The 114,503-nt window shown below is 70.5% G+C and carries 100 protein-coding genes, 2 tRNA genes and 1 pseudogene (2 of these 103 only partly in view); 61 read left to right on the top strand and 42 right to left on the bottom strand.

From position 1 onward, the window contains the following. On the top strand, window positions 1-959 hold the 3' portion of the coding sequence (locus QWI33_RS03815; protein ID WP_289955037.1) for a S1C family serine protease. It extends 514 nt beyond the left edge of the window; 959 of the gene's 1,473 nt are visible here — the last part of the coding sequence; its start codon lies off the left edge, out of view; the stop codon is at window positions 957-959. 186 nt (window positions 960-1,145) lie between these two features. Here the strand turns inward: QWI33_RS03815 and QWI33_RS03810 are convergent, their stop codons facing one another. Further along, window positions 1,146-1,694 carry a restriction endonuclease gene (locus QWI33_RS03810; protein ID WP_289955035.1) on the bottom strand — a complete coding sequence of 183 codons (549 nt, stop codon included), beginning with the start codon at window positions 1,692-1,694 and terminating at the stop codon, window positions 1,146-1,148. Window positions 1,695-2,065: 371 nt separating this feature from the next. Here QWI33_RS03810 and rsmI point away from each other — a divergent pair, with 371 nt between their 5' ends. Next, window positions 2,066-2,917: a 16S rRNA (cytidine(1402)-2'-O)-methyltransferase gene (gene rsmI, locus QWI33_RS03805; protein WP_289955033.1), complete on the top strand. Its 852-nt coding sequence runs from the start codon at window positions 2,066-2,068 to the stop codon at window positions 2,915-2,917. Between the two features lie 129 nt (window positions 2,918-3,046). Here the strand turns inward: rsmI and QWI33_RS03800 are convergent, their stop codons facing one another. After that, a complete protein-coding gene (locus QWI33_RS03800; protein WP_289955031.1) occupies window positions 3,047-4,150 on the bottom strand; it encodes an ABC transporter permease in 1,104 nt (367 codons plus the stop codon). Continuing rightward, window positions 4,147-5,064, bottom strand: coding sequence for an ABC transporter ATP-binding protein (locus tag QWI33_RS03795; RefSeq protein ID WP_289955030.1), 918 nt, complete (start codon window positions 5,062-5,064; stop codon window positions 4,147-4,149). Before QWI33_RS03795 ends, QWI33_RS03800 begins: the two co-directional genes overlap by 4 nt. A 192-nt stretch (window positions 5,065-5,256) precedes the next feature. On the opposite strand from QWI33_RS03795, the gene QWI33_RS03790 reads away from it, so the two are divergent. The 3 genes from QWI33_RS03790 to QWI33_RS03780 all read left to right on the top strand — a co-directional run bounded on the left by QWI33_RS03790 (window position 5,257) and on the right by QWI33_RS03780 (window position 10,153). Continuing rightward, entirely contained in the window at window positions 5,257-6,663 is a 1,407-nt protein-coding gene (locus QWI33_RS03790; RefSeq protein WP_289955029.1) for an MFS transporter, read from the top strand. Window positions 6,664-6,799: 136 nt separating this feature from the next. Further along, entirely contained in the window at window positions 6,800-8,848 is a 2,049-nt protein-coding gene (locus QWI33_RS03785; RefSeq protein WP_289955028.1) for a molybdopterin oxidoreductase family protein, read from the top strand. A 162-nt stretch (window positions 8,849-9,010) separates the two neighbouring features. Continuing rightward, a complete protein-coding gene (locus QWI33_RS03780; protein ID WP_289955026.1) occupies window positions 9,011-10,153 on the top strand; it encodes an alpha/beta hydrolase family protein in 1,143 nt (380 codons plus the stop codon). Between the two features lie 139 nt (window positions 10,154-10,292). On the opposite strand, the gene QWI33_RS03775 is transcribed toward QWI33_RS03780, so the two are convergent. The 5 genes from QWI33_RS03775 to QWI33_RS03755 all read right to left on the bottom strand — a co-directional run bounded on the left by QWI33_RS03775 (window position 10,293) and on the right by QWI33_RS03755 (window position 15,889). Then, window positions 10,293-10,904 (bottom strand): DUF1349 domain-containing protein, encoded by a 612-nt coding sequence (locus QWI33_RS03775; protein ID WP_289955025.1) that lies wholly within the window; start codon window positions 10,902-10,904, stop codon window positions 10,293-10,295. Window positions 10,905-11,183: 279 nt separating this feature from the next. Next, window positions 11,184-12,152, bottom strand: a complete 969-nt coding sequence (ispH, locus tag QWI33_RS03770; protein ID WP_289955024.1) for a 4-hydroxy-3-methylbut-2-enyl diphosphate reductase — start codon at window positions 12,150-12,152, stop codon at window positions 11,184-11,186. 160 nt (window positions 12,153-12,312) lie between these two features. Continuing rightward, on the bottom strand, window positions 12,313-13,329 hold the full coding sequence (locus QWI33_RS03765) for a polyprenyl synthetase family protein (protein ID WP_289955022.1): 1,017 nt from the start codon (window positions 13,327-13,329) through the stop codon (window positions 12,313-12,315). Between the two features lie 259 nt (window positions 13,330-13,588). After that, window positions 13,589-15,013, bottom strand: coding sequence for a family 2B encapsulin nanocompartment shell protein (locus QWI33_RS03760; protein ID WP_289955019.1), 1,425 nt, complete (start codon window positions 15,011-15,013; stop codon window positions 13,589-13,591). Window positions 15,014-15,106: 93 nt separating this feature from the next. Then, window positions 15,107-15,889 (bottom strand): bestrophin-like domain, encoded by a 783-nt coding sequence (locus tag QWI33_RS03755; RefSeq protein WP_289955016.1) that lies wholly within the window; start codon window positions 15,887-15,889, stop codon window positions 15,107-15,109. A gap of 77 nt (window positions 15,890-15,966) precedes the next feature. Here QWI33_RS03755 and QWI33_RS03750 point away from each other — a divergent pair, with 77 nt between their 5' ends. Continuing rightward, window positions 15,967-16,611: a hypothetical protein gene (locus QWI33_RS03750; protein ID WP_289955014.1), complete on the top strand. Its 645-nt coding sequence runs from the start codon at window positions 15,967-15,969 to the stop codon at window positions 16,609-16,611. Here QWI33_RS03750 and QWI33_RS03745 read toward each other — a convergent pair. Beyond that, a complete protein-coding gene (locus tag QWI33_RS03745) occupies window positions 16,527-18,866 on the bottom strand; it encodes a terpene synthase family protein (protein ID WP_289955012.1) in 2,340 nt (779 codons plus the stop codon). The two genes, QWI33_RS03750 and QWI33_RS03745, sit on opposite strands and share 85 nt — an antisense overlap. A gap of 311 nt (window positions 18,867-19,177) precedes the next feature. On the opposite strand from QWI33_RS03745, the gene QWI33_RS03740 reads away from it, so the two are divergent. The 5 genes from QWI33_RS03740 to QWI33_RS03720 all read left to right on the top strand — a co-directional run bounded on the left by QWI33_RS03740 (window position 19,178) and on the right by QWI33_RS03720 (window position 25,462). Further along, on the top strand, window positions 19,178-20,599 hold the full coding sequence (locus QWI33_RS03740; protein ID WP_289955011.1) for an FAD-dependent oxidoreductase: 1,422 nt from the start codon (window positions 19,178-19,180) through the stop codon (window positions 20,597-20,599). Continuing rightward, window positions 20,596-23,073 (top strand): nitrite reductase large subunit NirB, encoded by a 2,478-nt coding sequence (gene nirB, locus QWI33_RS03735; RefSeq protein ID WP_289955009.1) that lies wholly within the window; start codon window positions 20,596-20,598, stop codon window positions 23,071-23,073. Before QWI33_RS03740 ends, nirB begins: the two co-directional genes overlap by 4 nt. Window positions 23,074-23,078: 5 nt before the next feature. Next, window positions 23,079-23,420, top strand: coding sequence for a nitrite reductase small subunit NirD (gene nirD, locus QWI33_RS03730; RefSeq protein ID WP_289955006.1), 342 nt, complete (start codon window positions 23,079-23,081; stop codon window positions 23,418-23,420). Next, window positions 23,420-24,571, top strand: coding sequence for a uroporphyrinogen-III synthase (locus QWI33_RS03725; RefSeq protein WP_289955004.1), 1,152 nt, complete (start codon window positions 23,420-23,422; stop codon window positions 24,569-24,571). The genes nirD and QWI33_RS03725 overlap by 1 nt, the downstream gene beginning before the upstream one ends. Window positions 24,572-24,730: 159 nt before the next feature. Further along, window positions 24,731-25,462, top strand: a complete 732-nt coding sequence (locus tag QWI33_RS03720) for a hypothetical protein (RefSeq protein ID WP_289955002.1) — start codon at window positions 24,731-24,733, stop codon at window positions 25,460-25,462. Window positions 25,463-25,510: 48 nt separating this feature from the next. Here QWI33_RS03720 and QWI33_RS03715 read toward each other — a convergent pair whose 3' ends face one another. Then, window positions 25,511-26,590 carry an NAD-dependent epimerase/dehydratase family protein gene (locus QWI33_RS03715; RefSeq protein WP_289955001.1) on the bottom strand — a complete coding sequence of 360 codons (1,080 nt, stop codon included), beginning with the start codon at window positions 26,588-26,590 and terminating at the stop codon, window positions 25,511-25,513. Between the two features lie 141 nt (window positions 26,591-26,731). Here QWI33_RS03715 and QWI33_RS03710 point away from each other — a divergent pair, with 141 nt between their 5' ends. From QWI33_RS03710 to QWI33_RS03700, 3 genes are all read left to right on the top strand, one after another. After that, complete coding sequence (locus QWI33_RS03710) at window positions 26,732-27,070, top strand: hypothetical protein (protein ID WP_289955000.1); 339 nt, start codon at window positions 26,732-26,734, stop codon at window positions 27,068-27,070. A gap of 53 nt (window positions 27,071-27,123) precedes the next feature. After that, window positions 27,124-27,810, top strand: a complete 687-nt coding sequence (locus QWI33_RS03705; protein WP_289954998.1) for an endonuclease V — start codon at window positions 27,124-27,126, stop codon at window positions 27,808-27,810. 83 nt (window positions 27,811-27,893) lie between these two features. Beyond that, window positions 27,894-28,343 carry a hypothetical protein gene (locus QWI33_RS03700; protein WP_289954996.1) on the top strand — a complete coding sequence of 150 codons (450 nt, stop codon included), beginning with the start codon at window positions 27,894-27,896 and terminating at the stop codon, window positions 28,341-28,343. Between the two features lie 66 nt (window positions 28,344-28,409). On the opposite strand, the gene QWI33_RS03695 is transcribed toward QWI33_RS03700, so the two are convergent. Then, window positions 28,410-29,051, bottom strand: coding sequence for an MOSC domain-containing protein (locus tag QWI33_RS03695; RefSeq protein ID WP_353895348.1), 642 nt, complete (start codon window positions 29,049-29,051; stop codon window positions 28,410-28,412). A gap of 76 nt (window positions 29,052-29,127) precedes the next feature. Between QWI33_RS03695 and recO the strand changes: the two genes are divergently transcribed. Continuing rightward, the gene (gene recO, locus QWI33_RS03690; RefSeq protein WP_289954993.1) at window positions 29,128-29,880 is read left to right on the top strand and encodes a DNA repair protein RecO; all 753 of its coding nucleotides are present in this window, start codon (window positions 29,128-29,130) and stop codon (window positions 29,878-29,880) included. Between the two features lie 9 nt (window positions 29,881-29,889). Here recO and QWI33_RS03685 read toward each other — a convergent pair whose 3' ends face one another. Then, entirely contained in the window at window positions 29,890-30,645 is a 756-nt protein-coding gene (locus tag QWI33_RS03685; protein WP_289954991.1) for an alpha/beta hydrolase family protein, read from the bottom strand. Window positions 30,646-30,833: 188 nt separating this feature from the next. Here QWI33_RS03685 and QWI33_RS03680 point away from each other — a divergent pair, with 188 nt between their 5' ends. Continuing rightward, window positions 30,834-31,619, top strand: coding sequence for an isoprenyl transferase (locus QWI33_RS03680; RefSeq protein WP_289954989.1), 786 nt, complete (start codon window positions 30,834-30,836; stop codon window positions 31,617-31,619). 212 nt (window positions 31,620-31,831) lie between these two features. Here QWI33_RS03680 and QWI33_RS03675 read toward each other — a convergent pair whose 3' ends face one another. Next, on the bottom strand, window positions 31,832-32,683 hold the full coding sequence (locus QWI33_RS03675; RefSeq protein ID WP_289954986.1) for an ion transporter: 852 nt from the start codon (window positions 32,681-32,683) through the stop codon (window positions 31,832-31,834). A gap of 73 nt (window positions 32,684-32,756) precedes the next feature. On the opposite strand from QWI33_RS03675, the gene QWI33_RS03670 reads away from it, so the two are divergent. From QWI33_RS03670 to QWI33_RS03630, 9 genes are all read left to right on the top strand, one after another. Beyond that, the gene (locus QWI33_RS03670) at window positions 32,757-33,797 is read left to right on the top strand and encodes a permease (protein WP_435367546.1); all 1,041 of its coding nucleotides are present in this window, start codon (window positions 32,757-32,759) and stop codon (window positions 33,795-33,797) included. Continuing rightward, complete coding sequence (locus QWI33_RS03665; RefSeq protein WP_289954983.1) at window positions 33,794-34,501, top strand: TIGR03943 family putative permease subunit; 708 nt, start codon at window positions 33,794-33,796, stop codon at window positions 34,499-34,501. Before QWI33_RS03670 ends, QWI33_RS03665 begins: the two co-directional genes overlap by 4 nt. Window positions 34,502-34,632: 131 nt before the next feature. Continuing rightward, complete coding sequence (locus tag QWI33_RS03660) at window positions 34,633-35,703, top strand: metal ABC transporter solute-binding protein, Zn/Mn family (protein ID WP_289954981.1); 1,071 nt, start codon at window positions 34,633-34,635, stop codon at window positions 35,701-35,703. A gap of 15 nt (window positions 35,704-35,718) precedes the next feature. Next, on the top strand, window positions 35,719-36,483 hold the full coding sequence (locus tag QWI33_RS03655; protein ID WP_289954979.1) for a metal ABC transporter ATP-binding protein: 765 nt from the start codon (window positions 35,719-35,721) through the stop codon (window positions 36,481-36,483). 11 nt (window positions 36,484-36,494) lie between these two features. Beyond that, window positions 36,495-37,376 (top strand): metal ABC transporter permease, encoded by an 882-nt coding sequence (locus QWI33_RS03650; protein ID WP_435367556.1) that lies wholly within the window; start codon window positions 36,495-36,497, stop codon window positions 37,374-37,376. Window positions 37,377-37,438: 62 nt separating this feature from the next. Beyond that, complete coding sequence (locus QWI33_RS03645; RefSeq protein ID WP_289954976.1) at window positions 37,439-37,756, top strand: ArsR/SmtB family transcription factor; 318 nt, start codon at window positions 37,439-37,441, stop codon at window positions 37,754-37,756. A gap of 26 nt (window positions 37,757-37,782) precedes the next feature. Next, the gene (locus QWI33_RS03640) at window positions 37,783-38,166 is read left to right on the top strand and encodes a Fur family transcriptional regulator (RefSeq protein WP_353895388.1); all 384 of its coding nucleotides are present in this window, start codon (window positions 37,783-37,785) and stop codon (window positions 38,164-38,166) included. 10 nt (window positions 38,167-38,176) lie between these two features. Continuing rightward, window positions 38,177-38,551, top strand: a complete 375-nt coding sequence (locus QWI33_RS03635; protein ID WP_289954970.1) for an antibiotic biosynthesis monooxygenase — start codon at window positions 38,177-38,179, stop codon at window positions 38,549-38,551. Next, complete coding sequence (locus tag QWI33_RS03630; RefSeq protein WP_289954968.1) at window positions 38,548-39,504, top strand: hypothetical protein; 957 nt, start codon at window positions 38,548-38,550, stop codon at window positions 39,502-39,504. Before QWI33_RS03635 ends, QWI33_RS03630 begins: the two co-directional genes overlap by 4 nt. On the opposite strand, the gene QWI33_RS03625 is transcribed toward QWI33_RS03630, so the two are convergent. Beyond that, a complete protein-coding gene (locus QWI33_RS03625; RefSeq protein ID WP_289954967.1) occupies window positions 39,501-40,862 on the bottom strand; it encodes a hypothetical protein in 1,362 nt (453 codons plus the stop codon). The two genes, QWI33_RS03630 and QWI33_RS03625, sit on opposite strands and share 4 nt — an antisense overlap. Before the next feature lie 14 nt (window positions 40,863-40,876). Continuing rightward, window positions 40,877-42,130 carry a hypothetical protein gene (locus tag QWI33_RS03620; RefSeq protein WP_289954965.1) on the bottom strand — a complete coding sequence of 418 codons (1,254 nt, stop codon included), beginning with the start codon at window positions 42,128-42,130 and terminating at the stop codon, window positions 40,877-40,879. Window positions 42,131-42,372: 242 nt separating this feature from the next. Here QWI33_RS03620 and QWI33_RS03615 point away from each other — a divergent pair, with 242 nt between their 5' ends. The 3 genes from QWI33_RS03615 to QWI33_RS03605 all read left to right on the top strand — a co-directional run bounded on the left by QWI33_RS03615 (window position 42,373) and on the right by QWI33_RS03605 (window position 48,755). Then, window positions 42,373-44,184 carry an HSP90 family protein gene (locus QWI33_RS03615; protein WP_289954964.1) on the top strand — a complete coding sequence of 604 codons (1,812 nt, stop codon included), beginning with the start codon at window positions 42,373-42,375 and terminating at the stop codon, window positions 44,182-44,184. A 57-nt stretch (window positions 44,185-44,241) separates the two neighbouring features. Further along, complete coding sequence (locus QWI33_RS03610; RefSeq protein WP_289954962.1) at window positions 44,242-47,145, top strand: tetratricopeptide repeat protein; 2,904 nt, start codon at window positions 44,242-44,244, stop codon at window positions 47,143-47,145. Between the two features lie 233 nt (window positions 47,146-47,378). Next, on the top strand, window positions 47,379-48,755 hold the full coding sequence (locus tag QWI33_RS03605; RefSeq protein ID WP_289954960.1) for a glycine--tRNA ligase: 1,377 nt from the start codon (window positions 47,379-47,381) through the stop codon (window positions 48,753-48,755). Window positions 48,756-48,759: 4 nt separating this feature from the next. Here the strand turns inward: QWI33_RS03605 and QWI33_RS03600 are convergent, their stop codons facing one another. Continuing rightward, entirely contained in the window at window positions 48,760-49,638 is an 879-nt protein-coding gene (locus QWI33_RS03600; RefSeq protein WP_289954959.1) for a hypothetical protein, read from the bottom strand. A 108-nt stretch (window positions 49,639-49,746) separates the two neighbouring features. On the opposite strand from QWI33_RS03600, the gene QWI33_RS03595 reads away from it, so the two are divergent. Continuing rightward, on the top strand, window positions 49,747-50,862 hold the full coding sequence (locus QWI33_RS03595; protein WP_289954957.1) for a hypothetical protein: 1,116 nt from the start codon (window positions 49,747-49,749) through the stop codon (window positions 50,860-50,862). 11 nt (window positions 50,863-50,873) lie between these two features. Here QWI33_RS03595 and QWI33_RS03590 read toward each other — a convergent pair whose 3' ends face one another. From QWI33_RS03590 to rpmB, 4 genes are all read right to left on the bottom strand, one after another. Then, on the bottom strand, window positions 50,874-51,080 hold the full coding sequence (locus tag QWI33_RS03590; protein ID WP_289954955.1) for a hypothetical protein: 207 nt from the start codon (window positions 51,078-51,080) through the stop codon (window positions 50,874-50,876). 195 nt (window positions 51,081-51,275) lie between these two features. After that, complete coding sequence (gene rpsN / locus QWI33_RS03585) at window positions 51,276-51,581, bottom strand: 30S ribosomal protein S14 (protein ID WP_289954952.1); 306 nt, start codon at window positions 51,579-51,581, stop codon at window positions 51,276-51,278. 122 nt (window positions 51,582-51,703) lie between these two features. After that, on the bottom strand, window positions 51,704-51,874 hold the full coding sequence (gene rpmG / locus QWI33_RS03580; protein WP_289954950.1) for a 50S ribosomal protein L33: 171 nt from the start codon (window positions 51,872-51,874) through the stop codon (window positions 51,704-51,706). Window position 51,875: 1 nt separating this feature from the next. Next, window positions 51,876-52,112: a 50S ribosomal protein L28 gene (rpmB, locus tag QWI33_RS03575; RefSeq protein WP_289954949.1), complete on the bottom strand. Its 237-nt coding sequence runs from the start codon at window positions 52,110-52,112 to the stop codon at window positions 51,876-51,878. Window positions 52,113-52,175: 63 nt separating this feature from the next. Here rpmB and QWI33_RS03570 point away from each other — a divergent pair, with 63 nt between their 5' ends. After that, the gene (locus QWI33_RS03570; protein WP_289954947.1) at window positions 52,176-53,432 is read left to right on the top strand and encodes a CobW family GTP-binding protein; all 1,257 of its coding nucleotides are present in this window, start codon (window positions 52,176-52,178) and stop codon (window positions 53,430-53,432) included. Beyond that, window positions 53,429-53,683: a type B 50S ribosomal protein L31 gene (locus QWI33_RS03565; RefSeq protein WP_289954946.1), complete on the top strand. Its 255-nt coding sequence runs from the start codon at window positions 53,429-53,431 to the stop codon at window positions 53,681-53,683. The genes QWI33_RS03570 and QWI33_RS03565 overlap by 4 nt, the downstream gene beginning before the upstream one ends. A 108-nt stretch (window positions 53,684-53,791) precedes the next feature. On the opposite strand, the gene dusB is transcribed toward QWI33_RS03565, so the two are convergent. Both dusB and QWI33_RS03555 read right to left on the bottom strand, forming a co-directional pair. Then, entirely contained in the window at window positions 53,792-54,949 is a 1,158-nt protein-coding gene (gene dusB / locus QWI33_RS03560) for a tRNA dihydrouridine synthase DusB (protein ID WP_289954944.1), read from the bottom strand. A gap of 133 nt (window positions 54,950-55,082) precedes the next feature. Next, window positions 55,083-57,992 (bottom strand): hypothetical protein, encoded by a 2,910-nt coding sequence (locus QWI33_RS03555; RefSeq protein WP_289954941.1) that lies wholly within the window; start codon window positions 57,990-57,992, stop codon window positions 55,083-55,085. A 321-nt stretch (window positions 57,993-58,313) separates the two neighbouring features. Between QWI33_RS03555 and dnaG the strand changes: the two genes are divergently transcribed. From dnaG to QWI33_RS03540, 3 genes are all read left to right on the top strand, one after another. Beyond that, entirely contained in the window at window positions 58,314-60,176 is a 1,863-nt protein-coding gene (gene dnaG / locus QWI33_RS03550) for a DNA primase (protein WP_289954940.1), read from the top strand. Window positions 60,177-60,344: 168 nt separating this feature from the next. Then, a complete protein-coding gene (locus QWI33_RS03545) occupies window positions 60,345-61,313 on the top strand; it encodes a hypothetical protein (RefSeq protein WP_289954938.1) in 969 nt (322 codons plus the stop codon). A gap of 139 nt (window positions 61,314-61,452) precedes the next feature. Further along, window positions 61,453-62,346 (top strand): DUF4352 domain-containing protein, encoded by an 894-nt coding sequence (locus QWI33_RS03540; RefSeq protein ID WP_289954936.1) that lies wholly within the window; start codon window positions 61,453-61,455, stop codon window positions 62,344-62,346. Between the two features lie 54 nt (window positions 62,347-62,400). On the opposite strand, the gene QWI33_RS03535 is transcribed toward QWI33_RS03540, so the two are convergent. After that, window positions 62,401-63,459 (bottom strand): fatty acid desaturase family protein, encoded by a 1,059-nt coding sequence (locus QWI33_RS03535; RefSeq protein WP_289954934.1) that lies wholly within the window; start codon window positions 63,457-63,459, stop codon window positions 62,401-62,403. A 182-nt stretch (window positions 63,460-63,641) separates the two neighbouring features. Here QWI33_RS03535 and QWI33_RS03530 point away from each other — a divergent pair, with 182 nt between their 5' ends. The 5 genes from QWI33_RS03530 (at window position 63,642) to QWI33_RS03510 (ending at window position 68,150) form a co-directional block, all read left to right on the top strand. Further along, a complete protein-coding gene (locus QWI33_RS03530) occupies window positions 63,642-64,595 on the top strand; it encodes an ABC transporter ATP-binding protein (RefSeq protein ID WP_289954932.1) in 954 nt (317 codons plus the stop codon). Then, the gene (locus QWI33_RS03525; protein WP_289954930.1) at window positions 64,592-65,398 is read left to right on the top strand and encodes an ABC transporter permease; all 807 of its coding nucleotides are present in this window, start codon (window positions 64,592-64,594) and stop codon (window positions 65,396-65,398) included. The genes QWI33_RS03530 and QWI33_RS03525 overlap by 4 nt, the downstream gene beginning before the upstream one ends. A gap of 11 nt (window positions 65,399-65,409) precedes the next feature. Continuing rightward, the gene (locus QWI33_RS03520; RefSeq protein ID WP_289954928.1) at window positions 65,410-66,207 is read left to right on the top strand and encodes an ABC transporter permease; all 798 of its coding nucleotides are present in this window, start codon (window positions 65,410-65,412) and stop codon (window positions 66,205-66,207) included. Window positions 66,208-66,328: 121 nt separating this feature from the next. Continuing rightward, window positions 66,329-67,234 carry a M23 family metallopeptidase gene (locus QWI33_RS03515; RefSeq protein ID WP_289954927.1) on the top strand — a complete coding sequence of 302 codons (906 nt, stop codon included), beginning with the start codon at window positions 66,329-66,331 and terminating at the stop codon, window positions 67,232-67,234. Window positions 67,235-67,298: 64 nt separating this feature from the next. Beyond that, window positions 67,299-68,150 (top strand): ThuA domain-containing protein, encoded by an 852-nt coding sequence (locus QWI33_RS03510; RefSeq protein ID WP_289954925.1) that lies wholly within the window; start codon window positions 67,299-67,301, stop codon window positions 68,148-68,150. Between the two features lie 210 nt (window positions 68,151-68,360). Here QWI33_RS03510 and QWI33_RS03505 read toward each other — a convergent pair whose 3' ends face one another. Beyond that, on the bottom strand, window positions 68,361-68,978 hold the full coding sequence (locus QWI33_RS03505) for a pyridoxamine 5'-phosphate oxidase family protein (RefSeq protein WP_289954923.1): 618 nt from the start codon (window positions 68,976-68,978) through the stop codon (window positions 68,361-68,363). Between the two features lie 49 nt (window positions 68,979-69,027). Between QWI33_RS03505 and QWI33_RS03495 the strand changes: the two genes are divergently transcribed. After that, on the top strand, window positions 69,028-70,338 hold the full coding sequence (locus QWI33_RS03495; RefSeq protein WP_353895346.1) for an aminotransferase class I/II-fold pyridoxal phosphate-dependent enzyme: 1,311 nt from the start codon (window positions 69,028-69,030) through the stop codon (window positions 70,336-70,338). 77 nt (window positions 70,339-70,415) lie between these two features. Further along, complete coding sequence (locus QWI33_RS03490; protein WP_289954921.1) at window positions 70,416-71,714, top strand: MFS transporter; 1,299 nt, start codon at window positions 70,416-70,418, stop codon at window positions 71,712-71,714. Window positions 71,715-71,716: 2 nt separating this feature from the next. Here QWI33_RS03490 and QWI33_RS03485 read toward each other — a convergent pair whose 3' ends face one another. From QWI33_RS03485 to QWI33_RS03455, 7 genes are all read right to left on the bottom strand, one after another. Next, entirely contained in the window at window positions 71,717-72,493 is a 777-nt protein-coding gene (locus QWI33_RS03485; protein WP_289954919.1) for an SDR family NAD(P)-dependent oxidoreductase, read from the bottom strand. Between the two features lie 46 nt (window positions 72,494-72,539). Continuing rightward, window positions 72,540-73,349: a CE1 family esterase gene (locus QWI33_RS03480; RefSeq protein ID WP_289954918.1), complete on the bottom strand. Its 810-nt coding sequence runs from the start codon at window positions 73,347-73,349 to the stop codon at window positions 72,540-72,542. Window positions 73,350-73,577: 228 nt separating this feature from the next. Further along, window positions 73,578-75,338 (bottom strand): IucA/IucC family protein, encoded by a 1,761-nt coding sequence (locus QWI33_RS03475; protein ID WP_289954916.1) that lies wholly within the window; start codon window positions 75,336-75,338, stop codon window positions 73,578-73,580. Beyond that, entirely contained in the window at window positions 75,335-75,928 is a 594-nt protein-coding gene (locus QWI33_RS03470) for a GNAT family N-acetyltransferase (RefSeq protein ID WP_289954914.1), read from the bottom strand. The genes QWI33_RS03475 and QWI33_RS03470 overlap by 4 nt, the downstream gene beginning before the upstream one ends. After that, window positions 75,925-77,226, bottom strand: a complete 1,302-nt coding sequence (locus QWI33_RS03465) for a lysine N(6)-hydroxylase/L-ornithine N(5)-oxygenase family protein (protein ID WP_289954913.1) — start codon at window positions 77,224-77,226, stop codon at window positions 75,925-75,927. The genes QWI33_RS03470 and QWI33_RS03465 overlap by 4 nt, the downstream gene beginning before the upstream one ends. Next, window positions 77,223-78,626, bottom strand: a complete 1,404-nt coding sequence (locus QWI33_RS03460; RefSeq protein ID WP_353895387.1) for a pyridoxal phosphate-dependent decarboxylase family protein — start codon at window positions 78,624-78,626, stop codon at window positions 77,223-77,225. Before QWI33_RS03460 ends, QWI33_RS03465 begins: the two co-directional genes overlap by 4 nt. Window positions 78,627-79,093: 467 nt before the next feature. Beyond that, a complete protein-coding gene (locus QWI33_RS03455) occupies window positions 79,094-80,764 on the bottom strand; it encodes a DUF885 domain-containing protein (RefSeq protein WP_289954911.1) in 1,671 nt (556 codons plus the stop codon). 33 nt (window positions 80,765-80,797) lie between these two features. On the opposite strand from QWI33_RS03455, the pseudogene QWI33_RS29565 reads away from it, so the two are divergent. The 5 genes and pseudogenes from QWI33_RS29565 to QWI33_RS03435 form a co-directional block, all read left to right on the top strand. Continuing rightward, window positions 80,798-81,397 (top strand): annotated as a pseudogene (locus QWI33_RS29565) (DUF6928 family protein); the annotation flags it as partial. Window positions 81,398-81,470: 73 nt separating this feature from the next. Next, on the top strand, window positions 81,471-82,040 hold the full coding sequence (ybiA, locus tag QWI33_RS03450) for a riboflavin biosynthesis intermediates N-glycosidase (RefSeq protein ID WP_289954910.1): 570 nt from the start codon (window positions 81,471-81,473) through the stop codon (window positions 82,038-82,040). A gap of 23 nt (window positions 82,041-82,063) precedes the next feature. Further along, window positions 82,064-82,525 (top strand): hypothetical protein, encoded by a 462-nt coding sequence (locus QWI33_RS03445; protein WP_289954909.1) that lies wholly within the window; start codon window positions 82,064-82,066, stop codon window positions 82,523-82,525. A 95-nt stretch (window positions 82,526-82,620) separates the two neighbouring features. After that, the gene (locus QWI33_RS03440) at window positions 82,621-84,054 is read left to right on the top strand and encodes a family 43 glycosylhydrolase (protein ID WP_353895345.1); all 1,434 of its coding nucleotides are present in this window, start codon (window positions 82,621-82,623) and stop codon (window positions 84,052-84,054) included. Window positions 84,055-84,268: 214 nt separating this feature from the next. Continuing rightward, window positions 84,269-85,714: an AAA family ATPase gene (locus QWI33_RS03435; RefSeq protein ID WP_289954905.1), complete on the top strand. Its 1,446-nt coding sequence runs from the start codon at window positions 84,269-84,271 to the stop codon at window positions 85,712-85,714. Between the two features lie 66 nt (window positions 85,715-85,780). Here QWI33_RS03435 and QWI33_RS03430 read toward each other — a convergent pair. Then, window positions 85,781-85,856, bottom strand: a tRNA-Asn gene (locus QWI33_RS03430). A gap of 261 nt (window positions 85,857-86,117) precedes the next feature. On the opposite strand from QWI33_RS03430, the gene QWI33_RS03425 reads away from it, so the two are divergent. Next, window positions 86,118-86,450: a YtxH domain-containing protein gene (locus QWI33_RS03425; RefSeq protein WP_289954904.1), complete on the top strand. Its 333-nt coding sequence runs from the start codon at window positions 86,118-86,120 to the stop codon at window positions 86,448-86,450. A gap of 165 nt (window positions 86,451-86,615) precedes the next feature. Here QWI33_RS03425 and QWI33_RS03420 read toward each other — a convergent pair whose 3' ends face one another. Next, window positions 86,616-89,093, bottom strand: coding sequence for a glycoside hydrolase family 3 protein (locus tag QWI33_RS03420; RefSeq protein WP_289954902.1), 2,478 nt, complete (start codon window positions 89,091-89,093; stop codon window positions 86,616-86,618). Window positions 89,094-89,239: 146 nt separating this feature from the next. On the opposite strand from QWI33_RS03420, the gene QWI33_RS03415 reads away from it, so the two are divergent. The 5 genes from QWI33_RS03415 (at window position 89,240) to QWI33_RS03395 (ending at window position 93,450) form a co-directional block, all read left to right on the top strand. After that, on the top strand, window positions 89,240-89,827 hold the full coding sequence (locus QWI33_RS03415) for a TetR/AcrR family transcriptional regulator (protein ID WP_289954900.1): 588 nt from the start codon (window positions 89,240-89,242) through the stop codon (window positions 89,825-89,827). Then, the gene (locus QWI33_RS03410) at window positions 89,824-90,699 is read left to right on the top strand and encodes a putative RNA methyltransferase (RefSeq protein ID WP_289954898.1); all 876 of its coding nucleotides are present in this window, start codon (window positions 89,824-89,826) and stop codon (window positions 90,697-90,699) included. Before QWI33_RS03415 ends, QWI33_RS03410 begins: the two co-directional genes overlap by 4 nt. A gap of 111 nt (window positions 90,700-90,810) precedes the next feature. Then, window positions 90,811-91,650 (top strand): glutaminyl-peptide cyclotransferase, encoded by an 840-nt coding sequence (locus QWI33_RS03405; RefSeq protein ID WP_289954896.1) that lies wholly within the window; start codon window positions 90,811-90,813, stop codon window positions 91,648-91,650. Window positions 91,651-91,690: 40 nt separating this feature from the next. Next, entirely contained in the window at window positions 91,691-92,200 is a 510-nt protein-coding gene (locus QWI33_RS03400) for a GNAT family N-acetyltransferase (protein WP_289954892.1), read from the top strand. Window positions 92,201-92,286: 86 nt separating this feature from the next. Next, a complete protein-coding gene (locus QWI33_RS03395) occupies window positions 92,287-93,450 on the top strand; it encodes a hypothetical protein (RefSeq protein ID WP_289954891.1) in 1,164 nt (387 codons plus the stop codon). Between the two features lie 35 nt (window positions 93,451-93,485). Here QWI33_RS03395 and QWI33_RS03390 read toward each other — a convergent pair whose 3' ends face one another. Both QWI33_RS03390 and QWI33_RS03385 read right to left on the bottom strand, forming a co-directional pair. Beyond that, entirely contained in the window at window positions 93,486-94,418 is a 933-nt protein-coding gene (locus QWI33_RS03390; RefSeq protein WP_289954889.1) for a carbohydrate kinase family protein, read from the bottom strand. A 90-nt stretch (window positions 94,419-94,508) separates the two neighbouring features. Next, window positions 94,509-95,621 carry a hypothetical protein gene (locus tag QWI33_RS03385; protein WP_289954887.1) on the bottom strand — a complete coding sequence of 371 codons (1,113 nt, stop codon included), beginning with the start codon at window positions 95,619-95,621 and terminating at the stop codon, window positions 94,509-94,511. Window positions 95,622-96,057: 436 nt separating this feature from the next. Here QWI33_RS03385 and QWI33_RS03380 point away from each other — a divergent pair, with 436 nt between their 5' ends. Then, a complete protein-coding gene (locus QWI33_RS03380; protein WP_289954886.1) occupies window positions 96,058-97,182 on the top strand; it encodes an ABC transporter substrate-binding protein in 1,125 nt (374 codons plus the stop codon). A gap of 56 nt (window positions 97,183-97,238) precedes the next feature. Here QWI33_RS03380 and QWI33_RS03375 read toward each other — a convergent pair whose 3' ends face one another. Genes QWI33_RS03375 through QWI33_RS03360 form a run of 4 tightly spaced genes read right to left on the bottom strand, consistent with a single transcriptional unit; the run spans window position 97,239 to window position 101,462 of the window. Then, window positions 97,239-98,147, bottom strand: a complete 909-nt coding sequence (locus QWI33_RS03375) for an ABC transporter ATP-binding protein (protein WP_289954883.1) — start codon at window positions 98,145-98,147, stop codon at window positions 97,239-97,241. Between the two features lie 8 nt (window positions 98,148-98,155). Then, the gene (locus QWI33_RS03370; protein WP_289954880.1) at window positions 98,156-99,094 is read right to left on the bottom strand and encodes an ABC transporter ATP-binding protein; all 939 of its coding nucleotides are present in this window, start codon (window positions 99,092-99,094) and stop codon (window positions 98,156-98,158) included. After that, window positions 99,084-100,127, bottom strand: a complete 1,044-nt coding sequence (locus QWI33_RS03365; protein ID WP_289954878.1) for a branched-chain amino acid ABC transporter permease — start codon at window positions 100,125-100,127, stop codon at window positions 99,084-99,086. The genes QWI33_RS03370 and QWI33_RS03365 overlap by 11 nt, the downstream gene beginning before the upstream one ends. Before the next feature lie 9 nt (window positions 100,128-100,136). After that, complete coding sequence (locus QWI33_RS03360) at window positions 100,137-101,462, bottom strand: branched-chain amino acid ABC transporter permease (protein ID WP_289954876.1); 1,326 nt, start codon at window positions 101,460-101,462, stop codon at window positions 100,137-100,139. A gap of 372 nt (window positions 101,463-101,834) precedes the next feature. Here QWI33_RS03360 and QWI33_RS03355 point away from each other — a divergent pair. From QWI33_RS03355 to QWI33_RS03335, 5 genes are all read left to right on the top strand, one after another. After that, window positions 101,835-101,908, top strand: a tRNA-Ile gene (locus QWI33_RS03355). A gap of 704 nt (window positions 101,909-102,612) precedes the next feature. Further along, on the top strand, window positions 102,613-103,356 hold the full coding sequence (locus tag QWI33_RS03350; protein WP_289954874.1) for a hypothetical protein: 744 nt from the start codon (window positions 102,613-102,615) through the stop codon (window positions 103,354-103,356). Then, the gene (locus tag QWI33_RS03345) at window positions 103,353-103,661 is read left to right on the top strand and encodes a hypothetical protein (protein WP_289954872.1); all 309 of its coding nucleotides are present in this window, start codon (window positions 103,353-103,355) and stop codon (window positions 103,659-103,661) included. The genes QWI33_RS03350 and QWI33_RS03345 overlap by 4 nt, the downstream gene beginning before the upstream one ends. An 18-nt stretch (window positions 103,662-103,679) precedes the next feature. After that, window positions 103,680-104,639, top strand: coding sequence for a hypothetical protein (locus tag QWI33_RS03340; RefSeq protein ID WP_289954870.1), 960 nt, complete (start codon window positions 103,680-103,682; stop codon window positions 104,637-104,639). After that, window positions 104,630-106,006: a hypothetical protein gene (locus tag QWI33_RS03335; protein ID WP_289954868.1), complete on the top strand. Its 1,377-nt coding sequence runs from the start codon at window positions 104,630-104,632 to the stop codon at window positions 106,004-106,006. The genes QWI33_RS03340 and QWI33_RS03335 overlap by 10 nt, the downstream gene beginning before the upstream one ends. Before the next feature lie 394 nt (window positions 106,007-106,400). Here QWI33_RS03335 and QWI33_RS03330 read toward each other — a convergent pair whose 3' ends face one another. Next, window positions 106,401-107,174, bottom strand: coding sequence for an SDR family oxidoreductase (locus QWI33_RS03330; protein WP_289954866.1), 774 nt, complete (start codon window positions 107,172-107,174; stop codon window positions 106,401-106,403). A 102-nt stretch (window positions 107,175-107,276) separates the two neighbouring features. Here QWI33_RS03330 and QWI33_RS03325 point away from each other — a divergent pair, with 102 nt between their 5' ends. Continuing rightward, the gene (locus QWI33_RS03325) at window positions 107,277-108,131 is read left to right on the top strand and encodes a helix-turn-helix transcriptional regulator (protein WP_289954865.1); all 855 of its coding nucleotides are present in this window, start codon (window positions 107,277-107,279) and stop codon (window positions 108,129-108,131) included. 186 nt (window positions 108,132-108,317) lie between these two features. After that, window positions 108,318-109,523 (top strand): MFS transporter, encoded by a 1,206-nt coding sequence (locus QWI33_RS03320; RefSeq protein WP_289954862.1) that lies wholly within the window; start codon window positions 108,318-108,320, stop codon window positions 109,521-109,523. 150 nt (window positions 109,524-109,673) lie between these two features. Here QWI33_RS03320 and QWI33_RS03315 read toward each other — a convergent pair whose 3' ends face one another. Beyond that, window positions 109,674-110,654, bottom strand: coding sequence for a zinc-binding dehydrogenase (locus QWI33_RS03315; RefSeq protein WP_289954861.1), 981 nt, complete (start codon window positions 110,652-110,654; stop codon window positions 109,674-109,676). Window positions 110,655-110,789: 135 nt separating this feature from the next. Beyond that, window positions 110,790-113,951: an AfsR/SARP family transcriptional regulator gene (locus QWI33_RS03310; RefSeq protein ID WP_289954859.1), complete on the bottom strand. Its 3,162-nt coding sequence runs from the start codon at window positions 113,949-113,951 to the stop codon at window positions 110,790-110,792. Window positions 113,952-114,154: 203 nt separating this feature from the next. Between QWI33_RS03310 and QWI33_RS03305 the strand changes: the two genes are divergently transcribed. After that, window positions 114,155-114,503 carry the 5' portion of a putative hydro-lyase gene (locus tag QWI33_RS03305; protein WP_289954858.1) on the top strand. The gene runs 467 nt beyond the window's last position, so 349 of the gene's 816 nt are visible here — the first part of the coding sequence; it begins with the start codon at window positions 114,155-114,157; its stop codon lies off the right edge, out of view.

Here is a 114,503-nt window from a genome sequence, read left to right as displayed (position 1 = left end):
TCGCGGGATGGTTCATCGGCAGCGGCGACGGCGCCACCACCACCGTCCAGTCCGTCTCGATGGACGCCGGGCAGGGCATGACCTACACGGAGATCGTGAACAAGGTCAGGCCCTCGGTCGTCACCATCGTCACCGACGCCGCCGAAGGCTCGGGCGTCGTCTACTCCAAGGACGGCTACATCGTCACCAACAACCACGTCGTCGACGGCGCCCAGTCCGTGGAGGTCCGCTTCTCCGACGGCACCACCAGGGAAGCGACCATCGTGGCCACCGACGCCACCCAGGACCTCGCCGTCATCCAAGTGAACGGCGGAGACGACCTGACACCGGTCACCTTCGCCGACTCCAGCGCCGTGCAGGTCGGCGACATCGCCGTCGCGATCGGCTCCCCGCTCGGCCTCGAAGGCACCGTGACCACCGGCATCGTCTCGGCCCTCGACCGGTCCATGACCGTCTCCGGCGAGCAGGGCGGCGGCATGGGCCAGCAGTCCAGCTCGACCCTGAGCGGCCTCATCCAGACCGACGCGGCCATCAACTCCGGCAACTCCGGCGGCGCGCTCGTCAACGGCGACGGCGAGCTCATCGGCATCAACACCGCCATCGCCACCACCGACTCGGGCTCGATCGGCCTCGGCTTCTCGATCCCCTCCAACACCGTGAAGGACACCGTCGAGCAGCTGATCCAGAACGGCTCGGTCGAGCAGGGCTACCTCGGGGTCTCGGTGGCCAACACCGACGGCAACGGGGCCATGGTCCTCAGCGTCGAACCCGACTCCCCGGCCGCGCAGGCCGGGCTCCAGGAGGGCGACGTGATCACCGCGATCGACGGGACCCCCGTCACCACCGCGTCCGAAGTGGTCGCCGCCGTGCAGGGCACCTCCTCGGGCACCGAGGTCGCCATCACCTACGTGCGCGACCAGCAGGAGGCCGAGACCACGGCCACCCTCGACGCCTCCTGACGGATCGAGCTCCTCAAGGCGGACACGAACGCGGCCCCGAGCCAATGGCTCGGGGCCGTGGACGTGCTCAGGGGCCGCTGAGCACGCGTCTGTCTCGCGGCGTCGTGGCGCCGTGTCGCGATCACAGCGCCACGACAATCCTGCGACACCCAGCAGCGCATCGGGGCCGCCTCGCGACCCCCGCGCTCACTGCGCCGCGGTGCTCCCGCTCGACTCGAGCGCGGCGCGGACCGGGCGCAGCTGCGGCGGGGCCTCGCCGGTGTCGATCCACTCCGCGAGCCGGTCGCGGTCCACGATGAGGACGCCCAGCTGCGCGGCGACGGCCTCGTTCCGCGCGGCGTGGTGCATCCAGTGCAGGTTCGCGTTCGTGATGAGGACGCCCGCGTCGCAGTCCCAGCGGGCCTTGATCTCCCCGCCGAGGATCTGGACGTGGCGGTTGCCGTTGCGCCGCCGCATCGTCTTGTCGTCCTTCTTGGCGCGCACGATGATGCGCTGGCCGTTGTTGAAGGTGACGACGAAGTTGCAGCCGAGGTCGTTCTTGCGGTGGCCGAACTTCTTGACCCGCTTGGCGTCCAGGCCGACCAGGAGCTGGCCCGCCATGGCGTCGAAGGCGGGGATGTTCATCTTGTCGACGCTGCGCATGATGGTCTGGCGCTCGGCCGCGACCGCGCGGTCGCGGTGCTCGTGCCCGCGGCTGCGGAACAGGATCCAGCCCGCGAGTGCGGTGCCGCCCAACAGGATCGCTATGGACGCGAACCATGCCCAGTGATCGGCTATGAATCCGAGAACGAAGTATCCGAGGATGAGAACGGCGATTCCCGCTCCGGCTCGAAGGATCACGGACATGGCGGCCTCCACTGGGTTAGAGGGCTCGGCAGATTACGGCTTCCCGGTCGCCGTGGGGCGGCCGGCGATATGTCGCCTGTGATGTCGTAAAGCATGGCTCGCAAGCGTCGCCATGACTTTGAGTATCCGTTACCGTTCGCTCACGCGTAAGGCCAATGTCCGGTACCCGACAGCTTGGCGCGGCATCCTGCATGTGCGGCCCGTCGCCACACGCTCACCGAGCCCGCGCCCCGCCTTCGGCGGTGGGGGATACTGGCCGGATGTCGACATCTTCAACGGGCGTTTTGGTGCTTCTCGGTGCGCCCCTGGGAAATCCAGAGGACGCCTCGTCTCGGCTCCGGACCGAGCTGGCCCGCGCCGACGTCATCGCCGCAGAGGATACCCGGCGGCTTCGGCGGCTCCTCAGTGAACTGGATGTCGTTCCCACTGCCTCGATCACGTCGTATTTCGAGGCGAACGAGGCGGGCCGAACGACGACCCTTATCGAACAATTGTACGACGGAAAGCGGGTCGCCGTCATCACCGACGGCGGCATGCCCTCGGTCTCCGACCCGGGCTTCCGGCTGGTCAAGGCCGCGATCGACGCAGGGATCGCGATCACCTGCGCGCCGGGCGCGAGCGCGGTGACGACTGCGCTGGCGCTCTCGGGGATGCCCTGCGACCGGTTCTGCTTCGAGGGGTTCGCGCCGCGCAAGGACGGCGAGCGCCGGCGGCTGTTCGGCGAACTCGCCGAGGAGAAGCGCACCATGGTCTTCTTCGAGTCGCCGCGGCGCGTCGAGGAGACCCTGCGGGCCATGGCCGCGGCATTCGGCGACGACCGGCCCGCGGCGCTCTGCCGCGAACTCACCAAGACCCACGAGGAGGTCCGCCGCGGCGGCCTCGCCGAACTCGCCGAAGGCGCGCAGGCCGACCCGCCGCGCGGCGAGGTCACCCTGGTGGTCTCGGGCTGGACCGGCCCGGACGCGAGCGAGGCCACCCCGGAGGCGATGGCCGCGGCGGTGGCGGCCCTCGAGGCCGCGGGCACCGACCGCAAACTCGCCATGAAGGAAGTCGCCGTCCGCTACGGCGTCAGCCGGCGCGACGTGTACGCCGCGGTGCTCAAGGCGGACTGAGCGGCATCAAGTGATTGCCGAAGGGGAAAATTTCCGCAAATAAGCGGATATATACCCCCTAAGGGACCCCTGGCGCAAAAGTACTCCTGGGGTCCGACGATCCGGCCTCGAACACGACGTGAGCGAAACTCAGAGTTCGTCGAACTTGAAGGTCTTCCAGGAGAAGAGGGCCACGACGGCCGCGAAGGCGGCCAGGAAGCCGATCTGCGGGAGCACCGCCGTCGGCGGCTCGCCGTAGACCACCACCGACTGCAGGGCCTCGTTCAGGTACCGCATCGGCGAGAGGTACGAGACCGCCTGCACCCACCCCGGCGAGAGCGCCAGCGGGTAGAACGCGCCTGACACGAACGCCATCGGCATCGTCACCAGGTTGCTCAATCCGGCCGCGGCCGGGCTCGTCTGCGCGATCCCGCCGATGACCACGCCGATCGCCAGGAACGCGAGCGTCCCGAGCAGCACCAGCGGCGCGGCGAACCACGTCCACGCCGAGAGCTCGAGCCCGAAGCCCAGCGCCGCCACCGCGAGGAACACCGCGGTCTGGCCGAGCGCGACCACGAGGTTCACCGAGATCTTCGCGCCCAGGAACGTCCGCACCGAAGCGGGCGTCAGCCGCAGGCGCCGCAGCAGCTTGTCGCGCTTCCAGTCCACGATCGTGCCGGCCGCGCCGAACACGCCCGAGATCGCCACGCCCCACGCCAGGATGCCCGGCGCGAGGTACTGGATCGGCTGCAGCGCCCCGCCGTCGGCCTCCTCGACCTCGGTCGCCAGCACCGGCTCGCCCGGAGCCGCCGCCGAGAGGACCTCGACGTTCACATCGTCGACCAGCGCCGAGAGCCGCCCCTGGGCGATCGCCCCCGACGTCGAGTTCGTCGCCGACGGGTAGATCCGCACCGTGGCGCCGTCCTGGACCACCGCGGCGTCCGCGTCGCCCTCGCGCAGCATCGCCAGCGCCGCGTCCAGGTCGGACGCCTCCGTGACGGCGAACTCGTCCGGGTCCGCGCCGTCGAGCACGGCCGCGTCGCCGACCGCGACGATCCGCGACGCCGCGGTCTCGCCGGAGCCGAACACGCTCGCGAGCAGCACCATGAACATCAGCGGCAGGAGGATCGTGAAGAAGATCTGGCTGCGGTCGCGGATCCACCCGCGCCCCAGCGCCTTGAACAGGCTCAGGAACGCCCGGCCGCCCGAACGCTCGGCGCGCTCGGTGCGCACCTCGGCCGTATCGGTGCTCATCCGCGCCACTCCCGTCCGGTCACGTGCAAGAAGACGTCCTCGAGGTTCGCCGTGCGCACCGACAGGCCCTCGAGGGCCCCGTCCGAGGCCAGCGCCGTCAAGAGCTTGCGGGGGTCGCGGGTCTCGAACACCACCGTGCTCTCGCCCGCCGCCACCGCCTCGCCCGCCGCGAGCTCCCGGACGCGTTCGCCGCTGAGCTGCCCGGCCGCGACCGTGACCTTCGTGGGGGCGTCCAGGTCCCGCACGAACCCGGCGGGGGAGTCGATCGCCTTGATCTTCCCCGCGTCCATGATGGCGACCCGGTCGCAGAGCGCCTCGGCCTCCTCCATGTAGTGGGTGGTGAGCACCACGGTGCGGCCTTCGGCGTTGATCGAGCGCATGAGGTCCCACAGGTTGCGCCGCGCCTGCGGGTCGAGCGCGGCGGTCGGCTCGTCGAGGAACACCAGCTCGGGGTCGCCCACGAGCGCGCACGCGATGGACAGGCGCTGCTGCTGGCCGCCGGAGAGCTTCTCGCAGCGCACGTTCGCGTGCTCGGCGAGGCCCACGGTCTCGAGCATCTCGCCCGCGCGGGCCTTCCCGGCCCCGTACAGCTCCGCGAACGTCTCGATCTGCTCGCGCGCGGTCAGGAACTCGAAGAACGCGGACGCCTGGAGCTGCACGCCGAGTCGGCCGGTCAGCTCGGGGGAGTGTGGCCACGGGGAGCGGCCGAGGAGGTGCACCGTCCCGGAGTCGGGCTTGCGCAGGCCCTCGACGATCTCGAGGGTCGTGGTCTTCCCGGCCCCGTTGGGGCCGAGGATGCCGAAGAACTCGCCGCGTTCGACGCGGAAGCTCACGCCGTCGACCGCGCGGACCTCACCGGTCCTGCGGCCGCGGTAGGTCTTGCGGAGGTCGGCGACCTCGATGGCGGCGTCCATAGCCGCTAACGCTATGCCATCGGCCTCTGTGACCGGGTTCTCGCCTTCCGGGTGCAGGCGTCCGGTCCGCGTACGCCCTGGGGCGTAGCCGCGGCCCTTTCACACCCTCCGTAACAAGACCGTGAGCCGAACTTCATCGCCCCGGCACAGGTGCCGCACAACCAGGCAATGCCGCTCGCGGAAGGTAGCGGCATGACAGCGACCTTGACGCAATCCGCACCACCCACCGCCCGCAAGGGCTGGATCACCGACTGGCGCCCGGACGACGAGGCCTTCTGGCAGTCGACCGGCCGCAAGGTCGCCCGGCGCAACCTGGTCTGGTCCGTGCTCGCCGAGCACCTGGGCTTCTCGGTGTGGACGATGTTCAGCATCATCACCCCGTTCCTGGCCGCGGCGGGCTACGACTTCACCACCAGCCAGCTGTTCTGGCTGACCGCGGTGCCCAACCTGGTCGGCGCGTTCCTGCGCATCCCTTACACCGCCGCAGTGGCGCTGTTCGGCGGCCGGAACTGGACCATCATCTCGGCGGCGCTGCTGGTCCTGCCCACCTCGCTCCTGGCGTACTGCGTGATGACGCCGGGCACGCCGTACTGGATGTTCGTCCTCTCGGGCGTCCTCGCCGGGTTCGGCGGCGGCAACTTCGCGTCCTCGATGGCCAACATCTCCTACTTCTACCCGGAGCGCCACCGCGGCGCGGCCCTCGGCATCAACGCCGCCGGCGGCAACATCGGCGTCTCGGCGGTGCAGTTCATCGGCCCGCTCGTGATCGGCCTCGCCATCTTCGGCACCTCGCAGGGGACCTCGCCCGCCGGCAAGGAGTTCTTCCTGCACAACGTGCCGCTGCTGTGGCTCGTGCTCGGCGTGTTCGCCGCGATCATGGCCTGGCGGGCCATGGACAACCTGGCGGTCGCCCGCACCCCGCTGCGTGAGCAGGTCCCGGCGCTGGCCCGCCGCCACACCTGGATCATGAGCGTCCTCTACATCGGCACGTTCGGGTCGTTCATCGGCTACTCCTTCGCGTTCCCCCTGGTCATCAAGATCGAGTTCCCCGAGTTCCAGTCGCTGTGGATCGCCGCGCTCGGACCGCTCGTGGGCTCCCTCGTGCGGCCCATCGGCGGCTGGTTCGCCGACCGGCTCGCCGGGGCGCCGATCACCAGCAGCGCGTTCATCCTCATGGGCGTCGGCGCGATGGGCGCCATCTGGGGCATCAACTCCGGGTCGTTCCCCCTCTTCTTCACCTCGTTCATGCTGCTGTTCGCCATGAGCGGCATCGCGAACGGCTCCACGTACCGCTCGATCCCGGCGATCTTCCAGGCCGAGGCGGCGGCCGCCGCGGGCGGCAAGGCCAGTGAGGCCGAGGTCGTCAAGGCCAAGAAGGTCACGGCCGCCGCGCTCGGCTGGATCTCCGCGATCGGCGCCTTCGGCGGGTTCCTCATCAACCAGGGCTTCCGCATCGCGAACGAGCAGACCGGGTCCGTCGTCCCCGCCATGTGGGCCTTCGTCGCCGCTTACGGCGTCTTCCTGGTGATCAACTGGTGGTGCTACCAGCGCACGGTCCTGGTCGAGAAGGCCCCGAGCCTGGCCTACGCGAAGGTCTGACCGAGACTCCCCCCGCGGCAGCGTCGCCGTCGAGCCCCCGGCCCGCAATCGTCACTCCACGACGATTGCGGGCCACTTAGCATTCCGGAAACATTGCTCACGTGACGCCGAAACGACTCCTGGGCACACTCGCCGCATGACCGTTCGCGCCGCCCTCCCCGTCGTCCGCACCGCCGACACCCATTGCCCGTACTGCGCGCTCCAGTGCGGCATGCGGCTGGAGGAGGACACCGAAGGGAAGGTCACGGCCTCGCCCCGCGGCGGCGGCATGTGCAAGAAGGGCTGGACCTCGCCCGAGCTCCTCGACCACCCCGAGCGGCTCACCACCCCCCTGCTGCGCGGCGAACCCGTCTCCTGGGAGACCGCCCTCGACCACGTCGCCGACCGCATCCGCTCGGTCCAGGCCGAGCACGGGAACGACGCCGTGGGCGTCTTCGGCGGCGGCGGCCTCACCAACGAGAAGGTCTACCAGCTCGGCAAGTGGACACGCCTCGCCTTGGGCAGCAAGCACATCGACTACAACGGCCGGTTCTGCATGTCCTCGGCGGCCGGGGCGCTCAACCGCTCGTTCGGCATCGACCGCGGACTCCCCTTCCCGAAGGAGGACCTGCAGGACGCGGACGTCATCGTCCTCGTCGGCGCCAACCCCGCCGAGACCATGCCGCCGCTCATGCGGTTCCTCACCGGCGCCGAACTCATCGTCATCGACCCCCGCCGCACCGCCACCGCCGAGCAGGCCCAGCTGCACCTCCAGGCCGCCCCCGGCACGGACCTCGCGCTGGCGAACGGGCTGCTGCACATCGCGATCGAGCAGGGCTACCTCGACCACGACTACATCAAGGCCCACACGAACGGCTTCGACGAGGTCCGCCAGACCGTCGCCGGATACTGGCCGGCGTTCGTCGAGCGCATCACCGGGGTCAGCGTCCCGGACCTGTACGCCGCGGCGCGCCTGATGGCGGGCAAGAAGACCGCGATCCTCACCGCGCGCGGCTCGGAGCAGCACGCGAAGGGCGTCGACACCGTCACCGCCTGGATCAACCTCGCCCTCGCCCTCGGCCTGCCCGGCAAGCCGAGCTCCGGGTACGGCTGCATCACCGGCCAGGGCAACGGCCAGGGCGGGCGCGAGCACGGCCAGAAGGCCGACCAGCTCCCCGGCTACCGCATGATCACCGACCCGGCCGCGCGCGAGCACGTCGCCAAGGTCTGGGGCGTCGACCCCGAGACCCTGCCCGGCGCGGGCGTGTCCGCCGTCGAGCTGCTGCGCAAGTGCGGCGACGAGGTGAAGATGCTCTTCGTGCTCGGCTCCAACCCGGTCGTCTCGGCCCCCCGCGCCGCGCGCGTCGCCGACCGCCTGAAGGACCTCGACTGCCTCGTCTCGTTCGACTTCGTCATGTCCGAGACCGCGCGCCTCGCCGAGGTCGTCCTCCCCGTCACCCAATGGGCCGAGGAGGACGGCACCATGACCAACCTCGAAGGGCGCATCATCCGCCGCAAGTCCCTGCGCGGCGCCCCCGACGGCGTCCACTCGGACCTGTGGATCATGAAGGAGCTCGCCGCGCGGCTCGACGCCCCCGGCTCGTATTCGACCGACCCGGAGGCGATCTTCGAGGAGCTCGGCCGCGCCTCGGCCGGCGGCAAGGCCGACTACTCGGGCGTCTCCTATGAGCGCCTTGAAGACCGCACGTTCCAGTGGCCCGTGCCCGGCCCCGACCACGACGGCACCCCGCGCATGTTCGCCGACTTCAAGTTCCCCACCCCGGACGGGCGCGCCAAGTTCATCGCCGTCGACCACCGCCACCCGGCCGAACGCCGCGACCGCTCCTACCCGCTGTACCTCACCACCGGCCGCGTCCTCACCCAGTACCAGTCGGGCGCGCAGACCCGCCTCATCGCCTCCCTCGACGGGCCCGACAGCGAGCAGTTCCTGCAGATCCACCCCGACACCGCTGTGCGCCACGGCATCGGCGAGGGCGACTGGGTCCGCATCACCTCCCGGCGCGGCTCCTACACCGCGCCCGCGCGCCTGACCGCGGACATCAGGCCGGACACCGTCTTCAGCCCGTTCCACTTCCCCGGCGCCGGCAACGCCAACGCCGCAGTGTCTGACGTGCTCGACCCGATCAGCCGCATGCCCGAGTTCAAGGTCTGCGCCGTGAAGATCGCCCCGGCCGCCCGGCCCTGACCGCGGCACCCCTGACTTTCGGCAGGGGCCGAGGCGCCGAATACCGGTCTAAAGACCTAGGTGGTTTTGGTCGAAATACCCAGGGCGGCAGCGATTCCAGACGCCAGAGTTGATGGTGCGGGCCCGAGCGGGCCCGCACCACCGACCGATTGGAACTCGACGTTGCGACGCCAAGCGAAACGCCTCCTCCTCGGTGCCACCGCCCTCGCGGTCACCGCCGGAGCGACCGTGGCCGCCATCTCCACCGCGCAAGCCGAAACCACCGAGCCGACCGCGAACGCCGCACCGGCGCTGGCCATCCCCGAGCCGGGCGGTGCGTTCGACACCGGCACCACGCAACTCCACCTCGTCGACGAGGGCCGGCCCGATGTCTGGGTCCCCGAATCGGACCGGGAGCTCATGGTCACCATGTGGTACCCGACCGCCGAGACCGAAGGCGCGACCGCGCCGTACATGACCGCCGAGGAAGGCGCGCTCTTCGGCGCGCAGCTGCAACTGCCCGGCGAGCTCCTCGCCTCGGTCGAGACGAACTCGGTGGCCGGCGCCGAACCGCTCGCCGACGACGGCTCGCTGCCGCTCGTGGTCCTCTCACCGGGCTTCTCGTTCCCCCGCGCCACCCTCACCGGCATGGCCGAAGAGCTTGCGAGCCAGGGTTACGCGGTGGCCGCGGTCGGCCACACCTACGAAGCGCCGATCTCCTTCCCCGACGGCCGCACGACCGAGTGCCTCACCTGCCGGCACGAGGACCTGGACGACCAGACGCTGGTGCCGAACCGCGCCGAGGACCTCTCCTTCGTCCTGGACGAACTCACCGGCGACGACCCGGCCTGGGAAAACGCCGGCGTCATCGATGCCGAGCGGATCGCCGTGGGCGGCCACTCGATCGGCGGCGCGAGCAGCCACCGCGCGATGCACGCCGACGAGCGCTTCGACGCCGGGTTCAACCTCGACGGCACCTTCTTCGCGCTCGACCCCCACAAGCTCGACCGCCCGTTCATGATGGTCGGCGGCGGGGACGACCACGGCTCGCCCGGCCAGGACAAGACCTGGGACAAGGCCTGGAAGAAGCTCGACGACTGGAAGCGCTGGATCACCGTCTCCGGCACCACCCACAGCTCGATGACGGACTTCGGGCCCCTCGGCGAGCAGGCGGGGATGAACCAGGACGACCTCGACGGCAACCGCAGCAACGAGATCGCCCGCGCCCTCGTCACCGGCTTCGTCGACACCCACCTCCGCGGCGAATCGGCCCCGGTCCTCGACCCGAGCACGGACTGGCCCGAGCTGGTCTTCCACAACCCGTAAACGACAGCAGGAAACCGAAGGCCCGGCCGCGCGTTGCGCGGCCGGGCCCTTCCGAACTGGGACGGCTCTCGAAATGCGTGCAGTGCTTGGGGCGGGCGGACGACATTGAGGTGGCGGAGGTCAACGGTCGCCACCGCGGTCAGGAGCCGTTGCGGAGGTCCGCGAGGGTCTCCTGCTTGAAGGCGATGTCGGTGAACCGGACGTTGCAGCCCTGGCCCTCGGGGGCCTGGACGCCGAAGCCGGCCTTGATCGGGGCGTCGAGGCCGAAACCGAAGCAGCGCACGAACTCCCAGCGCTCGCCGTCGGAGGAGGCGTGGAAGGCGAAGCCCTCGCCGATGCGGCTGACGCGCATCCAGACCGAGTCGCCGTCGACGTTCCAGGCGTTGGCGTCGTCGGAGATGTCGCGGGTGACGACCGAGACGACCATGCCCTGCTCGTCCGGGGAGTACTCGAAGCACAGCTTCGACCAGTGGTGCTCGTCGGCGAGGAGGAAGAGGGTGCCGGCGTCGTACTTGCCGTTGAAGTCCACGGTGATGCGGGCGCTGAACTGCCAGTCGCCCTCGGGCGGCAGGCCGAGGAGGCGGGCGCCGTTGGCGGGGGCGTGTGTTTCGGGGGCGGGGGCGTAGACGTACCAGTCGGTGCCGGCCGCGGCGGTCGCTTCGAGGCCGGCGTCGGTGACCTGCCACTTCGGAGGCTCGACGGCGTCTTCCCAGCCGAGGGGGAAGGGGAGTGCGGGAATGTTGACTGTCATCCCGTCAGCTTAGCGGTGGGCGGAAGACCCGGGGATTCTTTATTCACTGGTTGGAAAAAGGGTGGTGGAGCGGTAAGGAGAGCGCAGCGTCGTTGTGAACCAAAGGGGCGGAGTCGGAGAGCAGCGTCGTTTCGGGCCACGGCGGGGATTGAGCCGAGGGCGGTATGCGGCGGTGGCGAGGGGCGGTGGCGCCGCGGTTCGGAGGGAACGCGGAGTCGATCCGGGCCGGGTGGGCCGAGTCGAGCTCGTCCGCTGGGGCCGGTCCGGTCGGATCGGGTCTCAGCTCTGGCGGTTCTTGGTGGCTGGCCGTAGCCGTTGGGGGAGCAGGAACTCCTGGGTCTCGCGGGTGTGGACCCGTTCGACGACCTCGATCGGACCCAAGGCGGCGAGGGCCTGCACCACTTCGTCGACGAGGCGCGGCGGCGCCGAGGCTCCGGCCGTCACCGCCACGGCCGATGCGCCCTCCAGCCAGGCCGGGTCGATCGCGTCGGCGTCCTCGATGAGGTGGGCCGCGACGCCGGCGCTCCTCGCGAGCTCCACGAGGCGGTTCGAGTTGGAGGAGTTCGCCGAGCCGACCACCAGTACGAGGTCGGCTTCGTCCACGACCGCGGCGACCGCTGCCTGGCGATTGGTCGTGGCGTAGCAGATGTCCTCGGCCCCTTGGCCTTTGATCTGCGGGAAGCGCTGTTTCAGGGCCTCGGCGATGGTCTCGACCTCGGCCACCGCGAGGGTCGTCTGGCTGAGGTACGTGAGCTTCGCCGGGTCGGGGACCACCAGCGCCGCGATCTCGGCGGTGCTCTCGACCAGCAGGGTCCGGTCCGGGGCCACGCCGATCGTGCCGACGACCTCTTCGTGGCCTTCGTGTCCGATCAGGATCACCGTGTCGCCGCCTTCGGCCGCACGCTTGGCCTCGGCATGGACCTTCGCGACCAATGGGCAGGTCGCGTCGATCGCGTCGAGGCCGCGTACGGCGGCCTCGCGCTCCACCGCCGGGGCGACACCGTGGGCGCTGAAGACCACGACCGCGTCGTCGGGCACCTCGTCGAGCTCGCCCACGAAGACCGCCCCCCGCGACTCCAGGTCCGCCACCACGTGCGCGTTGTGCACGATCTGGTTGCGCACGTAGACGGGCGGGCCGTGCTCTTCGAGCAGGCGCTCCACGATCTCGATCGCCCGCTCCACACCGGCGCAGAACGACCGCGGCGCCGGAAGCAGCACGCGGCGCTGTTCGGGAGCCGTCAGCGCCATCAGTTCGCCCTCTTGGCGAAGCGAGCCATGAATTTGCCCTCTCGGCGAAGCTTGCGAGCCATGAGTTCGGCTCCTCGGCGAAGCGTGCGAGCCATAAATTGGCCTCCTCGGCGAGGCTTGCGAGCCATAAGTTGGCCTACTTGGCGAGGCTTGCGAGCCATCAATTGGCTCTGTGGACCGTGCTCGCGGCGAGGTCCGTCAGTTCCTCCACGGCCTCGGGCCGGAGGCCTTCCACGTTGAGGCTGTTCGTCGCCGCCTCGGTGAGCATCTCGGCGGAGCGCCGGCTCGCCTGCCGGCCGCCGCACGCCTCCACGAGGTCGGCGGCGCGGCGCAGCTCGGTCTCCGTGAGCTGCCCAGTCGCGCCATAGATCGCGGCGAGCTCGGGCGCGTCCGGGTGCCCGGAGCCGAGCGCGGCCGTGACCGGCAGCGACTTCTTGCGGTTGCGCAGGTCCGAGTAGACGGCCTTGCCGGTGACCGCGGGATCGCCCCAGATCCCCAGCAGGTCGTCCACGTGCTGGAACGCCAGTCCGAGCCGGAACCCGAAGTCGCGCAAGGCGTCCACCTGCTGCGCAGTGCCGCCGCCGAAGAGCGCGCCGAGCGCGGTCGCGCAGCCCATGAGCGAGGCCGTCTTCGCCTCGGACATCGCGACGCATTCGGCGAGTTCGACCCGCTCGCGGGTCTCGAACCGCGTGTCCTCGAGCTGCCCTTCGATGAGCGCCCGCACGGTCTGGGCGAGCAGGCCCGTGCCCGCCGGGACCTTGTCGCCGCCGGCTTCGGCCAGGCACTCGAACGCCAGCGCGTGCAGGGCGTCGCCGACGAGGATCGCGTCGTTGACGCCGTAGACCTTCCATGCGGTCGGGCGGTGGCGGCGCAGGCTGTCGCGGTCGATGATGTCGTCGTGGATGAGGGAGAAGTTGTGGACCATCTCCACGGCCACGGCCGCCGGGACGGCCTGCCGCCAGCCGTCCTCGCCGCCGACGGCCTTGGCGGCCAGCAGGGTCAGGAGGGGCCGCAGGGCCTTGCCGGAGTTGGCCTGGACGGGCGAGCCCGAGGCGTCGGTCCAGCCGAAGTGGTAGGCCGCGATGCGCGCGGCGGGGGCGGGGAGCCGGGCCGCGGCGGCGCGGAGTCCCGCGTCGACGGCCTCGCGGGCGGCGGTGTGGTCGGTCAGGACGGTCAAGCGGGGCCTCCCTGGGCGGCGGGGTCTGCGGAGAACGTGGTGGGGCTCTGGGGCGTGTGCTCCGAATCGGGGAGCGGCGGCATTCGAGGCCGTTCGTTCGCTCGCACGTAGGAGGGGCGTCTGCATAGCGGTGTCGTATGCAGGCGCCGCGACGACGCGGCGAGCAGGCGAACGGGCCGGAAAGCGACCGGTCTGATTCGCGGCACGGGCCTGAGGGCCCGGGCGTCCGCCTCAGTGCGGAGGCGGACGCCCGGAATGCTCAGCGCCCGATCTCGACGTGCTCGAGGATGCCGAGCGCGTCGGGGACGAGGACGGCGACGGAGTAGTAGGCGCTCACGAGGTAGGACATGACGGCCTTCTCGTCGATGCCCATGAACCGCACCGAGAGGCCCGGCTCGTACTCGTCCGGCAGGCCGGTCTGGTGCAGGCCGACGACGCCCTGCTCCGACTCGCCGGTGCGCATGCAGAGGATCGACGTGGTGCGCGCCCCGGTGATCGGGATCTTGTTGCAGGGCAGCATCGGGATGCCGCGCCAGGCCGGGAGGTGGTGCCCGTGGTAGTCCACCGTGTTCGGGTAGATGCCGCGCTTGGTGCACTCGCGGCCGAACGCGGCGATCGCCTTCGGGTGCGCGAGCAGGACTTCGGGCTTGCGGCGGCGGCTGATGAGCTCGTCCAGGTCGTCCGGGGTCGGCGGGCCCGAGCGGGTCGGGATGCGCTGGCTCAGGGCCGCGTTGTGCAGGAGGCCGAATTCCTTGTTGTTGATCATCTGGTCTTCCTGCAGTTCGCGCAGGGCCTCGACGGTGAGCCGGAGCTGCTGCTCCATCTGGTTCATCGGCTGGTTGTAGAGGTCGGCGACGCGGGTGTGGACCCGCAGCACGGTCTGGGCGACCGAGAGCTCGTACTCGCGGGGCGAGAGCTCGTAGTCCACGAAGGTGCGCGGCAGGTCCGGCTCGCCGGTGTGGCCCGCGGCGACGTCGATCGCGGCCTCGCCGTGCTTGTTGGACCTGGCCGAGCGGCCCGCCTTGTAGCGCCGCAGGTGCGCGGCGAGCTCGGGGATGCGCTCGATCAGCTCGGCCGCGGCGGCGGCCGGGAGCGTGAGGACCGTGACCGGGGTCGCGGCGACGACGTCGTGGTCCCACTTGGCGTCGTCCTCGACGAGGAGCTCTTCGCCGAAGTGGTCGCCGTCGACCATGAGGCCGAGCGACGACTGGTCCCCGAACGGGCCGGCGCCGAACTGCTCGACGCGGCCGTGCGCGATGAGGTGGATGCCGTCGACGGGCCGGCCCTCCTGCGCCAGGTGCTCGCCGGCGCCGACCTCGCGCTGCTCGAAGCGGTCGGCCAGCGCCGACAGCACGTCCTCGTCCTCGATGCCGCGCAGCTGCGCGATCTCGCCGAGCTCGGTGGGGATGACGCGGACGGCGTCCCCTTCGGTGCTGAACTCGACGCGGCCGTCGCCGACCGTGTGGGTCAGGCGCCGGTTGACGCGGTACGCGCCGCCCTGGGTCTGGACCCACGGCAGGACCTTGAGGAGCCACCGGGAGGTGATCTCCTGCATCTGCGGGGCGGACTTGGTGGTGGTGGCGAGGTTGCGGGCGGCGGCGGTGCTGAGGCTGGTCTGGGGATGCTGACCGTTCGAGGTCTGCGTTGGTACGGCCGGCGTGCTGTCGACGACAGAGTCGGTCATGCAGTCACTTCCTCACATTGGGGCTGCTTTGGCTCGTAGAGCATCTTAGCGCTCATTGATATGAGAAAGCCAATAATTCACCCATAAGGGTCATCATTGTGAGTACTCCGCATCAATGACGTCGAAGCGCTCGATCGCCGTCTCGTACGCGGTCGGGTCCGCGGCCCCGCCCCGGCTGAACGGGTACTCCAGCTGGTAAGCGGCGAACAGCATGAGCGCCACCATCCCGGAGATGAGCCCCACCAGCACGAACTGGTACTTGCGGGTGGGAGTGCCGAGCGTCAGCATCACCGCGAACACCAGCAGCGCCCCCGGCACCAGCACCGTCCACATCACCGGACCGAGCCCTCGCTGGGCCGTGAACAGGCGATCGGTCCGGGACTCCTCCACCAGCGCCACGCCGTCGCGCACGGTGTCGAGCCGCGCCTGCTCCACATCGTCGTCCGTCTGCAGCCCCGACACCGGCGCGCGCATCTCGTCCAGCAGCAGCAGCCCCTCGGACGACACCGGTTCCTGCTCGCGCATCGCGGGCCACTCGACCTCGATCACCTCGGCCGTGTACGCCCGCACCGCCGCGCGCACCTCATCGCGGTCCGCGGGCTCGAGCGCCGCCGCGGCCCAGTACACCTCGACCAGCTGGTTCGACTCCTGGAAGGTCACATGACCCGCCTCGTTCTTGTCCTCCCAAGCGGTGATCAGCACGAACGCCAGCACGATCGCGTACAGGACCGTGAGCAGCTCGAAGAGCGTCGTGCCCAGCTCGTTGTTGTGCCCCCGGGTGGTGGGCGGCGCGAACTTCTGCAGCAGCGCGACGACCACGCTCGCCGCCGCGACGACCATCAGGAAGAACAGCAACCCTTGCAGCCAAATGGCCATTTGTGCCTACCAAATCTCATAAAGCAGAATATTCACGTGGATACTAGTGAATTCCGGAATCAAGGTCGGAGATGGACATGCGACGCCTCATAGCGCTCGTCGTCGCGGCCGTCGCGCTGACGGTGCTGCCCGCGCTCGCGCTGGCCTTCGACGGCGGCCCCGCTCCGCAGTGGGCGAGCGAGGAGCACCACCACCCCGACTATCCGACCTGGCCGGACTATCCGACCTTCTGCCTGACCTACCCCGAGTACCCGACCTACCCCGACCGCCCGGGGGAGCGGGGCGAAGGGCGGCACCACCACCATCACCACCACTGCCCCGAGCCCCCGGAGCCGTCGCCCGAACCGCCTTCTCCCGACCCGCCCACGCCGCCTTCGCCGGAGCCCCCGAGCCCGCCCGCCCCCGAGCCTCCGTCGCCTCCGGCCCCTGAGCCGCCGAACCCGCCCGCACCGGAGCCGCCGAGCCCGCGCCCGGAGCCCGCGGCTTCACCGGCCGCGGCGTCCCCGACGCCCGTCGCGGACCCGCCGGCCGAGGACCCCGCCCCGCCGCCGGCCCCCGGGCCGCTGCCCGAGGCGCTCGCGGTGGAGGAGGAGGAACCCGAAGCGGTCGCCGAGGATGCCGACGACGACGGGACGCCTCAGCGGCGCATGATCGCCGCGATGGTCGGGTTCGTCGTCGCCACCGGCGCAGGATCGGCGCTGTCGCGCCGCGCCGGCAGGTAGTCCCGCCACGACGGCGGCCGCAGTCCAGCGGTCGCCGTCGCGGGCAGCCGGAACTCCTTGGGGGCCTCCGCTTCCAGAGGGGCGCTCTTCGGGAAGTCCCTGGACCCGCCCGCCGCGCCCGGTCCCGCCATCATGAGCGGGCGGAGCTTGTCGTCGTCGTAGCGGGCGGTGACGCGGTGCCAGTTGAGGATCGCCGCGTTCCAGTCCCGCAGGCTCAGCACGTACGCGTCGAGCGCCCGCCGCGCGTCCGCGTCCAGGTCGAGTTCGGCGACCACCGGCGGCAGGTCGTTCTCGGCGATGAACTGGAACTGCTCGACCCGGGCGGTCATGAGCGCGTTGACGACCTCCATCGCCTCGACCGGACCGCAGCCGAGGTACTCCTCGACGATGGTCACGGCATTGGCGATCTGGCCTTCGAACTCCGTCTCCTTGCGGTACGAGAAGAGGTCGTTGAGCAGGCACGACTGGTCCATGGCGGCGGTCTCCATGGCGCGGATCGGCCGGGACCGGAACACCGCGTCCGGAATCTCGCGGCCGGCCTTCAGCCTGGCGAGCGCCATGGTGAGGTCGGAGCCGAACGTCCTGCGGCGCATCTCGACGTAGTCGACCGGGTCGGGCACCCGGTTCTGGTTCTCCGAGTGCAGCTCCCAGAGCCAGGACTCGACCATCACCGTGACGGTGTCCTTGAACTCGGCGCGCGCCCGCTCGTCGAACTGGGCGGCGGTGCGCCGCCACAGGTCGGCCAGGCCCTTCTCGATCGGGTTGGCCGGGGCCGGGGTCGGGCCGAGGTCCAGCGGCAGGAACTCCAGGAGCCGCCGGTGCTGGGCGATCGCGGGGGCGAGGTTGCGGCCGCGGCCGAACACCGCCGGGTAGTAGTCGTCGCCGTACGTGCCCCAGGCGAGCCAGTCCGCGGACGTGTCCAGCTCCGCCTGCTCCGCTTCAGGGGCGATGCCCGCGGAGCAGATGGCGAAGTCGAAGCCGAGGAACTGCTCCCGGTCCCACAGGCCCGAGCCCGGCAGCGCCGGGTCGGGTGCGAGGAAGCCCATCGCCGCCGCCCACTCCTCGCCGTGGCGGCGGGCCTGGTCGAGCAGCGGGTTGAGCCGCAGCTCGTACGGCAGGTGGATCTCCGGCAGCGTCATCGGCCCGACCTGGCGGAACGGCTCGCGCGCGTGCTGTTTCAGCCCCGACAGCGAGATCCGGGCCGCGCCGGTCCCGATCCCGCTGGGGCCGCCCAGGACCCGCTGCGCCGCGTCGTTCATGTACCGGCTGGACCGCATGTGCCACTCGTGGCCGCCGGCCTGCCAGTCCTGGAGCCCCTTGGCGTACAAGGCGATAGCGGTCTGCTCGGCAGGGGAGAGCCGCCGGTCGGCGGCGAGGATCGGCAGTTCGGTGAGGGTCGTGTTCTCGAACTGGTGGAGCCGTGAGGTGAGGATGTCGTTCACCAAGTTCGCCGCCTGCTGGGTGCCCATGCCGAGGAACCGCTCGAAGACGAGCACGGCGTTGGCGTTCTCGCCCTCGTCGGTGACCTCGCGCTCGTAGGAGAACAGGTCGTTGCGCAGGTGCACGGCGTCGCTGAAGGTGTCGCGCAGGACCTCGAGGGGCCGTTCGCCCGCGACGGCGTCGGGCACCTCCGCGCCGACGGCGTACTCGACGATCCCCGCCGACCACGGCGCGCCGCCGACCTTGCGCCGCATCTCGATGTACTCGATCGGGTTGGCGACCCGGTCGGTGGTGATGTTCGTGAGCTCCCACAGGGACTCGAACAAGAGGTTGATCGTGCTCTCGAGGAAGCGTCGGCGCCAGCCCATCGACATCGACGGGGCCGTGCGCCGCCACAGGTCCACCAGGCCCAGTTCGACCGGGTTCTCCGGCTGCGGAGGCTCGCTGAGGTCCAGCGGCATGAACAGCGGGATGCGGTCCAGGTACGCCTTGGCGCCCTGCATGTCCCGGGTGCGCTTGAACGCGTCGAGGAAGTGGTCGTCGAAGAAGAACACCCACACGTACCAGTCGGTGACCAGGTCCAGCGCGGGCGCGTCGCAGTCGGGGTGCGTGTACGCGCAGAGCAGCCCGTAGTCGTGGCGGTCGAGCTCGGCCTCGTCCCAGATGACGCCGCCCTCCTCGGCCGGGGCGTCGAGCATCCCCATCTCCTTGGCCCACACGCGCGCGTGGGCGCGCGCGCCCTCGACGTTCGGATTCAGGCGCGCCGGGTAGGGAAGATAGAACACGGGTAGCTCGAACGGGTGATTTTCTGGCATAGCGCTCCCTAGGGGTGAAACCGGCTGTTTGCAACGCGATTCACTGTAAGGCCTCCGGAGGGAAGCCGCTACCCCCAGTCGGGTGGCGTTCACGAGCTGTCGGTTCGCAGCGGGCGAAGCGTGCGGACTACTTAGCACACGCGAAACATTCACCGCTCGATCGCGTAACAGCCCCGGGCGAATCTAGACGCCAGTCGGGGACTGACAGCGTCGTCGCCCAGACAGCGCGCGGCGGGCGGGCTTGCGGGAAACGCAAGACAGCGAGCCCACCGCCGCCTACGCAGTCAGTCCAGCACCGGGAGGTCCAGCGCGTGAAGGTCGCGATCGTCGGTTACGGCATGGCCGGGGCCCGCATCGCCCGCGAGCTCGGGCGGCGCGGCGTCGAGGTCACCGTCTTCGGGGACGAGCCCCAGGCCGCCTACAACCGCATCCTGCTCTCCAGCATGATCGCGGGCAAGCAGACCGAGGACGAGATCGCCCTGCCGGTCCCGCCCGAGAACGTCGAAGTGCGCCTCGGCGAAGCGGTGGAGACCGTGGACCTGGAGCACAAGACCGTCAACGGCGTCGCCTTCGACAAACTGGTCCTGGCCACCGGCGCGGACGCGTTCGTCCCGCCGATCCCCGGCCTTTCACCGCTCCCCACCGGCGCCTACGTCCTCCGCACGATCGAGGACGCCCGCTCCATCCTCGACGAGGCCGCCAACCGCGCCAGCGCGATCGTGCTCGGCGGCGGGCTCCTCGGCCTCGAAGCCGCCCGCGGCCTCGCCAAGCGCGGCATGGACGTCACCGTGGTCCACGCGGCCGGCCACCTCATGGACCGGCAGCTCGACCACCTGGGCGCCAAGGTCCTCGCCGACTCCTACGCCGAGGTCGGCGTCCAGTCGGTCGTGGACGCGCAGACCACCCGGGTCATCCACGGCGACGACGGCCTCACCCTCGTGCTCGCGGACGGCCGCACCATCACCGGCCAGCTCATGGTCGTCTCGTGCGGCATCCGCCCCAACGCCGACCTGGCCCGCTCGATGGGGATCGAGTGCGGCCGGGCCGTGAAGATCGACGACCAGTGCCGCACCTCCCACCCGGACGTGTTCGCCGTGGGCGACTGCGCCGAGCACCGCGGCATCCCCTACGGGCTCGTCGGCCCCGCCTGGGAGCAGTCGGACGTCGTGGTCGACCTCCTCTCCGGTGTGAACCCGGACGCGGCCTACGAGGGCTCGCGCCTGGTCACCCGCCTGAAGGCCTCCGGGATCGAGCTCGCCGCGATGGGCGAGGTCGAGGGCGACGAGGTCGTCTCCTTCGCCGACCCGACGCGGGGCACGTACGCCCGCTTGGTGATCGACGCCGACGGCCGCCTCGCGGGGGCGGTCATGCTCGGCGACAACCCCATGGTGGGCCAGGTGGTCCAGTTGTTCGACACCGGTGACCCGGTGCCGCACGACCGCCGCACCCTCCTGATGGGCCGCCCCGGCGAGTCCGTGTCGGTGGCCCCCGATACTCCGGCGTCCATGTCCGACGAGGTCGTGGTCTGCCGCTGCAACAACGTCACGAAAGGGGTCCTGGGCAAGGCGTTCCTCAATGGAGCGCGCACGCCCGAGGCCCTGTCGGAGGCCACGCAGGCCTCGACGGGCTGCGGCACCTGTGCCGAGGACGTCGCGGGCCTGTGCAAGTGGCTGAACAGCACCGTCGCTGGAATCGGTCAGGCTGCCGAGCAATTGAATGAGGTGTCAGCATGAGCAAGTTGGTAGTCATCGGCGACGGCATGGTCGGCCGCCGGTTCCTGGAGGCGGTCACCCAGCGCGACCCGTCCTGGGAGGTCACGGTCCTCTGCGAGGAGCCCCGCCCGGCCTACGACCGGGTGCGCCTGTCGGCGTTCTTCGACGGGGTCAGCGCCGAGGAGCTCTCGCTCGCCTCGGACCTCGACGGCGTCGACGTGCGCCTCGGTGAAGCGGCCGTGTCGATCGACCGCGAGGCCAAGGTCGTGCGCTCCGCCTCCGGCGAGTACGCCTACGACAAGCTCGTGTTCGCCACCGGCTCCTACGCGTTCGTGCCCCCGATGGAGGGCGCCGACCTCGAAGGCGTGTTCGTCTACCGCACCATCGAGGACCTCGAGGCGATCAAGGCCCACTCCGAGGGCCGGCGCCACGGCGTGGTCATCGGCGGCGGGCTCCTCGGCCTCGAGGCCGCGAACGCGCTGAAGCTCCTCGGGCTCGAGACGCAGATCGTCGAGTTCGCCCCCTGGCTCATGGCCCGCCAGCTCGACGAGGCCGGCGGCGGCATCCTCAAGCAGCACATCGTGAAGCTCGGCATCGGCGTCGACTGCGGCACCGGCGGCACCAAGATCGAGGCCGTCGACGGCCGCCTGCGCATGGAGACCAACCGCGAAGGCGTCGCGTACGACACCGACCTGATCATCTTCGCGGCGGGCGTGCGCCCCCGCGACCAGCTCGCCCGCGACTGCGGCATCGAGGTGGGCGAGCGCGGCGGCATCATCACCGACCTGTCCTGCCAGACCTCGGACCCGGACGTGTACGCGATCGGCGAAGTCGCCGCGATGGAAGGCATGTGCTACGGCCTGGTGGCCCCCGGCTACTCGATGGCCGAAGTGGTCGCCGACCGGCTCGCGGGCGGCGAGGCGACCTTCCCGGGCGCCGACATGTCGACGAAGCTGAAGCTCCTCGGCGTCGACGTCGCCCAGTTCGGCGCGATGGAGGGCCCGCTCTCCACCACCTACCTGGACCCGGCGCACGGCACCTACGCCAAGCTGATCCTCTCCGACGACGCCCAGACTCTCCTGGGCGGCATGCTCGTCGGCGACGCCGAGCCCTACCCGCTGCTGCGCGCCTCCGTGGGCGGCAAGGTCCCCGGCAAGCTCGCCGACCTCCTCGGCGGCGGCGAGATCGAGGGCGCCCTGCCCGACGGCGCGCAGGTCTGCTCCTGCAACGCGGTCACCAAGGGCGACATCATGGGCGCCATCCACGAGCAGGGCTGCACCGACGTCGGCGAGCTCAAGGCCTGCACCAAGGCCGGCACCTCCTGCGGCTCGTGCATCCCGATGCTCAAGCAGCTGCTCAAGGAAGGCGGCGTCGAGGTCTCCAACGCGGTGTGCGAGCACTTCACGCAGTCGCGGGCCGAGCTGTTCGACATCGTCAAGGTCACCGGCATCACCACGTTCTCCGAGCTCATCGCCCGGTACGGCACCGGCGCCGGCTGCGACCTGTGCAAGCCCACGGTCGCCTCGATCCTCGCGAGCCTCTCCAACGGGCACATCCTCGAAGGCGAGCAGGCGTCCCTCCAGGACACCAACGACCACTTCCTGGCGAACATGCAGCGCAACGGCACCTACTCGGTGGTCCCGCGCATCCCCGGCGGCGAGATCACCCCGGACAAGCTCATCGTCATCGGCGAGGTCGCCAAGGAGTTCGACCTCTACACGAAGATCACGGGCGGCCAGCGCATCGACATGTTCGGCGCCCGCGTCGAGGACCTGCCGAAGATCTGGCGCAAGCTCGTGGACGCCGGCTTCGAGTCGGGCCACGCCTACGGCAAGGCCCTGCGGACCGTCAAGTCCTGCGTCGGCACCGACTGGTGCCGCTACGGCGTCCAGGACTCGGTGAAGATGGCGATCGACCTCGAACTGCGCTACCGCGGGCTGCGCAGCCCGCACAAGCTCAAGTCCGCCGTCTCCGGCTGCGCGCGCGAATGCGCCGAGGCCCGCGGCAAGGACTTCGGGATCATCGCGACCGAGCACGGCTGGAACCTGTACGTGGGCGGCAACGGCGGCTTCACGCCCCGCCACGCCGACCTGCTGCTGTCTGATGTGGACACCGAGACGCTGGTGCGAACCATCGACCGGTTCCTGATGTTCTACATCTCGACCGCCGACCGCCTGCAGCGCACCTCGAAGTGGGTCGAGGCCCTCGAAGGCGGCATCGACTACCTCCGCGAGGTCATCGTGGACGACAAGCTCGGCATCTGCGGCGAACTCGACGCGCTCATGGAGAAGCACGTCGAGAACTACGCCGACGAGTGGAAGGGCGTCATCGACGACCCCGAGAAGCTCCAGCGCTTCGTGTCCTTCGTCAACGCACCCGAGGCCCCGGACCCGAAGATCGAGTTCGAGACCGTCCGCGGCCAGAAGTTCCCGGCCGGGACCACCGAGCGCTCGCACAGCACGCCCGTCGCTCTCGGCACGCCCATAAGGAAGTGATCAGAATGCAAACCATCTGCCGGTTCGATCGCATCATTCCCGGCCGCGGAGTGGCCGCCCTCCTGGAGGACGGCACCCAGGTCGCGGTGTTCCGCCTCCACGACGACAGCCTCTACGCCGTCGCCAACCTGGACCCGTTCATGGACGCCAACGTCATGAGCCGGGGCCTGGTGGGCGACCGCGGCGGCGAGCCGATCGTCACCAGCCCCCTGCTCAAGCAGGCGTTCTCGCTCAAGACCGGCATCTGCCTCGACGACGAGACGGTGGCCCTGGAGGTCTTCGCCGTCGAAGTCCTCGACGGGCAGGTCCGCGTCGGCGTCAACTCGGAAGTGAAAGCGAGCGCCTGATGGTCGCAGCCCCTGCCCCCTCCCGCGAAGCCGTCGACTCGACGCTGGCGCCGCTGACCGGCTACACCGTGGCCGTCACCGCCCAGCGCCGCGCCGACGAGCTGGCGACCCTCCTGGAGCGCCGCGGCGCCCGCACGGTGGTCGCCCCGACGCTGCGCATCGTCCCGCTGCCGGACGACGAGGCGCTGCGAGCGGCCACTGTGGAGCTCATCCGCGAAGCCCCCGACCTCGTGGTCGCGACCACCGGCATCGGCTTCCGCGGCTGGCTCGAGGCGGCCGAGGGCTGGGGCATGGGCGACGACCTGCTCACCGTGATGGGCCGCGCGCGCATTCTGTGCCGCGGCCCCAAGGCCCTCGGCGCGGTGCGCGCGGCGGGCCTCACCGAGGAGTGGACCGCGCCGAGCGAGACCGGCGACGAGGTCGTGGAGTACCTGCGCGAGCGCGGCGTCAACGGCCAGCGGGTCGCGATCCAGCTTCACGGCGACCCCGCCGAGGACTTCATCCAGACCGTCCGCGACGGCGGCGGCGCGGCCGTCGCCGTGCCGGTCTACCGCTGGACTCTGCCCACCGACATCACGCCCGTGCAGCGCCTCGTGGACGCCATCTGCGCCCGCCGCATCGACGCGGTGACCTTCACCTCCGCGCCCGCCGCGAACGCCCTGCTGCGCATCGCGGGCGACCAGGCAGCCGACATGCTCGAGGCGTTCCGCGCCTCGGCCGAGGACAACGGGGTCCTCTCCGTCTCGGTCGGCCCGATCACCGCCGCGCCGCTCACCCGCCTCGGCGTCGAATCGGTGCAGCCGCAGCGGGCCCGCCTCGGCGCGCTCGTGCGCACCGTCGCCTCGGCCCTGCCCAAGCGCTCCCGCAAGCTCCAGCTCGCGACCGGGCACAGCATCGAGCTGCGCGGCCACATGGTCCTCCTCGACGACCAGCCGTTCCAGCTCCCGCCCGCGCCGATGGCCGTCATAAGAGCACTGGCCTCCGCGAACGGCAAGGTCCTCTCCCGCGCCGAGCTCCTCGGCCACCTGCCGCGCGGGGCCGACGGCCACGCCGTCGAGATGGCGGTGACCCGCCTGCGCGACGCCGTGCACCTGCGGTCCTGTGTGGAAACAGTGATCAAGCGCGGCTACCGCTTGAACCTCGAAGTCTGAAATCGCTGCTCGCGCCGCCCCGGTCCTCCGATCGGGGCGGCGTCAGCGTCTCCTCGCAGTTCACCGGCCATTGAGGATGGGTGGCGCGGCGGTCCGCGACTCCGTACGATGAGGTTCCTGAGACCGTCACGCCCAGCCCATCATTGATCGGAGACCGCCATGGCTTACCCGCCGGCGCCGCAATACCCGCAGTCGCCCCCGCCGGGGCCCAGGCCCAGGCCGACATCGGTCACCGCCGTCGTGTGGACCCAGATCCTCACGGCGGCGTTCCTCGTCCTCACCGCCATCAGCATGTTCGCGGTGTCGGGTGCGGTCGAGGAGATCGTGGTCGACGAGATGCTCAACGACCCGTCGATGGCGGAGTCGGGCCTCACGAGCGACGACGTCAGCACGTTGATGACCCTCTCGTTCGCGGCCGTCGCCGGCATCTACATCGTCTTCGCGGTCTTCTACGTGGTCCTGGCCCTCTTGGTGAACAAGGGCAAGCGCCCGGCGCGGATCCTCAGCTGGATCCTCGCCGGCATCGGCCTGCTGTGCTGCGGGATCGGCGGCCTCATCGGCCAGCTCGGCTCCATGACCACCACGGTCAACGGCCAGGAGTACGAGGACGAGATGACGCAGGCGATCGAGGACGCCACGCCCGGCTGGGTCTCGGCGTTCGAATGGATCACGGTGCTCTTGTTCATCGTCGGCTCGCTGGTGATCATCATCCTCCTCGCCGTCCCGGCCTCGAACGAGTTCTTCCGCAAGGACGAGGCGCCGATGGGCCCGTACATGGGCCAGCCGCCCTACGGTCAGCAGCCGCCCGGGCCGCAGCAGCCGGGACCGGGGCAGCCCGGTCCGGGCCAGCCCCCGTACGGCCAGCAGCCCCCCGGCCCGCCGCAGCAGTAGACGAGACGTCCACGGCCCCACCTGCTTTCGCAGGTGGGGCCGTTGCGTTCAGCCTTCGTACTTGACGTTGCCCGGCTCCGGCACGGTGAAGCGGCGCTCGCCGAGATGCGGCTCCGGGACGCGGTCCGGGTCGCCGTGCCAGGCGGCGAGCACGGCGCTCTCCTTCTCCCGGGTGAGCCCGGCCTTCAAGCGCGGCGACGCGGCGTTGGCGTCCCACCAGCGGTTCACGGTGACGTCCAGGGGCGAGGCCCGGAAGCCCGCCGCCGCTGCGGGGCCGCCGGGGCGGCCCTGCATGCCGTCGTAGTCGGGCGAGGGCACCCACATGCCGAGCGAGTCGGGCCCGGCCCAGGGGTTGACGCCGTGCTCGAGCAGGAACTCCTGCGGCACCCACGTCAGGTTCGGGCGCTCGGTGAGGACGCCCCGTTCGATGAGCGCGTCCGCGACGCCGTCGAGGAAGGCCCCGAAGGCGACCGGTTCGCCGATGGCGTCGATCGTGCCGCCGGCGCCCGCGTCGGCGGCGTCGAGGAGCCAGGCCGCGTAGTCCTCGACGTCGATCCACTGGACCCGCCGGTCAGGGGTGCCGGGGGCGAGCACTTCGCCGCCTTCGGTGAAGCGCAGCGGCCAGTAGCCGAGGCGGTCGTTGCGGTCCCCGGGCCCGACGATGAGGCCGGGCCGGGTGATGAGGGCCTTGTCGCCCAGGCGATCCCGCACCAGGGTCTCGCAGGCGACCTTGCTGGCGCCGTAGATCTCCCAGGCGGCGTCGGTCGAGTCGGGCGCGGTCGGCTCGTGGAGCTCGTCGCTCACCACGTCGTTCCTCGCGTAGACCGAGATCGTGGACACGAGCGACCAGTGGCCGACGTGGTCGGTGAGCGCGTCGAGGACCGGGCCGATGTGGCCCGGGACGCGCGCGACGTCGAAGACGGCATCGAACTCCTTGCCGCGCAGGGCGTCGAGGCCCTCCCCGGTGGATCGGTCGAGCCTGCTGAACGCGGCGCCTTCGGGCGGTTCGCCGGTGGTGCCGCGCGAGGCGATGGTGACGCGGTGCCCGCGCGCGACGGCGTGCTTCGCGATGGCCTCGGACAGGAACACGGTCCCGCCGAGGACGAGGATGCGCTTCTCGGTGCTCATCACCTGAGCATGGCCCCTGACCGGGCGGCGGGCAAGGGCCGTTCGCCCTGAGCGGATCGGGCGGGCCGGTGCGGACGGGTGCGGGCGTCGCACCCACCGAATATGGTGGGAGGCAGGCAGTGACGCTATGAGGAGGACGCCGTGACCGACGACCTGTTCGACGAGGACGGGACCTTCGACGACGGCTTCTTCTCCTCTCTGGCGGCGAATCCGGACGACCCGGCGTCGGCGTACGAGCCCGCCTTCGGTCCCGAAGCGGGGGAGGACGACTACCGCTTCCTCTACGAGACCGAGGCCGACGGCAGCTTCGAGACCGACGGGGAGGACTTCGCCGACGATGACCTCGACTACGAGCCCGTCTTCGATGACGGCCTCGGCACCGACACCGAGATCGACCTCGAACCCGACTTCGATCCCGATGGGGACTTCCACCACGAGGGCGACGACGAGTTCGGGCCCGAGTTCGGTCGCGGCTTCTGACCCGGCCTCTGAGGCCCTCCGCCCCGAACGACCCCTTTCGTTAGGCTCTCGACGTGAGCGATCAACCCCGAGCCGCCTATGCCCGCCTTCCGCGCGACGAGGCCGAAGCGGTCGCGATGCAGACCGAACTGGCCGGATGCGTGGTCGTCGCCGAGGACGACACTCCTATAGAGACGATCGCCGGGCTCGACATCGCCTACGACAAGGACAGCGACACCGCCATAGCGACCGCCGTCGTCATGCGCCGCGGCGACCTCGAGGTCCTCGACCAGTCGATCGTGCACGGCGCCTCCGACTTCCCGTACGTGCCCGGCCTCCTGGCCTTTCGTGAACTTCCCTTGCTGCTCAAGGCGATCGAAGCGCTCTCGATCACCCCCGACCTCTACGTGTGCGACGGCTACGGGCTCACCCACCCGCGCCGGTTCGGCCTCGCCTGCCACCTCGGCGTCGTCCTCGACGCGCCCGCGATCGGCGTCGCCAAGAACCCGCCGCACCTGCCCTGGGAGGCCCCCGGGCCCGAGCGCGGCGCGTGGACCGCGATCACCGCGAGCGGCGAGACCGTCGGCTGCGCCCTGCGCACCCAGGACGGCGTCAAGCCCGTCTACGTCTCGGTCGGGCACCGCCGCACCCTCGCCGGCGCTCGCGACCTCGTGCTCGAACTCGCCCCGTCCTACCGGCTCCCCGAACCGATCCGCGCCGCGGACCAGTTGGGCCGCAGGCGACTCGCCGCGACCGAGTGATCACGCGGTAGGGCCGCCCCTACCCCGCACCGGGACGCTGGCAGGATGGAGCCCGGCCCCCTTCCGCCAATAGCGTGGACACCATGGAAGCACCCGAAACCGTCAAGCACGCCACCCTGCTGTGGGCCACCGCGATCGCCGCCGGGATCGTCGAGACCGTGCTCGCCGTCAGCGAGATCGCCCGCGACTCCGGCCTGGACGCCGGGGTCTGGATGAACATCGGCGTCCGCTCGGCGATCTACCTCGGCGCGTTCGTCCTCGTCGCGTTCTTCGCCCGTGGCCGCCGCTGGGCCCGCGTCAGCCTCGCCCTGCTGCTCTCCGTCGTCGGCCTCGCCGCGATGGTCGTGCCCTCCGCGATGCAGCTCGCCGACGGCGAAACGCTCATCGCGGCCGTCGGCGGCGACGGCGAATTCGCCCTCGCGTTCTTCGTCGTCCGGCTCCTCCACGTCGCCGCCGTCCTGCTCGCCACGGGCCTCATGTTCAGTACCGGAGCGAACGACTACTTCCGCAAGCCCGCCCTCGCCGCCGCCTAGAGCGACAGCGCCTGAGAACGGCGGTGCCTCGGCCGAAGGCCGGGGCACCGCCGCGTGCTCGCCGTGTCAGCGGCTCCGCAGCCAATCCGCAGCGCCCGGCGGCAGCTCGGGCACCACGGCGACCGTCTCGACGAGATCCCGCTCTCCCATGGCCGCCCGGAAGAACATCGCGACCGTGACGCCGTGGTCGGGCCGGTGCGCCACCTCCATTTCGGCGCCCGCCTCGACGTGGCCCGGCTCCACCACCCGCAGGTACGGGCCCGGGCGCGCCTCGCGCGTGAACGTCTTGAGCCATCCGCGCTCGGCGATCCAGCCCCGGAACGTCGCGCAAGGGATCCGTGCGCCGGTCACCTGGAGTACCAGCCCGCCGGGTCCGGCCCACCGCTCGCCGATGAGGGCCTCGTTCACGTCGTAGCCGGTCGTCGTCAGGTTCTCCCCGAACGCGCCGGGGCCGAACTCGCGGCCGAGCAACCCGCTGAAGTGCCCGTAATCCTCGCTGCCGTAGACATATACGGCCTGGTCGGTGCCACCGTGGTGCTCCACATCCCCGACCTTGTCGCCCGCGAGCCCGACTGAGCCGTCGCCTTTGGGTCCGGGCGAGGTCACCTGCACCGGCCCGTCCACCGGCTGCTTGTCGATATACGTGGCCGTGAGGCCCTTCCACGGGTTCTCCCGCGGCCTGCCCACGTTCACACTCATGATCTTCACGGCCGGGAGCCTAACGGGACCGCGGCCGGGCCTCAACCGCATTAGGGGTGTCGGACCCTCCGGCTAGGCTTGCGACATGGGGGTGAGCACTCGGAAGCTGTTCCGCGACGACGCGGTGGTCCTGCGCACCTTCAAACTCGGTGAAGCGGATGCGATCGTCTCCCTGCTCGGCCGCCAGCGGGGCCGCTACCGCGCCATGGCCAAGGGGCTGCGCCGCACCTCCTCCAAGTTCGGGGCGCGTCTCTCGCCCTTCAGCCACGTCGACCTCCAGCTCATCGAGGGCCGCGCCGAACTGCACACCGTCACCCAGGCCGTCGGCCTGCACCTCTCCGGCGGCGCGATCGCCGCTGACTGGACCGCGTACACCGCCGCGTGCGTGATCGCCGAGGCCGCCGAGCGGCTCGTCCCCGAAGACCACCAGCCCGACCTCGACGTCTTCCAGCTCACGCTCGGCGCGTTCCGGGCGCTGGCCGAGACCGACCTGCCCGCCGTGCTCATCATGGACTCGTACCTGCTGCGCGGCATGAAGACCGCCGGCTGGGCGCCCTCGCTCGACGAGTGCGCCAGCTGCGGCAAGGACGGCGACCACCGGGCCTTCGCGGTGGCGGCCGGCGGCGCGGTCTGCGGCGACTGCCGCCCCGGCGGCGCGACGGTGCCGAAACCGGCCTCGATCGAACTCATGCGCGCGCTGGAGAAGGGCGACTGGGCGAATGCGACGGCGGCCGACCCCCGCCAGCGCTCCGAAGCGGCCGGGCTCATCGCCGCCCACTTCCAGTGGCACTCCGAGCGGCCCTTGAAGACGCTGAAGTACGTGCCGCACCAGTCCTGAAACGCGCGCTCAGGTGGTGCGGAGCAGGAACTCGACGGTGAGGTCGAGCAGTCTCGCGCGGGCGGGCACGGTCTCGAAGCAGTGGTCGAGGTCCTCGAAGCGGTGCAGTTCGAGCCGGTCGCCGTAGGTCCGGCGGTAGTCGTCGACCACGTCGTCGGGCAGGAGTTCGTCCTCGGTGCCGTAGGCGAGCAGAGCCGGCCCGGTGTGCGCCGCGGCGTCGGCCCACGGGTCGATGCCGAAGCCGTCCTCGACGAAGCGGCGGGTCACGGGCCTCCCGCCCAGGTCCTGGTAGCCGTTCTCGAGGATCTCGGGCCAGTACGCGTCCTCGTCGGGCTCGTTCGCCTCGACCGCGAGTGCGGCCGGGGCCCACAGCGCCAGTGACCGCACGGGGTGCTTCGCGGCGGTGAGCGATGCGGTGAGACCGCCGAGGCTCATGCCCATGAGCGAGAGGCGGTCAGGGTCGAGCGCGCGGTGGGAGGCCAGCGTCTCGAGCACGGCGCCGGCCTGCGCGACCTGGTCGGAGACCGTGAGGTCGGCGAAGTCGCCGTCGGATTCGCCGCAGGCGGCGAAGTCGAACCGGTAGGCGGCGAGCCCTTCGGCGGCGAGGCGCCGGGCGAGGGCGGTGAAGATGTTGCCGAACTCGAAGCGGTTGGAGCCGAAGCCGTGGCAGAGGACGACGGCGGGCGCGGGGGAGGGGTGCGGCCGGGGGAGGTGGAGGACGCCGCGGAGGGTGCGGCCGGCGTGCTCGACGTTGAGAGGTTCCACGGCCCGAACGTAACAGAGCGCCTACCCGGCCGCCATGGCGTAAAGGCGCTCCGGCCCCGATGCGGGCACCGTGGCGGATGCCGGGCGGCTGCTTCGGGATCCGCACCGGGCCAGGCGTGCTCAGGGCCTCTGCCCGGCCCGGATTAGGATCGAGGCCCCCGCTGACGACTTGGCCGCCTGGAGGTCCTGTGAGCCGCACGTACGAGCCGCCGAAACCGCACCCCTCTGGGGCGGTCCCGCCCGCGCTGCCGCGCGAGCTGGTGCCCAGGCACGTGGCGCTCGTCATGGACGGCAACGGCCGCTGGGCCAAGGAGCGCGGCCTGAAGCGCACCGAGGGCCACACCATGGGCGAGGCCTCGCTCTTCGACACGATCGAGGGCGCGATCGAGATGGGCATCTCCACGGTCTCGGCCTACGCCTTCTCGACCGAGAACTGGCGGCGCAGCCCCGACGAGGTCCGCTGGCTCATGGGCTTCAACCGCGACGTGATCCACCGCCGCCGCGACGAGCTGCACGCCATGGGCGTGCGCATCCGCTGGGCCGGGCGCCGCCCGAAGCTGTGGAAGAGCGTCATCAGCGAACTCGAAGTCGCCGAGGAGATGTCGAAGAAGAACGACAAGATCACGCTGCAGTTCTGCGTGAACTACGGCGGTCGCGCCGAGATCGCCGACGCCGCGGCGGCGCTCGCGCGCGACGTGAAGGCCGGGCGGCTCAACCCCGAGCGCATCACCGAGAAGACCTTCGCGAAGTACCTGTACAACCCGGACCTGCCGGACGTCGACCTGTTCCTGCGCCCGTCGGGGGAGCAGCGCACCTCGAACTTCCTGCTGTGGCAGTCCGCGTACGCCGAGATGGTGTACCTGGACGTGCTCTGGCCCGACTTCGACCGCCGCCACCTGTGGCACGCCTGCGAGATCTACGCGAGCCGCGACCGCCGCTTCGGCGGAGCCGTGCCGAACCCCGTCGCGCCGTAGGCAGAAGACCGAGGTTGGGCGGCGGCGGAGCCGAATCTGAAGTGCAGTGGCGGAGCCGTGCCGAACCCCGTGGTGCCCTAGGCGGAAGACCGGGGCCGGGGCGGCGGCGGAGCCGAATCTGAAGTGCAGTGGCGGAGCCGTGCCGGACCCCGTGGTGCCCTAGGCGGAAGACCGGGGCCGGGACGGCTTAGCCGTGCCCGATCCGGTGCCCGCTACCTGAACGGGGTGTAGCCCCGGCCGCGCTCCTGGTCCGCCTGGAGCTTGTCGACCGTGACCTGCAGCTTGTCGATCCGCTCCAGGATGATCGCGGTGTCGGCCGAGATCTGGTCGTCTATGTCGTCGAGGCGCTGCGCCTCCTCCATCGACGCGAGCACCACGCCGAGCAGCAGGTTGACCAGCACGAACGCGCCGAACAGGATGAACACCAGGTAGTACGGCAGGGTCCATATGTTGTTGGCCATGCTGTTGCGCATGACGTTCCCCATGTCGTCGAACGCCACCAGCTGGAAGAGGTTCAGCAGGGCCTTGCCGACGGTGCCGAAGTGGTCGGGGTCGCTGGCGCTGAACGCGATCCATCCGACCATCGCCCACAGGTACATGACCACGCCGGTCAGTGCGAACACGCCCGCCGACTTGGGAATCGCCTTCCCGGCCGCGACGAGGAGCAGGCGCAGCGACGGCAGGTTCCGGAATATTCGCACGATCCGCGCCAGCCGCAGCATTCGCAGGATCGTCACGTTCTCGCGCAGGCCCGGCATGAACGACGCGAACACGATCACGAAGTCGAAGACGTTCCAGGCGTCCTTGAAGAACCGCAGCGGCCGGCGCCCGAACGAGAGGAGCCCGGCCATCACCTCGAACGTGAAGAACCCGAGGCACACGAGGTCCACCCTGTGGAGGAGCTTCGCGACCTCGGCCGAGTGCGGGAAGGTCATGGCCCCCAGCGCGGCCGCGTTCACGATGATCACCACCATCGACACCATCTGGAACCGAGGGTTCGCCAGCAGCCACCGGCAGGCGGCCGGGACGCGGCTGGGATCGGTACCTAGGGTGGGAACGCGCACCGCCCAAGAGTAATAAAGCGGAACCCTCACGTACTGGTGGGTCACGTCGGGCGGCCGATGTTCACCTGCGGCCATGCCGCACAATGGCAGCGTGAGCGCCGAACTCGCCAAGGCCGAGACCCCCGCCGAGAGATCGGCCACTCCCGTGCCCGCGCCCCCGGGCCGCCGCCGCGGGCTCACCTCGATCGAGGCCCTCGCGCTCCTGCTCATCTTCGGGCTCACCGCCCGCCCCGGCCTCACCAAGATCTTCTCCGCCCCCGCCGCCCAGGCCTGGTCCGCCCGGTTCGTGGCGGTCTGCGTGCAGGCCTTCCCGTTCCTCGTCCTCGGCGTGGTCCTCTCCGCCGCCATCGCGGCGTTCGTGCCCGCCGGGTTCTTCCACAAGGTCGTCCCCAAGCGCACGGTCCTCGCCGTCCCCGTCGCCGGGGTCGCCGGGGCCGTGCTGCCCGCCTGCGAATGCGCCTCCGTACCGGTCGCCGGGGCGCTCGTGCGCCGCGGCGTCGCCCCCGCCGCCGCGTTCACCTTCATGCTCGCCTCGCCGGCGATCAACCCGATCGTCGTCGTCTCGACGATCGTGGCCTTCCCCGGCAACCCCGAGATGGTCTTCGCCCGCGTCGCCGCCTCCCTCGCCGCCGCGATCACGATCGGCTGGCTCTGGGCCCGCCTCGGCAAGACCGAATGGCTCAAGCTGCCCAAGCACCACCACCACGAGGACGGGAAGTGGGCCGCGTTCTGGTCGGCGATCCGCCACGACTTCCTCCACGCCGGCGGCTACCTCGTCATCGGCGCGGCCATCGCCGCGAGCCTGAACACGCTCGTGCCCGAGACCTGGCTCCAGCCGATCGCCGACCACCCTGTGCTCGGGGTGCTGGCGCTGGCGGTCCTGGCGGTGCTGGTGTCGATCTGCTCGGAGTCGGACGCGTTCGTGGCCGCCTCGCTGACCCAGTTCTCGCCCACCGCGAAGCTGGCGTTCATGGTCGTGGGCCCGTTCATCGACGTGAAGCTCGCGGCGATGCAGGCCGGGACCTTCGGCCGCCGGTTCGCGCTGCGCTTCGCGCCGACCGCGTTCGTCGCCGCCGTGCTCGCGGCCGTCCTGATGGGAGCCCTGCTGCTGTGAGACGCGATGCGCAGGCGGTCATCCTGCTCCTGGTCGGCGGCGGCATGCTGCGCCTGGCCGCCACGGGGGACTACCTCAACTATGTGAAGCCGTACGCGTTCTGGCTCATCGTCCCGGCCGGGGTCATCCTCATCGCGGTCGCCGCGATCACCGGCTGGAACGCGTTCCGGGGGAAGCACGAGGCCGACGACGGCCACGGCCACGGCGAACCGAAGGTCGCCTGGCTGCTGCTGGCCCCTGTGGTCGGGATGCTGCTCGTGGCCCCGGACGCGCTCGGCTCCTACGAGGCCGAGCGCACCGGCACCGTGGTCGGCGCCGAGGAGAACCGCTCGAGCTACCCCGAGCTGCCGGGCGACGTCGACCCCGTGCCGCTCACCCTCCTCGACTACGCCGCGCGGGCGATCTTCGACGAAGGCGAGACCCTCGAGGGCCACCGCATCCAGCTGCGCGGCTTCATCCTCTACGAAGGGGACGAACCGCAGCTCGCGCGCATGGTCGTCTCGTGCTGCGCGGCGGACGCGCGGCCGGTCAAGATCGGCTTCGAGGGCGATGTGCCCGCGAGCCTGGAACCCGACCAGTGGGTCGAGGTCGTCGGCGTCTACACGGCCCGCCAGAGCCGGGATGAGATCAACGGCGAGCTGGTGCCGTACATCGAGGTCGAGTCGATGACGAACATCCCGACCCCCGACAACGAATACCAGTGACGCCGGTCATCGGCGCGTGTCGCCGATCGAGTACGTACCGAAGTGTTTACGCTGGTCGCGAGCGTTGCTCCCGTCCCGGGCGCACATATTAGATGTTGACAATGATTGTCATGACTGGGCAGAGTGCACTCATGCGCCGTTCCCGATTGATGCTCGTGCCCGCCGCCGGACTCGCGGCGGCGGCCGCCCTCGCCGCCTGCGGCTCCGGCTCCGACGACCCCGCCGCAGACGGCGAGATCAACGTCGTCACCGCCTTCTACCCCCTCACCTACGCCACCGAGCAGGTCGGCGGCGACCACGTCGCCGTCACCAACCTCACCCCCGCCGGCCAGGAGCCCCACGACCTCGAACTCGCGCCCTCCGACATCGCCGCGATCGAGGAGGCCGACTACGTCGTCTACCTCAAGGGCTTCATCCCCGAGCTCGACGCCGCCGTCGAGGAGTACGCCCCCGACAAGTCGCTCGACGTGCTCACCGCCGTCGACACCAGCGAGTACGACTACCAGCAGGCCATCGAGGAAGAGGCGCACGCCGAGGACGAGCACGCCGAAGGCGAGCACTCCGAGGACGAGCACGCCGACGAGCACGCTGAAGCGACCGCCGCCTCCGAGGAACCCTCCGCCGAAGAAGAGCACAGCGAAGAGGAGGGCCACGACCACGAGGAGGCGCCCGAAGGCGTCGACCCGCACGTCTGGCTCGACCCGATCCGCTACGGCCAGATCGGCACCGCGATCGGCGAGGCCCTCGCCGGCATCGACGACGCCAACAAGGCCGACTACACCGCCGGCGCGGAGGCCTTCAACGCCGACATGACCTCGCTCGACGCCGAGTTCACCGACGCCCTCGCCTCCCGCACCAGCGACGCGATCGTCACCTCCCACGCCGCCTTCGGCTACCTCGCCGACCGCTACGGCCTCACCCAGATCGCCATCTCGGGCCTGAGCCCCGACCAGGAGCCCGACTCCCAGCACATGGCCGAGGTCGCCGCGTACGTCGAGGCCAACGGCATCACCACGATCTTCTTCGAGACCCTCGTGTCGCCCGACATCGCCGACACGCTCGCGGCCGAGACCGGCGCCGAGACCGCCGTCCTCAACCCGCTCGAAGGCCTCACCCAGGAGCAGATCGACGCCGGCGCCGACTACTTCACTGTGATGCGCGAGAACCTGGCCACGTTGCAGGCGGCTCTGGGCGCGGCATAAGGCAGCATTAGCCCAATGCCCGTTCTCAACGTCCGCGGTGCGACCGTCTCCTACGGCGGTCGCGCCGTCGTCCGCGGCGTGGACCTCGCCGTCGAGCCCGGAGAGGCCGTGGCCCTCATGGGCGCCAACGGCTCCGGGAAGTCCACGCTCATCAAGGCCGTCGCCGGGCTCGTCCCGCTCGCCGGCGGGTCGATCGAGCTCTTCGGCGCCCCTCAGAAGCGCTTCCGCGCATGGCAGCGCATCGGCTACGTGCCCCAGCGCACCGGCGCCGCCTCCGGCGTCCCCTCCACCGCCGCGGAGGTCGTCTCCCAGGGCCGCCTCGCCCACCGGTTCCTCGGCATGCCCCCGCGCCGGGCCGACCGCGAGGCCGTGCCCCGCAGCCTCGCCGAAGTCGGCCTCGCCGACCACGCCCACTGCTCCGTCGACACCCTCTCGGGCGGCCAGCAGCAGCGCGTCCTCATCGCCCGCGCGCTCGCCACCGACCCCGACCTGCTCATCATGGACGAGCCGACCGTGGGCGTCGACGCCGAGACCCAGGCCGCGCTCGCGCGGGTCGTCTCGGACCGCATCGACGCCGGCTGCGCGGTCCTCCTCGTCACCCACGAGCTCGGCCCGCTCACCGACCGGCTCGACCGCGCCGTGGTCCTCGCCGACGGCAAGGTCGTCCACGACGGCGCCCCGCCGCGCCCCGTCGGCGAGCACGCCGACCCCCACCACGAGCACGCCCACCCGCACGCCAACGGCGACGACGCCGACGAACCCTTCTGGGGCGGCAAATGAACCTCGGCCTCTTGGACTACTTCCAGTACGAGTTCATGCAGCGCGCCCTCATCAGCGCGCTCGTCGTCGGGCTCTGCGCCCCCGCCGTCGGCGTGTTCCTCGTCCAGAAGCGCCTCGCGCTCATCGGGGACGGCCTCGGCCACATCGCGCTCACCGGCGTCGCCATCGGCTTCCTCACCGGCACCGCCCCGATGTGGACGACCCTCGCGGTCACCGTCGCCGCCTCGATCGTCATGGAGATCCTCCGCAGCCACTCCAAGACCTCCGGCGACGTCGCCCTCGCCATGATGTTCTACGGCGGCATCGCCGGCGGCGTCTACCTCACCGGCATCGCCTCCGACAAGGGCGTCGCGAACCTCCAGCAGTACCTGTTCGGCTCGCTCCTCACCGCCGGCTGGGACGAGGTCTGGACCATCGCCGTCGGCGGCACGGTCGTCGCCGTCCTCATGCTGGTGCTCCGGCCCTGGCTCGCCGCGATCTGCGCCGACGAGCAGTACGCGCGCGTCTCCGGCCTGCCCGTCGCCGCGCTCAACCTGCTGCTGCTCATCACCACGGCCGTGGTCGTCTCGGTCTCGATGCGCGCGGTCGGCCTGCTCCTGGTCAGCGCCCTCCTCGTCATCCCGGTCGTCACCGTCCAGCAGTTCACGCGCTCCTTCAAGGCCACCATGTTCGCCGCGATGGCCGCCGGCTTCCTCATCGCCGGCGCGGGCGTGCTCGCCTCCGCCGTGAAGGACGTCCCGCCCGGCTCCACGATCGTGCTCATCGGCGTCGCCGTCTTCGTCGTCACCGCCGTCCTGGCCGCCGTCGTGCGCCGCGTCCGGCGCGTGCGCCGCGGCCACCTCCCGCCCGAAGGCGAGCCGCTCGAGGTCGAACTGCCCGCCGCGAACGCATGACCGGAGCGGGACCCGCGCCACCTGGACCCGCGAAGGGACGCGGGACGCGATATTTTTGCAGTGTGCGCCACGAGCCCGAGCTAGCCGAAGAATCCACCCCAGCCGACTACGAAGCGGCAGGGGAGCTCCTGCGAGCCCTCGCCGCGCCGCTGCGGATCGCGATCGTCATGGAGCTGGCCGCCGGGCCGAAGTACGTGCACCAGATCGTCGAGACCCTGCGCGTCACCCAGCCGCTCGTCTCCCAGCATTTGCGGGTGCTCCGGGGAGCGGGTATCGTGCGCGGCACCCGGTCGGGCCGTGAGATCTCCTATTCGCTCATCGACGACCACATCGCGCACATCGTCACCGACGCCGTCCACCACGCCCGAGAGGAACGCTAGTGGCCACCAAGCCTCCGGCCGAGAACATGGCCCGCTCCACCAAGCAGCGGACCGCCATCCTCGAACTGCTCGAGCACGACGACGCGTTCCGCTCCGCCCAGGACCTTCACGCGATCCTCCGCGAAGCCGGGTCCAAGATCGGCCTCACCACCGTCTACCGGACCCTCCAGGCCTTCGCCGAGGCCGACATCGTCGACGTCATGCGCCTCCCCGGCGGCGACCACCTCTACCGCCTCTGCTCCGCCGAGGAGCACCACCACCACCTGGTGTGCCGCTCGTGCGGCAAGACCGTCGAGGTCGCCGGGCCCACCGTCGAGCGCTGGGCCAACAAGGTCGCGGCCGACCACGGCTTCACCGAGGTCGGGCACACGCTCGAACTCCACGGCCTCTGCGCCGAGTGCTCCAAGTAGGCTGGGCGCCGTGCTGGTTGTATATCGTTTCGCCGTAACCGAAGGCGAGACGGAGGCCTTCGCCCGCGATGCCGAGGGCGCGCTCGCGGCGCTGGCCTCCTGCGGGGGCTACGAACGCGGCGGCCTGGGCCGCGCGCTCGACTCCTTCACCGACGGGGAGGACGCCGCCTGGATGCTCTGGACCGAGTGGAGCGACGTCGGCTCCTACCGCCGGGCGCTTTCCAACTTTCAGGTGAAGATGTCCACCCCGCTCCTCTCCCGCGCCCTGCCCGAGGCCTCCGGCTTCGAGGTGCTCGCCGAATGCGCGCCCGGCGGCGAACCGCAGCGCACCGGTTCGGACCGCGAGGCCGACCCCGATGAGGCCCGCCGGGAGGCCTCCCGATGACCGACCGACCGAACCCCCAAGGGCCCGCACAGGACCGCGGACCGGAAGCCGAACGGGACCCTGCCGCCGCGACTGCGCAGGAACCGGCCGCGCCCGAAGCAGCGTCGCCCGAGCCTGACGCCGCCGCGCAGGCCTCGCCGCTCGAGCCCCTCCCGGTGTCGGTCCCGATCGAGCCCATCCCCTTGGAACCCACGCCGCCGCTGCCCACGTCCACGGCCGGACCCGCCCCCGAGCCGGAGTCGCCGCAGTCGCGCGAGCCGGTCCAGGCCGAGCCGCACACGTCCATCGCACCGGTGGCCGAGCCCTCCGCTCCGGCGCAGATCGCCCCGGACTCCGGCGCGCCCCCGATCCCGATGGAACCCGAACCCTCCGTCCCCGACCACGTGTCGCCCGACCAGGGCGCGCCCGTCGCGCTCATGGCCGAGACCGAAGCGACGCTCGCGCTTCCCCCCACCACCAAAGAGGTCGAGCCTCCGCCGGTGCCGTCGAGCCCGCCGCCGCCCACCGGCGTGCCGGTCCCGTTCGCGGCCCCGCCGACCGGGCACTCCCGGTTCTTCGGCGCGAAGCTCGGCTTCGGCATCGCCGGCAGCGCGCTGGCCGTCATCATCGTCGCCGTCGCCGTCGTGTTCGCCGTCTTTGTCTTCATGAACTCGGTCACCGAAAAGGTCGAGGGCACCGCCGAGGACTTCGTCGGCGCGATCGCCGAGGACGACTGGGACACCGCCTACGCGATGCTCTGCGACTCCTACCGCGAGCGCCCGGTCGGGGACTACACGGACGAGTGGGAGGGCTGGGACGCCGAGGGCGCCGAGGTCCAGGACATGAACCCCAGCACCGGCAACGTCACGGTCGAGTTCGCCGACGGCTCCGCGATCGAGCTGACCATCGCCATCGAGCAGACCTCCGAGAGCCTCAGCACCAGCGTGTGCGGCTGGAGATCGGTGACGGTCTAGTACCCGCCCCCGTAGGGCGGCTGCTGCGGCGGATACTGCCGCTGAGGCGGCTGATGCCCCGGCTGCGGCTGCTGGGCGTACGGACCGGGCTGCTGCGGGGCCTGGTGCTGCTGCTGCGGATAGCCTTGCGGCGCTTGGTATCCCTGCTGCGGGTGCCCGGGTGGGGCCGGTCCGGTCGGCGGCTGGCCCGGCAGCGATCGCCCCTGCGCCCCGGGCTCGTATGAGACGACGGTCTGCCGCCCTGGCGTCCAGGAGCGGACGCCGCGCAGGAACACCATGATGAAGGCGAGCACCGCGAGCACGGTGAAGACGCCCCCGGCGGCGGTCGCGACGATGTACACCGTGAACGCATCCGAGCCGGATTCCGTCGCGTTGACGCTCGTCGCGAGCACCCACATCGCACCCGCGACGGTGGCGAGGCCGACCCAGACCGGGGTGAAGACGCGCGCCCAGAAGCGTCCGCGCTGCAGGCCGACCGCCGAGATGATCGCCAGCGTCCCGAGGACGGCGAACCCGACCACGCCGGTCACGCCGAGGAGCATGAGGTCGGAGTCCATGAAGTGGTCGAACGGGCTCGACGCGCTCTCCCAGCTGTCGAGGCCGTCTTCGAAGTCCAACTGTGCGAACCGCAGGCCGACCCAGACCCAGGTCAGCGCCAGCAGCGCGAGGAACCACAGCGCGAGCTGCACGAAGGTGACCGAGCCCGGTTTCGTCTCGGGGCGTTCGGGTTCGAGCTCCACGAGCACGCCCCGCGCGCCCGGGGCCGGGAAGCCGATCGACCGGACCTCGCCGCGTTCGATGCGGTGCATGAGGATCCAGCCGCGCGCCGACTTCGAGCCGAGCAGGACGGTGAGGGTGCCATAGAGACCGCCGAGCACCACGCCGATGAGGACCGGCAGCGGCGTCAGCTCGATGACGCTCAACCCGAACACGATCGCGAAGGCGGCGATGGCGAGACCGAGGACGGCGCTCACGAGCGCCCAGATCCACGCCCAGCGCTTGCCGCGGGTGATCTGGACGGGAGTGATCATCGACTGGATCGTGGAGTACACGGCGAAGGCCAGGCCGATGAGGGCAAGCGGGTTCTCGTACTCGATCGCGTTCATGACCGAGAACAGGTCGCCGACCGCGGCGACGGCCGCGAGGATCCACAGGATCACCTGGATGCCGAGGATGCTGCGGGGCTTCGCCATCGTCATCTCCGGCGGCGGCAGCCGGCCGGGGACCGGTTGGCCGATCGGGGACTCGATGGGGCCGTACGCGCCGCCGGGCCCGGCGAGCTGCGGCCCGCCGTAAGGCCCGCCGGGCTGCATCCCGACGCGGTCGGGCGGGGGCGGCGGGAGCTGGTTGTAGGACATGCCTGCCTCGGGCGTCAGTACTGCGGCGGGTAAGGCGGTTGCTGCTGCTGCTGGGGATAGCCCGGGTGTGTCTGCTGCGGGTGGCCGCCCTGCGGCTGTCCCATGGGGACCACCATGATCAGCGCGGTCGCGGGCTTGCCGGGCGTCCACGCCTTGACACCGGGCGTCAGGACCGCGATGAAGACAGTGAGGACCAATGCGGCAACGGCGATGTCGCGGGCGAGGGTCACGGTCCACGACGTGCGCATCGGCGGCGGCATGATGTCTGCGAAGACGAGGAACTCGCGCAGGTTGCTCACCGCGACGAACCCGGCCGCGAGGATGAGGACGGGGGTCCAGATGAGCGTGTAGACGCGTGCGCCGAACTTCCCGCGATGCAGTCCGATCGCCGAGATCAACGCGTTCACCAACACGAGGAATGCCGCGATTCCCGCCATGAGCGGCAGCCTGGAGCCGTTGAACCACGCCGGGTCGTTCTCGGCCAGGACCATCGAGCCGCTGAGGGCCAGCTGGAGCCGAACGGCGCCGTAGATCGTCCACACGCCCAAGGCGATCAGCAGGCCGAGCACCACGATGGTGAACGTGACGCCACCGGGCTTGGTGTCCGGGCGCTGCGGCGCTGCCGGTCCCTGCTGACCCATGCCCATCGGTGCCGTGCCGGGCATCCCGCCCATGCCCATGCCGGGCGCCTGCACCTCACCTCTCTGGATGCGGTGCATGAGGATCCACTGCCGTGCGGACTTGGTGCAGAGCAGGATGAGGAGCGTTCCGTAGAGGGCGGCGAGCGGGCAGGTGATCAGGAGCATGACGTCGCCGCCGGTGTCCCAGAAGATGGTCCCGTAGACAATCCCGGTGCAGGCCAGAGCGAGACCCAGGATCGCGCTGACGAGCGACCAGATCCACGCCCAGCGCTTGCCGCGCGAGATCTGCACGCCGCTGGCGAGCGACTGGATGGCCGAGTACACGGCGAACGCGAGTCCGATGAGGCTGAACGGGTTGAAGAACTCGACCATGCTCATGATCGAGAGAACGTTCCCGACCGCGCTCACGGCCAGGAAGACATAGAGGATCACCTGGATGCCGGTGATCGTGCCGGGCTTGCTCATCGACAAGCCGACGGGCATCTGCCCGGGTATGGGCTGGTCGGGGGCGTACTGCGCCGGGCCGTACGCGCCGCCGGGGCCCATCTGCTGCGGTCCCGGCGGTGGCGGCGGGGCGGGCTGGTACTGGAGGTGCATCCGGTCCGGGGGCGGGGGCGGCATCGTCATGCGGGGCGTGTTCCTCTTGGCTACTGGGGCTTCGGTAGCGGTCACCTTACCGGACCTCACCCGTTCGGGCGGTGCCCAATCGGGCGGTGCGCGCCGGTTCGCGGTGGTTCGGGCAGGTGCGAAGGGGCGCAAGCGCTCCGCGTCCCCGTTCGTCCCGAGGGTCCTTTTCACGCGTTCCCGCGATGCGGCGGTTTGCTAGTCTGACTGACGCCGAACGACCTCCGAGTGAAGCAGGACGCGCTGTGGTTGAGACAACGCCCACTTCCCATACCTTCCAAGTGGACCTGCGCGGCCTGGTGGACCTCTTGTCCCACCACCTGTACTCCTCCCCGAAGGTCTATGTGCGCGAGCTGCTGCAGAACGCGGTCGACGCGATCACCGCCCGCGCCCAGGCCGACCCGGGTTTCGAACCCGGGTCGCAGCATGTCGCGATCGTCGCCGACGGCAGGCGGCTGCGGATCACCGATCCGGGTGTGGGACTGACCCTCGAGGAGGTCCACAAACTGCTCGCGACGATCGGCGGCTCCTCCAAGCGGGACGAGGAGATCGAGGGCGCCCGCCGGGACTTCCTGGGCCAGTTCGGCATCGGCCTGCTCGCGTGCTTCACCGTGGCCTCGGTCATCACCGTGACCTCGCGTTCGGCGAAGGACCCGGCCGCGCAGCCGGTCCGCTGGACCGCCCGCGACGACGGCTCCTACACCGTGACGGAGGTGCCGCCCGGCGATCACCCCGAGCCCGGCACCACGGTGGAACTGGAGGCCCGCCGCGGTGAGGACTGGCTGCAGCCCAAGCGGGTCGCCGACCTCGCCCGCGAGTACGGATCGCTGCTGCCGGTGCGGATCACCGTCTCCGACGGCGGCACGCCGGTCGACGTCTCCGAGACGCCGCCGCTGTGGGAACGGGAACATCCGACCCCGACGGCCCGCCGCCTCGCCCTGAACACCTACTGCGAGCAGGTGCTGGGCTTCCCGCCGCTCGACGTGATCGACCTCGACGTGCCGCTCGCCGGCATCAAGGGCGTCGCGTACGTCCTCCCGCACGCCACCTCTCCTTCGACCCGCCCGGCGCACCGCGTGCACCTCAAGCGGATGCTCCTGACCAGCACCGCGGACAACCTGGTCCCCGAGTGGGCGTTCTTCGTCCGATGCGTGATCGACACCGATGCGCTGCGCCCCACGGCCTCCCGCGAGTCGCTCTACGACGACGAGGCGCTCGCGGTCGCCCGGGACGCGATCGGCGCGCAGATCCGCGAGTGGATCTCCCGCCTCGCCGCCGAGGACCCCCACCGCCTCGAGTCCTTCCTCGCCGTGCACGAGCTGGGCGTGAAGGCCCTCGCCCGGCACGACGCCGAGCTGCTCGCGGCGATGCTGCCGTGGCTGCGGTTCGAGACCACCGCCGGGCACACCAACCTCCCCGAGTTCGCCCGCACCCACCAGCCGATCTACCTGGCCTCCAGTGTGGACGAGTACCGGCAGGTCGCCCCGATCGCCGCCGCGCAGGGCATCGGCGTCGTCAACGGCGGCTACACCTACGACGCGGAGCTCGTGCAGGCCCTGCCGCGCCTCGACCCGCAGGTCAAGGTCGAGCACCTCCAGCCCGGGGTCATCTCGGCGAGCCTCGACCCCGTCGACACCGGCACCGAACTCGCGCTGCGCCCCTTCCTCAACGCCGCCCGCGCCCGCCTCGACTCCGTCGACGTCGACGTGGTCGTGCGCGAGTTCAACCCCGTCTCCGTGCCCGCCCTGCTCCTCGACGACCGCGAGTCCCGCCGCGAACGCCAGCGGGCCGAAGCGGAAGCCGAGGCCGACGACCTCTGGGGCGGCATCCTCGCCTCCATCAAGCAGCACGCGCCGCGCGCCCAGCTCGTCCTCAACCACCGCAACCCCACCGTCCGCCGCATCAGCGCCATCGACGACCCCCAGCTCGCGGGCACCGCGGTCGAGTCCCTGTACGGCCAGGCGCTCCTGATGAGCCACCGGCCGCTTCGCAGCGCCGACACCGCGCTCCTCAACCGTTCCTTCATGAACCTGCTGGAACACATCACCCAGGACTGAGCCGTCCCCATCGCGAACCCGCGGCTCACTCCTCACATAGGACAGTTAAGGACTGGTATGGCCACTCCCGACCCCGACGAGATCTGGCGACTGCTCAACGAGGCCCGCTTCGAAGAGGCCAGCGAGGCGAAGGTCGCGGCCCTCGAGCGAGCGGTCGAGGCCGCCGACGCCGTCGGCGACCCCGAACTGCAGAACTACGCCCTCAACGGCCTGGTCGACGCCTACGAGTTCTCCCGCGACTCCACCCGCCTCCTCGTCCCCTTCGCCCGGCTCCTGCGCAACTTCGACTCCCAGCCCGAGCACTTCGACGCCTACCTGACGCGCTCCCTGTACTGGACGTTCAAGTGGATCGTCGACACGATGATCGAGCAGCCCGACGTGCCGCTCGAATCCATCGAGCACTGGCTCGAGGAGATGCGCCGCCGGTACCGGGAGGCCGGCTACTCCATGCACGCCCCGGCCGCCTACGAGATGCAGCTGGCCTACCACGTGGGCGACTACGACCGGGTCGCCGCCGCCATCGAAGCCCTCGGCGAGGCCGAGGAGGACGAGATGTCCGACTGCACCGCCTGCCAGTACACCTCCCTGGCCACCATCGTGTTCTACGCCGAGGAGGACTCCGCCGACGCCGCGATGGAGATGCTCGAACCGGTCCTCTCCGGCGAGCAGACCTGCGCCCACGAACCCCACTACGGGCTCGCGCTCTCCCTCCTGCCCCTGGTCGAGCTCGGCCGCATCGACGAGGCCCGCGGCAACCACCTGCGCGGCTACCCGATGTGCAAGGGCAAGGAGGACATGGTGCACATGTGGGCCCTCCACGTCGAGTTCTGCGCCCTCACCGGCAACGAGCACCGCGCCGTCGAGATCCTCGCCGACCACGCCCGCTTCTACGACCTCGACCTGGGCGTGCGCGACCGCCAGCGCCTCATGGAGGTCACCGTCCTCACCTGCCGGCGCCTCGCCGCCCTCGGCTTCGCCGACACCGCGATGCCCGGACCCGCCGGCACCGAATGGACCGCGGCCGCCCTCCAGGACTGGGCCGAGGCCGAGCGGGCGGCGATCTGCGCGCGCTTCGACGCCCGCAACGGCAACGACCACCACTCCCGGATGTCCGCCTGCGTCATCGAGTCCACGCCCTACGACAAGCCGGTCCACCTGGGCCTCAAGGAGCCCAAGCCCAAGGCCGCCGCGCCGGTGCTCGTCCCCGAGCAGGTCCAGGGCCCCGACCTCGACGCGGCCATCGACGCCGCCTACGCCGCATACGACGACTGCTCGCCCGACACGTGGAAGGCCTGGCTCCGCGTCGGCGCCCTCGCCGACGCGCTCGGCATCGAGCTCATCCCCGAGCACCGCGCCGAGATCGCCCACGCCGAATCGGCCCAGTCCGACGAACCCGAGCTCGTCGCCTCCGGGCTCACCCGCGCCATCGAGCTGTTCGGCATCGCGGGCCAGCCCGGCCGCGCCCTCGTCGCCGAGTCCTTCCTCCTCATCCACCGCTCCGAGACCGAGCCCGAGGCCATCGGCGACGGCGCCGCCCGCATCACCGCCACCGCCCGCGCGCTGCGCGCCGAGCAGCGCATCGACGACCGGAGCTTCCACACCGGCCAGGTCCTCGCCATGCGCGCCGAATACCTCGCCTCCACCGCCAGGCCCGACCTGCTCCCCGCCGACCTCGACGAGCGCGCCCGCGCGCTCGAAGGCGAACTCGCGGCCTTCCCCGACCGGCGCTACGCGCTCATCCGCCGCTGCGACCTCCTCGACCTGCGCGCCCGCCTCGAATCCGACCCGGCCGCGAAGACCGCGCTCCTCGCGGCCCAGATCGAGCTGGCCCGCGCCGCCGGCGCCGGCTGGGCCGTCGCCCGCGCCAGCGCCGACCTCGCCGACCAGGTCGGCATCACCGGCGACTTCGAAGCGGCCCTTGCCATCTGCCGTGAAGGCCTGGCCGCGCTCGGCGGCGAGCCCTCCCACACCGTCGCCGCGAAGCTCCACCTCCAGGCGGCGGAGTTCACCATGCGCGCCGCCGACCACGACGCCACCTACGAGCACGCGCTGGCCGCCTCCGTCCACTGCGACGCGGTCGGCATGGCCGTCCCGGCCGCCGTCGCCCGCCACCTCATGGGCGTGGCCCTCGTCGAGCTCGACCGCCGCGCCGAGGCCGTCCCGCTCCTGGAGGCCGCCCTCGAAGACCTCCCGCCCCAGGAGCTGTGGCGGATCTGCAACGTGCGCTTCAACCTCGCCGAGTCCTACGACCGCCAAGGAGACACCCGCCAAGGCGTCGAGCACGGCCTGGCGGCCCTCGCGCTCATGGAGTCCGCCGAGGAGGACTACCTCGTCAACCTGTACGCCGACACGCTGTTCCTCACCGGTGAGCTGCTCCAGAAGCTCGGCGAGCACGACCACGCCCTCGAGGTCTACACCCGGGCGATCGAGGCGGCCGACGCCGTCGGCGACCTCGCCTGCTGGACCCGCGTCAGCCGCTCCCGCGCCTGGCTCCTGCGCACCACCCTCGGCGACAGCGCGTTCGGGGAAGGGCTCCAGACGATGGCGCAGATCGCCGCCCGCCTCCACACCGTGCGCGCCGATCCCGAAGCGCCCGAGACGCTCCGCGAGGCCGCCCGCTTCGAACTCGGCGAGACCTACCGCCAGCACGCCCAGCTGACCTTCCAGTTCCTGGAGAGCCAGGCCGGCGAGCAGGGCCTGCACCGCGACGAGGCCGAACCGGTGCTCGACCTGCAGCGCCGCGCGCTGGCCGTGTTCCGGGAGGGCCCGCTGCTGCTGGAGCGGGCGAGCCTGACCGCGCACCAGACCATGTGGCTGCTCGCGGAGCTCGGCGACGCGCAGGGCGCGATCGAGGTGGGGGAGGACGCCCTGACATGGCTCACTGCACCGGAGTCCGCCGAGGCCAGGGAGGGTTTCGAGGGGCACCTGGCGGACCTGCGGCAAGGCGGGGCGGAGGCGTGAGCGGGGCGCTGTGAGGCCGTGACCCGCCGAGCGGGCCGCGGCGTGTCCGGGGTCCGCTGCGAGGTACGCTTGCTCACTGGCGGACCGTACTTGACGTGCGTCTCGGGCGACCACACAGCATCGAAACTGGGTTGACCGAGTATCCGCCGCCTGGGCAGTCTGTCCAGAGGATCTCAACCGAGAGCAATCATCCGCAGTCTCACCGACCGCCAGCCGGATCGAGAGGAATCATCGTGTCCCAAGATCGCACCGAAGCGCTCATCAGCCTGTCCAAACGCCGCGGCTTCGTCTTCCCCAGTTCCGAGATCTACGGAGGCACCCGCTCCGCTTGGGACTACGGCCCGCTCGGCGTGGAGCTGAAGGAGAACATCCGCCGCGAGTGGTGGAACGCGATGGTGCGCGAGCGCGACGACGTGGTCGGCCTCGACTCCGCCGTCGTCCTCAACCCCCAGGTGTGGGTCGCCTCCGGCCACCTCGAGGAGTTCACGGACCCGCTCACCGAGTGCCAGTCCTGCCACAAGCGCTACCGCGCGGACCACCTCATCGAGGCCTACCAGGAGAAGCACGACGGCCGCGAGCCCGAGAACGGCCTCGCCGACCTCACCTGCCCGCACTGCGGCGCCCGCGGCTCCTTCACCGAGCCGCGCATGTTCAACGGCATGATGAAGACCTTCCTCGGCGCCACCGAGGACACCGAGAACACGCACTACCTGCGCCCCGAGACCGCCCAGGGCATCTTCGTGAACTTCACGAACGTCATGACCGCGTCCCGCCGCAAGCCCCCGTTCGGCATCGCGCAGACCGGCAAGTCCTTCCGCAACGAGATCACGCCGGGCAACTTCATCTTCCGCACCCGCGAGTTCGAGCAGATGGAGATGGAGTTCTTCGTCGAGCCGGGCACCGACGAGGAATGGCACGAGTACTGGCTGCAGACCCGCTGGGACTGGTACGTCGACCTCGGCCTCAAGGAAGAGAACCTGCGGCGCTACGAGCACCCGAAGGACAAGCTCTCCCACTACTCCAAGCGCACCGTCGACATCGAGTACAAGTTCAACTTCGCCGGCAGCGAGTTCGGCGAGCTCGAGGGCATCGCCAACCGCACCGACTTCGACCTCTCGACCCACTCGAAGCACTCGGGCGCCGACCTGTCGTACTTCGACCAGGCCAAGGGCGAGCGCTGGACCCCGTACGTGATCGAGCCCGCGGCGGGCCTGACCCGCTCGGTGCTGGCCTTCCTCATCGAGGCCTACGACGTGGACGAGGCCCCGAACACCAAGGGCGGCGTCGACAAGCGCACCGTGCTCCGCTTCGACCCGCGCCTGGCGCCGGTCAAGGCCGCGGTGCTGCCGCTGAGCCGCAACGAGGACCTCTCGCCGAAGGCGAAGGACCTGGCCGCGACCCTGCGCAAGCGCTGGAACGTCGACTTCGACGACGCCGGCGCGATCGGCCGCCGCTACCGCCGCGCCGACGAGATCGGCACGCCGTACTGCATCACCGTCGACTTCGACACCCTCGAAGACCAGGCCGTGACGATCCGCGACCGCGACACGATGCAGCAGGAGCGCGTCGCCATCGACCAGGTCGAGCGGTTCCTGCTCGAGCGCCTGTAGAACGTCAGTACCTGCTGGGGCCGATCTCGATCCGATCGAGGTCGGCCCCTTCGGGTATCCACGCCGCGGTCACGTCGACGTACTGGTCCGAAACGCCTTCGGGGAAGGTCCGGAACGCCCCCGTGTAGAACTCCGAGTCGCTGTCGGCGGGAAGGCCCCCGAGCAGCTTCCCGTCGCCGTCGCGGAACAGCACCGCGATCTGCGCGTCCGTCTCCTCGGCGGTCTCGGCGCGGAAGTGCACCCGGTACCCGTCCGGACTCGCCATCGGCTCGAGCTCGGTGAACGAGAACGCCGGCAGCGCCGCCGTCTCGAACCACTCCATGTCCTCCAAGGCGTCCGGAGGGTAGAGGACCGTGGGCTCCTCACGCTCCAGCGTCAGGTCCTCGACCTCGACACCGGAGACGTCGACGGCCATCACGTAGCCGACCGCGGCCGTCGAACGCGGCGGGACGGAACCGAGGTACATCGTGTCCAGGTCGACCGGGTAGCCGCGCTTGGTCTCGGTCCGGATCGTCAGCGACCCGGGCACCAGCTCCCCGTCGTGCGGATTGCGGACCACCACGGCGACGAGTACGCGCTCCTCGCCGTCCTGGTCGGTGATCTTGCTGAAGCCGTGCTCGACGATCTCGAGCTCGACCTGCTCCTCGATGAGCATCCCCTCGTCGGTGTACTCCTCGGGGTCCAGCGAGGTCTGCTCCTCGACATTGGCGACCGCCGCGTCCGTTCCCGGGCGGTGCTCCACCGCCACCGCGAGCGCCACCACCGCGACGACGAGCGCGATCACGAACGGCAGGCTCGGCAAGAGTTCCGCCCGCATATGGGCGTGGGTCGCGAGATCCCGCGACGCGCGCGCGAGGCGCCTGGGCCACCGGTTCGAGGGCATGGGGTTCCTTGTCGAGGCCGCTACACTTTCCACAGCAACGGTAGCAGTCGAGCCACGGGAGCGAGCGTGTCGGAATCCGCCTCTCCGCAGCGGTGGGGCGAGGAGCACATGATCGATCTGGGCGCCGTCGGCGAAGCCGCCCCGGCCCCCGAACCCGCCCCCTCGCCGCCCCGCCGTTTTCTGCGGATACCCAACGCCGCCTTGGCGTACGCGGCCATCGCGATCGCGCTGGCCGCCGCGGTGGTGACCGTCGTGAAGTGGTCCCCGCTGCACCGGCCGCTCGCCGAGTCCACTGTCACCGGATTCCTCGAAGCGGTCCACGACCGCGATGTGGAGGCCGCGCTCGCCTTCACCGACCAGAAGGACGCCGAGGGCGAGTACCTGGTGCCCGAGGCGCTCGACGCGCGTTGGAAGATCACGAAGGTCGCCCAGGTCGCGTACACCGACCTCGGCGACGGCCGGGCGGCGGCCGAGGTCTACGCCGAGATCGAGGGCCCGGGGGACTCCCTGGTCGGTCACCGGTACCAGGTGGCCATCGACCGCGGCGAGGCCGAGATCAAGGGCGCCATGATCGAGCACGAGGCGTACGGGACCTTCGACTACCTCGACCTGAACGGCGTCAGGCTCGAGCTCGACCTCCAGGAGGGGCCGACGTACGTCCTGCTCCTGCCCGGGTACTACGAGTTCTACCCGGATATGCCGTCCACCATGGAGTTCGAAGACGGCGGGTCGATGCTGGTGCTCGGGAGCAAGTTCCTCCAGATCGAGAGCGGCGTCCTCGATGAATGGATGCCCTCGCCGTGGGTGGTGGTCTCCCAGGAGGGCGAGGACGCGGTGAACGAGGCCCTGCGCGAGTTCTACGACGGCTGTACCGCCGACCCGACGGTGGAGGGCTGCCCGTTCAAGTTCCCCGAGGACCCCGCGCGCGACGTCGCGCTCGCGCCCGGCGCCCGGTGGGAGGTCACGGCCTATCCCGAGGTGCGCTCCGAGCGGCTCTGGTACGAGCACGGCGCGGGCTTCGGCCTCGAGTCGTCACTGCCGGGCGAGGCCCGGGCGCAGGTCGAGATCACCGAGGACGGCCAGACGCGCACGGCGCTGGTGGCCTGCCCCATCTGGGTGAACGGGCTGTACGCGGCGTTCGACTTCGAAGCCGGCTTCTCGATCGACGCCGGGTACGAGATGTTCGAGGACCGCTGCCGCTCGCTCATCGAGGTGGAGGGTTAGGGGCCTTCGCGCTATTCGCTGTGGATGACGCAGCCGCAGTCGATCCAGGCGTGCTCGGCCTGGTCGGTGTGGGTGATGGAGTAGTTCGCACGGCTCTCCGACGCCCACAGGGCGGCGGGGCTGGCGGGCACGTCGTCGGCGGCGGTCGCGGCGAGCGGGTTGGGCTCGTCGGCCCTTTCGGGCGTCGTCGCCGGGGCGGTCTCCAATTGCTGGGCCATCGCAGTTTCGCTCCTTCGTTCATCGAGTCAAACGCAGGAGGAGCTCACACGGTTCCGGGCTTGAGAGCAGTCTCACAGCGCACTCGCAATGCCCACACTAGCGCCCCCTTGCGACGGTCGTATAACGCTTTCATTCCATGGAGTCGCAAGAGGGCGCCGACCTGGTGCGGCGTTTGACCGATGTGTGGGGAATTACTACCAGGACGCTTTTCGCACACCGGGCAATTCGCCGCGATGGGCCATCTCCCTGAGTCGGACACGCGACAGTCCGAACCTCCGGTTGAACCCGCGCGGGCGCCCGTCCACGACGTCGCGGTTGCGCAGCCGCGTCGCCGAGGAGTCCCGCGGCAGCTTCTGGAGCTTCACCACGGCCGCCGCGCGGACCTCGGGGTCGGTGCCCGGGTGCGCGACGAGCCGCTTGAGCTCGGCACGCTGCTCGCGGTAGCGCTCGACGAGCACCTCCCGCTGCCGCTGCCTGGCGATCATGCTCTTCTTGGCCATCTAGCGGTCCTCTCTACTGCGCTTCTGGCGGGTCGTCACTAGCGTTCCTCCCGGCTGCGCTCCACGGTTCCGGGTCGTCACTAGCGTTCCTCCCGGCTGCGCTGCACGGTTCCGGGTCGTCACTAGCGTTCCTCCCGGAACTCGACGTGCTTGCGCACGACCGGGTCGTACTTCTTCAGGACCATGCGGTCCGGGTCGTTGCGGCGGTTCTTGCGGGTCACGTACGTGTAGCCGGTCCCCGCGGTCGACCGCAGCTTGATCACGGGCCGCACATCGGTGCTCTTGCTCGCCATCTCAGACCTTCCTCCCTTCCGCGCGCAGCCGCGCCACGACGGACTCGATCCCGTCGCGGTCGATCACCTTGATGCCCTTGGCGGACACCCGAAGCCGCACGTGCCGGCCTTCGCTGGGCAGGTAGTACCGCTTGCTCTGCAGGTTGACGTTCCACTTGCGCCTGGTCTTCTTCTTCGACCACGGCACGTTGTTGCCGAAGCCGGGGCCGGCGCCGGTCACCTCGCATGTTCTGGACACTGTCGTCCTCCTCTCGCGAACAATAGTATAATGACAATCGTTTTCAAATAGATCGGAGGCCTCATGAGCCAGCTCGCCCAACCCGGTTCCTCTGTGTCACCGGCCGACCTCCGGCCGGCGCTGACACTCCTGACCGGCTTCGCCCCCAAGGCGACCCGCGAGGCCGCCGACCTGCTCACCCTCGCCGACCCGAGCCTCCTCGTCGTCACCTACGACCTCGCCGAACTCCTCGACAGCGGCACCGTCCGCCGCCTCGTGCACGACGGGCGCGGCCCCATCGAGGACGAGCGCGTGACCCTCGAGCACGGCTGCATCAACTGCACCATCCGCGAAGACCTCCTCCCGGCCCTCGTGCGCCTCGCCCGCTCCCGGCCCGCCGCCGACCTCGCCCTCGTGCTCCCGCCCTCCATGGAGCCCGAGGCCGTCACCACCGCCTGCGGCTGGTGCGACGTCGACGGCGCGCCCGTCTCCGACGCGATCCGCATCGACTCCGTCGTCGCCGTCTGCGACCCCGGCAGCCTCCTCGAGACCCTCGACTCCGACCAGGACCTCGCCGACCGCAGCCTCCAGGCCGCCGACGACGACACCCGGTCCGTCTCCGAGGTCGCCGCCCGCCAGATCGAGTTCGCCGACACCGTCCTCCTCTGGGCCCCGGACTCGGACCTCGACTACGAGCACACCCGCCTGTCCGTCCTGCTCCAGCGCCTCAACCCCTGGGCCCGCCACCTCGTGCTGGACCTCCCTGAACCGGCCTGGCTCTCAGCCCGCATCCGCCGCAGCGGGCGCTTCGACCCCGAAGCGCCCGAACCGCACGGCCGCGGCCTCGAGGGCTACGCCGTCGGCTGCCACGAGCCCGAACCCGACTGCGGCGTCGTCGCCTCCGTCTACCGCGCCCGGCGCCCCTTCCACCCCGAGCGCTTCCACCAGGCCCTTCCCGCGCTCGCCGGCCGCACTCTCCGCGGGCGCGGCCATCTGTGGCTCGCCGGGCAGCCCGACACGATCGTGGCCTGGGAGTCCAGCGGCGGCGGCGTCTCGATGGGCGACCTCGGGCGCTGGCTCGCGGCCACCCCGGACGAGGAGTGGGAGGAGTCCAGCCCCGAGCGGCGCGTCAACGCCGACCTGCACTGGGACGCCGACTTCGGCGACCGCGGCATCCAGCTGGCGTTCGTGGGCATCCACTTCGCGGCCGACGAGCTCACGGCCGTCCTCGACGCCTGCCTGCTCACCGATGACGAAGTGGCCGAAGGCGCCGCCGCCTGGCGGGAATACCCCGACCCCTTCGAAGGTTGTTTCGAAAGCAAGGAGAGGAACCAGGAATGAAGCAAGGTATTCACCCGAAATACGACTACGTCGTCTTCCGCGACCGCGCCGCGGACTTCGCCTTCCTCACCCGGTCCACGGTCGGTTCGGCCGAGACCGTCGAGTGGGAGGACGGCAAGACCTACCCGGTGATCGACGTCCAGATCTCATCGGCCTCGCACCCGTTCTGGACCGGCAAGAGCCGTGTCATGGACGACGAGGGCCGTGTCGCCAAGTTCTACAAGAAGTACGGCAAGGCACCCGCCGAGTAAGGCGGGACACGAGCGAAGGGGAGGCCTCCCGGCACCGGAGGCCTCCCCTTTCCTCGTATGCCGCGCCTGCCGAGCAGGTCGTGCCGTCCTCGGGCCGAACCCGAAGGGTCAGCCGCCGGACGAGTCGATCTCGGCGCCCGCGGGGACCGTGAGGTCGTCCCGGTCGTCGAGCCAGCCCTCCGGCAGGGTCACCTTGCCGGGGCTGTTGGTGCGCCCGCGCGGCTTGCCGATGGTCGACTCGGGGAACGGCGCGTCCGCCTCGAGCTTGCCCAGGAGGTCTTCGAGCTCGTTGAGGTGGGAGACCATCGAGAGGGCCCGGCGCATGTCGCCGCCGACCGGGAAGCCCTTGAGGTACCAGGCCACGTGCTTGCGGAACTCGCGGCAGCCGTGCTCCTCGGCGGCGATGTTCCGCCGCGCCTCGTACGACTCGGCGCCCGCGATCCACTCGACCAGCAGCTCCGCGTGCCGGTACATGACCTTCGCGACCTCGCCGAGCTGGGGCATGATGCGCTGTTCCCGGCCCCTGAAGGCCGCTTCGAGGTCCCCGAAGAGCCACGGCCTGCCCAGGCACCCCCGGCCGACCACGACGCCGTCGCAGCCCGTTTGCTCGACCATGCGCAGCGCGTCGTCGGCCTCCCAGATGTCGCCGTTGCCGAGCACCGGCAGGTCCAGGTGCTCTTTCAGCCGGGTGATCGCGTCCCAGTCGGCGGTGCCGGAGTACCGCTCTGCGGCGGTGCGCCCGTGCAGCGCCACCCATGCGACGCCCGCGTCCTGGGCGATCTTCCCCGCTTCGAGGTAGGTGAGGTGGTCGTCGTCGATGCCCTTGCGCATCTTCACGGTGACCGGGATGCTCCCGGCGGCGTCGACCGCGGCGGTCACGATCTCGCGGAACAGCCGCCGCTTCCACGGCAGTGCCGAACCGCCGCCGCGGCGGGTGACCTTCGGCACCGGGCAGCCGAAGTTCAGGTCGATGTGGTCGGCGAGGTCTTCATCGGCGACCATCTGCACGGCCTTGCGCATCCCGGCCGGGTCGACGCCGTACAGCTGCAGGCTGCGGGTCTGCTCCTCGGGATCGAACTCGATCAGCCGCATCGTCTTCGGGTTGCGCTCGGTGAGCGCCACCGTCGTGATCATCTCGCACACGTAGATGCCCGCCCCCTGCTCTCTGCAGAGCTTGCGGAACGGGAGGTTCGTGATCCCGGCCATGGGTGCCAGCACCACGGGCGGGTCGACCGTGGTGCCTGCGAGCGAGAGCTGCTGTGTCACCGGTCCATTATTCCAGCGGGCCGGGCGAGCCGCCCGGCCCGGTGACGCGCCGCACCTGAGCCTTCGGCCTCCATGCGCTTGAACGACGAAGGCCGCCCGGCGATCGCCGGGCGGCCTTCGGTCCGTGCTTCGTCTACTCGAGGTCCACGGTCACCGAGGCGCCCCACGGGTTGCCCGCGACCTCGTAGGCCCCGGCGTAGGAGAACCCGTCGCCGCCCACGGTGCCGCCGCCCGGGATCGAGGCCTGGCCGTCGAGGTACGAGTGGAGCTTCTGGCCCGTGTAGTCCGTGACCAGGACGACGGCGGCGGTGCCGTCGTAGCCCTTCGCGTTCAGTGCGGGCGTCTCGGAGGCGCACAGTGGGTCGGCCATGCGCGAGTCTGCGAGCTCCTTCACGACCTCGCCGCCCGAGACCCAGCTGACGGTGGCCTCGCCGCGGCTCGTGGCGATGAACGCGCCGCTCTGGGTGCCCACGACCAGGCAGGTCGGGTTCGCGCCGACCTCGGTCGCGGCCGTCTCCTTGAGCGCGCCGTCGAGTTCGCGCACGGTGCCGTCGGTGGTCGCGACGGCGAAGACGCCCTCGGTGGCGGCCACGTCGGCGACGCCGCCGTCGAAGCCGACCGCTTCACCGGCGGTGGCGGCGAACTGGAACTCGGTGCTGTCGTAGTGCTGCGCCGCGAGGCCTTCCAGCGTCGAGGCGAGATCGACCGTGGTGACCTGGCCGGCGCTCAGATCGCCCACGATCGCGGCGCCGGCGGTCGCGACCTGGTCGCGTCCGGCGCCGCCTTCGACGTCGCTGCGTTCGGCCGAGAGCGAGCCGTTCGAGTTCGACCACGCGTCGACCGAGGTCGGCGCGGTGAACGGCAGCTCGACGGTGCCCACGACCTCGGCCTCGCCGAAGTGGCCCGGGTTCGGCAGGCCGGGGTAGGCCTGCGACCAGCTCGACTGGTACGAGCCCTTCTTGTCGCCCAAGGCGATCACGACGAGCGATCCGGTCTGCGACTCAGGCGTCCAGGTGGTGACGAGCGCGAGCTCGTTGCCGTCGGTGAGCGCCACATCGGTCGGGACCTGCCCGGCCGGCAGCTGGAGGCAGGTGCCGCCCTGCGCGCCGCTGATGCCCGCCGTGGCGACGACGCCCGACGAGAACGCGATCACGGAGTGCGCGTTGACCTCGGCGCTCTGCTCGGGCCGCGCCATGGCGACGGGCTCGCCCAGTTCGCCGCCGAGGCCGTTGAGGCAGTCGGCCGTGGCGCCTTCCTGCAGTTCGAGTTCGGGGCGGCCCTCGTCGGTGAAGCGCCCGCCGGCGCGGGGCGTGAGGCCCAGCGACTCGTCGGTCGACTCGACGACGGTGACGTGGTCGATCCCGGTCAGCCCGGACTCGTCGGTGACGTAGCCGAGCTGGCCCTGGATGCTGCGGTCGGCGTCGCCGAGCAGCGGTTCGGAGGCGAGGGCGTCGCCGCTCGCGGCGGCGAGCTCCTCGGCGCCGTTCTCGCCCGCTTCGCCGTAGCGCCAGGAGAACCATTCGGCGGTGCCCGCGGCGGCGGCGAGTTCGGTGTAGCGCTCGGGGGTCAGGGCCTCGTCGGCGCCGGGGCTCTCGTTGGAGGAGTCGCTGTCGCCGTTGCCGTCTCCCGGCTGGGTCGGCTCACGCGGCGGCTCGGCGCCGAGCATGAGCACGATGCCGATGATCAGGCCGAGGGTGATGAGGCCGCCGATGCCGTAGATCGCGTAGCGGACCCCGCGGTGCGTCGGCGGGGCGACGCGGATGGGCCCTGACGGCGATTCGACCACGGGCTCGGGCTTCTTCTCGGCCGGCTCGGCGGTGCGCTGGGCGGGAACGGCGTCCGGCGCCGCGATCGGTGCGCTCTGCTCGGCGTAGACCGAGTGCGCCCCCGACGGCTGGTCGCCGTACGCGGACTGCGGCGGGGCCGGGACGGTGTCCTGCTGCGCGTACGGGACCTGTTGCGGCGCAGCGGCGAACGGGTCCTGCTGGGCGAACTGGTCCTGCGCGGCGGCGAACGGGTCCTGCTGCTCAGGGGCGGTTCCGGTCGGGCCGAACGCGTCAGCGCCCGAACCGAACGGGGCGCCGGTGCGCTGCTCCCCATAGGACTGCTGCGGTTGCTGCGGCACGGGCGGGAACGGATCGGCCTGCTGCTGCGCCTGGTACTCCTCGCGGGCCTGCTGGGCCTCGGCCTGCAGCCGCTCGGCCTGGTACGGGTCGGACTGGTAGAGGTCCTGGCCGCCCGAGTCGCCGCGGTACTGGTTGTGGCCGTAGACGTCCGCCTCGTACGGGTCGGAGCGCAGCTCCGGGAACTCGAGGCTCTCGCCTTGGGCGGGCTGGCGCGGCGCGTCATAGGTCGGCTGGTCGAACCCGGGCGCCTGCTGCGGGGCGACGAACGGCGATCCGGCCTGCTCGGGACGGAACGACTGCTCGGCGGGCGCCTCCGCTGCGGGGGCCGCGGCCGGCGGCGGGATCTCACCCGCGCCCGTCCATGCGGCGCCGCCGCTGGTCAGGCCCCAACCGGTCTGGGACTGCTGGTGCATCCACTCCTGGCTCGACTTCGGCGGCCAGTCGGGTGCGTCCGCTTCGCCCTTCGCGTTCCAGTCGCCTTGCGGCGCAGGAGGTTCTTGGTAAGCGGGCTGCTGGTACTCCGGCTCGGGAGCGCCTTGCCCGCCGTACTGCGGCGCCTGGCGCTGCGCGAACGGCGCTTCGCCGTACGGTGCGCCGCCGTGCTGGGGCCCCGGCTGCTGCGGCACCTCCGGGGTCGCGTCGTCGAACGCGCCCCATTCACTGCGGCGCGACTCGGGGTCGAGCTCCTCGTAGGGGCCGGCCTGGTGCGGCGGCTCGCTGAACGCGCCTCCGCTCGGCGGCGGGCGCAGGAATCGGTCGGCCGCCGAAGGCTCGTCCTCCGTAGTCGCGGGAGCCGGCGCTTTGGAAGGCAGGTGGCCCACTCCGCGCGCGGTGATTCGGGGCGGATTGGTGGGTGTGGCCGCCGGTTCACTGGTGGGAGGCCAGGAGGGCGGCTGCTCGGGCGATGGGTCCGGCATGATAGGCGACTCTAGCGGATCGGACCGCGCTCGCGTGAGGCGTGGTCGGGAAAATTGCTGACCAGAACCATGGTACAGCGGGCTTTCACACCGGTTCTGATCTGCGCCAACGGTTTCCGTGAACCCGATTCGCGACGTGACCTCCGCGACCCGTCCATGGTGGCCGATCACTCACCCGTGGTGCCGCAGCGGGGTCGGGCGGCTACGCAGTGCTCGCGGACGGGGTGCCGCTTCGACTTCAGTGCTCACACCGGGCGGCGTCTGCGAGCGGGTTGTCAGGGGGACCGGGCAGAATGGTGGGGCAGCGAGAAGAGGTGAACAGTGGCGGGGCGAATCCGGGACGCCGATATCCAGCTGGTGCGCGAGCGCGTGGATATCGCCGATGTCATCGGCGAGCGCGTCACCCTGCGCAACGCCGGCGGCGGCAATCTCAAGGGCCTGTGCCCGTTCCACGACGAGCGCTCGCCGAGTTTCAACGTCACACCCGCTCGCGGCGTCTACCACTGCTTCGGCTGCGGCGTCGGCGGCGACGCCATCACGTTCCTCACCGAGCTCGACGGCCTCACCTTCATCGAGGCGGTCGAGCGCCTCGCCGCCCGGGCCGGCCTCAAGCTCACCTACGAGGACGTCGACGGCCGCGTCCAGCGCGGTCCCTCGGGCGCGCCCGGCCTCAAGCAGCGCCTCCTCGACGCGCACACCGCGGCGGCCGAGTTCTACACCGCCAAGCTCCTCTCTCCCGAGGCGCTGACCGCCCGCCAGTTCCTCACCGCCCGCGGCTTCGACCGCGAGGCCGCCGGGACCTTCGGCTGCGGCTACGCCCCCGACTCCTGGGACGCGCTCGCGAAGCACCTGCGCGCCAAGGGCTTCTCGGCCGAGGAGCTGAACACGGCAGGGCTCGCCAAGCCCTCGCGCACCGGCAACCTCATCGACCGCTTCCGCCGCCGCCTGGTCTGGCCGATCCGCGACTCCTCGGGCTCGGTGATCGGGTTCGGCGCGCGCAAGCTCTTCGACGACGACCAGGGCCCGAAGTACCTGAACACCCCTGAGACGCCGCTCTACAAGAAGTCCCAGGTCCTCTACGGGATCGACCTGGCCCGCAAGGAGATCGCCAAGACCGGCCGGGTCGTCATCGTCGAGGGGTACACCGACGTCATGGCCTGCCACCTCGCGGGCGTCCCGATGGCGGTCGCCACCTGCGGCACCGCGTTCGGGCCCGATCACATCCGCATCCTGCGACGGTTCCTGTTCGACTCGGAGTCGGCGGACGGGCGCATCATCTTCACCTTCGACGGGGACGAGGCCGGCCAGCGCGCCGCGCTCAAGGCCTTCGACGAGGAGCAGCGCTTCGTCTCCCAGACGTACATCGCGGTCACGCCCGGCGGGCAGGACCCGTGCGAGCTGCGCCAGAGCGCCGGGGACGCGGCGGTGCGCGAGCTCATCGAGCGGCACACGCCGCTGGTGCAGTTCGCACTGGAGCGGGCGATCGTCAAGCACGACCTGGACACCGCCGAGGGCCGCCTGCACGCCACGCGGGCCATCGCGCCGCTCCTGGCGCGGGTGAAGGACCGGGGCCTGGTCGAGGAGTACATCGGCGTCTACGCCGGGCGCCTGGGCAAGGAGAAGGCGGAGCTGCGCCGCGCCGTGCAGGGCGCCGCCGCGGGGCAGCAGCCGGAGGCCCCGGAGGGGCCGAAGCGGGTGCAGCGCACGGACTCGACGCAGCTGCGCGCGCAGCGCGAGGTCTTGAAGGTCGCCCTCCAGCAGCCGCAGATCGCCGGTCCGTACTTCGACGCTGTCGACGCCACCCCGTACACCGACCCGAACTACCGGGCGGTGCGCGAGGCCGTGGCCGCGGCCGGGGGAGCGGCCCGGGCCGCCGCGGGGCCGAACTGGATCGCCGCGGTGCAGAGCGCGTGCACCGAGATCGCCGCCGGTGCGCTGGTGAGCGAGCTGGCGGTGGAGGAGCTGCGGCTCGCGGGGGAGCCTGACGGCCTCTATGTCCGTACGATCCTGGCCCGCATTCAGCGGCCGGTGGTCGAGGCGGAGGTCGCCGATCTGAAGCGCCGCCTCCAGCGCATCAACCCCAGTACTGACAAGGACGAGTACATGAAGCTCTTCGGGCAGCTCATGGGCCTGGAGCAGCACGTGCGGTCCCTGCGCGACCAGGCGGCGAACGCGGTCGAGTAGCGCCGCCGGCCAGCGCGGGCGAGCAGTCCGGGAACCGGGCGATATCCGAGACAGCCTCTCATTCTCGTGTTGTGATGCAGGTAACAGGCATGTCGTTCAGTGGTGGACCGTTCGGCAATCGAGTGTCCCGCCGCAGCGTGTTCGGCAGCCGCATCTGGAGGGGAAGCCATGTCCCAGCCGCCTGCCTCACCGCCGCCCGAGCAGTACCCGCCGAATGAGCCGCCTCCCGCGTCGGGGTACGAGCGGCCGACCGGCCCTGCATACGAACCGCCTCGCGGCCCGCAGCCGTACGAACCGCCCCCGGGGCCGCCGCCGTTCTACCCGCCGCCGCCCGGCCCGCCGGCGGATGGAACGGCGGGGGAGCCTTCCAAGACCATCGCGATCCTCGCGCTCGTCTTCGGCGGTGCGGCGCTGCTGTTCGGCCTCATCCCCGTCGCGGGGATCTTCCTCGGCGGGGCCTTCGCGCTGGCGGGCATCGTGCTCGGCGTCGTCGGGATCTTCAAGTCCCACCGGCTGATGTCGATCATCGGCATCGGCCTGGCCGTGCTCGGCCTGATCGTCACGGTGATCGTGACCGTCGCCGTCGGCAAGGCGGCCGAGGACATCATCGAGGACTGGCCGACGGACTACGGGACCGAAGGCGAAAGCGGGTCCGAGAGCGAGTCCGACGACGGCACCGGCCACGGCGACCTGCCGAAGGACCAGGTCGTGGACGGGACCGACCCGAACGCGCCGCTCCCGGCGGGCAGTGAGATAGCCACCGGGAACTGGACCGTGGTCATCAGCGAGGTGGTGCCGGACGCGACCGAGGAGGTCATGGCCGAGAACGAGTTCAACACGCCGCCGCCCGAGGGGTCCCAGTTCTTCATGTTCCGGGTCGAGGCGACGTACCAGGGCGAGGCGTCGAGCTTCGCCTGGTCCGACCTGCTGTTCGGGGTCTTCATCGAGGACAGCGTCCACAGCGGGGCGTGCGGTGTCATTCCCGATGACCTCTTCAACGCCCCAGAGGTGTTCGCGGGCGGGACGGCGACGGGGAACTTCTGCGTCATCGTGCCGAGCGCCGGCGTCGAGTCGGCCGCGATCGGCGTCGAGGACTTCTGGGCCTCCGGCCAGCGGTACTTCGTCGCCGCTTCGTGACCGAACGGCGAGCGCCGCCCGCGGCATCCGCGGGCGGCGCAGCCATGGCGGTCACTCTCCGAAATCGATGACACACCCACACGTATCATGGTGTGTTCCAGGCTACTTCTGCCTGGCTCTCCTTGTGAAGGACCTGCCCATGACCCATCCCTCTCCGGTGGACCCTCAGCAGCCCAATGAGGTTCCGCCGCCGCCCTCGGCCGGGAGCGAGCCGCCCGCGCCTTCGCAGTACTCTCCCCCACAGCAGTACACTCCCACGCCGTTCCCTCCGACGGCGCAACCGCCGGTCGGAGGCGCGGCACGGTCCAAGACGATCGGCCTGCTCTCACTGATCTTCGGTGGCGCGGCGCTGCTGTTCGGCCTCATTCCCGTCGCCGGGATCTTCATCGGCGGCCTGTTCGGTACCGCCGCGATCGTGCTCGGGATCATCGGCATCCTCAAATCGCACAAGATCATGTCGATCATCGGCATCGTGCTGTCGGTACTGGGCGCGATCCTGTCCTTCTCGATCACCAACTCGGTGGCCGACGACCTCGAAAGCACTCTCGAAGCCGAAGCGTCCGAAAGTCCTCGCGGTGAGGCGGAGTCAGATGCGGCGGCCAGTGAGGAGGGCGGCGGCGAGGCCGCCGAACCCGAAGCGGCCGGGGTGGGCGACACTGTCGCCGACGGCGACTTCGAGTTCACAGTCGGCGGTTTCGAGCAGGGAGTCGCTGAAGTCGGCAACGAGTACCTGAATGAGCAGGCGCAGGGCGAGTTCGTGATCATCGACCTGACGGTGAAGAACATCGGCAGCGAGGCCGCCTACTTCTCCGACAGCGACCAGAAGCTGTTCGACGCCGACGGCAATGAGTACTCCGCCAACTCGACTGCCGGAATCTACCTGGAGGACAACGAGGTCTGGCTTACCGAGATCAACCCCGGCAACCAGGTCGAGGGCAAGATCGTCTTCGACGTGCCGGCCGGGACCGAGCTGGCGAGCCTGCAGCTGCACGACTCCATGTTCTCCGGGGGCATCGAAGTCTCCCTGAAGTAGAAGCAACGAGAACGGGCCCGGGTCGCATCGCGACCCGGGCCCGTTCTCGTATGTCTAGGCGGCGTTCGCCGACTGCGGGTTGCGCAGGGGTTCGCCGTGGGCGTGGAGTTCGGTGAGGGCCTCGCGCCAGGACTGGATCAGGCCGGTCGCGTGGTAGGAGATGTCCTTCTCCTTGCAGAACTCCTCGACGATGGGCTGCGCCTTGGCCAGGTTGACCGAGGGCATCGCCGGGAAGAGGTGGTGCTCGATCTGGTAGTTCAGGCCGCCGAGGGCGAAGTTGGTGAACCAGCCGCCCTTGACGTTGCGGGAGGTCAGCACCTGCTTGCGGAGGAAGTCCAGCTCGGTCTCGCCGACGAAGGTCGGCATGCCCTTGTGGTTCGGCGCGAACACCGAGCCCATGTACAGGCCCCACACGGCCTTGTGCACGAGGAAGAAGACGATGGCCTTGCCGGGGGAGAGCACGATGAACAGCGCGGCCAGGTAGGCGGCCCAGTGGAGGCCCAGGAAGAGGGCTTCCCAGCCGCGGTTCTTCAGGCCGGGCTTGATGACCGACTTGATGCCCGACCAGTTGAGGTTGATGCCCTCGAGGAGGAGGATCGGGAAGAACAGCTCGGCCTGGTACTTGCCGAAGAACTTGCTGAAGCCCTGCGCGATGCCGGCCTGGCGCTTGGACCAGGAGAACAGGCCCGGGGAGACGTCGGGGTCGAGTTCCTCGTGGTTGGGGTTGGCGTGGTGGCGGTTGTGCTTGTCGTTCCACCAGCCGTAGCCCATGCCGTTGGCGAGGTTGCCGGTGAACCAGCCCAGGCGCTCGGAGGTGGCCCGGCTGCGGATGACCTGGCGGTGCGCGAGGTCGTGGCCGAGGAAGGCCACCTGGGTGCTGACGAGGGCCATGAAGACGGCCGTGAACATCTGGAACCAGGTGTCGCCGATGAGCGCGAACGCCGCCCAGCCGCCGACGAAGACCGCGGCCATGAGCGCGAAGCGGATCACGTAGTACGCGGGGCGACGGGCCATCAGCCCGGCCTCGTTGATCCGCCGGCCGAGTTCGGCGAAGTCACTGCCGGTCCTCGGCTTATCGGGGGCCTGCTGTGCCTTGTCGGCGATGAGCGTCATGAAAAGGTCCGTCCTGTCGGGAAACTTCGACTCTTTAATCATTCCCCCTCGGCTGTGACTTGTAACTACCGCTGACCCCTCAATGGGGGTAGGGCAAGCACTACCTTTACTGGCCGGTATTTATGAAGGATTCGCTTCAAAATCTGTTGTACTCTGTCGGGCACCGGGCTTAGGGTTGCCCCATGCCACATGACGATGAGATCCTGGTGCGCGCCGGGGACCTGCGGAAAAGCTACGGCGAGCACGAAGCGGTGCGCGGCGTCGACTTCGAGATCCGCCGCGGCGAGGCCTTCGGCTTCCTCGGCGCGAACGGCGCGGGCAAGTCCACCACGATGCGGATGATCGGCTGCGTCTCCCAGCCCACCGGGGGCGAGCTCGAGGTCTTCGGCCGCGACCCCCACACCCAGGGCGCCGAGATCCGCGCCCGCCTCGGCGTCGTCCCCCAGGACAACACCCTCGACGGGATGCTCACCGTCTTCGAGAACCTCGTGGTCTACGCCGGCTACTTCGGCATCAAGAAGAAGGACGCCAAGGTCCGGGCCGCCGAGCTCCTCGAGTTCGTGCAGCTCACCTCCCGCTCCAAGGACCAGGTCAGCGAGCTCTCCGGCGGCATGCAGCGCCGCCTCGCCATCGCCCGCTCGCTCATCAACGACCCCGAGCTGGTGATCCTCGACGAGCCCACCACCGGCCTCGACCCGCAGGCCCGCCACCTCGTGTGGGAGCGGCTGTTCCAGCTCAAGCAGCGCGGCGTCTCGATCCTGCTCACCACCCACTACATGGACGAGGCCGAGCAGCTCTGCGACCGCCTCGTCGTCATGGACGAAGGCCGCATCATCGCCTCCGGCTCCCCCCGCGAACTCATCGACACGCACGTCACCAAGGAGGTCGTGGAACTGCGCTTCGGCGCCGCCCACACCACCGAGCTCGCCGAACTCGCCTTGACCCTCAACGGGATCGGCGCCCAGATCGAGGCCCTCCCGGACAAGATCCTGGTCTACACCGACAGCGCCGACGACACCAGCGCCGCGCTCGAGGCCCGCAGCATCAGCCCTACCTCGGTCCTGGCCCGCCGCGCCGGCCTCGAAGACGTCTTCCTGCGCCTCACCGGCCGCGCCCTCGTGGAGGACGAAGCGTGACCGCACTGATCGTCGACCGCGCCGCCCCCACCCCGACCCAGGCCGCCTGGCGCGCCTTCAACCTCCAACTGGCCCTGTACCGGCACGTCTGGCACGGCACCGTCTTCACCTCCGTGCTCCTGCCGATCCTCTACATGGTCTCGATCGGCATCGGCGTCGGCGCCTACATCGACCCCGCCTCGATCGGCGGCCTCGACTACGCCGCGTTCATCGCCCCCGGCCTCATCTGCTCGGTCGCCGTCATGATGCTCGGCAACGACATGGTCTTCCCCGTCTTCGGCGGCTACGCGGACTGGGGCGGCCACTACCTCGCCCAGCGGGCCACCCCGCTGCGCCCGGTCGACATGCTCAACGGCCACCTCGCCTACGCGGCCGTGTTCCGGCCCTTCACGAACTGCACGCTCGTGGCGGTCGTGCTCGCGTTCTTCGGGGTCTACACCTCGTGGTGGGCCGCGCTCGCAGTGGTCGCCGCCGCGCTCGTCTCGGCCTCGATGGCGCCCTGGCTTCACTTCTGGTCCACCAGCCTGCGCAACGACGCGAACCTCAACATGATCTTCCGGTTCGCCGTCATGCCGATCTCGCTGTTCTCCGGAGTGTTCTTCCCCGCCAGTGAGATGCCCTGGTTCCTGCAGCCGCTGGTGTGGCTCTCGCCCCTGTGGCACGGCACCGAGCTCGCCCGGGCCGCGACCGCCGGCACCGCGCCCGCGCTGGCGCCGGTCCTCCACATCGCCTACCTCGCCGCGCTCGCCGTCGGCGGCTGGTTCGCCGCCCGCCACGCCATCCAGCGCCGCCTGAACTTCTAGGAGCCCAACGCATGTCGGTAATCGCCTACGGCGCCGCCCGCGCCTCCTTGAAGTCCTCGGGCGCCCTGCTCAACCGCAACTGGGTGGCCATGCGCCGCGCCTGGATCCTCGTGATCTCCGGCGCGGTCGAGTCGCTGCTCTTCCTGTTCGCCTTCGGCTTCGGCGTCGGCGGCCTCGTCGGGGACATCACCCTCCCCGACGGCACCACCGTCTCCTACACCGCCTACGTCGCGCCCGCGATCCTCGCGAACGCCGCCATGATGGGCGTGCTCGCCGAGACCTCCATCAACGTGTTCGCCAAGTTCAAGTGGATGAAGGTCTACGACGGCATCCTCGCGACCCCCTTGCGCCCCTGGGACGTCGCGCTCGGCGAGGTCTGGTGGGCGCTCATCCGCGGCGGCACCTACATCGGCGCGTTCGTGGTCGTCATGGGGCTGTTCGGCCTCCTCGACTCCTGGTGGTCGCTCCTGGCGGTGCCCGCGTGCGTCTTCGTCGCCCTGGCCTTCGCCGGGATCGGCCTCACCCTCGCCACCCTCTTCCGCGACTGGGTCGACTTCGACTGGATGAACGCGGTCGTGTTCGCCATGTTTCTGTTCGGCGGCACCTTCACGCCCGTGGAGGCCTACCCGGCGTTCGCGCAGCCGATCGTCTACGCCATGCCGCTGTACCACGGCATCGAGCTGGTGCGCGGCCTCAGCCTCGGCCAGGTCGGCCCGATGATGCTCGTGCACATCGCCTACCTCATGGCGCTGTGCGTGGCGGGCATGTGGATCGCGCAGAAGCGGCTGGCGAAGGCCTTGTACAAATAGCGGACAGGTCAAGCAGCAGGCCGCGCCCTCCGCCAGGAGGGCGCGGCCGTCTTCATTCTGTAAGAAGAAATTCTTCAAATGTGACCTTCACAACGAAACGTTTCTTCGATACCGTCCTGTCATGAGACCTCCTCCCACCGCCCAGCGGCGCCTCGCGCTCCTCGCCGCCGCGCTCTTCGCCGCGGCGGCCACCTTCCTCTCCCCGGGCCTCGCGGCGAACGCCGGCGAGATCACCATCCAGGCCGTGAGCCACAAGAGCCCCTTCAACTGCAGCAAGACCTTCTGGGCCAACAACTGGATCGACAGCCCGGCCCACAGCCCGCAGAACACCATCGACTGGCAGACCTACGGCTCCGACGCCATCAACGGCGAGAGCGTGCGCGCCACCGCCGGCGGCACGGCCACCTTCTACAACGAAGGCGGCACCAGCTACGGCAAGTGGGTCCAGATCGTCCACTCCGACGGCACCCGCACCCGGTACGCGCACCTGGACACCATGGTCGGCTCCGTCGGCACCTCCAGGTCCGTCGCGCAGGGCACGGTCATCGGCACCGTCGGCTCCACCGGCGGCTCCACGGCCCCGCACCTGCACTACGAGCAGCGGAGCGTCTCCGGCTCCGTCGTCACCCCCGTGGTCGAGGGCGTCCAGGTCCCGTACGGCTCGAAGAAGGCCATCACCTCCTCCAACGGCTGCGGCGGCGGGAACCCGTACACGCCCGGCGAGGTCTGCGGCTCCGGGTACAGCCAGATCAACACCCACGCGCTCGGTACCGTCGGCCGGATCTACCTCATGTACAACGCCTCCAACGGCTACAACTGCGTCGTGACCCTCAAGTACACGAGCGTCGGCACCGCCAGCGCCGTGTCGGCCAGCCTCCAGGTCGAAGGCGGCACCGTCGCCCGCGACTCCGGCAACTTCGCCTACTACGCAGGGCCGGTGAAGAAGTCCGCGCCGAACACGTGCGTCAAGTGGGGCGGTTCGGTCGGTTCGACGACGTGGACCAGTGCCTGGAGCCATTGCGGCTGAGGGGCGCTGTGCCAATGACCGGCTCGAAAGCGCCGCCGGGCGCCGGGCCCGCTAGGCTGGGCGCGTGAGAATCCTGCTGCGACTGTGCATGATCGTCGCGCTGGCCTGCGCGCCCGCCTTCGTCCCCTCGGCGGCGCTCGCCGCCGAAGGGCCGAGGGTCCTGGTCGTCACGACCGGGAACGGCGCGCAGGACGTGGCCGACTACGCGCTGGAGCGCCTCCAGATGGAGGCGCGGCGCTGGAACTTCACCCTCATTGAGGGCGCCCCGGAAGACCTCGAGGACCTCGGCGGGTACGACGTGGTCATGTTCGTCAACACCGGGGCGGACTTCCTCGATGCGGCCCAGCAGGAGTCGGTCGAGGACTTCGTGGAGGAGGGCGGCGGCCTCGTCGCCACCAACAGCGCGATCCAGAGCGAGATGGACTGGACCTGGTACCACGAGGCGCTCGGCGCGAGCGCGCTCCCGCCGGCCGAGGCCTCGACCGAGGAGGCCGTCACGTTCAACTCGGGTTCGCAGGTCACCGAGGGCCTCAACGAGGAGCTCAAGCTCACCGAGCACTGGTACCGGTTCGATCCCGCTCCGGCGCAACCGGGTTCGGAGATCCTGGCGCAGCTGGGCTCGGGCGAGGCGGTGGCGTGGGTGAACGAGGAGCTGCCGGTCTTCTACGCCTCGCCGGGCGGCGAGGGAAAGACCTGGGGCGACCGGGACTTCCTGAAGCTCATGCGCCAGGCGATCTGGTGGGGCGGGGGCCAGGAGAACGCGATGGTCCAGAACTCCGATGACGCCGCGCCGTCGTGGCCGTACACGCTGACGTTCGTGATGTTCGTGGTCGCGGTCGCCGGCGGCGGCTCGATCGCGGTGTGGCGCTTGGACAAGGCCGAGACGGAGAAGGAAGCGGCCGCCGCGCGGGCGTAAGAGCGGAGAGCAGTGATCGGGCGGGCCGTCTCGAACTTCGGCCCGCCCGATCCGTATGCGATGCGCGCGGTGCACCTCCTGCGCCAGACGGCGCCGGACCGGCTCGAAGGGAAGTTCCCACGACCCACGCTCTGGACGGTCATTTCGTCGAGAGGCCGAGCCGGATCCGGCACCGCGCGGATCGCATTTTAGGGGATGCTCGAGCATCCCCTAAAGCCGCCCGACCACCGTCGTGGTCACGGGGGCGACGCCGTTGTCGAACGGCAGGTCCTCGTCCTCGGGCTCCTCGACCGGCGGGCCCGACCGCTGCTTCAGCGAGACCTCTTCGAGCGGGATCGCCAGGAGCGCGGACATCGCGTTCTCCTTGTCGCTGGCCTCCCGTGAGCGCTCCGCGCGGCCGTCGCCCATCCGGTTGATGAGGGCCTTGAACACGTCCCAGCGCTCCGCCGGGTCGGTCACGAGCTGCGCGTTCGCGTGGACCACGACGCTGCGGTAGTTCATGGAGTGGTGGAACCAGCTCTTGGAGTAGACGAGCCCGTCGACGATCGTGGCGGTGGCGCTCACCGCGAACCCCTCGCGGCCGCCCAGGCCCATGCTCGATCCGGTCGAACCGTGCACGAACAGCGTGTCCCCAACGCGCACATGGAACGTCGGGAGCACGCGCGGCGCGCCGTCCGGTCCGACGAAGGCGAGGTCGACGAAGAGCGCCTCGTCGAGCACCTGGTAGGCGGCGTCGCGCTCGTACGTGACCCGTTCGCGGGAGCGGTTGGGGGTGGTGCGCTCGGTCGGGGTGAACTGGCCGCTGTAGGGGCATTCGAGGGCGGACATCGGGGGTGGCTCCTAACGCCGTTTTATGTACTGGTACAATGATCTGGTTATGTCGGTACAGTATCAGATCACCGGATCGGCGGCAAGCGAGATCGCCGCCAGCATCGAGTCCGGCGTGCGCTCCGGGAAGCTCGCGCCAGGCCGCACCCTGCCCCCCGTCCGCAAGCTCGCGGCCGACCTCGGCGTCGCCGCCGGCACCGTCGCCTCCGCCTACCGCCGCCTGCGCGAACGCGGCGTCGTCGAGACCGGCGGCCGCGCGGGCACCTTCATCCGCCAGCGCTCGGCCTTCACCCCGACCGGCACCCTCACGGTCCCTTCGGGAGTGCTCGACCTCGTCTCCGGTGAACCCGACCCCGACCTGCTGCCCGACCTCGCCGCGCTCATGCCGCGCGTCGAGATCGCGCCCGGCAACTACCGCGACGGCGGTCCCTGCCCGGACCTGCTCGACCTCGCCCGCGACCGCTTCGCCGACGACGGCGTGCGCGGCGACCTCACCGTCACCTCCGGCGCCCTCGACGCCTTCGAACGCGGCCTCGCCGCCCGGCTCGAACCCGGCGACACCGTCGCCGTCGAGGAGCCGACCTGGTCCAACGGGCGCGACCTGCTGCTCTCGGCCGGATACCAGGTCACCCCCGTCGCGATCGACGGCGAAGGGCCGCTGCCCGACGAGCTCGCCGCGGCCCTCGCCGGCGGCGCGAAGGCGTTCATCCTCACCTCGCGGGGCCAGAACCCCACAGGCGCAGCGGTGTCCGCCGAACGCGCCGCCGCCCTCCGCGAGGTGATCACGCGCCACTCGGACGTGTTCGTCATCGAGGACGACCACTGGGGCGAGCTCTCGCAGGTGCCGCTGCACTTCGTCGCCGACGCCGCCGACCGCTGGATGTTCGTGCGCTCGGTCTCCAAGCCCTACGGCCCGAACCTGCGCTGCGCGCTCGTCGCCGCCGACGCGGACACGAAGGCCCGCGTCCAGGGGCGCATGCAGATCGGCCACGGCTGGGTCTCGCGCATCCTGCAGCACTTCGTGATCGCGGCCTGGACCGACGAGACCGTGGAGGAGTGCGTCGCCGCCGCCGGCCGCGTCTACGCCGAACGACAAGGGGCCCTTCGTGAAGCGCTCGCCGTCCGCGGCATCGACGTCTGGGGCCGCTCGGGGCTCAACGTGTGGGTCCCCGTCGCCGACGAGACCGCCGCCGTCGTGGGCCTGCGCGACGCCAGGTTCGCCGTCGCCCCCGGCCGGGCCTACTCCTTCCACGGCCACCAGGGCATCCGCGTCAGCACCGCCCGCCTCGACCCCAGCCTCGCCGAAGCGGTGGCCGACGCCGTCGCCCAGTCCTCCGGACCGGCGTCGCCGCCGATCTGACCGGTCCTCCGGCCCTCCACCGGACGGACCCCGGCCGCATCCCCCGATCCGGCCGACAACTCCAGAAAGGAACCCCCGTGACCGCCCACCAGCCCCCTCCCTCCGCGCCGCTCGAAGCCGACCCCCTCGAGGGCACCGCCGCCCTCCAGAAGCGCATCCTGCGGACCCTCTTCCTCACCCAGGTCCTCGGCGGCCTCGCCGTCGGCATCGGCATCGCCGTGGGCGCCCTGCTCATCGAGGAGATGACCGGCTCGGCGACCTTCACCGGCCTCGCCCAGAGCCTCTTCGTCGGCGGCTCGGCGCTCGTCGTCGTCCCGGCCGTGCGCATCACCGAGCGGTTCGGGCGCCGCGGCGGCCTCGCCTTCGGCTACGGCTGCGCGGTCGTCGGCACCGTGATCGTCGCCTCCGCCATCCACCTCGGCAGCGCCGTGCTCGCGGTCGTGGGCTACTTCCTGCTCGGCGCGGCCTCCTTCGCCGGACTCCAGTCCCGGTACGCCGCAGCCGACCTCGCCCCCGCCGCCCGCCGCGGCTCCCACCTGGCCCTCATCGTCTGGGCCACCACGATCGGGTCGGTCGCCGGCCCGTCCCTCGCCGGAGTCGCCGAGCGCGTCTGGACCGGCTGGTTCGGCGGCCCCGCCTACGTCGGCTCCATGGTCGCCATCGGCCTGCTCTGCCTCCTCACGGCCGCGGTCCTCCTCGTGTTCCTGCGCCCCGACCCGCTCCTGACCGCCCGCGAGATCAGCGGCGAGACCGACGCCCCGAAACGCTCCATCGCGGACGGCTACCGCACCGCCAAGGCCAACCCGGCCGTGCGCACCGGCGTCATCGCCGCCGCCCTCGGCCACTTCGTGATGGTCGGCGTCATGGCCATGACCGCCGTGCACATCAAGCACGGCATGGCCGACCCGAAAGAGGCCCTCAGCGTCGTCGGCGTCATCCTCGGCCTGCACATCGGCGGCATGTACGCGTTCGCGCCGATCATCGGCCGCCTCGTCGACAAGCACGGCGCGCGCCCGGTCCTCGTCACCGGCACCGCGCTCCTCGTCGCCGCGTGCACCGTCTCGGGCTCCTCGCCCGCCGACGACCACGTGCGCCTCTCGATCGGCCTGGTCCTGCTCGGCGTCGGCTGGTCCGCCATGACCGTCGGCTCCGCCGCGCTCGTCACCGGCGCCATCACCCCCGCCGAACGCCCGTCCACGCAGGGCTTCTCGGACCTCGTCATGGGCCTGGCCGCCATGGCCGCCGGCCTCGCCTCCGGCCCCATCGTCGAGTACGCCAGCTACGGCATCCTCTGCGTCTGCTGCGCCGTCGTCGCCCTGCTGGTCTTCCCGTTCCTGCTGGGCAAGCCCACCGGTCCGGCGCCCACCGCAGCCTGAGACTAGTAGCCGTAGGCGCTGGGCGCGTTCTGCCCGCCGTCGACCGGGATGACCGCGCCGTTGATCGCCTTCGCCTTGTCCGAGAGGAGGAAGGCGATCACCTCGGCCACATCGCGCGGGTCGAGCAGCTCGCGGTTCGGGAACTCCTCCAGGAACGCCTCGTACCGCCCCGGGTCGGCCAGGCGCAGGCGGTCCCAGTTGCGGTCGGGGATGAGCATCGAACCGGGCGCGACCGCGTTGACGCGCACCCCGGCCGGACCGAGCTCGCGGCCCAGCACCGTCGCGGCGTGGTTGAGCGCGGCCTTCGTCGAGCCGTACGCGAGCCCGGGGGAGGGCTTCGTGCCGGAGATCGAGGAGACCAGGACCGCCGCGCCGCCGGTGCGCCGCAGCTGCGACAGGGACGCCCGGAGGGCGGTCATCGCACTGGTGACGTTGACGCTCAGCGAGTACGCCCAGTCGTCCGGCTCGGTGTCGACGATGCTGCGGCCCCGCGCCCCGCCGACATTCGCGACCAGGCCCTTCAGGTCGCCGAGGCGCCGCTGGGCCTCGTGCACGAACTCGACCATCAGCTCGGTGTCGTTGACGTCGAGCGCTCTGGTGGCGACGGGGACGTCGAACTCGGCGCGGAGCTTCTCGGCGAACTCGTTCAGCGGGGCGGCGTTCCGCGCGCAGAGCGCCAGCGGCACGCCTTCGGAGGCGAGCACCGAGGCCGTGGCCATACCCAGACCGTGGCTGGCACCGGTGATGAGAACAGGGCTGTTCAGTTGCATACCGTTCATAATGACCCGCCTCGTCCAGTCCCCGCACCCGCCAGGTGGCGGGAGTTCACTCGAGCGCAGTGAAGAAGTCCCAGATCTCGGCGCTGGCCCAGATCCCGTCGGCCGCGCCGGGCGTGCCGAACCACACGTGTCCGCCGTCGACCTGGTACTCGACCATCGGCACGTCGCCCGCGCACGTCCACGAGGCGCGCGCGAAGCCGCCGCCCGAGGTCTGCTCCGCCGCCGCGCAGGACCCTTGCTCGCGCCACGCCTCCAGGACCGCCCGGCCTTCGGTGCGCGGGTCGCTCGTCCCCACGAAGGCGGCCAAGGGGATCGGCGTCTGGAGGCCCTCGACCTGCGCGAGCGTGTCATGGGTGCCCGCCGGGACGACCACTGCGGCGCCGGCCAGGCGGTCGCCGAGCCCGACCGCGGCGGCCAGCGTCATGTCGCCGCCGTTGGAGAAGCCGGTCAGGTAGATCCGCTCGGGGTCGGCGCCGTGCTCGGCGACCAGCTCGTCGATCAGGTCCGAGAGGAACGCGGCGTCGTCGCCGGCGGCCTGGGCGTCCCATTCGTTGGCGGGGTTCGACGGGTACACGGCCAGGAACCCGGCCTCCTCGGCCAGGGTGTCCATGTTGGAGGTGCCCCGCACCATCGCGCCGCTGCTGGGCATGCCGTGGAGCACGATCACCGTCGGCAGGAGCGCGTCGGCCTCGGGGCACTGGAAAGCCGCCGTGTACGTGTAGTCGCCGATGGCGGCTTCGGGCACCTGGGTGAACCGGCCCGCCTCGCAGTCGAGGGCGGCGGCGGGCTCGGCGTCGTCGGGGGTGCAGGCGGTCAAGGCGAGGAGGAGTGCCGCCGCACCGAAAAGGCGTTTCATGCGTGGGAGCGTATTGCACTCCACTCTGGAGCGCCAGCCGCCGAACGGTCGGAATGCGCCGCGGGAGCGGCACTCGCCACGCGCGACACCAAGCACTTCGAAGGGCTCGGCCCGGTGCTCGTCGACCCCTGGAGCGAATGATCGCCGCCTTGCACGACGCGGAGGGGGGACTCCATGGAGTCCCCCCTCCGCGTCCTTGCGCAGTGCCGCCCCTGCTGCCGGGCGGGCTCAGCGCCAGGCGTGCAGGGGGTTGTCGAGCCGACCGGCATAGATCAGGCTCTCCTCCTGGTTCTCGATGTCGACCATCTGCTGATTGTTCTTGAGCTGCAGGCGGTTCAGGCACGAGAGCGTGAAGCCCTCCTCGAACAGCGGGAACCGCTCGAACGCGTCGGCCAGGTCCGGGTGCGCGGCCTGGTAGTCCTTCAGTGACTCGGCGGCGACGCGCCAGAACTCGTCCTCGCTGAGCACGCCGTCGAGGTGGAGGTGCCCGGCGAGGAACCGCAGGAAGCAGTCCACGACATCGGTGAGGATCGACAGGGCCCGCACGTTGTCGGGCACCTCGGCGCGGATGCGCGCGATCGCCTCGGGCACCGGGGTGGCGGCTTCCAGGACCGCGCACTCCTCGCCGATGTCCTTGAAGAACACGCGCTCGACGGCGCCGTCCTTGAGCACGAGGATCACGTTCTCGCCGTGGGGCATGAACACCAGGCCGTACCGGTACAGGCAGTGCGCGACGGGCACGAGGTAGGCGTCGAGGTAGCCGCGCAGCCAGTCGGCCGGGCGCAGGCCCGAGCGGCGGATGAGGGCCGACGCGAGCGGCTTCCCCTCCGCGTCCACATGCAGCAGCGAGGCCATGGTGGCGACCTGCTCGCCCTTGGCGAGTTTGGGGATCGGGCTCTCGCGCCACAGGGCCGCGAGCATCTTCCGGTACGGGGAGCCCTTCGGCGCGCCGGCCGTGTAGGCCGGGTGCCGGTAGCCGACCGAGGCGCGCTCGCGCAGGATCGTCACACCGTGCCGCTTCAGGGTCGGGTCGCCGTGCACGAGGTCGGCCACGAAGTCGCTGATCGCGGGCGTGACCTCCATGTACTCGGTGGAGAGCCCGCGCATGAAGCCCATGTTGAGCACCGAGAGCGCGGTCTTCACGTAGTCGGCGCCGGGCCGGGAGCGGTTGAAGAACGTGCGGATCGACTGCTGCGCCTGGAACTCGTCATGCCCCTCGCCGAGGGGGATGAGCCGCCCGGCGGCGATCTCGGGCGCGAAGGTCACGGAGATCTTGTTGCGCCACTGCCAGGGGTGCACCGGGATCAGGTACACATCCTCATAGGACAGTCCGCGGTCGGTGAGCATGGACTCGAAATACTCTCGCGAGTCCGCGTCGATCTGCGTGTCGAGCAGCCAGTCGAAGCCCAGCTCCGGCGAAGACGCGAACATCGCGTGCTCGCGCGGCGCCGCCAGCCACATGAGTCGCACGCCCGCCCCGGCCTCGGGCGCGTACGAGCGGTAGTCCTCGGAGGTGAAGCCGAGCCGGCCCGAGCCGGCGACGAAGCACGGGTGCCCGCCGGTCATGCCCGCCTCAATGGCCTGGAACCCCGCGTCCACCAGGGCCGCGGCGCTCAACTGGCCCTCGCCGAGCTGGTACGCCCCGCGGTTGATCGTCGCGGCGACCTCCTCGAGGTACACCGGCAGGACCGTGTCGCTCAGCCCGAGCTCGCCCCTGAACGAGAGGAAGAACGCGGCCGCGTCCAGTTCGAGGCCCTCACCCGCGGCGCCGGTGCGCTCGATCGAGGCGGGGTCGACCACCCAGTGGTCGAGCTTGAAGCGCTGCGCCGCGAACCGGTACCGCTCCGCGCCGGCGGCGAGCGCGTACCGCTCGCCGTCCTTGACCGGCACCAGCAGCCGCTCATGGGCGAACTCGCCGATGGCCTTGGCCAGCAGGTTCCTCGTGGCCTGCTGCCACAGCTGCGGGGTGAGGTGGTCGATGGCGCTCACGCGGGCACTCCTCTCGCGGCGGACCGCTCGAAATCGATTCGGGTGCAGAAGCTCAGCAGCGCCTGCTTGTCCTTGAGCCCCACGCTTCGCTCGGGTTTGAACCCCACGAACTCGTTGAGGCGGTGGATGGCCTCGTTGGCCGTGTCGGGCTCCACGACGACCCGCTGCGCGCCGAAGCCGTCGAACAGCAGGTGCATCACGGTCTCCATGACGCCCTTGGTGAATCCCGGGATCGGCTTCTCGGTGGGGGCGGTGAGCACGTGCATGCCGATGTCGCCCTCTGCGGGGGTGTAGACGCCCGCGAGCTCGGAGGCGGCCGGGTCGTAGACCTCGACGAGGAACCGGGCGCGGTAGTGGTAGAGCCCCATGTACGCGAAGTGCCCGGGGTCGACCTCGATGGCCTCGTGCTCGGCGAGCACGTCGGCCACGGAGGCGTCCTGCATCATCCAGTACTTCGCCTTCGGGTGCGTCACCCACTCGTGGAGGAGCGGGGAGTCGGTGGGCGGGTCGACCGGCCGCAGGCCGAAGTCGCCCAGCTGCGGGTGCAGGTGGTAGAACGTGCTGGGGGCCTTCATCACTGGGCTGCTCACGACACTGGTGCTCCGAATTCCTGGAAGCCGATGCGGCGCTCGATGGGGTAGACCTCCCGGCCGGTCAGGGACCGGATGATCCAGGAGTTGCGGTAGGCGGCCATGCCGAGGTCGGGGGAGACGAAGCCGTGGGTGGCGAGTTCGGCGTTCTGGACGAAGACCTCGCCCTCGCCCGAGGCGTCGACGCTGTAGTCGCGGCGGGCCTCCAGGCGCCCGGTCGCGTCGAAGCGCAGCCGGTCGCGGACCTCGTCGAGGAACGCCGGGACGCGGTAACTGTAGCCGGTCGCCAGGACCAGCCCCTCGGTCTGGAGTTCGAAGGAGCGGTCCTGCTCGTGCTGGCGCACGGAGAGCCGCACGCTGCCGCAACCGGCGGCCTTCTCGACAGTGCAGTTGGTGAACAGCCTGGTCGGCACGGAACCGTGCTCGAACCGCTTCTGGTACAGGAGGTCGAAGATCTCGTTGATGAGCTCGGTGTTGATGCCCTTGTACAGGTTCTTGTGGGCCGCGTTCAGCTCGTCGCGCTTCGGCGCGGGCAGCGCGTGGAAGTAGTCGACGTACTCCGGGCTGGTCATCTCCAGCGTGAGCTTGGTGTACTCGAGCGGGAAGAACCGGGGCGAGCGGGTGACCCAGTTCAGCTCGTAGCCGCCGCCCTCGATGTCGACCAGGAGGTCCCGGTAGATCTCGGCGGCGCTCTGGCCGCTGCCGACCACGGTGACGGACCCGCATTCGCGCAGGCGGTCGCGGTGCTCCAGGTAGGCGGAGGCGTGGCAGACCGTGGGGCTCTCCAGCTCGCGGCACGCGGGCGGGATCCAGGGGGGCGTGCCGGTGCCGAGCACGATCCGCCGCGCGTAGTCCACGGTCGCGCCGCCGGGCCCTTCAGAGCGGACGGCGTAGACCCCGTCCTCCCAGGTCACGCCCGTGACATTCCGTCCGAACCGGAGGTTGTCGAGCTTCTCGGCGGCCCAGCGCAGGTAGTCCTGGAACTCGGTGCGCAGCTGGTAGAAGGACTCGCGGATGTAGAACGGGTAGATCCGCCCGCTCTCCTTGAGGTAGTTGAGGAACGAGTACTCGGAGGTCGGGTCGGCGAGGGTGACGAGGTCGGCCATGAAGGGCACCTGCATCGTGGTGCCCTCGATGAGCATCCCGGGGTGCCAGTCCACGTTCGGCTTGCGCTCCAGGAAGATCCCGTCGAGGCCCTCGATCGGCGCGGTGAGCGCCGCGAGGCCGAGGTTGAACGGTCCGAGGCCGATCCCGATGAAGTCGTGGGTCACCGCGTCGCCTGTTTCGCCGGTGCTCATGCGGACTCCTGCGCCTTCTTGCCGTGGCGCGCGAGCGCTTCGAGCACGGGGACGATGTCCGCGAGCCCGGTCTCCGGGTTCAGCAGAGTGAGCTTGAGGGCGGTGCGCCCCTCCACTTTGGTGGCCGCGACCATGCCTTCGCCGGAGGCCGCGAGGGACTCCCGGGCGAGGCGGTGCGTCTCGTCGTCGGCCCCGGCGAGGCGGAAGAGGACCGTGGAGAGCTGCGAGGGCGGCGCGGCGACTTCGAAGCGCGGATCCGAGGCGAGCCAGTCCCAGGTCTGGTCGGCGAGGTCGCACACCCGGTCGAACATGGCGCCCAGCGCGTCGGGTCCCAAGGTGCGCAGGGTCATCCAGAGCTTCAGCGCGTCGAAGCGGCGCGTGGTCTGCAGGCTCTTGTCGACCTGGTTGGGGAAGGCGCCCTCGGCCGGGTTGAGGTAGTCGGCGTGGTGCGTGACGTGCCGCAGCGAGGCCCGGTCGCGTACGAGGAGCGCGGAGGAGCTGACCGGCTGGAAGAACGACTTGTGGTAGTCCACGGTGACCGAGTCGGCGTGCTCGATGCCGCCGAGGAGCCCGCGGTGCTGCTGCGAGACGAGGATGCCGCAGCCGTACGCGGCGTCCACGTGGAACCAGACCCGGTGGGCCGCGGTGATCTCGGCGATCGGGCCGAGCGGGTCGACGGACCCGAAGTCGGTGGTCCCGGCGGTCGCGACGACCGCCGCGGGGATGAGGCCCTGCTCGCGGCAGGTCTCGATCGCCGCGTCCAGGGCGGCGGGGTTCATGCGGAACCAGTCGTCGGCGGGCACGGTGATCACGGCCTCCTCCCCGAGGCCGAGGAGCCGGGCGGCCTTGACGACCGAGAAGTGCGAGTGCGGTGAGGCGAAGAACCGCAGGCGGGGGAGTACCTCGACGCCGCGCAGCGGCGTGCCGACCTCGACCCGGTGCTTGAGCAGGACCGCCTCGACGGCCTCGTCCCGCGCCAGCAGCAGCGCCTGCAGGTTCGACTGCGTCCCACCGGAGGTGAAGATGCCGTCGGCGTCGGGCCCGAGGCCGATGCGCCGCGCGGTCCAGTCGATGAGCCGCTGCTCGATGAAGGTGCCGCCGGCGCTCTGGTCCCAGGTGTCGACCGAGGTGTTGACGGCGGCGAGCACGGTCTCGGCGGCGACGGCCGGTAGCGCGACCGGGCAGTTCAGGTGTGCGAGGTAGCGGGGGTGGTGGAACCAGACCGCGTCCTTGAGGTAGAGCTCGCCGACCTCGTCCATCGCGTCCTCGAAGGACTCCAGGGGCCGGTCGAGGTCGACCGCGGCGATGGCCGGGCCGAGGTCGGCGGGTGCGGCGCCGGTCCACGGCCGATCGACGGCGGCGAACCGGTCGGCAAGGCGCCCTGCGACATCGACGATCATGCCGCGGTAGGCGGCGGCCGATTCGCGGCCCAGGAGGGCCGGCGGGTCGGAGCTGGTGAGCGGCGCGGGAGCCGGACGGAGGTCGGCGCTTGTCAGCACGGAGGGTCACCTTTCGGAGAAGGACGGCGCGGAGGGACGTGAACTCGCAGTAGTGCCGGGGAACGTGTAGGTTAGGCTAACCTAAATCACGGTCGCGCAGAAGGGCCGGTCCCGAATGGTGACGTTCTCCACGAATTCTTGCGAAAGCTTCCCGCTCAAGGCATTTGCGCGCGGTGTCAAGTACCGCGAAGAGTCCCTTATGGACTGTCAGAATCGGCTGCGCCGCAATGAAAGACGTGCACGCAGCGCGCCTTAGTCGAAGATTGCGGCGGAGCCCGGGGGGAGCACCGCCGCGCTCATATCGTGCAATACGGGGCCCGAACTGTCTGTCACCAATCCGACAACCTCCCGTCGGGGCCCGGAACTTCCTAAGCGGACTCGGCGATCCAGTCCTCCACGACCCCCGTCATCGTCTCCAGCGGGATCGACCCGTTCGCGAGGATGCGGTCGTGGAAGCGCCGCAGGTCGAACGCCCCGCCCAGCGCCTCGCGGGCCCGCTCCCGCAGCGCCCCGATGTGCCGGCGCCCGATCATGTAGGCCAGCGCCTGGCCCGGCCATGCGATGTAGCGGTCGACCTCGTTGGCGATGTTGGCCTCCGAGAGCGCGGTGTGCTCGCGCATGTACGCGACCGCCCGCTCCCGCGACCACCCGAAGACGTGCATCCCGGTGTCCACGACCAGGCGGCAGGCCCGCCACGCGTCGAACGAGACCATGCCCAGCCGCTGCAGGTCCCCGCTGTAGAGCCCGATCTCGTCGCAGAGCCGCTCGGTGTACAGGCCCCAGCCCTCGCCGAACGCGGTCACGTACGCGAACCGCCGGAACTGCGGCAGCCCGTCCAGGGTCTGGCCGAGCGCGAACTGGAGGTGGTGCCCGGGAACCGATTCGTGGAACGCGAGCGCCTCGTACTCGTAGCGGGCCCGGCTCGCGGGCTCGTACGTGTTCACCCAGTGCGTGCCCGGCCTGGAGCCGTCCGCGGCCGGGACGGTGTAGTACGCGAGGGTCGAGCCCTTGGCGGCGGCCTCGGGGATCACCTCGACCGAGCAGGGCGCGATGTCGTAGTCCAGGAACGCCTTCGGCAGCGCCGCCTCGGCCCGGCGGAGCGCTTCGGTGACATCGGCGAGGATCTCGTCCGAGTGCGCGTACCGCAGCGACCGGTCGTTGCGGAGCCGGTCGACGACCTCCGCCGCATCGGCGGTCCCGAGCGCCCGCGCACCGATCTCGGCGAACTCGCCGCGCACCCGGGCGACCTCCTCGAGGCCGATCCGGTGGACCTCCTCGGGCGTCAGGTCGGTGGTCGTGAACTGCCTTGAGGCCGCCGCGTACCCGTCCGACCCGCCGGGCACGTGGCAGACCCCGACGTACTCGTCGAGCCGGGAGACGGGCAGGAACTCCGACTCCAGGGCCTCGCGCCACCGCCGGAGCGAGGGCCGGACCCGCTCGGCCACCAACGCGGCGGCCTCGTCCTTCCAGCCGTCCACACCGGTCGGCGTCGGCGAGATGAGCGGATCGCTCCGCACATCGGTGCCGAGGTAATCGTCGATCTGCTCGATCACCGCGAGCACGCCGCGGCGGGTCTGGTGCCGCCCTTCGGCCCCGGCCTGCCGGTACCGCTCGAGCACGGCGTCGAAGTACCCGCCGAGCGAGCCGAGCCGCACGAGGTAGTCCCGGCTCCGCTGCTCCGTGTTCAGGCTCATGCGCGGCAGCGAGGAGAGCATCGTCGAGACCGGCCCGGTGATGGTGTTGGAGAGGCCCACCTCCCCGAGCGCCGCTTCGATGCCCGCCGCCTGATCGGCGGTGAGCCGCGCGAGCATGGAGTACGTGATCCGGTCCTGCCCTTCGAGGGCGCCCGCATCGATCCCGTCGAGGCCCGCGCGGACCTCGGCGGCGTGCGAGAGCCGCGTCCGGTCGCCCTCCCTGCTCGGATCCGGCAGCTTGTCGTCGTAACCGGCGATGCCGTAGAAGCTGGCCGATGTGGGGTTGTCGGCCAGGTGGAAGTCGAAGTACCGCTGCGCCAGCGCAGCCAGCTGAGGGTCGCCCATGGCACGACCCTACTTGGACGCCATGCACTATGAATGGGAGCCGTCGCCGACACGAGGAGCACGTCCATGGGTGCGAAGGCCGCCATCGTCTATCTCGGGAAAGGGCTCCCGAAGGACGCGCTGCGCGCTGCGCCGCCGCTCGACCCCGCCGTGGCCGACGCTTCCGCCGCACTCGCCGCGTCGGTGCTCGGCGCGCCGGTCGTCGAGGCGGGCCGCGGCGACCTCACCGACTCGACCTGGCCTGGCGGGGAGACGATCTGCACGGCGAGCTACCCCGACTTCGACCTGATCTGCTTCAAGCCGCTCGCCCAGGACCGCCCGAGCAACCTGACCGAGTGGATCAACCGCGTGTCGCCCGCGGGGAACGCGTACGGCGTCTTCATGTCCAGCGTCGTCGACTACCTTTCGATGGCGGTGTGGGAGGACGGCGCCGTCCGCCGCTCGCTGAGCCTCGCGCCCGACGACGGGACCATGGAGGACCTGGGCCGGCGGTACGAATTCGAAGCGCCGTACTGGAACGGCGACCACTCGATCCGCGACTACGCCCCCGAGTACCCCCTCCCGTTCCACCCGCTCGACCTCGGCGAAGCCGCCTTGCGCGCATGGTTCGGCTTCAACCTCGAAGGCCCGCCGAACCCGGAAGCCGACTCATGGGCGTTCGAGATCCCGTGCTACCGCCGGGCCTCGTTATGGCAAGGTGGGCGGCATGTCTGCAGCTCTCGTTCTGCCGCGCAGCGTCGACGAGGCCGTCGCGCTGACCTCCGCCGGCCAGTCCTTCGAATACGTGCACTTCTGGGGCCACTCGCCGAACGCCGACGGCAGCGCCGGCCGCGGCTGCCTGAGCCAGTGGTGGCCCGCGTCGTTCAGCGAGGACGAGCACCGCTTCGCCTCGGCCGAGCACTACATGATGGCGCACAAGGCCTGGCTCTTCGACGACGACGCCGGCGCCCGCAAGATCCTCGCCGCCGGCCACCCGGGCGAAGCCCAATCCCTCGGCCGCAAAGTCCGCGGCTTCGACCAGCGCACCTGGGAGGCCGAGCGCTTCGGCATCGTCGTGCGCGCCAACCTCGCCAAATTCGGTCAGCACGACGACCTTCGCGCCTACCTCCTCGGCACCGGCGACCGCGTCCTGGTCGAGGCCAGCCCCCGCGACCGCATCTGGGGCATCGGCCTCGGCGAGACCGACCCCCTCGCCGCGTCCCCGCACACCTGGAAGGGCCTGAACCTCCTCGGCTTCGCCCTCATGCAAACCCGAGCGCAACTCGCCGCCTCCTGATGCGCATAGGCGTCACCGGGCACATGAACCTCACGCCCGCCACGGCCGACCTCGTCAGGGCCGCACTCCGCAGCGAACTCGAACGCTTCGATCCAGTGGACCTGACCGGCGTCTCGTGCCTCGCCGAAGGCGCCGACGCGCTCTTCGCGCAAGCCGTGCTCGACGCGGGCGGACTCCTCGAGGCGATCCTCCCGGCCCGCGACTACCAGGACACCCAAGCGGGCCCGGTCCATCGACCCGTCCTCGACGCGCTGGCCGCCCGCGCAGCAAGCGTCACCTACGTCGCCGAGACCTCCTCGGTCCAGGCCTACGCCGCCGCGAACGACGCGATGCTCGCCTCGATCGACCTGCTCCTCGCCGTCTGGGACGGCGTCCCGTCCGCCAAACCGGGAGGCACGGCCGACGCGGTCGCCGCCGCCCGCGACCTCGGCCTCCCGACCCGGATCATCTGGCCCGAAGGCGCGCAACGGGCGGCGCCGAGCTGAGGGGGGCGTTCGCGAGCAGCGGCCCAAGATATTGAGGTGCTTGACTATATCGATGTGTTATCGATATCATCGAACCCCGCGCCGGGCTTCGACGGATGCCGCAGGCCCGCAACGAGGAGTCCATCATGCGACGCATACTGACGGTTGCGCTGACGGCGGCATCGGCCGCCGTCATGCTCCTGGCCGGGGCGGCTCCGGCCGCCGCCGCCCACCACCTGACCGACGGCGCCTCCGTCAACCTCATCGCGCAGCACTCGCGCAAATGCGCCGACGTGATCACCGGCTCCACCGCCAACGGCGCCGAGATCGGGCAGTACGACTGCAATGCCGGCCTCAACCAGCTGTGGCGCATCCGCGACCTCGGCAACGGCTACGTGCAGCTCGCCGCCCGCCACTCCGACAAGTGCCTCGACGTCGACGGCGCCTCGAGCGCCAACGGCGCCAAGGTGATCCAGTGGACGTGCGGCAACGGCACGAACCAGCAGTGGAAGATCGAGAACGCCGGCACCGGAGTCACGCGACTCGTCGCGCGGCATTCGGGCAAGTGCCTGGAGGTGCCGAGCGCCTCGACCGCGAACGGGGCGCGGCTCCAGCAGCGCGACTGCGGCACCGGTGCCAACCAGCAGTGGAGCCTGAACACCGTGTCGAACCCCGCGATCCCGGGGCTGTTCGCCGACCCGAACATCGTGCGGTTCGGCGACACGTACTACCTCTACGCGACCACTGACGGGTTCGCCGGCTGGTCCGGCACCCAGTTCCGGGCGTTCTCCTCCAAGGACCTCGTCACCTGGACCGACCATGGCGTGATCCTGGACGTCGCCGCCGACATCTCCTGGGCCGACAACTCGGCCTGGGCTCCGGGCATCGCGGAGAAGAACGGCAAGTACTACTTCTACTTCTCCGCCGGGAAGGCCAGCGGCGACACCCGCAAGCACCTGGGCGTGGCCGTCGCCGACTCGCCCACCGGCCCGTTCCGGGACGCCCTCGGGAAGCCCCTCGTGCCCGCCGGTGCCTACGGGGGCCAGATGATCGACCCGGCCGTGCTCACCGACACCGACGGCAGGTCCTACCTGTACTGGGGTCAGGGATCCTCGCACCAGGTGCCGCTGAACGCCGACATGACCTCGTTCAACGCCGCGCAGGTGCGCACCTACCAGCCCGCGAACTACAACGAGGGCAGCTTCGTCGTCAAGCGCGGCGCCACGTACTACTTCATGTGGTCGGAGAACGACACCCGATCGGAGGACTACCGGGTCGCCTACGCCACCGGATCCTCGCCGACCGGGCCGTGGAGCGCGCGTGCCGGCGTGATCCTGCAGAAGGACCTGAGCCAGGGCATCAAGGGCACCGGCCACCACTCGGTCGTGCAAGCCCCCGGCACCGACCAGTGGTACATCGCCTACCACCGGTTCGCGATCCCGAACGGCGACGGGACCCATCGCGAGACCATGATCGACCGCATGTACTTCAACGCCGACGGCACCATCCGCCCCGTCGTCCCGACCATCGTCGGCGTCGATCCGATCTGATCACCGACCCTGAATGAAAAGGCCCGGGCGGCATGCGCCGCCCGGGCCGTTCCCACTGTCTCAAGGTGGCGCCCTCCTCAAGGTCTATGCGTGTCTTTCCCCGCAGGTAGCAACCCTGAGAACCCGCCTAGCGGCCCTGACAACCCTGACCGGCTGACTTAGCATCGTGCTAACTTAGAAGGCATCTAAGTTAGGGAACCTGGTCGGGGGTGGCATGCGCAAGGCTCCGTTCGTAGGGCGCAAACGGGAGATGGCAGATCTGCGGTGGCGACAGGAACTGGTCGAACGTGATGGCCAGGGTGTCGCCGTCGCCATCCGGGGCCGTCGGCAGGCGGGCAAGTCGAGGCTGGTCGAGCAGTACTGCGTCGAGGCGGCAGTGCCGAGGCTGTACTTCCAAGCGAGCAAGGGGGTCGGAACTGTCGAATCGCTCGAGCTGTTCATGGCCGCGCTTCGGACCTCGGACCTCCCCGGGGCCGCTGCTCTGCCGGGTGCGGCGCCCCGAACTTGGCTGGAGGCGTTCGAACTGCTCGCGCTCGCTCTGCCCGAGGACCGCGTTTCGGTCGTGGTCATAGACGAGATCCCATGGTTGTTCCAGCAGGATTCGCGCCTTGAAGGCTATCTGCAGACGGCATGGGACCGGCTGCTCAAGAGGAAGCCGGTACTACTGCTGTTGGTGGGCAGCGACATCCACATGATGGAGGCGTTCATCGGCTATGACCGTCCGTTCTACGGGCGAGCGGATCCGATGGTGGTCAAGCCGTTGAACCCCGCGGACACTGCGGAGCTCACTGGCCTGAGCGGCGTCGACGCGCTCGACGCCTACCTGATCACCGGCGGATTCCCTGCGCTCTGCAGAACGTGGGGCGACGGATCGAACGCCCTGGACTTCTTCGCCGAGCAGTGCCGCAGAGCGACGAGTCCCCTGTTCACCATCGGTGAGCAGATGTTGGACTCGGAGTTCCCGCAACCGGATCAGACCCGCAGGGTGTTCTCGGCGATCGGGAGCGGTGAGCGGACCTTCGGCAATATCGCCGCCCATGCGGGGCGGGGCCCGGACGAACCGATCAAGTCAGGCTCGCTCGGTCCCATCCTCAACCGGCTCCACGACAAGTACGCCATCGCCTTCGATCAGCCTCTCGCCGCCCGACCCGGCAATGGCGGCAAGCTGTACCGCGTCGCCGATTCGTATCTGCGGTTGTACCTGGCGATGCTCGCCGGCGCCCATGAGGAAGTGAAGCGCGATCGTCATGAGCAGGCGCTGCGGATGATCAAGCGGCGATGGGAAAGCTGGCGCGGCCGGGCGATCGAGCCGGTGGTTCGCGAAGCGCTCGCTCGCGCGTCCGCCTCGGATGAATTCCCCTGGCCGGAGGCGGTCGAGGTCGGTGGCTGGTGGCCGCGAAGCTTCGACCCAGAGGTGGACCTCGTGGGAGCAGACCGCGGACCCGTGGCGAGGACGGTCTTCTATACGGGCTCGATCAAATGGCTCGGCACGCCCTTCGACCACGATGATCTGAACAGTCTCAGGAAGTCCGCGGGGGCGGTCCCCGGGGCTTCGGAAGAGGAGAGCGGCATGGTGGTGGTCAGTCGATCCGGTGTGTCCGACGGCGTGGTCGCAGACATCGTGTGGGGGCCTGAAGACGTCTTGGCTGCATGGGAGTGACTTCGGCAAGAAACGAAAAAGCCCGGACCGGCTTGCGCCGTCCGGGCCGTTCCCACTGTCTCAAGGTGGCTCCCCAACTTGGACTCGAACCAAGAACCTGCCGATTAACAGTCGGCTGCTCTGCCAATTGAGCTATTGGGGAAGGGGTTCGAGTTCGGCTTTCACCGTGCGAACCGGATATGACAGTACAGGACCGGCGCGGGCGGGTGCCACCGGGGTGGGTGTGGTGTCGGTCCGATCGAGGGCGGGGAAGGGCGGTTTTGAATCGCTCGGCGCGTTTCCGTCATGGGCCGCGTGGGCACCCTCACATGAGGCAGAATGGCCGCTATATGCGGCGACGCACAGTGAACTCCTGAGCACAGTGAAACCAGATCGGCCTGCGGGTCGGCCGAGGAGGCAAAGAATGCGGAAGTTGTATCTCGTAGCAGGGTTCGCGGTCGGCTACATCCTGGGGGCGAAGGCCGGGCGGGAACGCTACGACCAGATCGTCGACTACACCAGGCGCGTGACCGGGAACGACAAGGTCCAGCAGGTCGCCTCGACGGTGCGCACACAGGCGAACAAGGCCGTGGACGCGGCCCAGGACAAGATCAAGGGCACCAAGTTCGGCGACATCGTGGAGAACTTCACGGCGAGCGCCGACGAACCCCCAAAAGCTGAGCCCTGGGACTCCGCCGGGGTGACCACGCCGGCCCGGAGCGACAGGGCACTGCGCGGGGACGCTCCCGGGTTCTGATCCCCTGAGGCGCATGGCGCGGGGGGGGGGGGGGGGGGGGCCCCCCCCCCCCCCCGGGGCGCCGGGGGGGGGGGGTGGGGCCCGGCGCGGGGACGCGCCCGGGGGCTGCTCCCCGGCGGCGCCGGGCGCGGGGGGCGGGACTGCGGCCCCGCCCGCCGCGCTTTGCTATGCCGGTTTGACCGATGCCTGCAGGCGCAGGTCGGCGACGCTGCGGCCCGCGGCGACCGTCCAGGCGCCCGGGACGTGCTTCCAGGCGTGGTCGGCTTCATCCCAGTACTGGAAGGAACGCTCCTCGAGGGGGATCGCGACGTCGACGGTCTCGCCCGGGGCCGCTTCGATCGCGGCGAAGCCCGCGAGGCGGTGGGCCTCGATGCCGTCCGCGATGTCAAGGCCGGCCTCGGGGGAGAGGTAGACCTGGACGACTTCGCGGCCGGTCTTGCTGCCGCTGTTGCGGACTCGCACGGTCACCTCGCCGGCGTCGACGTGGAGGTCCTCGTACGTCCACTCGGTGTAGGAGAGGCCGTGGCCGAACCAGAACGCGGGCTCGGCGCCGTCCTGCCGCTCCCAGGCGCGGTAGCCGATGAAGACGCCCTCGTCGTAGTGGAGCTCGCCGTCGGTGGGCACGACCTGGACGACGGGCGCGTCATCGAGGCGCCGCGGCCAGGTGGTGGTGAGGCGCCCGCCCGGTTCGGCGCCCAGCAGGACGTCGGCGAGGGCGTGCCCGCCCTCCTGCCCGGGGAACCAGGTCAGAAGGATCGCGGCCACGTCGTCGGCCCAGGGCATCTCGACGGGGGCGCCGGTGTTGACGACGACGACCGTGTTCGGGTTCGCCGCGGCGACGGCCGCGACGAGCTCGTCCTGGCGGCCGGGCAGACGCAGGTTCGGCCGGTCGAAGCCCTCGGATTCGGTGAGGGCGGTCGTGGAGACGACGACTACCGCCACGTCGGCGGCGCGGGCCGCCTCGACCGCTTCGGCGATGAGCCGGTCCTCGTCCGGGCGGGGCCCGGCGTGCATGAGCCCGAACAGGACCGACGGCGGGTAGCCGGGCGGGAAGACGGATACCGGCGAGTGCTCGAGGCGGATCGGGACGCGCTGCCCGGCCTCCAGGTGGACGGTGGCGCGTTCGACGGCGGGCCCGAAGAACGCCTCGAACGGGTCGTCGCTGGAGGGCACGTGCTCGCCGTCGAAGACCACTTCGCCGCCGATGGAGAGGCGGTGGTGGCCGGTGCCCCTGGTGCCGAAGACGTGGTCGCCGGTGGTGTCGACGGTGAAGACGCCTTCGACGACCGCGTGGGAGAAGTCGTCCTGCGCGAGGTCGCCCGCCAGGTACCCCATCCACTTGACGTCCCCGTTCGCGAGCGCGAGGGCGGGCAGTGCGGTGCCGTCCTTCCGCACCGGGTGCGCCTCGAGGTCGAAGCCCTTGCCGGCAGCCTGGATCTTCTCGAAGAGGTCCACGCCCTGCGCGTACCGGACGCGGTCGCCGAGGGCTTCGCGGAGGCCGTCGAGCGGGGACACCACGTTGCTCGGGAACACGGTGGCCGAGCCGCCGCCGAGGATGCGGGCCTCGGCCGCGGCGGGTCCGATGAGCGCGAGGCCGCCGAGCGAGTCGGCGGCGAGCGGCAGGATCGGCGTGTCGCCACCTTCGGGGGCGTCGTTCTGCGCGAGGACGAAGGAGCGCCGGGCGATCTCGCGCAGCAGCGCTTCCGGATCGGCGACGGCCGCAAGGCGGTCGTCCACTGCGGCCTGGACGCCTTCGAGGGCGCCGACGCGCGCGGCGAGTTTGAGCATGCGGCGCACGGCGTCGTCGACGTAGGCCTCGCTGGTGCGCCCTTCACGGACGGCGGCGACGAGGTCCTTGCCGTACACGGTGAACGGCCCCGGCATGGCGAGATCGAGCCCGGCCTCGATGTCCTCGACGGTGTGGCGGGCAGCGCCCCAGTCGGAGACGTTGAACCCGTCGAACCCGAACTCCTCGCGCAGGACGCTCATGAGCTCCTTGTGCGCGGTCATGGTGTGGCCGTTGACGGCGTTGTAGGCGGTCATGACGCCCCACGGGCGCACGGCGGCGGTGATCATCTCGAAGGGCCGCAGGTAGAGCTCCCGCAACGCCCGCTCGCCGATGATGTTGTTCGCGGTGAACCGGTCGGTCTCGGCGTCGTTGCCCACGTAGTGCTTCATGGTGGTGCCGACGCCGCACTCCTGGATGCCGGCCACGTACGCCTGGGCGATGCGCCCGGTCAGGTACGGGTCCTCGCTGAACGCCTCGAAGTGGCGTCCGCCGAGCGGGGAGCGCTGGAGGTTGATGGTGGGCGCCAGCAGCACGTCCACGTCCTTGCGGCGGGACTCGGCGGCGAGCAGGTTTCCGATGCGGCGCACCAGTTCCGGGTCCCAGGAGGCGGCCTGCGCGGTGGGGCTCGGCAGTGCCAGGGACGGATCGGCGGCGGTCCAGAAGCGGCCGCGCACGCCGATCGGGCCGTCCGAGACGGTCATCGACCGCAGCCCGGCCTCGGGCACTGCGATGGTGCGCCACATGTCGAGCCCGGCCACCAGGTCGGCCTTCGTCTCCAGATCCATCTTCGCGAGGGCCGCTTCGACGGCCTCGGCATACTCGGGCCGGTCGTCCGGGATGACCCAGTCGCTCATGCGCCCTTCCTTTCGGTGTTCCTCGTCGATCCCCTCGGGGCGGCACCTGCGAGTCTCGCACGCGTACCGAGCAATCGGTAGGTTTAGTCGCCGAACTGTTACCATCTATGCTCGTTCCAACGACACCCCGCAGATTCGAGACGCCCATGCCGAGCATCCAGCACAGCGCCCGCGGGCACGCCCGCCGCGACGCGATCGTGCGGGCCGCGATCGAGGTCATCGCCGAGCGCGGCTACCGGGGCGCCAGCCTCGCTGCCGTCGCCGAGAAGGCCGGCCTCAGCCAGCAGGGGCTCCTGCACTACTTCCGGAGCAAGGAGGACCTGCTCATCGGGGTCCTCCAGTGGCGTGCCGAGACCGACACGGGCGGGCGCGACATCGTCGCCGAACCGATGTCCCTCGCCGCCACCCAGGGCGTCGTCGAGGCCAACGCGCACCGCGAGGCCATCGTCCGCACCTTCTCGGCGCTGCTCGGCGAGTCCGTCACCGGCGACCACCCCGCCGCCGAGTACTTCCGGCTCCGCTACCGCCGCGTCCGCGAGGCCATGACCGCCACGCTCCGCCTGGAATGGGGTGACCGGCTCCCGTCCGGCCTCACCCCGGAGGAGGCCGCGCCGCTCGTCGTCGCGATCATGGACGGTCTCCAGTTCCAGTGGCTCCACGAGCCCGAGTCGTTCGACATGCCCGCTGCATTCAGGGCCTTCGTCCGGCTCCTCGATCCGAAAGCGGCACCTTGACAGACAGCCCAGTGACCCTGCCCGCCCTCGACGCGCTGGCCTGCCCGAACTGCGCAGGGCCGCTCACGCAGGCCGACCGCCGCCTGTCCTGCGCCAACGGGCACTCCTTCGACCTCGCCAAGCAGGGCTACGCGCCGCTGCTCGCGCCCGGGTCGAACACCACCACCGGCGACACCGCCGACCAGATCGCCGCCCGTGAGGACTTCCTCGACTCCGGGGTCTACGACCCGTTCATGGCCGCCGTCGCCACCGCCTCGCTCACCGACGCCCCCGGCGTGTTCGTCGAACCCGGTTGCGGCACAGGGCACTACCTCGCCGCCGCGCTCGCCGCCGACCCCGCGCGCGAAGGCATCGGCCTCGACACCTCCAAGTACGCGCTGCGGCGCTGCGCCAAGCGCACCGTCCCCGGGAGCGAACCGGGCGCGCGGCAGCGCATCGCCGCGGTGCTCGCCGACGCGTGGCAGCGGCTCCCCATCCGCGACGGCGCCGCCGCCGCGGTCCTCAACGTCTTCGCCCCTCGCAACGCCGAGGAGATCGCGCGCGTGCTCCACCCGGGGGGCGCGCTCGTGGTCCTCACTCCCCGGCAGGACCACCTGCGCGAGCTCGTCGGCACCCTGGACATGCTGAGCGTCGACCCCGAGAAGGAGCAGCGGACCGCCGACCAGCTCGGCACCCTCTTCGAGGCCGAGCGGACCGACGAGGTCGTGTACTCGATCGGCTTGGGGCACAGCGAGGTCCTGCGCCTGGTCGGCATGGGCCCGAGCGCCCGCCACCTCGACGCCGCCGCGCTCGCCGCGACGGTGGCCGCACTCCCTGAGCGGATCGAGGTCCAGGCGGCCGCGAACGTCACGCGGTGGCGCAAGAAGCATTGACAGAGCTCGATCCGTGTGCCGGGGTGAGCACCCCTCACGGGGCACTTGTCCTCCTTTGCCGCGACCAGTACGGTACGAAGCATCACCCCTGACCGGCTGGAGATGAGATCAGTGTTCGATGAGAAGCGCGCGACGCGGCGCGGCCTGGCCCTCGGCGCGGCCGGACTGCTCGCCCTCGCCGGCTGCGGCACCGGCGACGCCGTCGCGGAGGACCAGGTGACCGTCTCCGAGGACGCGGGCGTCGAGGAGCTCCAGGTCAAGGTCCTGGAGACCTACGACCACGACGCGACCTCCTTCACCCAGGGCCTCCAGCTCGCCGAGCACCCCGAGCACGGCACCGTCCTCTACGAGAGCGCCGGCCAGTACGGCGCCTCGGACGTGCGCATCGTCGACCCCGGCACCGGCGCCGTGCTCGCCTCCCAGGACCTCCCCGCCGAGCAGTTCGCCGAAGGCCTCACCCTCACCGACGACTCGATCTGGCAGATCACCTGGCAGGAGCACGTGGCCCACCGGCGGGACCCGGTCACCCTCGACATCCTCGAGAGCGTCCAGTACGAAGGCGAAGGCTGGGGCATCTGCTATGACGGCACGCAGCTCGTCATGAGCGACGGCTCCTCGACGCTGACGTTCCGCGACCCGGTCACGTTCGCGGAGACCGGCACCGTCGAAGTCACGCTCGAGGGCGAGCCGGTCTACCAGATCAACGAGCTCGAATGCACCGGCGGCCAGGTCTGGGCCAACCTCTGGCAGACCGACCAGATCGTGCGCATCGACCCCGCCACCGGCGAAGTCGGCGCGGTCGTGGACGCCACCGGCCTCCTCCCGCCCGAGGAGGCGGGCGGCGCCGACGTCCTCAACGGGATCGCCGCGGCCGAGGAGGAGGGCGCGTTCTACCTCACCGGCAAGCTCTGGCCCAAGCTCTACCTGGTCGAGTTCACACCGGCCCAATAATGCGGTGCGGCAGGGCCGCCGCCATGGCAGCATTCGGGCCATGACGCCGACCCTGCGCACCGAGCGCCTCGTCCTCGACCCGTACGTCCCCGCCGACGAGGAGGGCTTCGTCGCGCTCTTCGGCGACCCGCGCGTCTCGCAGTGGATGGGCGACGGACCCGAGCCCGAGGAGGCCAACCGGGCCCTGTTCCACCGCGTCTTCACGCACGTCTACGACACCGGCAAGTTCGACGTGTGGGCCGTGCGCGAGGACGGCGACCTCATCGGCCACGCCGAGATCAAGCCGACCGAGGAGTCCGGCGGCCACGAGCTCATCTACGCCCTCGCCCACCGCGCCTGGGGCCGGGGCCTCGGTACCGAACTGGCGCAGGCGATCATCGACTACGGCTTCACCCGCCTCGGTCTCGACGAAGTGCACGCCACCGTCGCCGACCAGAACACCGGCTCGCTCGCCGTCATGAAGAAGCTCGGCTTCGAGCACGTGCGAGACAAGCCCGAAGACAACGGCTCTGTCACGAAGGTCCTCACTCTGAAGCGCCCGAGCGCGTAGGGGACCGAGTACAGACCGTCCTCAGTGAACGGACCGCCGCCGAATCGGGAATTGCGCGGGAGGTGCGGGTAGGCCATGATGAGGTCATGGCCATCACACCCCTGGACCGATTGCTGGAGTACAAGATGCACCTCTTGACCGACTCCCGGCAGCCCCGCGCCTACGCCACCTGGTGGCAGGACCTCACCACCGCGGCCTTCTCCGCGTGGTTCTTCGGCGGCCTCATCCTCGACGTCACCGCCCACGCCCGCGGCTGGGCCGAATCGTTCTTCACCTGGTGGCACCTGGCGTTCTACACCGGCTTCTTCGCCACCGCCGCCTGGATCGCCTGGATCTTCATCCGCGCCCACCGCGCCGAGGGCCGCACCGGCATGGCCGCCGTCCCCCACGGCTACGGGCCCGCCGTCATCGGCATCCCGCTCTTCCTCGCCTCCGGCATCGCCGACATGATCTGGCACGAGGTGCTCGGCGTCGAGACGAACCTCGCGATCCTCTTCAGCCCTTCGCACCTCACCCTGGCCGCGGGCGGCGTCCTCATCGTCGCCGCACCCCTCCTCTCGGCCTGGCGCCGCGCCACACTCGCGGCCGAACCCGAGCCGATCCCGCTCGAGGCCCGCATGGCCGCCCCCGCACTCTCCTTGGGCTACATCACGACCGCACTCGTGCTCTTCCTCGCCTACCTCGTGCCGCACACGAACTCGCCGTTCGCCGTCGCGGCGGCCCTGAAGGGCCCGCACGTCTTCGAGGGCTTCCCGGTGGCGGGCATCGTGTTCACCACCGTGCTGGTGCTCGCGCTGGCGGTCATGATGACCGGCCGGTTCCGGCTGCCGCTGGGGTTCTTCACGGTCGCGTTCGCGTACCCGGCGATCATGGCCGGCGCGTACTCGGGCTTCGAGTACGGCGGGTACGTGTGGATCTTCCTGCTCTCGGGCGCGTGGCTCGACTTCCTGGTGTGGCTCATCCGCCCCGAGCTGCGCCGCCGCCGCGACCTGCTCGTGCTCGCCGGGGCCTGGGCGGTGCCGGTCTGGGCCGCGTTCCTCATCAGCACGGGCGCCGCCACCGGCATCTGGCCGGCCACCGAGATCGGCCTGGGCGCCCCGCTCGTCGCGGCCGTCGTCGGCTGCCTGTTCATGCTGGTGGTCCAGCCTGAGCGGCGCGACGCGGTGCGCACGGTGCCCGTGGAGCCCTCGCCGTTCGACGACGTGATCGCCCGCGCGAAGGCCATGACCGCGAACAAGCCCGCGGAGTAGCGAACGGCCCCGGCGCTCTGCGCCGGGGCCGTCGATCACCGCTTCAGCGCCGCAAGGCTTTCGGCCAGCAGCTCCGCGGAGATGAGGGCCGTGCTCGTGCCCTTGGTACGGCACGCGTACGCGCCCGCCACGCGGCCCGCGTTGATGGCGGCCGCGAGGTCGCCGCCCCGGGCCCGCGCCCACAGCATCCCCGAGACGAACGCGTCGCCCGCGCCGTTGGAGTCCACGGGGGACCAGTCGGCCCATGCAGGGACCGCCGCGCCGAGCTGGGCGACCGGGTCGATCGCGTCGTACTGCTCCAGGGACCCGCCGCGTTCGAGCACGTACCCGCCGTGCTCGCCGTTCGTGGCGATCACGACCGCGGCGCGGCCGTTGTCGAGGATCCAGCGCATCGCCTTCTCCGGGTCGCCGCCGAGCTTCGCTGCGGAGAGGGTCACGAGGTCGGCGCGCAGGGCGAAGGCCTTCTGGTGCTCGGCCTCGCCGTCCCACCCGTGCAGGTCGGTCGAGACGGTCACGCCTTCGGGGATCGCGGTCAGCACGTCCCTGGTGTGGTTAGGGATCGAGACATGGACGTGCTTGGCCTCGGCGACGTGCGGGCCGAAGAACTCGGCGGGCATGCGCAGATCGGCGTCGTGGCGGTAGTCGTAGAAGGAGTAGCGCCGCCCGCCGGCGTCGACCAGGTTCACCGAGCGCGAGGTCCCGTTGGGGGAGATGAGGTGCCGGAAGTCGAGGCCGTGCCGCTCGTAGTGGCCCAGGACCAGCCGGCCCTGCTCGTCGTCGCCGATGTAGTCGATGAAGCGGGTGGCGAGCCCGAGGTGGAGGCAGCCGAGGGCGACCCCGTTCCCGGTGTGGGCCACGTAGTCGTAGATCGGTTCCACGCCGAGCGAGTCGCCGTCGCCGATCGCGATCTCGGGGACGCGCACGATGGTGTCGACGCCGACGCCGCCCACGACCAGGATGTCGAGCATGTGTTTGCTTCCTTTGCAAGGAGTTGCAGATTTGTGCGGAATTGATTGCAGGACTCGACCTTAGGCCGGGTCCCGCAATCGGTCAAGCCCCTATCGGACCACTCCCGTGTCGACCCTGCCCCGCCGGATCGCGTAGGCGAACGTCGCCGCGCCGAGGGCGGGGCCCCACAGCCAGAACGGGAACGACCAGATCAGCTCGGGGGCGTCCTGGCGAATCCCCAACGCCGCCATGGGCACCGCCATGAACGTGAACACCCCGGCCATGATCGCCCCGGGGACGATCGCGACCATCGGCGGCACTGGGCGGCCCTTGAGGGCGAACATCCAGAACGGCCAGCGCTCGCCCCACCGCTGCGTCAGGCCCAGGCACAGCACGCCGCCGCCGAGCGCGGCGAAGCCGAGCAGCAGGCCCCAGATCCGCATCTCGAGCGGAAAGTCCTCGCCGACCGGGCCGCCCGCGTAGGCCCACGGAGTCAGCCAGCTCATGCGCACCAGGCCGTAGGGGAGGGCGCAGGCGAACGCGGTCCAGGCGGCGATCCGGCCCCACTTCGCGGCGCGCTCGGGGGCGAGCCACTCGGGCGCGGGCTCGCCCTCGCGGCGCTGCAAGCGCAGCAGCATGGTCAGCGCGCTCCAGACGACGGCTCCCGCGAGCGTCCAGATCTGCGCCAGGAAGTAGCCGCCGATGCCGACCATGGTGGCGCCCAGGTCCTTCGCGAATCCGACGACCGCGGGGTAGTCGACGACCCCGGTCACGCCGAGCGCGACGAGGACCGCGGCGATCACGGCGGCGGTGACGAGGCGGGCGATCGTGCCGCGGGCCACGAGGACCGGGACGACGACGGCCGCGATCGGGATGAGGAACGCGCACAGGTACCCGGCGAGCGAGATGGGCGAGATCGTCGTCAGCAGCAGCCCGAAGACCGCGGCGTAGAGCGCGGTGAGCGGCCACAGCTTCGGCTTGGCCCGGGCGATGAGCAGTCCGCCGACGCCGGCGGCGATGAGCGCGGCGGGCGCGAACCAGTCGGGCAGCGCTGCGGGGAGCGGGATCGTGGGCTCGTAGAGCTCGTGCGAGTAGGGGCCGCTCTCGGGGTCGAGGAGCTGCCACAGCCCGAACGGGAGGGCCAGGAGCGACCAGAGGAAGGCGGCGAGCACGGTCGCCCGTGCGAGGCGGGTGGGCCGTCGGAGCGGCGTTCGCGTTGTCATGCTTACAGACTCGCGGTCTGGCGCGCCCGGCCCCTCCCGCGAGCGGGCGACCGGCCTCCCCTTGCAGGGGCGACCGTGCTCCCCCTGCCGGGGGAGCCGCCCGCGGGGAGGGCGGCCCGAACGTCGCTGGGCGGCAACACGGACGACCTGCGATTGCAATACCTGTACGAGAAGGTCACGGACTCATCACAAACAGGATCGGGTGTGGTCACGACCGCTGTCATCAGGTTCCCTACTGCCATAGTGTGTAACTCGGATCACGCAAACCTCCAATCTCTGCCGCGTGTCCTCTCGAACAAAAAAACTAGGAGCAACCATGTCCCGCTTTCCCCGAGCTCTGCTGGCAGTGGCCACAGCTGGTATCACAGCGCTCTCCATCACCGCGTGCGGCGACGATTCGGATTCCGGCGGCGCTGCCGACTGCGAAAGCGACGGCTTGAAGATCGGCACGATCCTGCCGCAGACCGGCTCGCTCGCCTTCCTCGGCCCGCCCGAATTCGCCGGCGTCGACCTCGCCATCCAGGAGATCAACGAGGCCGGCGGCGTACTCGGCTGCGACGCCTCGGTCATCCACCAGGACTCGGGCGACACCACCTCGCCCATCGCCAGCGAGTCGGCGGACGCGCTCATCCGCCAGGGCGTGCACACCGTCATCGGCGCCGCCTCCTCCAGCGTGTCGCTCAGCTTCATCGACAAGCTCTACCAGGAGGGGATCGTCCAGATTTCCCCGGCGAACACCTCGCCCGAGTTCACCACGTACGCGAACGGCGACTACTACTTCCGCACGGCCCCTTCGGACATCCTCCAGGGCCGCGTCCTCGCCGACACGATCATCCAGGACGGGCACGAGAAGATCATCATTCTCGCGCTCCAGGACTCCTATGGCACCGGCCTCGCCGAGGCCGTGGAGCAGAACTTCACCGACTTCGGCGGTGAGGTCATCGACACGATCGTCTACGACCCGGCCGCCACCGAGTTCTCCGCCGAGGCCGGCCAGGTCGCCGACTCCGGCGCCGACGCGGTCGTCCTCATCACCTTCAACGAGATCGTGAACCTCGCTCCCGCGCTCGCCGAAGAGAACATGAGCGCGCAGGACCTCGGCTGGTACTTCGTCGACGGCAACCTCTCCAACTACGGCGACCAGTTCCCCGAGGGCTTCCTGGAGGGCGCCAAGGGCACCTACCCGGGTGCCGACACCGCCGCCATCCAGGAGCGCCTCCTCGGTGTGGACCCGGAGCTGACCGACTTCACGTACGGCCCCGAGTCCTATGACGCGACCGTGCTCGCCGCACTCGCCGCACTCCAAGGCGGCGAGGTCGACTCCGAGGTCATCAAGGAGAACCTGATCGGCGTCAGCCGCGAAGGCACCAAGTGCAACGGCTACACCGAGTGCGCCGACCTCCTGAAGGACGGCGAGGACATCGACTACGAGGGCTACTCCGGCCCTATCGAGTTCTCGCCTGAGGGCGACGTCTCCGCCGCCACCATCGGCGTCTTCGAATACCAGGCCGACAACACCTTCGTGAACCTCGGCTACACGTTCGGCGACCTCGAAGAGTAAGCAGCGAACACCAACGGCGATGCCCCTCGGGACCACAGGACCCGAGGGGCATCGCCTTATCCGTGTTCTAGCGGGCCGCACCCGCGGACGCCTGCGCCGTCAACGCTCTCGGCGAAGCTTGCGAGCCGTAAATTAGCTCGGCCCAGCGTCCCCAGGTACAGCTCGACCACCTTCGGATCGTCGATCAGGCTCGCACCCGGACCGGTGTAGGCACTGCGGCCCTGGTCCAGCACGTAACCCCGGTCGCAGATCTGGAGGCACCGCCGAGCGTTCTGCTCGACCATGACCACTGTGACCCCGGTCTGGTTGATCTGCTTGGTGTTGAAGAAGACCTCGTCCTGCATCGCCGGGGACAGCCCCGCCGACGGCTCGTCCAGCAGCAGCACCGTGGGCTCCATCATGAGCGCCCGGCCCATCGCCACCATCTGCCGCTCGCCGCCCGAGAGCGAGCCGGCCCGCTGCGCACGCCGCTCGCCCAGGATCGGGAACAGGTCCACCACGAACGCGAACCGCTCACGGAACGCCTTGGGCCGCAGGAACACCCCCATTTCGAGGTTCTCCTCCACGGTGAGCGCCGCGAACACGTTGTTCGTCTGCGGCACGAACCCCACGCCCAGCGGCACCAGCTGGTGCGCCTTCCGGTTCGTGATGTCCTGGCCCCGCAGCGTCACCGCTCCCGAGGTCACCCCCACGAGCCCGAACATCGCCTTCAGCAGCGTCGACTTCCCGGCCCCGTTCGGGCCGATGATGCCCACCAGCTCGCCCTCGTTCGCGTACAGGTCCGTGCCGTTCAGGATCGACACGCCCGGCAGGTACCCGGCCTGCACCTCGTCGGCGCGCAGCAGCGCGTCCTGCGAGGCCGCCAGGTGCCCCTCGCGGGAGCACACCTCCGTGTCCGAGTCCGGCGTCGCCTCCAAGGGCGCGCCCGTCGGTCCGATGCCGACCGCAGTCTCGTTGTCGCTCATGTCGTCTCCTAACGCTGAGCCGCGTCGTGGTGGGCGCCCAGGTACGCGTCGATGACCCGCCGGTCCGCCGAGATCTGGTCCGGCGTGCCCTCCGTGATGAGCTGCCCGGCCGCCATCACGGCGACCCAGTCCGCGATCTCGTGGACCATGTCCATGTCGTGCTCGACGAACAGGACCGTCATCCCCTCCTCGCGCAGGTTCTTGATGTGCTCCAGCAGCGTCTGCTTCAGCGCCGGGTTCACCCCGGCCATCGGCTCGTCGAGCATCACCATCTTCGGTTCGAGCATGAGCGCGCGGGCCATCTCCAGCAGCTTGCGCTGGCCGCCGGAGAGCTCCCCGGCGTAGTCCTCGCGCTTGTCGATGAGTTTGAACCGCTCCAGCAGCTCCAAGGCCCGCGTCCGGTTCGCCGCCTCCTGCGCCTTCCACAGGGGCGGGATCAGGCCGGCCCAGAAGCGCTCGCCGATCTGGTCGGCGGCGCCGATGAGCATGTTGTCCATGACGCTCATGCGGGTGAGCGCCTTCGTCAACTGGAACGTGCGGACCATGCCCGCCCGCGCCACCTGGTACGAGCGCATCCGGTCGGCGCGGCGGCCGTCGAACACCCACTCGCCCCGGCTCGGCCGGTCGAAACCGGTGAGCAGGTTGAAGAACGTGGTCTTGCCCGCGCCGTTGGGCCCGATGAGGGCGGTGATGGTGCCCCGCTGGACCTCCAGGTGCGCCACGTCGACGGCCACCAGGCCGCCGAAGGCCCGGCGCACGTCCGTGGCGTTGAGGATCGGGTCCTGCTTCGGCGCACCGGGTTCGGGCGGCACGTCCGCCAGCGACGCGCGCGCCGCGGCGATGCCCGCCCTGGCGCTCTTGTCCGCAACGGCCGGTTCGGCCGTCTCGGTCTCCGGCGCCGCTTCACCGGGCTGCGCTTCATTGGGCATCGAGGCTCTATCGGACATCGAGCATCAGCTCCCTTTTGTTGCCGAGGATGCCCTGCGGCCGGAAGATCAGCAGCAGGACCATGCCGAGGCCCAGCAGGAAGAACACGAGCGGCCCCACCTGCGTCTGGTTGATGAGCTCGGGCGAGATCAGGTCCGCGGTGATCGCCTGGCTCAGGCCCTGCGAGAAGACGGTGTACAGGAACCAGAACAGCGCCGCCCCGAGCACGGGCCCGAAGATCCGGGCCGCGCCGCCGAGGATCAGGACCACGTAGAAGTAGAACGTGAAGTCCGTCGAGAACGTGTCGGGCTGCACGTTCGCGCGGCTCAGCGCGAACACGAACCCGGCCACCGCGCCGATGACGCCGCCGATGACCAGCGCCTGCATCTTGTACGCGAACACGTTCTTGCCCAGGCTCCGCACGGCCTCCTCGTCCTCGCGGATGCCCTTGAGGACCCGGCCCCACGGGCTGTGCACGAGCAGGGCCAGCACGATGCAGAAGAACGCCACCAGCGCCCAGCCGATCGTCATGACCCACAGGTCGCGGTGGGAGTACTGGAGGTCGAACAGTCCGAAGTCGACGGTCAGGCGGCCGCTGTCCATGGAGATGAACCCGAACGTCCAGGTCGCGTCCTCCGAGAGCGGGTTCAGCTCGAAGAACGGGTCGGAGAACCCGCGCATGCCGTCCGAGCCGCCGGTGTGCTCCGACCAGACCGTGGCCCGGAAGAGGCGGCGCACGATCTCGGCCGCGGCGATCGTGACGATCGCGAGGTAGTCGGCGCGCAGCCGCAGTGTCGGAATGCCCATGAGCAGGGCCAGCACCACAGCGCAGCCCAGCCCGACGAGGATGCCCCACCAGAACGGCAGCCCGAAGGCCACCACCGCCAGTGCGAGCCCGTAGGCCCCGACCGCGGCGAACGCGGCCTGGCCGAAGTTGAGCAGGCCCGTGTAGCCGAACTGGAGGTTCAGGCCGATCGCGCCGAGCGCGTACACGAGCATCGTCGGCCCGATGGCCTGCGTGAGCGCCTGGCTGAAGACGAAGTGCCAATCCATTTCGCTCTCCTAGCCGATTCTCTCGCGGCGGCCGAGGATCCCCTGCGGCCGGGTGAGCATGATGATGATGAGGACCGCCAGCGCGCCGACGTACTTCAGCTCGGGCGCGACCACGAGGGTCGACATCTGCACGAACACGCCGATGAGCATCGCGCCGACGAACGCGCCGAATGCGGTGCCGAGCCCGCCGAGCACGACCGCGGCGAACACCATGAGCAGCAGGTGCTGGCCCATGTCGAACTTCACGCCGTCGCTGATGCCCAGGAAGACGCCGGACATGGCCGCGAGCGCGCCGCCGATCGTCCACACCAGGCGCACGACCTGGTTCACGTCGATGCCGGTGGACTCCGCGAGCGACGGGTTGTCCGCGACCGCGCGGGTGGCCTTGCCGAGCCGCGTGAAGACGAGGGCGAGGCCGACCGCGATGCAGACGACGAGCGCGATCGAGCCCGTCACGACCTCCTTCGGGGTGATCACGAGCCAGCCGAAGTCCCAGGGCTGCTGCCCCACGAACTCGTTGTAGCGCTGGCGTTCGCCGCCGACGAAGAACAGGGTCACGTTGCGGATGAGCAGGGCCACGCCGATGGAGATGATCATCATCGAGACCAGGCCGGTGCCGCGGCGGCGCAGCCGCGCCCACAGGCCCCAGTCCTGGAGCCAGCCGAAGGCGGCGCCGAGGATGACGGCGGCGATGGCCGCGACCCAGACGGGCACGCCGAAGGTGAGGTTGAACAGCAGGGCCATGACCGCGCCGAAGGTGACGAGGTCGCCGTGGGCGAAGTTGGTGAGTCCGGTCGTGCCGAACACCATGGAGAGGCCGACCGCCGCCAGGGCGATCATGAGTCCGAAGTGGAGTCCGGAGAACAGGAGGCTGACGGCGCGGGTGGCGCCGCCCTCGTCCTCGATCTCGGCGAGGTTCTCGCCGTTCTCCGCCTCGTCGGCGCCGGTGCTCGACTCGTCGTCACCGGGGGTCTCGCCGGTCGCGTCGCCGCCGGAGGAGGGTTCGTCCCCGCCGGGTTCCGCGCCGCCGGCGACCTGTGTGTCGAGCGGGAACAGCACGGTCCTGTCGGAGCTGATGGTGACTTCGAGCTCCGGCTTGCCGTTGCGCACGACCAGCCCGTCGGGCAGGGTGGACTCGTCGAGCACGACGACGTAGTCGCCGCCCGCCTCGAGCGGTACGGCCCAGGTGCCGTCCTCGGCGCTCTGGACCGTGGCGACCTCGGTGCCGGAGGCGTCGGTCACGGTGATGGAGACTCCTGCGACCGGCTCGTCCTGCTGGTTCTCCAGGGTGCCGTGGACGCCGAAGGCGTCCTGGGCGGTGGCGCTGCTGTTCACCCCCAGACCCAGCAACAGGCCGGCGAACGCAGCCGACAGCAACAACACTGCACGTCTCAAAGGGCCCCCTCGGGAGGTTTGGGCTTCGGAACCCGCGCATCGTGGATTGTTCGAGAAACACGAAACGACGGGAGTGAGACGGATCTTATGGAGAGCTGGGTAACAACTGCAGGTGTCGTTATCAAACCGTTGCAGTTGTGGCCCAGATGTTACCGGAGACCACCCTCGTCTCGCCCTGTTGTTCCCTACGCCCGTTGCGCCCGCATTCGGGACCGATGAAGTCTCCGCGACGATCCCGCGGCGCCGTCCCGGTCCCGGCCATCCCCTCCGGACACCGAGGGGCCACGCGGTGTGAGAGGATATTGCCCGCTCGGGGCAGTAGCTCAGCTGGTTAGAGCAGGGGACTCATAATCCCTGGGTCGCGGGTTCAAGTCCTGCCTGCCCTACAAGAAAGGCCCTGGTTACAGGGCCTTTTTCGTGCGACTCGCCGTGTTCTCCCGAGCTCTTGTCCATCGGCCTGTCCACGACATCGTCGCCCTCTTCCACCGCGGCGACAGCTGGGCCGACGACGTCGAGTCGAGGACACCGCCGGTGGCGAACGCGAAGACCGCCATCACCGCAGCGGTAAGGATCAGGACCGGATGGGCCCATATCCGCGGGTCGGGACCGCCGTAACTGCCATCCGCCACGCCTCTGGCCCAGAGAGAAGCCATACCGATTACCGCTGCGAGTTATCAAGGTGATGAGCGCTGGGAGGCGGGGCCTTGGCGACAGCAGATCCGCTGCGGTCTGGACGACCGCTCGGCGCTGCAACCACCGAATCGGTTGACCAATTCGATCCATTCTCACCAGGCCTCCTCGAGAGAACGGTGCTCGGGCTGTGCGGGAGCACAGCGGCGAAGCTTGCGAGCCGTATTCGAGAACTGCTGTCTAGGCTGACCTGGACCATGCTTCGAAGGGGCCCAAGGCTTAACCGCCTTGGGCCCCTTCGTTCCGTCCTCGCACCGCTTTCAGTGTTCCAGGCATCCGCTCACCCGGATATCACTGGCCCCCAAGGCCTTTCAAAGTCTCGGTCCTCTGCGGATCTGTTGTGGAGGCGTGCAGGGCTTCGCTATCGTCGGAGGTCCACCCACCGAAACGAGCGAAACCAGTGAGCGACACTGACGCGATATACACCGACATTGACGAATTTGTAACCATCCGCGCCGGGGAGCAGATCGTCATCGAGCTGTCCTCCCAGACCTTGGGCCGCCCCCCAGGTGAGATCGCCAGGCTGATAACGGAGGTCGCCGAGCGCCTCCCGCGTCCCGGCACGGAGGCCGAGGAGGTCGTGGCCGCGAGCCTGACCGCGATAGGCGAACTCCAGGAGGCCATGGCCGGCGGCGGCTACGAGGCGTTCGCGGCCATGGCACGCCGGCGCCTGGGCATCGAGGCGGTGCCGGACGGCGCCGTCCCCTTCGCCGTCGAGAAGCACGACCGCGCTCTCGGAGCGCACCTCGGCGGAGTCCTGAGCGCCTTCCGCGAGACCGCTGCGGCCAGAGAGGAAGCACCTGCCGATGTCCTCCTCGCCGAGGCGGTCAGCGGCACCGGCGACCTTGCCGTCGTCTCCACCACCGAGCGGGTCATCGCCGAGGTCCGGATCGGCGCCGCCGCCCGCCAGCGCGGTGTCGAAGGGCTCGGCCAGCGCCTCACCGAGCTCGTCGCCGAGGCCCGCGAGAAACTGCGCGAGCTCTCGAGCGACCAGGTCCGCGAGCGACTGCCCGCAGACGTGGTGGCGACCATCGACAATGCCGAGTCCGGCGCCGCCGAGGACGTCTGGGCGACCGAGGCGTTCTTCGAAAGCACCCTCAATGCCGGTGACGACATCAAGCGAAGGATCAGCGAACGAGCATGAGCAGAGTATTCGATGCCCAGTTCATTACCGAGATGAACGCGAACATCACCAACAACGTGGTGCCCATCTTGGAGTCGACCAACGAGCCCCTGGGGAACCTCGAGTCGATCGACCGCAGCCTCTACACCGTTGTGACCCTCACCATGGCCGTCGCGTACACCACCGCGGTGTCGACCGTGACCGAGGCGATGGCGGGGGCCGGGCAGTGCTTCCAAGAGCTCCACGACGCCGTTGAAGGATGCGTCACCGACATGGAGGAAGCGGACAAGTCCTGCGCGACCGCATTCAGCGGCAACGGAAACTAGCTGAGGAGCACCACCCCGATGACCATGGGAGAAACCCTGTTCGACGCGGGCAGCCAGATGTCGCCGTACTTCAACGGGGTCATCAAGAGCTGCGCGCTCGCCATCATGCCGCCCGCGATCGCGTTCAGCCTGGGCGTGCAGACCCTGGCGACCAGCATTTACATGAACCAGTGCAATCCCGGCGACCTGACCAAGGCCGCCGGCGCGTGGTTGACGCTCGCCGAACGCAACATGGACGCCGTCGAGGCCCTGCGGGCCGAGGTCGAATCCGTCAACGACGAGAACTGGTGCGGCGAGGACGCCGGCGGCTTCAAGCAGAAGTCCGAGGACTTCATGCAACAGCTCACCGAGCTGGCCGTGAACGCCTGCCTCGTCGCCTCCGCACTGCTCGTCATGGCAGCGCTGCTGGCCGCCTACTGGGTGTTCCTGCTGACGGTCACGATTGTCATGAACGCCTTCCTGGTCGCCTACCTCGCGGCGCTCGCCACCGGCATCGGCGCGCCCGCGGCGGCCGGGATCCGGGCCAGCGCGACCGCGGTGGCCGCCACGATGGCGGGGTTCGCGAAGACCGCAGAAGCCGGGATCTCCACCGCCGGGCATACCTGTGCGGCGTTGATGGGGGCGTTCACGGCCTTCACATGGGTCTTCCAGAAGGCCAACGGCAACCCCGCGAGCCCGCTCGACGCCGCGGGCGCCAGCATCGCGAACATGATCGAGGGCTTCGGCACCTTCTTCGCCCGCAAGTTCACGATGACCCCGGCCGGCCGGCACGCGAACACCGGCTACTGGCAGCACGGCGTCCAGTCCGTCACGAACATTTTCCCGACCTACCAGGGCGGGAACTTCTTCGACTCCGAAAGCTGGAACGGCGGCTACGACGGCGGCGGTGCGGGCCTGGGCGTCGCCGACGGCCTCGCCAACACCGCGCAGAGCCAGGACTGGTGGCCCTCCAATCCCACCGAGGTCGAATGGAGCTGACCGCGGGCCGCAGCCCCTGCTTCAAAGCGCCTTGGCGCGCTTGGCGGATCGCCCCGATCGGGCGGATGCCGAGCGCGCCGGGCGGCGGGGTGCTGCGGCTGCGGACCGGCTACTGCCGGGGCCTGGGCGGCAAGCCGCTCGGGCCCCGCGCCGAGGCGTACCGGGCGCGCCGGTCCGCCGGCGACCCGGTCGCGAGCATGGACGACCTCAAGGCCGGTCTCGTCCCGGTCGTCCTCGTGGACGGCAGGGCCGTTGCGGCCGGATGGGGTTCGATCGACCTTCCGCTCACGGCCGGGCGCCACCTGGTGGAGGTGCAGAGCCTTCACTCGCGGACGTGGCGAGCCGTCGACATCCAGGCCGGATCGAGAACGGATCTCGACTACGTGGGCGTGCTGGGTGAGGTCCATCGGAACTTCGCGATTGGACGGCTGCACGGCGCCCTCGCCGCGAACACCGGCCACACGCTGGGCCCGCGCGGTCGGTTGAACTACCGCCAGTACCTGCCCGCGCTTGCAGGGCACCGCCGCAGCGCCGTCCTCGCCGTGGTCGCGATGCTGCTGTGCCCGCTGATCCTCGTCGGCGCCGTGAGGCTCGGACTACTCACCGCCGGAGGGCCGGTGCCGGAGGCGGCAGGGTTCGTCTTCGTGTTCGGCATCCCCGTTGCCGCTCTTGCGGGGTGGGCGCTGCGGGTCCTGTGGACCTACTTGCGCTACAACCGGCTCCCGCCCGAAGCGCCGCTCGACACCCGGCCCTTCACACCCTCCGAGCTGGCCGCACCGACCGTACTCGACCCCGAAGGCGAGACACCGGCGCTCAGCCCGGGCTCGGCCGGTCTGCTCATCGAAGCCCGATTCGTCAAGGCCGACTTGTCCTCTGAGGAACTCGCCCGCCAGCTGCCCTCCGGGCAGGCCCGCATCAACGGCGCGCAGCGCAAGGCCCTCGACTGGCTCGGCGAACTCGTCCCCATCCGCCACCGCACCGCCGTGCCCGCGCCCGAGCTCGTGCTCGACGGTGCTCGCGTCGCGGCCTCTTGGACGCGCATGTGGTTCGAGGTCGCCCCCGGACTCCACCGCCTCGAGCTGAGTGCTCCCGAAGCGCCCCTTCCCGTCCCGGGAGGCTCCGACGATGCCGCGCGCGAGGTCGCCGCATTCGAGGTCGCCGCCGGGCAGATCGCGCGGATCGAACTCGTCATCGACCTCACCGCCGTGCCCGATCCCGAGCGATCGATCCTGCACCGCTGGGATGCGCGCATCGACCGGTTCGGGCCCCGAGGCGCGCAACCGGAGACTCCCGCGCCGAAGGTGGATCTGCGCGGCGGCCTGCGGCGCATGTGGACCAATCGGTACTGGGAGGCCCCCGAGCGCTGACCCGACCGCGTCGGGCACGGATTCGGTCTACGAGAAGTCCGCGGCGACTGCGCGTGGGCGTGCGGACGAGATCGTGGCAGGCTTCCTCGACGACAACGCGAAGACCCGCAACCTTGCGCGCCGGCTCATGGATCAGGCCATGGCGCAACGGGCAGTACCGCAGGTATCTGAACCGCAAGGCGACTGATCCGAGGCAGAGGTCCGGCGGGGAGCGGTGCTGTCGGCGTTTGCGCAGCGAAGCCTCCGGTGCATCCACCTCGTCAGCGCCTCGGCGTCATCGGGAGAGCCGCACCGGCGGCCGCGCCGAGCACGGCGCGGCCGGGATGCTCACCCCTTCATCCGCGGCGTGCTCGGCGACCGATGGTCGGCGTCCCGCCGGACCGGATCGAGGCCCCTACCAGGGGACCACCGCGGTGTCGAAGTACTCGTTGCCCTCCTGGAAGAACCCGCCGTTCGGGCCGTCCTCCCCGATGAGCGCCAGCTCGACGGCGGCGCCCGCGGCGTCCTCGGGCCGGCGCGTCCCCTGGTTGCCGTTGAGATCGGTCGCGGTGTAGCCCGGGGTCATCGCGTTGATCTTGATGCCGGTGGGCTCCAGCTCCTTCGACCAGGAGACGGTGAGCATGTTCAGCGCCGACTTGGAGGCGCCGTAGGCGCCGGCCTGCATGGACGCGAACGGCTGGTTCGGATCGGTCATGAAGCCGAGGGAGCCGACCTCGCTGGAGACGTTCACGATCCGGCCCGCGCCCGCCCTGCGGATGAGCGGGAGGAGTGCGTTGGTCACCGAGATGACGCCGATGACGTTGGTCTCGAAGACCTTCCGGGCCGTCGCCACGGTGAGCTCGCTGGTGTTCCAGTCCCCGTCCGCCAGGGCGATGCCCGCGTTGTTCACGAGGATGTCGAGGTGGTCGAAGTCGTCCTCGACCCGCTTCGCGGCGGCGGCGACCGAGGTTTCGTCGGTCACGTCGAGGTGGAGGAAGCGGGCGTCCAGGCCCTCCTCGCGCAGGGCCGCGGCGGCGGTCTCGCCGCGCTCCTCCGAGCGGGCGCCGACGAGCACGGTGTGGCCCTGCTTTCCGAGGGCGCGGGCGATGTGGAAGCCGATGCCCTTGTTGGCGCCGGTGACGAGGGCGATGCGGTGCAGTGCGGTCTTGGGTGCGGTGGTCTCGTTCATGTCCACGATCCTGCGCGCGATCGCGGGCGCTGCAAAGAGGACCGTTTATGGTGGTACCGGCCGTACCTGGTTCCGGGCGGCGAACCGGGGGATGATCGACCCATGGACCGCCAGCAGCTCGCCGACTTCCTCCGCACCCGCCGCGCCGCCCTCAAGCCGGGCGACGTGGGCCTGCCCGAGGGGCCGCGCCGGCGCACGCCCGGCCTGCGGCGCCAGGAGGTCGCGCAGCTCGCGGGGATCTCGGTCGAGTACTACATCCGCCTCGAGCAGGCGCGCGGGCCGAAGCCGTCCCGGCAGGTCCTCGGGGCGCTCTCCCGGGCGCTCATGCTCGTCCACGACGAGCGCGCGCACCTGTTCAACCTCGCCGACGAGCGGCCCGACACGAGTGCGGCGAACCGCGGCGAGGTGCCTTTTACCATCCGCAACCTCCTGGCCGGTCTCGACGACTACCCGGCCTATGCGGTGAACGCGGCCTACGACATGCTCGCCTGGAACCCGACCGCGGACCGGCTGATGGGGTGGCTCTCGCAGCTGGAGCCCGCGCAGCGGAACATCCTGCGCACGAACTTCTCGGGCCCGCACGCCGCCGCGGCCCTGTCGGACGAGCGCTATGCGGGGTTCCTGCGCCAGTGCGTGGCCGATGTGCGCGCCTCGCTCGCCCGCGACCCGGCCGACTCGGTGCTGCGGGCGCTGGTGGACGACCTGCTGCGGTCGAGCCCGGAGTTCGGGGAGCTGTGGGCCGACCACGAGGTCGGCGTCCGCACCGTCCAGACCAAGCAGGTCGTGCACGAGGAGTACGGGCCGCTCGAGTTCGACTGCCAGGTGCTCGAGGTGCCCGGCACCTGCTTCCGGCTGATCTTCTATGTGCCGCAACCGGGTTCGCGCACCGCCGAGGTGTTCGCGATGATGGCGGCATTGACGCCGGTCACCGCCGAAACACCCGGGCGGCGTTCGTAACGCGGCGGCGACGGACATCACGCCAGGATTTCATCTCCAAGCCTTTTACTCCGTGGGCGAGTGTATTTATGATTGGTGCGGAGGCGCGAGCCTCCCGTTCTTGACAGCGACCGGTACGGCAAGGAAGCAGCCGGTGACAGCCTCAGCGTTCTCACCCTCCTTCTCTTCTTCCCGGAGCTGCTTTCCATGCGCATGCCCCTGTTCGCCATGTCAATCGGCGCGTTCGGCATCGGCACCGCCGAGTTCGTCATCATGGGCATCCTGCCCCAGGTGGCCGCCTCCTCGGGCGTCTCGCTCGCCGAGGCCGGCCTGGCCGTCTCGGCCTACGCCATCGGCGTGGTCCTCGGCGCCCCGCTGCTCACCGTCGCCACCACCCGCGTCCCCCGCAAGCCGCTGCTCATCGCCCTGATGGCGTGGTTCGCGGTCGCCAACCTCGTCACCGCCCTGGCCCCCGACTTCGGGACCCTGCTCGCCTCCCGGTTCTTCGCCGGGCTGCCGCACGGCGCGTTCTTCGGCGCGGCCGCGGTGGTCGGCGCGAGCCTGGTCTCCTACGAGCGGCGCGCCCGCGCGATCTCGGGGATCATGTCCGGCCTCACCGTGGCCACGATCATCGGCGTCCCGGTGAGCGCCCTGCTCATCGGCCAGTTCTCCTGGCGCTGGATCTTCGCCGCGGTCGCCGCGCTCGGCCTGGTGGCCGCCGCCGCGATCTGGGCCACCGTGCCCGACACCCGCGGGGTCATCGTGCCCACCAAGGCGTCCGACGAGATCCGGGCGATCCGCTCCAAGCGCGTCCTGCTCCCGCTCGTCACGGGCGCGGTGGGCTTCGGCGGCATGTTCGCGGCCTACACCTACCTGACGCCGATCCTCGAAGAGGTCACCGGCCTGGGCACGGTCGCCATCGCGATCACCCTCGCGGTGTTCGGCCTCGGCCTCACGGCCGGGAACATCGTGGGCGGCCACGTCGCCGACCGCGCCCCGATCCAGGGCCTGTTCGCCTCGTTCACGACCATCGCGGCCGTGATGCTGATGATGTTCTTCACGATGGCGAACCCGTTCCTGGCGATCACCGGGGTGTTCCTGATGGCGCTCTCGTCCTCGCTGGTCGGCCCGATCATGCAGCGGCTGCTGCTCGACGGCGCGCACGCCGCCCCGTCGCTGGCCTCCTCCCTGCACCACGCGGCCTTCAACCTCGCCAACGCCAACGGCGCCTGGCTCGGCGGCCTGGCCCTCTCGGCCGGGCTGAGCCTGACCGCGCCGATCCTCGTCGGTGTGGGCCTGGCCCTGGCCGGCCTCGCCCTCTCGGTCCCGCTCGCGCGGGCCCACGCCGAGGCCGAGGTCCTGCCGGTGGTGCCGGCCCACCTGACGACCGCCGAACTCGCCCGGGCCTCCTAAGGCCCGACAGCCGCCCGGCGGCCTACCGGCCCCGAGCCGCCAGGTCCCGACCCGATGACGCCGCCCCGGCCAAGCCGCCGGGGCGGCGTCGCCGTGTTCCCGGTGCCCGCGGCGCGCACCGGTGCATGGTCCGCTTCCGGACCGTACCGGCTACGGGACCAGGACCACCTTGCCGGTGGTGCCCCGGTTCTCAAGGGCGCGATGGGCTTCGGCGGCTTCGGACAGCTTGAAGGTGTGCACCGCCGGGCGGAGGCGTCCCGCTCCCAGCTCGGCCAGCGAGCGCTCTTCGAGGGCCCGGAGGCCGCCCAGTTTCTCGAGGAGCTTCGGGCCGAGCGCGCCGGAGACCGTGAGGCCGCGGCCCACGATGTCCGCGACCGTGGCCTCGGTGGCCTTCCCGGCCGACCACCCGAAGACCACCATGCGGCCCCCGAAGCCCAGCCGGTCGAAGGCCGCCCGGCCGGTCTCGCCGCCCACGGAGTCGAACAGCAGGGTCGCCTCGCGGCCCTCCAACGCCTTGTCCAGCACCGAGGTCCAGTCCGCGGCCTTGTAGTCGATCGCCGCATCGGCCCCGTTCTCGGCGACCTGGCGCACCTTGTCCGGCCCGCCCGCCAGGCCGACCACGTACGCCCCGGCGTTCTTGGCGGCCTGCACCAGGAGGGTGCCGATGCCGCCCGCGGCGGCCGGCACGATCACCACGTCATCACTGCTCACCGGCCCGACCGCGAGGACCATGAGCGCGGTGCGGCCGGTGCCGATCATCGCGATCGCCTCCGCGAACCCCGCGCCCTCGGGGATCTCGTGCACGTTCGCGACCTCGCGCACGGCCTTCTCGGCGTACCCGCCGGAGGCGAACCCGAGGTGGGCGACCACGCGCTTGCCGATCCACGACGGGTCGACGCCCTCGCCGACCGCGTCGACGATCCCGGCGGCCTCGCGGCCGGGGATCATCGGCAGGTCCGGGAGCGGGTACGGGCCGCTCTTGTCGCCGCTGCGGAAGGTCGTGTCGAGCAGGTGGACGCCGGCGGCGCGGGTCGCGATGCGCAGCTGCCCGGGGCCGGGCTCGGGGTCGGCCACCTCCTCGTACACGAGCACTTCGGGGCCGCCGAATTCGTGGTGCCGGATCGCGTGCATGTCGTTCCCTCGCTGTCGTTCGGATGCGTTCGCATCGGTGGGTGTGGACACCACTGTAGGAACCGGCCGACTGGGACCGCATCTGTCGAACGACTGGACCCGCCCCTGACCAAAGTCATGGGCGGCCGCGGGCGTTCACGCTTTCGGGTGAAGATCGGCGGCGTGACGACTCGTTACCCGGATTCCTGTCGGACCTGCCGGAGACCATTGACGCAGGCTGGTCGGCCCCCGGGTGGGTGGGGTGGGTGCTTCGCCGGTCGGTAAGCCCGGGTCGATGCCCAAGGCGCTCAAGAGGTCCCGCGACTCCTCGCGGCACCGCTCGGCCTCGCCCGCGAGCCCGGCCGCCTCGTAGGCGTTCGCCAGCGCGAGCAGGCTGCGGGCCTGGCGCAGCGGGTCGGGCATGGCCGCGAAGACGTCGCACGCCTGGCGGCCCAGGCTGATCGCCTTGCGCAGATCGCCTTCGGCGGTGTGGAGCTTGCACATGACCCTGGCCTTGACCGCGAGCGACTCCGAGGTCTCGTACCGGGCCAGGTGCGCGACCCGCTCCAGGGTGTCCCGCACCTGCTCGAACTGCTCGGCGTCCACGTACAGGTCGGCCAGCCAGTAGGTGTAGATGAGCTGGTGGCGCCAGTTGTTGAACTGCTCGACGAGTTCGAGGCTGCGCAGCAGCGCGGCCTCGGCCCGCGGGTAGTCCTCGTCGGCGCGGTGGACCGCGAACTGCCGGAAATAGAGCCGCGACCGGAAGTACTTCGAGGGGTGGTCGCTGAGCATCTCGGCGATCTCGCGGCTGAGGTGCTCGGCGGCGCTGATGCGCCCTTGGTCGACGTACAGCTCCGAGAGCGACAGCAGCGGGTAGACCGTGGTCGGCCCGTCGGGGGCCGCCGCGTCGAGGTCGCGGGCCTTCAAGAGCAGCGCCTCGGCCTCGGCGAAGATCCCCATGCGCCGCAGCACGGTGCCGAGCGAGGTGAGGACCTCGACGCGCACGTCCCGGTTGCCGGAGCGCTCGGCGGCGACGACGGCCTCGCGCAGCAGCGACACGGCCTCCCGGTACCGGCCGAGCTGGGTGAGGGTGGTCGCGAGGTCGTTGCGGGCCTTGCCCGTGGCGTCGCCGTGCGGGGTGAGGCGCAGGTACTCGAGGGTCTTCTCCGCGTACGCCTTCGACTTGTGGAGGTCGCCGGACGCGAAGGCCACCGCGTCCGCGAGGGCGTAGGCGCGCACGGCGTCCATCGGCTCGTCCGAGCGCTTGCCGGTCTCGATGCCGAGTTCGGCGACGTGGGCGAGTTCGGGCAGCTCGTAGAGGGAGTCCGAGAGCGCCCGCCGGTTCGCGGCGTCGTCGCGGTAGCCGGCGTCGGCGAAGGAGATGAGCCGGGCGAGGAGCCGCGAGACGTGCGGGTGGCCGTTCCATTCGAGGAAGGTCGCCACGATGTTGCGGTACTCGAGCACCGGCAGGCGCGTGGACCCCTTCGCGTACCACGCGACGGCCTGCTCCCGGAGCCGTTGCAGCGCAGCCGGGTCGAAGGCCGCCTCCGCTTTGCGGCGGGCGTACTCGCGCACCAGGTCGTGGAAGCGGTAGCGGCCGGGCCGGTACTCGTCGATGCGGTGGGCGGCCACGAGGTTCGCCAGGAGCCGTTCGGCCGCTTCGGGTTCCCACGTGACGAGCGCGCACGCGAGCCCTTTGGAGAAGTCCGTGCCCGGCAGGCACGCCAGGTTGAGGTACAGCAGCTCCTCTTCGGGTTCGAGCGCCTGGTAGGACAGGTCGAACGCGGCGGCCACGGTCGTCGTGGGGTCGCCTTCGACGGCGAGGCGGGAGAGCCGGTCGTGCCCGGCGAGCGCCGTCGCGGTCGCCGCCAAGGTGGTGCCGGGCTGCGCGTCGAGGTTGGTGCCGACGATGCGCAGCGCGAGCGGGAGGCCGCCGCAGAGGTCCGCGACCCGTTCGGCCGCATCGGGTTCGCGTCCGACCCGGTCGTCCCCGATGAGGCTCTCCAGGAGCCGCACGGATTCGCCGCCGTCGAGTGCGCCCACGGTGACCTGACGGATGTCGTGCGCGGCGGCGAGGTCGGGGAGCCGCCCGCGGCTGGTCACGACCGCCACGCAGCCGGCCGTGGCCGGCAGCAGCGGCAGCACCTGGGCCGAGTTGCGGGCGTTGTCGAGGAAGAGGAGCGTCCGGGTGTCGGCCAGGCGCGAGCGCAGCAGCGCGGCGGCCTCGTCGAGGTCGGAGGGGATGGCCTCGGTCGGGACGCGCAGGGCCCTGAGGAACCCGGCGAGGGCGTCCAGCGGGGCGAGCGAGGGCGTGCGGTCGAAGCCGCGCAGGTTCACGTACAGCTGCCCGTCCGGGAACCGCTCGCGCACCAGGTGCGCCCAGTGGAGGGCGAGCGTGGTCTTCCCCGAGCCGCCGATCCCTGAGATCACGGCGACCTGCGGGCCCCCTTCGAGGAGCCGGTCGAGCACCGCCAGCTGCGCGGCGCGGCCGGTGAAGTGGACGCTGTCCGAAGGCAGCTGCGCGGGCGCGGGGAGTTCGGGGCGGGGGGCCGGGGCCGCGGTTCGCGGTGCGGCCCTGAGGGACGGGTCGTCGCGCAGGATCGCGGTGTGGAGCTCCTTGAGGCGCCGGCCGGGGTCGATGCCGAGCTCCTCGGCGAGTTCGCGGCGGATCGACTCGTACACGTCGAGGGCCTCGGCGGGCCGGTCCTCCCGGTAGAGCGCGGTCATGAGCAGCTCGGCCGTGTGCTGGCGGTACGGGTGGGCCTCCAGGACCCGCCGCAGGTCGGCCACCACGGACACGCCGGTGGCGAGCGCGAGTTCGAGTTCGGCGCGGGACTCCTCGGCGGCGGCGCGCTCCTCGTCCCAGCGGCGCGCCCCCGCCGCGATGACGCGCCCGCCGAGCCCGGCGAGGGTCGGGCCGCGCCACAGGTCGAGCGCTTCGCGCAGGCTCACAAGGGCCGCTTCGGGTTCGGAGGCCGCCTCCTGCTCGCGGGCGATGCGCACGCTGCGCTGGAACCGCAGCGAGTCCAGTTGCTCGGGACGCACGCGCAACCGGTAGCCGTCGCCGACGGTCTCGAGTTCGCTCGTGCCGTTCGGCAGCAGGATGCCGCGGGCGCTGGCGACGGTGTTCTGGATCTGGCGCCGCGCGGTCGCGGGCGGCAGCTCCTCCCATATCGCGTCGACGAGCTTGGGCAGGGGCACCACGTGTCCGGCCTCCAGGAGCAGCACGGCGAGCAGCCGGGGCAGGACCCGCCCGGGCAGTGCCACGGGCAGGCCCTCCAAGGCCAGCTGCAGGGGCCCGAGGATGCCGAAGTCCACGGTCCACCTCCCGGGGGAGTCGAGGTGCGGCCGTCATTGGCGGGGACGGTTCCAGTCTATGGGCAGTTGATGATCATTTGGGAACGGTTGCAAAGGGTTTGCGCAGAGTGACGGTGCAGGTACCGGTGTGTGTCTCATGAACGACTCGTGAAGGTCTTGACGCGCCCGCCACGAGGCTCGACGTATCGAGCAGAGGAGGAGCGATGTTCACGAGACAGCGTCCCGAGGCCCAGACCAAGCCTCACGAGGCCCGCGCCAGGTTCCGCGGCGGCCTGGTCGCCACGACGAGCGGCTGGTCGCACGGGTACGTGCAGGCCAACCTGGTGTCGGTGCCGTCCCGCCATGCGATCAGCCTGCGCCGCTTCGCGGTCCGCAACCCGCGGGCCTGCCCGCTGCTGGACGTGGTGGGGCCCGGCCGGTACTGGACCGACCTGGCCTTCGGCGCGGACCTGCGCCGCGACCTGCCCGCGTACCGGGTGTGGCAGAAGGGCGAGCTGGTCGCCGAGCGCACCGACGTGGCCGACCTGTGGGGCTCGGACCTGGTGACCTTCC

The sequence above is a fragment of the Glycomyces tritici genome (genome assembly GCF_030403505.1).
This window is presented reverse-complemented; position numbering and strand designations above follow the sequence as displayed.

Bases quoted from the DNA above. Each gene is read 5' to 3' on its own strand.
- rsmI (WP_289955033.1), top strand. From the start codon at position 2,066: ATGTCGACATCTTCAACGGGCGTTTTGGTGCTTCTCGGTGCGCCCCTG.
- QWI33_RS03800 (WP_289955031.1), bottom strand. From the start codon at position 4,150: ATGAGCACCGATACGGCCGAGGTGCGCACCGAGCGCGCCGAGCGTTCG.
- QWI33_RS03795 (WP_289955030.1), bottom strand. From the start codon at position 5,064: ATGGACGCCGCCATCGAGGTCGCCGACCTCCGCAAGACCTACCGCGGC.
- QWI33_RS03790 (WP_289955029.1), top strand. From the start codon at position 5,257: ATGACAGCGACCTTGACGCAATCCGCACCACCCACCGCCCGCAAGGGC.
- QWI33_RS03785 (WP_289955028.1), top strand. From the start codon at position 6,800: ATGACCGTTCGCGCCGCCCTCCCCGTCGTCCGCACCGCCGACACCCAT.
- QWI33_RS03775 (WP_289955025.1), bottom strand. From the start codon at position 10,904: ATGACAGTCAACATTCCCGCACTCCCCTTCCCCCTCGGCTGGGAAGAC.
- ispH (WP_289955024.1), bottom strand. From the start codon at position 12,152: ATGGCGCTGACGGCTCCCGAACAGCGCCGCGTGCTGCTTCCGGCGCCG.
- QWI33_RS03760 (WP_289955019.1), bottom strand. From the start codon at position 15,013: ATGACCGACTCTGTCGTCGACAGCACGCCGGCCGTACCAACGCAGACC.
- QWI33_RS03755 (WP_289955016.1), bottom strand. From the start codon at position 15,889: ATGGCCATTTGGCTGCAAGGGTTGCTGTTCTTCCTGATGGTCGTCGCG.
- QWI33_RS03750 (WP_289955014.1), top strand. From the start codon at position 15,967: ATGCGACGCCTCATAGCGCTCGTCGTCGCGGCCGTCGCGCTGACGGTG.
- QWI33_RS03745 (WP_289955012.1), bottom strand. From the start codon at position 18,866: ATGCCAGAAAATCACCCGTTCGAGCTACCCGTGTTCTATCTTCCCTAC.
- nirB (WP_289955009.1), top strand. From the start codon at position 20,596: ATGAGCAAGTTGGTAGTCATCGGCGACGGCATGGTCGGCCGCCGGTTC.
- nirD (WP_289955006.1), top strand. From the start codon at position 23,079: ATGCAAACCATCTGCCGGTTCGATCGCATCATTCCCGGCCGCGGAGTG.
- QWI33_RS03725 (WP_289955004.1), top strand. From the start codon at position 23,420: ATGGTCGCAGCCCCTGCCCCCTCCCGCGAAGCCGTCGACTCGACGCTG.
- QWI33_RS03720 (WP_289955002.1), top strand. From the start codon at position 24,731: ATGGCTTACCCGCCGGCGCCGCAATACCCGCAGTCGCCCCCGCCGGGG.
- QWI33_RS03715 (WP_289955001.1), bottom strand. From the start codon at position 26,590: ATGAGCACCGAGAAGCGCATCCTCGTCCTCGGCGGGACCGTGTTCCTG.
- QWI33_RS03700 (WP_289954996.1), top strand. From the start codon at position 27,894: ATGGAAGCACCCGAAACCGTCAAGCACGCCACCCTGCTGTGGGCCACC.
- recO (WP_289954993.1), top strand. From the start codon at position 29,128: ATGGGGGTGAGCACTCGGAAGCTGTTCCGCGACGACGCGGTGGTCCTG.
- QWI33_RS03670 (WP_435367546.1), top strand. From the start codon at position 32,757: ATGCCGCACAATGGCAGCGTGAGCGCCGAACTCGCCAAGGCCGAGACC.
- QWI33_RS03660 (WP_289954981.1), top strand. From the start codon at position 34,633: ATGCGCCGTTCCCGATTGATGCTCGTGCCCGCCGCCGGACTCGCGGCG.
- QWI33_RS03655 (WP_289954979.1), top strand. From the start codon at position 35,719: ATGCCCGTTCTCAACGTCCGCGGTGCGACCGTCTCCTACGGCGGTCGC.
- QWI33_RS03640 (WP_353895388.1), top strand. From the start codon at position 37,783: ATGGCCCGCTCCACCAAGCAGCGGACCGCCATCCTCGAACTGCTCGAG.
- QWI33_RS03630 (WP_289954968.1), top strand. From the start codon at position 38,548: ATGACCGACCGACCGAACCCCCAAGGGCCCGCACAGGACCGCGGACCG.
- QWI33_RS03625 (WP_289954967.1), bottom strand. From the start codon at position 40,862: ATGTCCTACAACCAGCTCCCGCCGCCCCCGCCCGACCGCGTCGGGATG.
- QWI33_RS03620 (WP_289954965.1), bottom strand. From the start codon at position 42,130: ATGACGATGCCGCCCCCGCCCCCGGACCGGATGCACCTCCAGTACCAG.
- QWI33_RS03610 (WP_289954962.1), top strand. From the start codon at position 44,242: ATGGCCACTCCCGACCCCGACGAGATCTGGCGACTGCTCAACGAGGCC.
- QWI33_RS03600 (WP_289954959.1), bottom strand. From the start codon at position 49,638: ATGCCCTCGAACCGGTGGCCCAGGCGCCTCGCGCGCGCGTCGCGGGAT.
- QWI33_RS03595 (WP_289954957.1), top strand. From the start codon at position 49,747: ATGATCGATCTGGGCGCCGTCGGCGAAGCCGCCCCGGCCCCCGAACCC.
- QWI33_RS03590 (WP_289954955.1), bottom strand. From the start codon at position 51,080: ATGGCCCAGCAATTGGAGACCGCCCCGGCGACGACGCCCGAAAGGGCC.
- rpsN (WP_289954952.1), bottom strand. From the start codon at position 51,581: ATGGCCAAGAAGAGCATGATCGCCAGGCAGCGGCAGCGGGAGGTGCTC.
- rpmG (WP_289954950.1), bottom strand. From the start codon at position 51,874: ATGGCGAGCAAGAGCACCGATGTGCGGCCCGTGATCAAGCTGCGGTCG.
- QWI33_RS03570 (WP_289954947.1), top strand. From the start codon at position 52,176: ATGAGCCAGCTCGCCCAACCCGGTTCCTCTGTGTCACCGGCCGACCTC.
- QWI33_RS03565 (WP_289954946.1), top strand. From the start codon at position 53,429: ATGAAGCAAGGTATTCACCCGAAATACGACTACGTCGTCTTCCGCGAC.
- QWI33_RS03555 (WP_289954941.1), bottom strand. From the start codon at position 57,992: ATGCCGGACCCATCGCCCGAGCAGCCGCCCTCCTGGCCTCCCACCAGT.
- QWI33_RS03545 (WP_289954938.1), top strand. From the start codon at position 60,345: ATGTCCCAGCCGCCTGCCTCACCGCCGCCCGAGCAGTACCCGCCGAAT.
- QWI33_RS03540 (WP_289954936.1), top strand. From the start codon at position 61,453: ATGACCCATCCCTCTCCGGTGGACCCTCAGCAGCCCAATGAGGTTCCG.
- QWI33_RS03535 (WP_289954934.1), bottom strand. From the start codon at position 63,459: ATGACGCTCATCGCCGACAAGGCACAGCAGGCCCCCGATAAGCCGAGG.
- QWI33_RS03530 (WP_289954932.1), top strand. From the start codon at position 63,642: ATGCCACATGACGATGAGATCCTGGTGCGCGCCGGGGACCTGCGGAAA.
- QWI33_RS03520 (WP_289954928.1), top strand. From the start codon at position 65,410: ATGTCGGTAATCGCCTACGGCGCCGCCCGCGCCTCCTTGAAGTCCTCG.
- QWI33_RS03515 (WP_289954927.1), top strand. From the start codon at position 66,329: ATGAGACCTCCTCCCACCGCCCAGCGGCGCCTCGCGCTCCTCGCCGCC.
- QWI33_RS03505 (WP_289954923.1), bottom strand. From the start codon at position 68,978: ATGTCCGCCCTCGAATGCCCCTACAGCGGCCAGTTCACCCCGACCGAG.
- QWI33_RS03495 (WP_353895346.1), top strand. From the start codon at position 69,028: ATGTCGGTACAGTATCAGATCACCGGATCGGCGGCAAGCGAGATCGCC.
- QWI33_RS03485 (WP_289954919.1), bottom strand. From the start codon at position 72,493: ATGAACGGTATGCAACTGAACAGCCCTGTTCTCATCACCGGTGCCAGC.
- QWI33_RS03480 (WP_289954918.1), bottom strand. From the start codon at position 73,349: ATGAAACGCCTTTTCGGTGCGGCGGCACTCCTCCTCGCCTTGACCGCC.
- QWI33_RS03465 (WP_289954913.1), bottom strand. From the start codon at position 77,226: ATGAGCACCGGCGAAACAGGCGACGCGGTGACCCACGACTTCATCGGG.
- QWI33_RS03460 (WP_353895387.1), bottom strand. From the start codon at position 78,626: ATGATCGTCGATGTCGCAGGGCGCCTTGCCGACCGGTTCGCCGCCGTC.
- QWI33_RS03455 (WP_289954911.1), bottom strand. From the start codon at position 80,764: ATGGGCGACCCTCAGCTGGCTGCGCTGGCGCAGCGGTACTTCGACTTC.
- ybiA (WP_289954910.1), top strand. From the start codon at position 81,471: ATGTCTGCAGCTCTCGTTCTGCCGCGCAGCGTCGACGAGGCCGTCGCG.
- QWI33_RS03445 (WP_289954909.1), top strand. From the start codon at position 82,064: ATGAACCTCACGCCCGCCACGGCCGACCTCGTCAGGGCCGCACTCCGC.
- QWI33_RS03440 (WP_353895345.1), top strand. From the start codon at position 82,621: ATGCCGCAGGCCCGCAACGAGGAGTCCATCATGCGACGCATACTGACG.
- QWI33_RS03435 (WP_289954905.1), top strand. From the start codon at position 84,269: ATGCGCAAGGCTCCGTTCGTAGGGCGCAAACGGGAGATGGCAGATCTG.
- QWI33_RS03425 (WP_289954904.1), top strand. From the start codon at position 86,118: ATGCGGAAGTTGTATCTCGTAGCAGGGTTCGCGGTCGGCTACATCCTG.
- QWI33_RS03420 (WP_289954902.1), bottom strand. From the start codon at position 89,093: ATGAGCGACTGGGTCATCCCGGACGACCGGCCCGAGTATGCCGAGGCC.
- QWI33_RS03415 (WP_289954900.1), top strand. From the start codon at position 89,240: ATGCCGAGCATCCAGCACAGCGCCCGCGGGCACGCCCGCCGCGACGCG.
- QWI33_RS03400 (WP_289954892.1), top strand. From the start codon at position 91,691: ATGACGCCGACCCTGCGCACCGAGCGCCTCGTCCTCGACCCGTACGTC.
- QWI33_RS03395 (WP_289954891.1), top strand. From the start codon at position 92,287: ATGGCCATCACACCCCTGGACCGATTGCTGGAGTACAAGATGCACCTC.
- QWI33_RS03390 (WP_289954889.1), bottom strand. From the start codon at position 94,418: ATGCTCGACATCCTGGTCGTGGGCGGCGTCGGCGTCGACACCATCGTG.
- QWI33_RS03385 (WP_289954887.1), bottom strand. From the start codon at position 95,621: ATGACAACGCGAACGCCGCTCCGACGGCCCACCCGCCTCGCACGGGCG.
- QWI33_RS03375 (WP_289954883.1), bottom strand. From the start codon at position 98,147: ATGAGCGACAACGAGACTGCGGTCGGCATCGGACCGACGGGCGCGCCC.
- QWI33_RS03370 (WP_289954880.1), bottom strand. From the start codon at position 99,094: ATGTCCGATAGAGCCTCGATGCCCAATGAAGCGCAGCCCGGTGAAGCG.
- QWI33_RS03365 (WP_289954878.1), bottom strand. From the start codon at position 100,127: ATGGATTGGCACTTCGTCTTCAGCCAGGCGCTCACGCAGGCCATCGGG.
- QWI33_RS03345 (WP_289954872.1), top strand. From the start codon at position 103,353: ATGAGCAGAGTATTCGATGCCCAGTTCATTACCGAGATGAACGCGAAC.
- QWI33_RS03340 (WP_289954870.1), top strand. From the start codon at position 103,680: ATGACCATGGGAGAAACCCTGTTCGACGCGGGCAGCCAGATGTCGCCG.
- QWI33_RS03335 (WP_289954868.1), top strand. From the start codon at position 104,630: ATGGAGCTGACCGCGGGCCGCAGCCCCTGCTTCAAAGCGCCTTGGCGC.
- QWI33_RS03330 (WP_289954866.1), bottom strand. From the start codon at position 107,174: ATGAACGAGACCACCGCACCCAAGACCGCACTGCACCGCATCGCCCTC.
- QWI33_RS03325 (WP_289954865.1), top strand. From the start codon at position 107,277: ATGGACCGCCAGCAGCTCGCCGACTTCCTCCGCACCCGCCGCGCCGCC.
- QWI33_RS03320 (WP_289954862.1), top strand. From the start codon at position 108,318: ATGCGCATGCCCCTGTTCGCCATGTCAATCGGCGCGTTCGGCATCGGC.
- QWI33_RS03315 (WP_289954861.1), bottom strand. From the start codon at position 110,654: ATGCACGCGATCCGGCACCACGAATTCGGCGGCCCCGAAGTGCTCGTG.